Genomic DNA, 115,343 nt, shown 5'->3' with positions numbered 1-115,343 from the left:
GATCGTAAGCCGCATAGGCGATGCCGCGTTGTAGACGATCGGGGCCTTGCGCCTGTGCCGCACAAGATTTGTCGAGTATTTTGTAGAAGCTGCCTGGCGCGTCGCCGCTGTCCTTTGCGCCAACCATATAGGTGATATTCGCCGTGGCATAGCGTTGGCGTACTGATTCAGTCTGTTGGTCGAGGTAGCTCGGAATAGCCTCAATGCCGTATTTCCAACGATTGACGCTCGGGCAGGCGTCACTGTTAACCTCAACCCAATCGAAGGTGCAGCCCCCTGTTGAATCACAATCTCGCCAATCGACAGGGCGCTCGTTGTTTACCGGCAGCGGTCGGTGACTGTCAAAATAGAGCCAGCTGCCGGGGTCGGATATCACAAAGCGCAGTTTTACGCCGGGCGGCGGATTGGCGAAACCGACATAGTGCTGTACAAACTGTGCGCCGGCGGAAAACCCTGCAACGGTGACCCAGCGTATCTGCGGCCATTTTACTTTCAATTCGGCAACCAGGCGATCAAGCGCGGCAAACGAGCTGGTTCTTCCCTGGTTGTCCAAACCGCCTTCGATCCAGGAACTGCAACTCCACAGCGCGTCCCCGGCCTGCGCTTGTGGAACGCCGGGAGAATGGCAGCGTGTGGACTGAGCATTACTGACCGGGAACAGCGGGGCGACCAACAGCGCCTGGCCGGTTTTGCCTGCAAGTTGAGCCGCTTTTACCGCGGCGGCCAGGGTTTTCCCCGCATCTCTGGGATGTCCGTGCAGCACGATTAACGCGCTATCTGGCGTGATTATCTGGGGTTGCGCGACAAAGTAGGGCAAATTTCCTGCTGTTGGTCCCAGTTTCACCCGGTATGCGTCGGCAAGGGTGTCGAGTGTGCTATCTGCGGCAAACAGTGGATGAAACGGGGTTGCGATAACCGCCGCTACTGAGGCCAATACCAATGTTCGAGTGGGGGTCATTAAGCACCAGCTTTAGGGTTTGCGCATTATTCCTCCATGTTAGCCTATAAGGCCATTTCGAGCGTAGCATTCGCACGGCTTCATCTTTGATCCGCCTGGCATTAACGCTAGACTCTGAGGTAACTGAAAAGCAAAGAGGATGAGGAATGGAAGTCATTGAGGGGCGCGAGTTACAGGTTCCTGACGCAGTCTATGCCTACCAACTCGATGGTAAGGGCGGTGTAACATCGATTGATTACGATGATAAAGTCACCTGCGATGAGCCGTGCTGGCTGCATCTCGATTATGCGCACCCAGCCAGCGCCGAGTGGCTGGCTACCACACCGCTTTTGCCGGATGCGGTAAGAGAGGCTTTATCCGGCGAAAGTTCCCGGCCGCGCGTCAGCAAGGTGGGCGAAGGCACCATGATCACGCTGCGCAGCATCAACTTTAACGCCAACTCGCGGCCGGATCAGCTGGTCACTATCCGCGTTTACATGACCGATAAACTCATCGTTTCTACCCGCCATCGCAAGGTCTATTCCATTGACCAGGTGGTGAACGATCTGCAAAGCGGCAGTGGGCCAACCAACAGCGGTAACTGGCTGGTGGAGATATCGGACGCGCTGACCGACCACGCCAGCGAGTTTATCGAAGATCTGCACGATAAAATCATCGATCTGGAAGATTCGTTACTGGAGCAGCAGGTCCCCGAACGGGGGCAATTGGCGCTGATCCGCAAGCAGTTGATTGTGCTGCGTCGTTATATGGCACCGCAACGCGACGTGTTCTCGCGTTTAGCCAGCGATCGTTTGCCCTGGATGAATGACGACGATCGTCGCCGCATGCAGGATATTGCCGATCGGCTGGGGCGCGGGCTGGATGACCTGGACGGTAGCATTGCACGTACCGCGATCCTTTCTGACGAAATCACCACGGTAATGGCCGATGCCATGAACCGCCGCACCTACACCATGTCGCTCCTGGCGATGGTGTTTTTGCCTACGACCTTTTTGACTGGTTTGTTCGGCGTCAACCTGGGCGGGATCCCTGGGGGCGGTAATCCATTCGGCTTTGCGGCATTTTGCCTGATGCTGGCCGGATTGGTGTTCGGCGTGGGCTGGTGGCTGAAGCGACGGCGTTGGTTGTAGCCAAAAAGAGGTAAAACCCCGGTTAACATTGAGCGATATCAACTTTTGTCGGGGGGAAATGAGGCATGATCTATCTCGCAGGTGAATGCAACGTCAAGCGATGGGCGTTGCGCTCCATAATTGTCTTACTTTCTTATATTTAGAATTACTGCATAGCACATTGATTCATACGATGCCGGTTTAATCACCGGCATTTTTTTGTCCGCAATTTGCCCTCAGGCCGCACTCTCATCCCAGAAACTGGCTTCAATCTTGTGCCCGTCCAGGTCACGTACAAAGCAGCCGTAATAGGCTTCACCATAGTGCGGCCGTGAACCGGGGGCACCTTCATCCGTCGCTCCGGCCAGCAGCGCCTGCCGGTAAAAATCATCAACCTGCTGCTTGCTGGTGGCGAAAAAACCCACATGAATGCCGTTGCCGGTGGTGGCCGGTTTGCCGTCGATCGGCAGCTGCAACCAAAACTCCGGATAATCGCGACCGTAGCCTATGGCCCCTGGGTGTTCCAAAACCCGGCGGCAACCTAAGGCGGCGAGGGTGCGATCGTAAAAATCAGCTGCGGCGTCAAAATTATTGCTGCCGAGAGAAACGTGAGACAAGCAGGGGGTGATGTTCATCGGTAATCTCCTGGTGACTGTATAAAAACACAGTATAGAATAAAAACCGCACTGTCTGGTGAATTCTGCTGAAAATGCGAGCGGGATCGCCAACTGAAGGGGGTAAAGAGCCGCCCGCAGTGTGCGGGCGGAACAACGGCTTACTTGATTTCGAGCACGTCTAAACGTGCCGGGGCAGGTTCATCCGTCTCTTCCGGCTGCCAACCCACCGGCTGCATCGGAATGTCTTCGCGATCGAAGGCCAAATCGCCACCGTCAACGACTTCACTGCCGTGGTGAATGCCTTTGAAATCAAACAGGTTAAAGTCGCTCAGGTGCGAAGGCACCACGTTTTGCATTGCGCTGAACATGGTTTCCAGGCGGCCTGGATAGCGTTTATCCCAGTCGCGCAGCATGTCGCCAATTACCTGACGCTGCAGGTTAGGCTGCGAACCGCACAGGTTGCACGGAATAATCGGGAATGCTTTCGCCACCGAGAAACGCTCAATATCTTTTTCACGGCAGTAAGCCAGCGGGCGGATCACCACGTGCTTACCGTCGTCGCTCATCAGTTTAGGTGGCATGCCTTTCAGTTTGCCGCCGTAGAACATATTGAGGAACAGGGTCTGCAGAATGTCGTCACGGTGGTGGCCGAGCGCAATCTTGGTGGCACCCAGCTCGGTGGCGGTGCGGTAAAGGATACCGCGGCGCAGACGCGAACACAGGGAGCAGGTGGTTTTGCCCTCGGGGATCTTGTCCTTGACGATGCTGTAGGTGTTCTCCTCAACGATCTTGTATTCCACCCCTAAACTTTCCAGATAGGCTGGCAGGATATGCTCAGGGAAGCCAGGCTGTTTCTGATCGAGGTTAACGGCAATCAGTGAGAAATTGACCGGTGCACTCTGCTGCAGGTTGCGCAGAATTTCCAGCATGGTGTAGCTGTCTTTACCGCCGGACAGGCAGACCATGATGCGGTCGCCTTCTTCAATCATGTTGAAGTCGGCAATCGCTTCGCCCACGTTGCGGCGCAGACGCTTGTGCAATTTGTTGAGGTTGTATTGCTCTTTTTGACTAACGGTTTGTTTTTCTGACATTTAAATCGTGCTCGTTCTCAATTGGGGGCACTATGGGCATGACGTTTTAGGCAGCAAGTTTAGCATTCAACAGGCTGATTGGGTCATTATTCATTTCGCTCTCGGGGCCGTGAAGAACCTTGGCGTGCTGTCATGCCTGGTTGTCTGGGGATAAACGCACCCAACATGCATCAATGTGGCGTGTATGGTACGGATTGTGAGAACGAATACCAGCGTGTTTTGCGTGGTGGGGATGGAAAACGGAAAATAATGGGTGCCAAACCCACATGAGGCCGCATGTGGGCCTCATGTCTTACCGACTCAATTTTATTTATAAATTTCAGCTGTGCCACACAGACGGTTATTGCCGGAGGCGCCGATGATGCGATAAACCTCGGCGCCGGCTTCGACCGCCTTGGCTTCCAGTTCCCGCTGTAGGCTAGAAAGATTATTGCTTGCTGCGCAGGCGCTAATGATCCCGGCTTTTTGCCGATCGGCGGGTGCTGAGTCAACCAGGGTAGCGGCGACGGTCGTGAACGACAGGGTGGCCAGCGCGAGGGCAGTGAGGGCCAGATTGACGTTTTTCATGCTGTGATTTCCTTTTCTGTGGCCTGTATCGATTAAGACTGGCGACGACGTTGATTCGCTCAGTGTGAGTTTTTCAGACCAATGTGGGTTGGCTATTGGTCTTCTCGCGCCGGATAGCCTGCTTCACGCAGCACCGCGAGAAAATCACTTTCGTCCTGAGTACTATCGACCTGAACCTGACGCGCGGCCGGGTCGGTTTCAATCTGGGCCTGCGGATCGACACTGTGCAGTGCCTTGGTGACGGATTTCGCGCAACCGCCGCAGGTCATATTGGGAATGTAGAAACTGTGCATATCAATCTCCTGGTTCTTTAGGGTGTCCGGTCACTATGCGGGTTGACAGCGTGGCAAGGTCAAACGCTTTTCAGTGAAAATTTTTGCTTTGAATTCAATGACGATACCGGTGTATAAGCGCCAAAGCGTGGCGCCTCACGAGGGGGTTGCAGGCTGGGCTCCGTGGTTGTGGCAGGCTCAGCCAAATCCGCCAGGATCGGGCAGTCTGGGCGATCGTTGCCATGGCAGTGATCGGCAAGGTATTCGAGCGTTTGCGCCATCTCTTGCAGTTCGGCGATCTTGGCTTTCAACCTGGCAACATGGGAAAGCGCCATCTCTTTAACGTCGGCGCTGGCACGATCGCGGTCGTTCCACAAGACCAGCAGGGCCGAGATCTGCTCGACAGAAAACCCCAGATCGCGTGCACGACGAATAAATCGCAGACTGTGTACGTCCTGTGGGCTGTAATGCCGGTAACCGGCATCAGAACGAAGGGCTTTCGGGATCAGGCCAATTTGTTCGTAATAGCGGATCATCTTTGCTGAAACGCCAGAAGACTTGGCTGCTTGACCGATGTTCATTATTCACTCCTTCTGGGGGATTCATTAAATTTCCCTAAAGCGGGGGATCGGCTACGGGTCGACAGGTAGCGTTATCGCTGGCACTCGCTGGCGCGATTGGACAGATCGAGTACCACAACCAATCCAGGTGATAGGTGCGATAGAACACTTTCGCGTTCACCTGAGTGGTTGGTGCGATACATACACCGCCACGCGCCTTGGCCTCCTCGCTGATCTCGGGGTTGGAGAGATCGCGTTCTTCGAAAGCGATCCCTTCATTTTCGAGCCAGGATTTCAACGTTTGGCAGTCTGAGCACGTCGGCATGGTGTAGATGACGACCTGAGGATGAAATTCACTGGCCATGCTGGCCTCCTCAAACGTGTTGTAGTGTTGCCGCCTAAACCTTTACGTTTTCCGGCCCGACAGGGCGGGATTCGATACCCATCGGTGCCTGGAAACGCTTTAGACGGAGCGCGTTGCCGAGCACGAAGACGCTGGAGAGCGCCATCGCTGCAGCGGCGAAGATCGGCGAAAGCAAGGTGCCATTTATCGGGTAAAGCATGCCTGCCGCAACCGGGATCAGCACTGCGTTGTAGGCAAAGGCCCAGAACAGGTTCTGCTTGATGTTGCGGATCGTCGCCTGGCTGAGCGCAATGGCATTTGCCACACCACGCAGGTCACCGGACATCAACACCACGTCTGCCGCTTCGATAGCTACATCGGTTCCCGTACCGATGGCCAACCCAACATCTGCTTCGGCCAGCGCCGGGGCGTCGTTGATGCCGTCCCCCACGAAAGCGACGCGTGCACCATGGCTGCGGAACTGCTTCAGCGCCGCGACCTTACCGTCGGGTAAAACCTCAGCCGCGACCTCATCGATACCGAGCTGTCGGGCGATTGCCGAGGCGGTTGCTGCATTATCACCGGTGATCATCGCGACCTTGAGCCCCAATGCGTGCAGCGCCCTGATTGCCTCTGGCGTGGTCTCTTTAATCGGGTCCGCAACGGCGATCACCGCCGCCAAATGACCGTCTATCGCAGCATAAAGCGGGCTCTTGCCTTGCTCACCGAGACGCTGGGCGGCCGGCAGGAAACTGGCCACGTCCAGGCCGAGCTGCGTCATGAAGCGATCGGCTCCAACGGAGACGGTTCGGCCGCTGACCTTGGCTGATACACCGAAGCCCGGTGTGGCATCGAAGGCTTCAATAGCGGCGATCTTGATGTCGCGCTGTTTTGCGGCGGCGACGATGGCTTCGGCGATAGGGTGCTCCGAACGCGTCTCCACGGCGGCAACCAACGCCAGAACCTCGTCGTAATCGAAGCCCTCGGCCGGGACCAGGTCGGTCAACTCAGGGCGACCTTTGGTCAGGGTGCCAGTTTTGTCCAGCGCGATAACGCTGACATCTCGTAGTGCCTGCAAGGCTTCGCCTTTACGGAACAGCACGCCGAGCTCGGCGGCGCGGCCAGTGCCGACCATTATCGAGGTGGGGGTGGCCAGTCCCATGGCGCAAGGGCAGGCGATAATCAGCACGGCCACCGCATTCACCAGCGCGAAGGTCAGTGCCGGCGTCGGTCCGAAGATCAACCAGATCAGGAACGTCAGCGCTGCCGCCGCCATCACCGCCGGGACGAACCACAGGGTCACCTTGTCGACCAACGCCTGGATCGGCAGCTTGGAACCCTGGGCTTCCTCAACCAAGCGGATAATTTGCGCGAGTACCGTATTGGCACCGACTTTGGTGACGCGGAAGCTGAATGCCCCGGTTTTGTTGATGGTGCCGCCGACCACTTCGGCACCGACACTCTTGGACACCGGCACCGGTTCGCCGGTGATCATGCTTTCATCCACATAAGAGGCACCTTCGACGACCTGACCGTCGACCGGGATCTTCTCGCCCGGGCGAACGAACACGACATCACCGGTGGTCACCTGGTCGAGCGGGATTTCCAGGGTTTCACCGTTACGCTCGACGCGCGCCGTTTTGGCCTGCAGCCCAACCAACCGTTTTATCGCCTGAGAGGTTCGCCCCTTGGCGCGAGCCTCCAGCGTGCGCCCAAGCAAAATCAGCGTAACGATCACCGCGGCGGCTTCGAAATAGATGTTGGCGGTACCTTGCGGCAGCACTTGCGGAATGAAAGTGGCCACCACCGAGTAGCCATAAGCCGCCGCTGTACCCACCGACACCAGCGAGTTCATGTCAGGGGCACCGCGCAGCAACGCCGGCACGCCTTTGCGGAAGAAGCGCAGGCCGGGCCCAAACAGCACCAGCGTGGTAAGCACGAACTGCAGATACCCATTGCGCTGTTCACCCAGAACCCCTAACACCCAATGATGCATCGCGGGAATCAGGTGCGAGCCCATTTCGAGGACGAATACTGGCAAGGTCAGGAGGGCGGCAATCAGTAAAGATCGGCGTAGTCCACGGGCTTCGTTCTCGCGCCTTTCACTGTCTTGATCGTCCGAACTTGCCGTGGCGGCAGACAAGCGGCGGGCCTTATAACCGGCCTGTTCGACCGCGGCTTCAAGCATGGCCGTGGTGACGATCCCGGCACTATGGCGCACCCGGGCACGCTCGGTCGCCAGGTTGACATTCGCTTCGATCACGCCCGGAATTTGCCTGAGCGCTTTCTCAACCCGACCGACACAGGACGCGCAGGTCATATCTTCGATGCCGAGTTCAGTGGTTTCTTCACGAACGGCGTAACCGGCGCTCTCGATGGCACCAACGGCTGCCTGCGGATCGGCGGGATCGCCGAAAGTGATATCGGCGCGCTCGGTGGCCAGGTTGACCGTTGCTGTTTGCACGCCGGGAACGGCTTTTAGCGCACGTTCGACGCGGCCAACGCAGGAAGCACAGGTCATACCTTCGACCGGCAGACTCAGACGAGTGGTGCGCAGGGCTGAATTAGAACCTTGTTGCACAGAGACGGAAGTCATTGAACTACCCCTTTACTGATTCGGATATCGAAAAGCTTAAAGCTTCCCACTGTGGGAAGGTCAAGACCTGTCAGGGATTTGTTTTGCCAGGGGCAGATTCGGCCTCGTTTTGGCACCGCCGCAGAGCGTCGTCTCCACAGTACACACCTGCCAACCACCTCCCAATGCCTTATAGATGCTGACCACGGCGAGTTGTTGTTCGGTGCGTGCGACCGCCAGCGCTCGCCGGCTGTTAAAGTCGGAACGCTCTGCGTCAAGGACTTCCAGATAGAGGCCTTGCCCCTGGGAAAACTGCAGCCGGGCGAGACGAGCGGCCTCACGATTGGCTGCTGATTCAAGCAGGCGCAGTTCGAGCGTGCTGCCTGTTGCTTTATAGGCTTTGAAGGCGTCGTCGGTTTCCTGCAGCGCGCGCAATAGGGTTTGATCGTAGAGGAGCAGGGCTTCTTGGGCGCGAGCTTCACTGGCGGCAATCCGCGCTCGGACGCGACCGTTATCGAGCAGAGACCAGCGAATGACCGGAAGGATAAAACCGGACAAAGCTCCGGCACCGTTCACTGCATCGAGGTTCCCGGCAACGAATCCGATCGAGCCTTGTACCTGGATCTCGGGGTAGAGACCTGCCGTTTCTATCCCAATCCGCGCGGTTGCTGCCGCCAGAGTGCGTTCGGCCGCCGCAATATCGGCACGTCGTGCCAGGAGCGCCTCGGGGTTGCCGACGGCGAGGGAGGTAACCTTCAGTTCATCACGCCCAGGTATGGCGACTGGAGGGCTAAACCTTTGCGGCGTTTCGCCAAGCAATACCGCCAGCGCATTGACGGAAACCGCGCGACGGCGCTCGAGCTCGGGGGCGACAACCTCAACATTGCGCAATAACGCCTCGGCGCGCAGTCGGTCAAACTCACTGGCTGAACCGGCATTCGCCAGACGTTCAACCTGAGCCAGGCTCTCGCGCTGGCTTCGGGTGATATCTTCAACGACAGCAAGCTCGGCCTCGATACCGCGCAGTTCAAACCAGGTGGCGGCCACCGCTGCTGCAACGCCGGCTTGCACATCGCGCAACAAGGCTTCACGCGAGCCTGCCTGCGCCTGGGCTTCCTCAACCGAACGGCGCACGCGACCGAACAGATCGATTTCCCAGGCGGTGTCTACGGCACCGCGATAGGTTTCCTGCTGACGAGCCTGGTCAGGCGATGTCTCTATCTCGCTCTTGCGACGGTTTTCATAGCTGAAAGCAGGGCCGCCGCTTGGCAGAAAGCTCTGACGATCCTCGCGCAGCAGGGCTTTTGCTTCTTCGAGCCGCATGGCGGCAATGCCGATATCATGATTAACCGAAAGCGCCTGCCGGATCAGTCCGCTCAATATCGGATCGTCGAAGGCACGCCACCATTCAACCTCCACGGCAGCGGAATTAAGGCCTGGCGAAGCTGCACCAAAGCTGGCGGGAAGCCGTGCCGAAGACAGCGAAGGCGGCGAATAGTCTGGCCCTACAGATGAACACCCGGTTAACAGGGTAAGCGCACTCAGGGGGAACCACAGCGATTGATAGAGGCTTTTCATGAGGTGCTCTCCTTAATGCGCTGTTTGCGCAGCTTCGATTCTGCCCGGCGGCGTTCGATACGAACGGACAGGTTACGCATCACCACATAAAACACCGGCGTCAGGAACAGACCGAACAGCGTCACGCCTAGCATGCCGGCGAAGACGGCGATACCCATTGCATGGCGCATCTCCGCCCCGGCACCGCCGGCAAAGACCAGAGGAACCACACCGGCGATAAAGGCCAGGGAGGTCATCAGGATTGGCCGCAGTCGCAGCCGACAAGCCTCAATAACCGCATCCAGCGCGCTTGCGCCCTCGGCCTCGAGAGTGCGGGCGAACTCGACGATAAGAATGGCATTTTTGGCGGCCAAACCGACCAGTACGATCAGCCCGATTTGCACAAAGACGTTGTTGTCACCGCCGGTCATCCAGACGCCAATAATGGCGCTCAGCAGACACATCGGCACAATCAACAGGACGGCCAGCGGCAACAACCAGCTGTTGTACTGAGCGGCAAGGATGAGATAGGCCAGAAGCACACACAGCGGGAAGATGAACAACGCCGAATCCCCGGCCAGCTTTTGCTGGTAGGTAAGGTCGGTCCATTCAAAAGTCATGCCTTCCGGCAGCACTTCTTTCGCCAGACGCTCCATCACGGCTACCGCCTGACCCGAACTGATGCCGGCCATTGCGCCGCCGGAGATGTCGGCGGAAGGATAGCCGTTGTAGTGGATCACTCGGTCTGGGCCTGAGCTCGGTGTGACGGTAACAAATGAAGATAAAGGCAGCATTTTCCCGGCAGCATTGCGTACTTGCAGGCGACCGATGGCTTCTGCCTGCATGCGATGGTCTGCATCGGCCTGGGCGGTTACTTTGTAGGTGCGGCCAAAGCGGTTGAAATCGTTGACATAGAGAGAACCGAGATAGACCTGCAGCGATTCGAAGATATCCGCCAGACGGACGCCCTGACTCATGGCTTTGGTACGATCGATGGCAACGTCGAGTTGTGGGGCATTGACGTCAAAGCTGGTCATCAGTCCGGCCACCTGTCCCGACTCGGTGGCTTTGGTCATCAGGATCTGGGTTTGCTGAACCAGAGCATCCAATCCGGCGCCGCTGCGATCCTCAATTTGCATTTTAAAACCGCCGGTGGCGCCCAGTCCCGGTACCGGTGGCGGTGGAAATACGCCGAGGAAGCCGTCGGGAATGCCGGCGAATTTTGCTTGCAGGCGGCCGGCAATCGCGGTCGCGCTGAGATCGTCTGTTGTACGAGCTTCAAACGGGTCAAGCATAACGAACATGACGGCGGCATTCGGTACGTTGACGAAGCCGTTGATCGACAGCCCTGGGAAGGCTACGACGCTCTCGACACCGGGTTCCGCCAGCGCGATTTTCGACATCTGTTTGACGACCGCATCGGTGCGTTCCAGCGAGGCCGAATTGGGCAGTTGGGCAATACCAACCAGGTAGTATTTGTCCTGCATCGGTACGAAGCCGGGCGGAACCGCCTTAAAGCCGAAGAAGGTCAGTGCCAGTAAGCCACCGTAGACCAAAAGCGCCAGACCGCTAACCCGGACCACTTTGCGGACCGTATTGCCATAAGCGCTAGGCGCGTGTCGGAAAGGCCGGCCAAACGCACGGAACAACCGATCGGCTCGACCGCGCAGGGCACGCGGATCTCGGGCGATCGCAGCCTTGCGCGGACGCAACAAAAGGCCGGCCAGCGCCGGGCTGAGTGTCAGGGAGTTGATGGCCGACAGAATGGTTGAAATGGCGATGGTGAGCGCAAATTGTTGATAAAACTCCCCCTGCAGGCCGCTCAGGAAGGCAGTGGGGATGAATACGGCGGCAAGCACCGAGGTAATGGCGATGATGGGGCCGGTCACTTCGTCCATGGCGCGTCTTGCGGCCTGGGGAGGCTCCTCGCCATTTTCGATATGTCGTTCGACATTTTCGACCACGACGATCGCGTCGTCGACCACTATCCCAATCGACAACACCAGGCCAAACAGCGACAAGGTATTGAGCGAAAAGCCCATCAGATGCATGACGGCAAAGGTCCCGATCAGCGATACCGGCACCGCCATCAATGGGATCAACGACGCGCGCCAGTTGTGCAGGAACAGCACTACCACGATCACCACCAACAGGATCGCCTCCAGCAGGGTGGTGGCTACCGACTCCAGCGAAGCACTGACGAAGACCGTTGGGTCATAAGCTATGCGCGAAGTGAGTCCTGCCGGAAAGTGAGTTTCGAGCCGTTGCATGGTGGCCCTCACGGCCTTAGAAACGTCTAGCGCGTTAGCTCCCGGGCTTTGAATAATTTGCAACGCGACGGCCGGCTCACCGTCGAGCAGGCTGCGCAACGCGTAGGCATCAGCCCCCATTTCGATGCGGGCGACATCGCGCAGGCGAGTGATTTGGCCGTCGCTACCGGTGCGAATAATGATATCGCCAAACTGTTCCTCGTCGGTCAGGCGGCCGAGGGTATTGACCGTCACCTGGAATGCGGCGTTGGAGTTGGGCGTCTGGCCAACCGAGCCGGCCGCCACCTGAACGTTCTGTTCACGTACGGCGGCGATAACGTCACCGGCCGTCAACCCTCGCGCAGCGATCAAATCAGGATCGAGCCAAAGCCGCATGCTGTACTCGCCGGCACCCCAAACCAAAACGTCACTGACTCCGGGGATGCGGGAAAGCTCATCGCGTACCTGGAGGTAAGCGTAGTTTGAAATGTAGAGAGGATCGTAACGCTGATCAGGCGACAGCAGGTGAACGACCATCAGGATATCCGGCGAGGTTTTCTGCGTGACGACGCCCTGGCGTTGAACCTCTTCAGGTAACCGCGGCAGCGCGCGCGAAACCCGGTTCTGCACCTGAACCTGCGCCATATCGGCATTGGTGCCCTGGGCGAAAGTGACGGTCAGGATCATTCGGCCATCGGTTGCCGACTGCGACGACATGTACAACATGCCCTCAACCCCGGTGATTGCCTGTTCGAGCGGAGCCGCTACCGTTTCAGCGATCACTTTGGGGTTGGCTCCGGGGTAAGACGCGGTCACTTGCACCGTTGGCGGAGTGACTGCCGGATACTCGCTAAGCGGCAGTTGGAAGAAGGCCACGCTGCCGGCGAGCACCATCAAAATTGACAGGACGATGGCAAATATCGGGCGTGCGATGAAGAAACGAGGAAAAGTCATTACGCGGCCCCCGTGGTTGTCGGCGCCGTCATGGGAGCACCATCAATGGCGGTTGTTTGCGGCGTGATCTGCATACCGGGGCGTACCAGGCCCTTGACCACGATACGCTCACCCGGCTGCAGACCCTGTTCGATCACCCGCATGCCTTCGACCATCGGGCCCAGCTCGACTGGCCGATATTCGGTTTTGTCACCTTTGCCGACGACCAACACATAGCGGCGGCCCTGATCGGTGCCAATTGATTGATCGGACACCAGTACGCGGGCTCGCGGTGCACCGGTTTCCAGTTTGACCTTGGCAAACAGGCCAGGGGTCAATTGTCCATCGGCGTTATCGACAACGGCGCGAATACGCACGGTGCCCGTCTCACGGTCGGCGGAGTTGGCAAGAAAATCGACACGGCCAGTTCGGGTATAGGTTTTGTCGGTGATCAGCGCGACCATCACCTTGGTTGCCGGCGGGGTGGCACGAGTGCGGTCTGCGGCGAGCGAACGCAAATAGGTGCGCTCGTCGACGTCGAAATAAACCTGCAGCGGGTTGGTCGAGACAATCGTCGTGAGCGGCGTTACGCCATTGGTAACGTAGTTGCCCTCGGTGACCAGCACCTGGCCGACGCGCCCGCTGATGGGCGCCGTGACGCGCGTGAACTCCATATCCAACTCTGCCGCAGCCAGTGCGGCTTTCGCGGCATCGACCTGCGCTTTGCCTGCATTCAACGAAGCGGTTGCCGTATCGAGCTGAGCACGCGCAAAAACCTTTTGAGCAAACAGCTGTGTGGCACGGGCATATTCCGTTTGAGCGAGCCGCGCTGCTGCTTCAGCCTCGCGCAAGCGAGCTTTGGCGGCACTCAGCGCGGCTTCGTACACCCGAGAGTCAATGAGAAACAGCCGTTGGCCTTTCTCAACCCAGCGACCTTCCGGCACGCTGACATCTTGCAGATATCCGGCGACTCTTGGGCGCAGTTCAACCTGTTTGACAGCGGTTAGCGAACCGGTGAACTCGACAAAAGGCGTGACCGGGCGAACGACCACTTCGGCTACTGGTACGCTCGGAGGCTTGGCGGGGGCAGCTGCGGACACCGTCTCTTTGCAACCGGCGACAGCGAATGCGACGCTTATCGCCGCAGTGATTAGAGTGACACGTTTGGCTTTCATCATTTGACCTTTCGCGACTGAAGTCGACAGTGGAATTTATTGAGCCGAAGCGGCTCTGATTGCACTTATCGGACTTACCACGTTTGGAAGGTCAAGCTGTTTTTGAGGGCTGATTCAGGTTATTCGATACTGTGTTGCGCGAGGGCGTCTGGCGTGGAGAAAGTTACGCAGTGGCAAAAAACAAAAGCGGGGCGCGAACCGGTCGCGCCCCGTGGGTTTACTCGGCGGAGGAGGTTTCCCCCTTGCCAGCCAGCAGGCTGAGGAAGTCGTACTTCTCCTTCAGCTCTTTTTCTGCGGCCTGATACAGCGCGCTGGCGACTTCCGGCTGCTGTGAGTTCAGGCGGCGGAAGCGCTGTTCTTTCAGCAACGTATCGGTCAGATTGCTGTTTGGCGGCCGGGAATCCAGCGCCAGCGCCGGTTTGCCCTCATCGGCGCGACGTGGATCGAAGCGATACAGCGGCCAGAATCCGGTCGCGGTCAGCTGTTTCATCTGGTCGTGACTGAGTGCCAGATCGTAACCGTGTTCTTCACAGGGGCTGTAGGCAATGATCAGGGATGGCCCCGGATAAGCTTCGGCTTCCTGAATGGCTTTCACCGTCTGATTAAGCTGCGCACCCAGCGAGATTTGCGCCACGTAAACATGGCCGTACATCATCATGCTGACGCCCAGATCCTTACGTGCCTTGCGCTTGCCGTGTTCGCCGAATTTGGTCACCGCCCCGAGCGGGGTGGCCTTCGATTGCTGGCCGCCAGTGTTGGAGTAACACTGAGTGTCCAACACCAGCACGTTGACGTTTTCGGTCAGGCTGAGGACGTGATCCAACCCGCCGAACCCGATATCGTAAGCCCAGCCGTCGCCACCAATCAGCCAGATGGATTTATCCACCAGATAATCGGCGTCAGTCGCCAGTTGGCGCGCGTCGTGACCTTCAATCTGCGCCAGCAAGCCGCGCAGTTCCTTAATCTGTTGGCGACGCGGCTCTGGTGCGATATCCGTCATCTGCAGAGCGTTGACCAACTGTGCCGGCAGCTGCGGCGCCAGGGTGTTCAGCAAACGCAGTACGCGGCTGCGGTGCTGATCGACCGTTAAGCGGAAGCCCAGACCGAACTCCGCATTATCCTCGAACAACGAGTTGGCCCAGGCTGGACCGCGGCCTTCGGCATTGGTGGTATAAGGTGTAGTCGGCAGGTTGCCGCCGTAAATGGACGAACAGCCGGTGGCGTTGGCAATCAGCAACCGGTCGCCATAAAGCTGGGTCAGCAGCTTGATGTACGGTGTTTCCCCACAGCCGGAACAGGCACCGGAGTATTCGAACAGCGGCGAAATCAACTGCGAGGTACGGATGTCGATCCGCTCGATCTGCGAGGGATCAATTTCCGGCAACTGCAGGAAGAAGTCGTAATGCGCTTTTTCTTCAGTCAGGTGCTCAAGGCGCGATGCCATGTTGATGGCCTTGATGTCCGGGTTCTGGCGATCTTTTGCCGGGCAGACTTCAACGCACAGATTGCAGCCGGTACAGTCTTCCGGCGCGACCTGCAGTACGTATTTCTGGCCGCGCATGTCGCGCGCTTTCACATCCAGCGATTGCAGCGAGGCAGGGGCGTGCTCCATGGCCTCCGGCTGAACCACTTTGGCGCGGATGGCGGAGTGCGGGCAGGCGGCAACGCAGTGGTTGCACTGGGTGCACAGATCCGGCTGCCAAATGGGGATATCCTCGGCGATATTGCGCTTTTCCCACTGGGTGGTCCCCACCGGCCAGGTACCGTCCGGCGGGAAGGCTGACACCGGCAACGCATCCCCCAGTCCGGCCAGCATCGCGGCGGTCACGGTTTTGACAAAGTCAGGAGCCGCATCCGAGACAATCGGCGGTCGCATTGGGCTGCTTTCGTTAACCGGCTGCAGGGGGATTTCAATCAGCGCGTCAAGCGTGGCGGCCAGCGCCTGCCAGTTGCGCTCAACAATATCCTGGCCTTTGTTGCTGTAGCTGCGTTCGATAGCATCCCGCAATTGCTGGAGTGCTACGTCGCCCGGCAGAATTTGGGTCAGATGGAAAAACGCCATCTGCATTACGGTGTTGATACGTGCACCGAGCCGGCATTCACGTGCCAGTTTCGCCGCGTTGATGATATAGAAGCGTGCCTGACGTTGCTGCAAGACGGCTTGCACTTCCTGCGGCAGCCGCGACCAGGCCTCTTCGGCACCATAGGGAGTATTGAGCAGGAAAATGCCGCCGGGTTTCAGGCGCTCCGCCATCTGGTAAGTATCGATAAATTGCAGTTGGTGGCAGCCGACAAAGTCGGCGCGACTCACCAGATAGGCCGAGTTGATGGGCTGTTCGCTGACGCGCAGGTGGGATACTGTCAGGCCTCCGGCCTTTTTCGAGTCATAAACGAAATAGCCCTGGGCATACATTGACGTACTGTTGCCGATGATTTTGATGTTGTTCTTGGTCGCGGAAACGGAGCCGTCACTGCCAAGACCGTAGAACAGCGCCTCCAGCGACGCGCGCTGCGGCAGGGTTTCTTCACTGAGTGGCAGGGAAAGACCGGTCACATCGTCGAAAATGCCGACGGTAAAGCGTGGACGCGGGCGATCCAGAGCCAGCTCGTTAAACACGGCTAACGCGCAGTCAGGGCCAAACTCTTTCGAGGAGAGCCCATAACGGCCGCCGATCACCATCGGCATATGGGCGCGTTCACCCCGGCTGAACGCTTCAGCCAGTGCGGTCATCACGTCCAGATACAGGGGCTCCGCCAGCGCGCCGGGCTCCTTGGTACGGTCCAGTACGGCGATTTTCTTCGCGCTTTCCGGCAACACGCTGAGTAGGTGCTGCGCGGAAAACGGCCGAAACAGCCGCACTTTCAGCACGCCGACTTTTTCACCACGGGTCAACAGGGCGTCGATCGCTTCTTCGCAGGTGCCGATGGCGGACCCCATCAGGATCACCACGCGCTCGGCCTGTGGATGGCCGTAATATTCGAAGGGCTGATACGCCCGGCCGGTGATCTCGGCGAACTTGTCCATCGCGTCAATCACATGCTGGCAGGTCGCGTTATACCAGGGGTTGGTGGCTTCGCGCGATTGGAAATAGGTGTCCGGGTTGGCGGAGGTGCCCCGCACCACGGGATGATCAGGCGACAGTGCGCGGCTGCGGTGCGCATCAATCGCGTCCTGAGGCAGCATCTGGCGCAGGGTATCGTCGCTCAGCGGCACGATTTTGTTGATTTCATGCGAGGTGCGGAAACCATCAAAAAAGTGAATAAACGGCAGGCGGCTGTTGAGACTGGCCGTTTGGGAAATCAGCGCAAAATCCTGTGCTTCCTGGACGTTGCTGGCGCACAGCATGGCGCAGCCGGTTTGGCGTACCGCCATCACGTCGGAATGGTCGCCAAAAATCGACAGCGCATGGGTGGCGATGGTGCGCGCAGCAACATGCAGCACAAACGGCGTCAGTTCACCGGCCAGTTTGTACAACGTCGGGATCATCAGCAGCAGGCCCTGCGATGAGGTAAACGAGGTCGACAGCGCGCCGGTTTGCAATGCGCCATGTACCGTGGCGATCGCACCGCCTTCCGACTGCATTTCCACCACTCGCGGCACGTCGCCCCAGATATTTTGACGGCCGTCGCCGGACCAGGCATCCGCCTGTTCCGCCATGGTCGAACTGGGGGTGATTGGGTAGATGGCAATCACTTCGCTGGCGCGGTAGGCGACGGAAGCGACTGCATTATTACCATCTGTAGTAATCATCAACTTTACCTTTCATTGCTCAAAAAGCTGCGAAAGTCACCTCTCGCAGTAATTAACAAAGTCTAGCAGAGGGATATATTGGCCCTTTATCGCGTTTGTGTGGCGGATGATAAATCGACAAAAAATGCGACAAGGAGATATTTCACGACTTTAAATGGCCCTGAAGAAAAATTGTCATCGTTGTTTAACGACAATTTATTTCCGGCGCGTCATACTGGTGAATAGGTAAACTTACAGAAGAAAAAACGATGAGCGGATTTATGTATTTGACCATGGCGATAGTCGCAGAAGTGATCGCCACCACCATGCTGAAAGCCTCTGAGGGATTCACTCGCTTGTGGCCGTCGCTGGTGGTCGTGGTCGGCTATGGCGTAGCTTTCTGGGGGCTGTCGATGGTGGTGAAAACTATGCCGCTGGGCATTGTTTACGCCATCTGGTCGGGCATGGGTATTGTTCTGGTGTCAATTGCCGCGGTATTTGTTTATCAACAAAAGCTGGATTGGCCAGCCGTGCTGGGGATGGGATTAATTATTGCCGGCGTGTTGGTGATTAATTTACTGTCGAAAACCGCAGCGCACTGATCCTTATTTAGACCGAAACAATCGCCAGCGCGACATTCAGTGGCGCTGGCAGAAAACCTTATTAATAAATAACGGAAAATAATAGATTACCCCCAAGTTTGGATCTTCCTTTTACCGGCAAAAAATGCGCCATTTTGACACCGCATTTTGGTGCTGTTCGCCTCGCCTCAAAGCGTTAACCTCTCCTAAAATGCCTGTTTAACCCGGCTGTGACTGACCCTTGTTCAGGTCGGGCAGGGATGTTCGATGTTTGCTCCGCGGACAGAGCGGAAAAATCCAGTAACCATAATAATTTCGTCGCTGTTCAAATAAACGGCAAATAATTGCAGGAATATATTTTCATTATTTATATATCAGGCTAGATTAAACAGGTTTGCATCAAAGATAACCTAACGTGTCCGCAATAAAGTGATGCGAGTTATCGGCAATGGCGATTTTACACAGCGCAGTTTCGGGTTCAGGAGTGGATTAATGACAATATTAAAAGGGTTGCTGGCCGGCACCGTACTGCTTTTGGCCGCCTGCAGCAGCAACAACGAAGAACCAGTCCAGCAGGCTAACAGTGCAAGAATCAATAACTTACAGACCAGTGCTAACTGTGCCATCGTTGGCGGCGTCACGACCGTGACCCACAATTTAAACGGCGAAGCGATCAGAATGTGCCAAATGCCGAATGGTAAACAGTGCGAAGAATCGACGCTGGGGCGGGGTGCCTGCGCGAGCGCCGGCTAACGGTTAATAACACCAGGCCGCAGAGCAGCCTGGTGCACAGGGATCACTGCACCCAATCGCGCAGTGTATAAACCAGGGTATGGTCGCCGCCGCTCAGCGTTAATTGCTGAGCGCTGAGGGTGACTTTTGCTCCTTTGCCCAACACGTCGCCGATCACCCGATCCCACTGATTGAGTTGCGGGTCTGCGCACAGCATGCGTGTTGAAGCCAGACCTTTTACCGTCAGCACGCCATTTTGCAATTGGCCATTGCCAAAGAAACGGTTACACATGGCACCGGAAACGTGCAGGGTTTCACCGAACTCGATGTTGGGCTGCTTGCCCTGGCCCGCTTTCACCGCTACGCCGTCGACGCTTTGCAAAATAAAGTTATGATGCAACAGGTCGCTTTCCTTTACCGTCTTTCCGTTTTGACTCATTCCACACCCGGCTAACAGCAGCGGCATTAACGCCACCAACATAGACTTTTTCATCGGCTCTCCTTAGGACAAATCAGGCATTGAGCTGGTTAGGGCAAGGCTCACCACGATCCAATTGGCTCACGTTCTGCAACGTGGTTTCCGAGATGCTGGTCAGCGCCTCTTCGGTCAGGAAAGCCTGATGACCGGTGAACAACACGTTGTGGCAAGCAGACAGACGACGGAAAATATCGTCCTGGATCACGTCATTGGATTTATCTTCGAAGAACAGGTCGCGTTCATTCTCATACACGTCCATCCCCAGGGCGCCGATTTTCTGTTGTTTCAGGGCATCAATCGCGGCTGATGAGTCAATCAAACCGCCGCGGCTGGTGTTGATGATCATCACGCCATTTTTCATCGCCGCAAAAGCGTCGGTGTTCAACAGATGGTGATTTTCCGGCGTCAGCGGACAGTGCAGGGTAATGACGTCAGATTGTGCGTACAGCGTTTTCAGATCGACATATTCCGCGCCCAGCTCCAATGCCTGTTCGCTTGGGTACGGGTCATAAGCCAGAAGTTTCATGCCGAAGCCTTTCAGGATGCGCATGGTGGCGACGCCGATCTTACCGGTGCCAATCACCCCGGCAGTACGGTTATGCATATTGAAGCCGATCAAACCCTCAAGCGAGAAATTGGCGTCGCGGGTGCGTTGATAAGCGCGGTGAATACGACGATTCAGGCACATCATCATGCCCACGGCATGTTCAGCGACCGCTTCCGGCGAGTAGGCCGGTACGCGCACCACCTTGATGCCCAGTTCTTTGGCGGCGTCCAAATCGACATTATTGAACCCGGCGCAGCGCAGAGCCAAAATTTCGACCCCCAACGCCGCCAGTTCTTCAAGCACTTCACGGCTGCCGTCGTCGTTGACGAAGATGCAGATGGCTTTGCAGCCGGCGGCGTTTTTGGCGGTTTTTTTACTGAGCAGAAAGTCGAAGAACTCCAGCTCGTAACCAAACTGCTGATTCACCAGTTCGAGATATTTACGGTCATACTGTTTGGTGCTGTATATCGCCAATTTCATCGTGGTTTCTCCCGCGTGATTTTGTGATCAATTTAACAGATTTTAGTAAATTCTACAATTGGTTAGCCTGTTTGATGCGCGTTGAATGGCAGCAGTTATCGTTGCCGCAAAGGGTATTGATTAAGGGTAGCTGGCAACGTCACAACAGGGTGAATATTCGGCGCGGAGTGGCTGAAAAGCGAAGCGCGAGAGATGAGAGAGAGGTTGGTTCCAGGCAAAAAAATCCCCACGGGGGTGTGGGGAATGGCTTCTCTAGTATAGTTAGCTAGCAGCTGACTTTTGTTAGAATGCTTGCAAGACTATTAATTATCAAAGGTAACGACAATAACAAAAGTCCGAAACAGTTCGCATTCATGTGATGAATATGTAACTAAAATTTACAGTAACCCTATCAACGGCTGCAAAAGCGCCGAAACGGGGCATCTTCGTCGGCGTTGGCTTCACCCTATGTCAAATTCATGCCATCATTATTGCCAATTCAGGCATAGACTTACTTAAAACGCCCTCTGGCCAGGGTAAGCGGCCTAACTCAGGAATGAAGCAATCATTTAATGACTAAGCGATTGAAAGTATTCATAGGGATTGTGGTCAGTACGGCGATCTTGCTGCTTGCGCTGTGGCAAACTCTGCCGCGCTGGTTGCCGCGTGTGATCTCTCATTGGCTTCCACAGGGCAGCCAATTGGTTTTGCAAGGCAAACCGTATTGGCGTCAGGGGGCATTGCAGCTGGATGGCGCGCGTTTTCTGGCACAAGAATGTTTGCTTGCCGCCGTCGGACCGACCCGATTGGCCTATCAGCAGGGGCGGTGGGAGCTCATCAGCGATAAGCTGAATGTCGATACTGCCTGCTTATCAAAATTACCCGCCGCTGACGCCAGCAGTGCACCACTGGCGCTGGACCAATTGCAAAAACAACTGCCGCTGCTGGACGTTACCATCAAGGATTTCGCGGTGGTGCCGTGGCAGTACTACGCCGGTAAATTACAGATACATTCCTCTGCAGAGGGCCAGCGCCTGCAATATCAGGGGCCGAATATTCAGGTCGATGCGCTGTTGGATCCGCAGCAGCAATTGACGCTCAACGGCCTGACGATCACTGCGCCAGACAGCCCACAACCGCTGCACCTGACCGGCAAAATAGCCATTCCGCTCGATTTGGACAGTATTCCGGCACAAGGGGCGCTGCAGGGCGAAATGCAGACCGGCTATCTGGACAAACCCTTACTGTTGGACATGCGCTGGCAACAGCAGCAGGGCGTGCTGACGCTGACGGAAAAGGGTGAAAACAAACCCCTGGCGACGCTACCCTGGGAGATCAACGCCCAACAGGTCAGCATTAAACAGGGCGAATGGCGCTGGCCATACAGCCAGCAACCGCTAAACGGCGGGGTGAACATTGCGCTGCACGACTGGAGTAAAGGTTTTGATGAGACGCAGATCAGCGCCCGTTTGAATGTCATCACCGACGGCCATAACGGCAAAGGCAACGCGGTATTGACGCTGGGACCGGGTAAAGTCGGCCTGACCGACAGCGATCTGCGTTTCCAACTGACCGGCCAGGCGAATCTGTCCGACTTTTCAATGACTGCCTCGATCCCCGGTATTGTCAGCGGCACCATCCTCAACCCGACGCTGGTCTTGCAGTCCGGTTCACTGCTGCGACTGTGGGGCAACGCCACGCCGGAAATGAAATTGGAAGAGGCGCGTTTGCCGTTGGCCGGGGTGAAAGTGACTGCAGCCGGCATCACCGGTCGGTTGCAGGCCATTATTAATGCCAGCGACAGCTACTGGGGGCGTTTTAAACTGCATCTGGACGGCAAGGCGCAAGATTTTTGGCCGGACCACGGCAACTGGCAATGGCGCTACTGGGGCAACGGACAATTACCGCCGTTGCAGGCTGCCTGGGACGTTGCCGGCAGCGGCAGTTGGCAGGACAGCACGCTGATCCTCGATCGGCTTTCCACTGGTTTTGATCGTTTGAAGTACAGCATGGTAACGGTGGATGCGCCGCGCCTTAGCCTCAGCCAGCCGCTGCGTTGGCAGCGGGACGAGAAAAACCCGGCGTTCAATGGCGAACTGCAACTGGTTTCAGGCAAGGTCAGCTTTACTAACGGTGGTTACCTGCCGGCACCGGTGTTGGCGCTTCAGATGAAGGGCACAACGCCGGATAATTTCCAGCTGCAGGGCAAACTGCAGGCGGAACAGATTGGCCCTATAGCGCTACGTGGCCGTTGGGACGGTGAGCGTTTACGCGGAGAGGGCTGGTGGCCGAAGCAGTCGCTGAAGGTGTTCCAACCGCTCATCTCGCCGGATCTCAATATCAAACTGCGCGACGGTGAATTCTATGCGCAATCGGCCTTCTCTGCCGCACGGGTGCAGGGTTTTGAGGCCGGTGGCCATTGGGTGGTGAAGCAGGGCGGCATGTGGCTGAAAGACGGTGAGATGAGCGGGCTGGATTTCGTCATGTCCTACCGCCTGAAAAATCACATTTGGCAGCTCGGCGCCAAGCAACCGATGATGCTGCGCATCAAGTCTTTCCGCAACCTGTTCGAAATGCAGAATATTACCGCCGATCTTCAGGGCGCTTATCCTTACAGCGAGCAGGCACCGCTGACGCTGAGCAACGTCGGTATGGACGCGTTGAACGGCCACATCAGCCTGTCTGCGCTGCGCATGCCGCAGCATGACGCCGCCGTATTGAAGCTGGATAAGGTGGATCTCAGTGCCTTGTTTACCGCGTTGAAGCCAAAACAGTTTGCCATGTCAGGACGGGTAGACGGTGAATTGCCGCTGTTCCTGAATCATCCTAAATGGCTGGTGCGCAACGGTTGGATTGCCAACGCTGGCATGTTGACGCTGCGCCTGGACAAGGACATGGCCGATGCCATCGGCAGTAATAATATGGCGACCGGCGCCGCGATAGATTGGCTGCGCTATATGGAGATTAACCGCTCCAAGGCCAGAGTCGATCTCGACAACCTCGGTGAACTGACGCTGAAGGCGCGCATTGACGGGGTTAACCCGCAAAAAAGCGCTAAAAGAGAGGTTATCCTGAACTATAGCCATCAGGAAAACGTGTTTCAGCTTTGGCGCAGCCTGCGCTTTGGCGACAATTTACAGGAGTGGCTGGAACAGGCCCTCACCAAACCTGGGGAACAACCATGAAAATCATCAGCGGGCCATTACTGGCCGCCGTGCTCGGCACCTCAATGCTGAGCGGCTGCGTGCCACGCATCGAGGTCGCCACGCCTAAAGATCCGATCACCATCAATATGAACGTCAAGATTGAACATGAAATTCACATCAAAGTGGATAAAGACGTCGAGAATCTGCTGAAAGACAAAAGCGGTCTGTTCTAGGAGCCAACATGAAAAAACGTTATTTAGGCTTGATTGGCGCCGCCTGGCTGTTCAGCAGCATGGCAATGGCATTGACGCTGGATGAGGCCAAGCAACAGGGGCGCGTCGGTGAAACGCTCAACGGCTATATTGCGCCGGTGAAGCAGGACGCCGAAACCTTGACCCTGGTGAAAAATATTAATGCCGGACGCACCGAGAAATACCAACAGGTGGCGGACAGCAATCATATCGCCATCGACGATGTGGCGCGTATGGCCGGGCAAAAACTGGTCGCACGTGCCCCCGCGGGGGAATACGTACGCGGCATAAACGGCCAATGGCTGAAGAAATAAAAAAGCGCGCCCTGAGGCGCGCAATAGCGATATAACATTGGATTTTTATGAGGGTAGAGCGGGTTTGACAGGATTTGGCTTGTTCTGTTGAAGCTTTGCAGGGGCATCACACCCCTGCAACGGGCATCAGGCGGCAACAACCTGTGCCAGCGTGGCTTTGGCATCGGCCTGCGCTTTGGTGGCAACATCCGGCCCGTAGGCGATACCTTCAGCGAACACAAACTCGACGTCGGTGATACCGATAAAGCCCAGGAACAGACGCAGGTAAGGTTCGACCAGGTCAGTCGGGGTGCCTTTGTGAATGCCACCGCGGCTGGTCAGAATGATGGCACGCTTACCTTTCACCAGGCCTTCCGGACCGTTTTCGGTGTAGCGGAAGGTGACGCCGGCACGAGCAATCAGGTCGAAATAGTTCTTCAACTGGGTCGGAATGTTGAAGTTATACATCGGGGCCGCCATAACGATGGTGTCATTGGCTTGCAGTTCGGCGATCAGCTCGTCGGACAACGCCAGGGCTTCGGTTTGACGCGGGGTCAGCGGCGTGTCGGAAGGACGCAGGGCGCCAACCAGTTCACCGTCCAGTACCGGGATTGGCTGTGCAGCCAGGTCACGCACGGTGATGGTGTCGTTGCCATGAGCCTTTGCCCACTGCTCAACGAAGAAATCTGCCAGTTGGTTAGACTGCGAGTAGCCCGCCAGGATGCTTGATTTAAGAACCAGTACTTTGCTCATCGGTAATTCCTTACGTTATGACAGTGACATCAGGACAACGCGTCCTTTGCATGCAGTACACTCTATTCACATTTTTTCAGCAGTGATAGCGCAATATTTCGAGACCTTTGTTCGATTTTATTGAATAAGCTGCCGGGACATAAGCGGCGGGATTATGGGGAAAAAGGGGCTTATGTTATTCTGCGCACTTAAAGCTGAAAACTCGCTAACCCATTACCAAACCGCTGCTAAAGCTTGATACAGCAGCGATGAAACAAGGAATACCGAACGTGAAATCTCCGCTCGCGGCACTGTCTGCCCAACTGGGCGAGCTGATGCTCCGTGACCAACAACGTCTGCAACGTCGGCTGCAGGGCGCACGAAAAATCAAAAATCCCGATGCTCAGTTGGCCGTCGCCGCCGAGCTGGAAAGTGACATAACGGCAGCGTTGCAAAAAGTGCAGTCGCGCGCCGCATCCTGTCCGAAAGTCACCTACCCGGAAAACCTGCCGGTCAGTCAGAAAAAACAGGATATTCTGCATGCCATCCGCGACCATCAGGTGGTGATTGTTGCCGGTGAAACCGGTTCGGGGAAAACCACCCAGTTGCCGAAGATCTGTCTGGAGCTGGGGCGCGGGGTAAAAGGGCTGATCGGCCATACCCAACCTCGACGCCTGGCGGCGCGTACCGTAGCCAACCGCATTGCCGACGAGCTGGAAACGCCGTTAGGCGGCAGCGTCGGTTATAAGGTGCGCTTTAACGATCAGGTCGGCGAAAACACCCTGGTCAAGCTGATGACCGACGGGATCCTGTTGGCGGAAATCCAGCAGGACCGGCTGCTGATGCAGTACGACACGTTGATTATCGATGAAGCGCACGAACGCAGCCTGAACATTGATTTCATCCTGGGTTACCTGCGTGAACTGCTGCCAAAGCGCCCGGATCTCAAAGTCATCATCACTTCGGCGACTATCGATCCGCAGCGTTTTTCGCGCCATTTCAATAACGCGCCGATTATCGAAGTCTCTGGTCGTACTTATCCGGTCGAGGTGCGTTATCGCCCGGTAGTGGACGATGCCGACGATACCGATCGCGATCAACTGCAGGCGATTTTCGATGCGGTAGATGAGCTGGGCCGCGAAGGGCCGGGGGATATCCTGATCTTCATGAGCGGCGAGCGCGAAATTCGCGACACCGCCGACGCCCTGAACCGTCTTAATTTGCCGCATACCGAGGTCCTGCCGCTGTATGCCCGTTTGTCGAACAGCGAACAGAACCGGGTATTCCAGTCGCATCACGGGCGGCGCATCGTGCTGGCGACCAACGTGGCGGAAACCTCACTGACCGTGCCCGGCATCAAGTACGTGATTGATCCCGGTACCGCGCGTATCAGTCGTTACAGTTTCCGCACCAAGGTGCAGCGCCTGCCGATCGAGCCGGTTTCGCAAGCTTCCGCCAATCAGCGCAAGGGCCGCTGCGGGCGCGTCTCCGACGGTATTTGCATGCGTCTGTACTCGGAACAGGACTTCCTGTCGCGTCCGGAGTTTACCGATCCGGAGATCCTGCGCACCAACCTGGCGTCGGTTATCTTGCAGATGACGTCGCTTGGGTTAGGGGATATCGCCGCTTTCCCGTTCGTTGAGGCGCCGGACAAACGCAATATTCTCGATGGTGTACGCCTGCTCGAAGAGCTGGGCGCAATTAAAACGGCCGACAATGGCCACTACCAGCTCACGCCTCAGGGGCGTCAATTGGCGCAGTTGCCGATCGACCCGCGCTTAGCGCGCATGGTGCTGGAGGCGCAGAAAAGCGGCAGCGTGCGTGAAGTGATGATCATCACCGCTGCGCTGTCGATACAGGATCCGCGCGAACGGCCAATGGACAAACAGCAGGCCTCGGACGAGAAACACCGACGCTTTGCCGACAAAGATTCGGATTTCCTGGCTTACGTCAACCTGTGGGACTGGCTGAAAGAGCAGCAGAAAGAGCACTCCTCCAGTCAGTTCCGTCGGCTGTGCCGAAATGATTTCCTTAACTATTTGCGGGTGCGTGAATGGCAGGACATTTATACCCAGCTGCGTCAGGTGGTTAAAGAGCTGGGGCTGCCGGTCAACAGCGAACCTTCCGATTACCGTAGCGTACACACCGCGTTATTGACCGGTTTGCTATCGCATATCGGCCAGAAAGATGCTGATAAGCAAGAGTACACGGGCGCTCGCAACGCAAGATTTTCTATCTTCCCAGGTTCAGGTCTGTTCAAGAAGCCACCGAAATGGACCATGGTGGCCGAACTGGTTGAGACCAGCCGCCTGTGGGGGCGTATCGCCGCACGTATCGAACCGGAGTGGATTGAGCCGTTAGCCCAGCACCTGGTGAAGCACAGCTACAGCGAACCCCATTGGTCGAAATCTCAGGGTGCGGTGATGGCCACCGAAAAAGTGACGCTGTTCGGGTTACCCATCGTCGCTGCGCGACAGGTTAATTACAGCACCATAGATCCGCTGCTGTGCCGGGAACTGTTTATCCGCCATGCGCTGGTGGAAGGCGACTGGCAGACGCGCCATGCATTCTTCAGTGCCAACCTGAAGCTGCGTGCGGAAGTGGAGGAGCTGGAGCATAAGTCGCGCCGTCGTGACATTTTGGTTGATGATGAAACCCTGTTCAGTTTCTACGATCAGCGCATCCCTGGCGAGGTGATCTCCGGGCGTCATTTTGACAACTGGTGGAAAAACGCCGCAAAACAGAACGCGGATCTGCTCAGCTTTGAAAAAGAGATGCTGATCAAGGACGGTGCCAATAAGGTCAGTGCGCTGGACTATCCGAATACCTGGTATCAGGGCAACCTTAATCTGCGCCTGACCTATCAGTTTGAGCCAGGTACCGACGCCGACGGCGTGACGGTGCATATTCCTCTGCCGATCCTTAATCAGGTTGAGGATCAGGGTTTTGAGTGGCAAATTCCAGGCATTCGCCGTGAATTGGTTATCGCCCTGATCAAGTCGCTGCCCAAACCGGTTCGTCGCAACTTTGTACCGGCACCGAACTATGCCGAGGCTTTTCTGGGACGGGTCACCGCGCTGGAATTGCCGCTGTTGGATGCGCTGGAGCGCGAGCTGCGTCGTATGACTGGTGTGACGGTGTCACGAGATGACTGGCAGTGGGAACAGGTGCCCGATCACCTTAAAATGACTTTCCGGGTGGTGGGGGAAAAACACAAAACCCTGCTGGAAGGCAAAAACCTGACCGCGCTGAAGCTGCAACTGAAAGACAAGGTGCAGGAAACCCTGTCTGCGGTGGCAGACGATGGGCTGGAGCAAAGCAATCTGCATATCTGGAGCTTCGGCAAACTGCCGGAGTTTTATGAGCAGAAACGCGGTGGCTATTCGATGAAGGCGTATCCGGCGCTGGTGGATGAAAAAGACAGCGTGGCGATCCGTTTGTTCGACAGCGAGCAGGAACAGCAACAGGCGATGTGGCAGGGAACGCGCCGCCTGCTGTTGCTGAACATTCCATCGCCCATCAAGTATCTGCATGAAAAACTGCCTAACAAAGCCAAGCTGGGGCTGTACTTTAACCCTTATGGCAGGGTGCTGGATTTGATTGACGACTGCATCTCGTGCGGCATCGATAAGCTGATTGCCGAGCACGGCGGGCCGGTTTGGCAGGAAGAGGATTTTGCCCGCCTGCAGGAAAAAGTGCGCGCCGAGCTGAATGAAACGGTGGTAGGTGTAGCCAAACAGGTCGAGCAGATCCTGACGGCGGTATTCAACATCAATAAACGGCTGAAAGGCCGGGTGGACATCTCCCTGGCGCTGGCGCTGTCGGATATCAAAAACCAGCTCGGCGGCCTGGTTTATCGCGGTTTTGTGACCAACAACGGCTGGAAGCGCCTGTCGGATACGTTGCGCTATCTGCAGGCAATTGAGCGCCGTCTGGAGAAGCTGGCGACCGATCCGCATCGCGATCGTGCGCAGATGCTGCGGGTGGAACAGGTGCAACAGGCCTGGCAACAGTGGCTGAACAAACTGCCGCCGAAGCGACAGCAGGATGAAGAGGTGAAAGAGGTGCGTTGGATGATCGAAGAACTGCGCGTCAGCCTGTTCGCTCAGCAACTCGGCACGCCTTACCCGATCTCTGACAAGCGTATCTTGCAGACTATCGAACAGCTTTCGGGCTGAGCAACGCGAACAGGCAGCCTGTGCAGACCAGGCACAGGCTGCACACCAGCAGCGTTGCGGGCAGGTTTTGCCCAGGGTCAGCACCGTGGCACAGCATTTGGGCTTTTCCAGCGACAGCGCTTTTATCGCGTTCTTCCGGCGGTTCACCGGCACCACGCCCAAGGGCTTTATGGCGGGAAACGTCTCAAGGGAAACCGGCGCAGAAGCCCACGCCGGCTTATAACGCTTATTTCCCCGCGGCCAGTGCGTCCAGCGCATCGCGGATACCGGTCACCGCCAGTGCGCGGTTATCGGCACGGTAACGATCTTTGGCTGCCGGTGCGGAGCTTTGAATGGCGATGAGCTTCCAGCCAGCGGCGGTTTTCAGCAATAACGGCGAGCCGCTGTCGCCGGGCAGGGTATCGCATTGATGCGACAGTACGCCTTGTTGCGCCCAACCCGTCACTTTACAGTTTTGGTGACTGTAGAGATCGTCGAGGTGATCTCCCGGATACCCGGCCTGGGTAATCAGCCGTTTGGCCTGTTTCAGCGCCTGAGTCAGAGCCTTGCTGTCGCCTTGCCACAGCGGCAACGGCTTAATCGGCAGCGGCTTTTTATCCTTTAGGCGGATCAGGGCAAAGTCATACGCCGCGGCTGCTGGCGGTACGATCCAGCCGTCGCCGTCGGCCTTGAGCTTTTTGCCCAGCTTGCGGTCAACCAGCGTCTCGATATTGTCGGTCTGGTATTGCCAACTCTTGTTGCCGGCCACAAAGCGCAGTGCGATCGCCTTGTCCAATTGGCCCGGCGGTGCCAGCACGCAGTGCCCGGCGGTGAGTGCCAGATGAGGAGAGATCAGCGTGGCGGTGCACAAATTACCGCTGGCGGTTTCTACCTGGCCAATCGCCTGCCACGGCCAGCCGTCTGTTTCGGTGACCTTGATGCGTTCATCTTTGCCAAAAAACAGGCGTGTTTGCTCAGCGATCGATGCATCGGAAGGGCTGTCGGCCCTTGCTGAGAGGGAAAGTGCGAGCGGGAATGAGCACAGCAACAGCAAAACGGTTATGCGCATAGGTTTCTTGCCTGGAAATGACGGGTCATCCATAAACACACTGAATGGTAACTATAGACTGATTTAGTCGCAGTGTGGATGGGCAGTGATTGATTTTTCAATAATTTCTTATCCCGAAGGGCTGAGCGGCTACAGATAAAAAAAGGCGGCAATGAGCCCGCAAAGGATCAGGCTGGCCAAAATGATCTCAAATAGGTAGCGACGCAGCATGATGAGAACCCCCGATGAAAAAACACCCGGCGAACCGGGTGTTGGACAACTCAAGCCTGGACTGGTGAGGGGAGCCTCACTTCAGATTGCGATTATGCCGCTGGCGTGCTGGTGGCTTTTTTGTGGTGTTTCTTGGCGGCCTGGGCTTTCTGAGCCGGCGCTTTTTTGGCAGTAGCTTTGTGGTGCTTTTTAGCCGCCTGCGCTTTTTGTACTGGCGCTTTCTTCGCGTGATGTTTCTTCACGTGAGTGGTTTTAGCCGGAGCTGCGGTGGTGGTAGTCGCTGTCGCAGCAGGGGTTGCCGTGGTGGTGGCAGCGTCAGCAGCGAAGGCAACAGAAGACAGACCCATTGCAGCGGCAACAACCAGAGCTAATACTTTTTTCATTGTAGATTCCTCAAATGACTCATCATGTATCGAGCCCACTGCGGGGCCGGTGTAAAGATAGTAGGCAAACGCCAGAATGCTTTCCGTGAGTGATTGGTTTCGGCGTGTAACCTAATGTACGAACCCACAGAAAAGGGAGATGAAAGCGCCGGCGAGCGATAATCGCAGTTAGAGCGGATGCCCAACAGGCACTTAATTTTTCCATTTTAGTTACAACATACATAAGGAGGATTGCCGACCCACTCTCTGCGGCCAAGGTGTCGTAAGAGGGGGAAGTGCGCTATGGAATCATGCTGGTAAAGCAGGGGAAAATGCCCAGGCACGGGACATTGTGCCTGGGGACAGGATTACAGGTAGCGGTTTTCCAAATGCTTGCGGAAATAGGCCGGGTTAAGCGCTTCGCCGGTCGCGTTAGCGATCAACGTATCGGTAGGGAAGCGGCTGCCGTGGCGCCAGATATTCTGTTTCAGCCAGTGGAACAGCGGATTCAGGTTGCCTTCGGCAATGTCGCTGCTCAACGATGGCATTGCTTCACGTGCGCTGTGGAACAGTTGCGCGGCATACATGGCGCCCAGAGTGTAAGTCGGGAAGTAACCGAAGGCACCGTCAGTCCAGTGAATGTCCTGCATGCAGCCATTACGGTAGTTGCCGACGGTATCCAGGCCGAGGTAACCCTTCATTTTCTCATTCCACAGTGCCGGAATGTCCTCCACCTCGATCTCGCCTTCAACCAGGGCTTTCTCGATCTCATAACGCAAGATTACGTGCGCCGGGTAGCTCACTTCGTCAGCATCTACGCGGATCAGGCCGGGTTTTACACGCTGATTCAGACGGATAAAGTTAGCTTCTTCCAGCGCCGGCTGCTCGCCAAATTGCTGGGTCACCAACGGGCGCAGGATCTTCAGGAAGTCGCTGCCGCGCGCCAACTGCATTTCAAACAGCAGGCTTTGCGATTCGTGGATGGCCGTTGAGCGCGCCTGAGCTACAGGTTGGCCCAGCCAGTCACGCGGCAGGTTTTGCTCGTAACGGGCATGACCGGTTTCATGCACGATACCGAGCAGTGCCGTCAGGAATTCTTTATCGTTATAGCGAGTGGTGATGCGCACGTCTTCAGGTACGCCACCGCAGAATGGGTGTGCACTGACGTCCACGCGGCCGCCATCAAAGTTAAAACCGAGCAGTTTCATTACGCTCAAACTCAGTTGACGCTGGGTCTCCACATTGAACGGCCCTTGTGGGATCAGGCAAGGTTCCTGAGCCTGTTTGGTCACCACTTTCTGCAGCAGGTCAGGCAACCAGGTTTTCAGATCGCCAAAAATGCGGTCGATATCGCTGCTGCGCATGCCCGGTTCATACAGATTCAGCAGCGCATCGTAGCGGCTGGTGCCTGCTGCTTCGGCCCGGATCTGCGCTTCCTGTCGGCTAAGCTTGACTACTTCACGCAGGTTCTCCGCGAAACCTTCCCAGTCGTTGGCTGGACGCTGAGCGCGCCAGGCATGTTCACAACGCGCGCCGGCCAGCGACTTGGCTTCGACCAGCGACTCCGGCACCAGCACCGCATTGTCATATTGGCGACGCATTTCCAGCAGGTTGGCGCGATCAATGTCATCCAGGGTTTCCTGCTGTGCACGTTCAAACAGGCGGCCGGTTTTTTCTGCGGTCAAAATTTGGTGTTGCAGTACGCTCAGTTCAGCCAGCGCTTCCGAACGTGCTTTGCTGCCGCCCGGTGGCATCATGGTTTGCATGTCCCAACCGGCAATAGCGGAAAGGTGGCCGAAGCGCGACAGGCGGGTGAACAGGGCGCGCAGCTCGTCGTATGAGGATGGGGTATGTGCAGATGTCATCGTTTAGCTCCATATTATTTTAATCCGGATCACTCTTTCGCGTAGTCATGCTGTGCGTGAACAGGGTTACACCGGGTCTGCTTTTAAATCGAAAGTGGGCTTTATTGGCCAACAGAAACGGAAGCTGGCACCGCCGAGCGAACTGGCGTCAACATAAACCTGGCCCTGATAGGCCACGGCAATCGAATGCACAATGGCCAGGCCAAGGCCGCAACCGCCGGTGGCACGATCGCGGCTCGGATCGAGGCGGACAAAGGGTTCGAATACCCGTTCACGCTCTTCCGGCGGAATGCCGGGTCCATCGTCTTCTACCTGTAAGCAGGCATTGTCGCCGTCAAACCACAGGCCGATACGCAGGCGCTGTTCGGAGTAACGCAATGCGTTGTTTACCAGGTTATCCAGCACCCGCTCCATCAGACGCAAATCAACGCCGCCAAAATCGCCGACGTGGGGGATATCCAGTTGAATTTCTCGTTCCGGATGGATAAGCCGCAGGTCATCCGCCTTGTCTTCCAACCATTTGGGCAAGTCGAGCGGCTCTATATTGAGCGCCACCTGGGGACGATCCAACCGCGCGTAGGTAAGCAGTTCATCGATAAGTGACTCTAACTGGCCGATATCGCGATTCAATGCCTGTTGCTCGCTATCGGACAGATTATCGCTCATCGCCAGCCGATAACGCAGCCGTACCAGTGGCGTACGCAGCTCGTGGGCGATGCCGTCGATGAGCTGCTTCTTGCTGGCGATCAGCGTATTGACGTTATCCGCCATCTGGTTAAAGGCCACCCCAAGCCGGTTCAGACTGGAGGTAGGATCGAAATGGGTACGTTCATCCAGGTGCCCGGCCCCCAGGCGCTGTGCCGCATTTTCCAACTTCAGCAAATCCTGCCAGTGCGGGCGCATCCACAGAAACACCGGCAGCGCCAGCGACATGCCGATAAACACCAGCAGCGCCAAATCCAGCAGCCGCATTTGATGCAGATAGAACAGATAAGGGATCGGACCCACCACCAACACATAGTGGCTACGGGGAATGCGCTGCATAAAGGTGTATTGATCGTCGAGCGCGATAATTTCGCCAAGGCGCAGGCGTTTCTTCAGGTCTTCACTCAGATCCTGTTTACCCAGCGGTTCAATGTGCAGCTTAAACGACAGGTTCAAATCCAGCGTGGCGATGGTCTTGTTCCAGTCTTTCAGCGGGATTTCCCGCAGTTCGCTGCGCATCAGGTACAGCGAACTTTTCATCAGGTCGTCCATCGACTGGCGGCCGGCGCGTTCAGCGGTGACTTTGTACACCAGGCCAACCAGCATCGCCATCACCAGGAAGCAAACGAAAAGCAGCAGGAAAAACTGCACAAAGAGCTTTCTCATTGCTGCACGAACTCCCAGGCGTTCGGGGCGAACAGGTAACCTTTATTGCGCACGGTTTTGACGCGAAAAGGCTCCAGTGCGTTGTCGTACAATTTGCGACGCAGGCGGGAAATCGCGACGTCGATACTGCGGTCCAGGCCGTCATAGCTCACGCCGCGCAGGTTTTGCAGCAGGGCTTCGCGATCCATGATTTGACCGGCATGGGTGGCCAGCTCCCACAGCAGATCGAAATCCGAGGTGGAAAGGGTGATGATCTCTTCGCCCAGCGTCACCTGGCGGTTGACCGGGTCGATGCATAACAAGCCAAAGTGCAAGGCGTTGTGCTGGGTGATCGGCTGGGTCGATTCTTCCTTTGGCTGATGGCCATGCTGACGCAGATGCAGGCGTAGGCGCGCCAACAACACCGCCGGGGGCGTGGTTTTCAGGATGTAATCGTTGGCACCCATTTCCAGCGAAAGGATATGGTTCATGTCGCTGTCCAGCGAGGTCAGCAGCACGATCGGGCCTGCGAAGGTCGGACGCAGGTCGCGGCATAAAGTCATACCGTCCTTACCGGGCAACATAATGTCCAGCAGCACCAGATCCGGTTGCTCCAGCTCGATGCGAGCCTGTGCGCTGTCACCACGCGGCTCGATCAGAACCTCAATATCGTGCTTGCCCAGATAGGCGGCAATCAGTTTGCCGACTTCCGGATCGTCTTCAACAAAAACAATTTTATGCATATTCAGCGGTTTTATCAGAATAACGAAATTCAGCATAGCGCGGGGCACCGCGATAAGCCATGCAGATCATGCGCTAGCGCAGGGGTCTTCCGCCATCCACGCCATGGGTTCGGCCGGTGACGTAACGACTGTCCAGCAAGTAGTTCACCAGGTTGACCACTTCACTTTCGCCGGGGGCGATTTTCATCAGCGATTTTGCCAACGCCTGCTGACGATAATGCTCGTCGTCGCCCGGGTTAAAGATAATCAGCGCAGGCGCGATGGCGTTGACCTTGACTTCCGGTGCCAGCTTGCGGGCAAACGAGCGGGTCATATTGTCCAGGGCGGCTTTACTGGCGGCATAGGCAATGTGTTTGTCGCTGCCTTTTTCCACCACATAATCTGTCAGGTGAATGATATCAGCCCCGGCTTGACCCTGGCCCAGCAGGCAGGGTTCCAGCAGCTGATTCAGCAGGTAGGGGGTATAAACGTGAATTTGCAGCATCGCCGCCATCACCTGCTCCGGCGGCACCTCTGGGGATTCGGCCTGCCAGGCGCTGGCGTTGTGGATCACCGCGCGCAGTTTTGGGGCTGTTTGGCGCACCTGTTCGGCAAAACTGTAAATGCCCTCATGGGTGGAAAAATCCCCTTGAATACAGGTAGCGCCCAGTCTTTTCAGCTCGCTCAGCGCCGGATAAGTGCTGCGATAGGCAATGATCACCGGGATATCGCGCTGTAAGAATGACCTGGTCAGGGCCAGCCCAATCCGACGTGCGCCGCCGGTGATCAGGACCGGCGCAGAGTTGTGAAGTTCCATTGATTAAAGCTCCTGGACAGACTGGCAAACAATAGGGGAATTATGCCATTATACGGCGGAAATTCGTTAAAGCTTCGCATCGATTATCCATTTCAGGATGTAATACACTGGCAATGAGAGGAAGGGATGAACAGTAGTCACCTTGCACCCGTCGCCCGCAGTGAGAAAATCTGTTTTGATTACATGGATTTTCTGTCCGCATCGTGCAAGAAGCACTGGCGCTTTGTAGATGCAATCTATGGTGTGATGCCGTTTTTTGGCATGGTATTGAAATCGCAGGCTTCCGCATCACAAACGCGGAAAGAGCAGTTGAAGGCGCTGGCGCTGCAGGTGGTTTCCACCCAGGTCAGCGACGAAACCAACATTGTGCGTCTGATCGATCTGGCGCAGCAGCAGGGGCTGGCAGTGTTCGACATTAAACTACCGTATGCGCTCGATAAGCAGCAGTTGGCAGCCATCCAACAAGAGTGCGTTGAGGGAGTGATTATCTCTCAGGTGGGTGAACGCATGAGCATCAGCCTGGGCCTGTCCCAATCTAACTGACCGGGTGTTTCCACCCGGCCGTTTTTCACTACTGCAACATAAACCAGCCGGCCGGTACCGTGGCCACCAGCAACAGAAAAATACTGCCTTTCTCCAGCTGATTCAGCAATTTGACATCACCATGTCCGCGCCTTGCATAGATAAACACCAACAGCCCGGGCGCATACAGCAGCACCGACATCAGCAGATGCATCAAGCCTGACGCATAGAGCAGCCAAATGCCATACAGGCAAGCGCCCGTCGCGGCAAACATCAGCCGCTTGTCCTGACGACGGATCGCCACCTTAAACAGGAAGGCGCCGACCAGGAAATAGGGCACCAGGATCATTTCCGAAGCGATAGTCAGCAGCGAGTTGTAGTTGCTGCCGGTCAGCCAGATCAGCACCAGAGCGAACTGTACCGCGAGGTTGGTCAGCCACAGCGAAGCCGAAGGCGCGTGGTTCTTGTTCTGCTTGCTGAATATTTTCGGAAAAGCGCCGTGTTGCGCCGCCAGCAGCGGCACTTCGGCAGCCATGATCGTCCAGCTCAGGTAAGCGCCGCAGACCGAGACGATCAGTCCGGCGGCGATAATCACATCACCCCATGGCCCAATAAGATCGACCATCAACACTGCCATTGACGGATTGCGCATCTCAGCCAATTCGCTGCGCGGTACCACGCCCAATGAGAGCAGCGTTACCAGTAGATAAACCGCCAGTGCGGAAACCACGGCCAGCATAGTGGCGCGGCCCACATCTTTTTTATGGCGTGCACGGGCCGAAACCACCACTGCGCCTTCCACGCCGATAAACACCCACAGGGTGATCAGCATGGTATTTTTAACCTGTTCCCACACCGGTTTGCCAAGCGCGACGCCGTGGAAATCCAGCGTGAATACGTCCATTTTGAAGGCAACCGCCGCCAAGACGGCAAACATCCCTAGCGGCAACAGTTTGGCCAGGGTGGCGACCAAATTAATGCTGGCCGCGGTTTGCACGCCGCGCAGTACCAGCGCATGCACAATCCACAGCAGCAGCGACTCAGCCAGCAGCGCCTGCCAGGTATTGCCGTCACCTAAAATGACCTCGCCGCCGCGATCGGTGAACAAACTTAGCGCGGCAAACACGATCACCAGGTAAGAAACATTGGCGATAACGGCGCACAGCCAATACCCCCAGGCGGAGCAGAAACCCACCAGTTCGCCGAAGCCTTCTTTCGCATAGGTGAAAATACCGCCGTCCAGATCGGGCCTCAGGCGGGTGAGCAATAGCATGGCAAAAGCCAGAAACAGGATGCCGACGCCGGTAATCGCCCAACCCAATAGCAGGGCGGCCGGACTGGCGACTTGCGCCATGTTTTGCGGCAGGCTGAAAACCCCAGCGCCCAGCATTGAGCTGAGCACCAATGCGGTTAACGCGGTAAGACCTAGTTTCTTTTCCAATGACGGATCCTGAACACAGAATAAACAACTGGGAGGGAACTGCTCGGCAGTAACAACGTAATGGTAATTACTGAACAAATAGACAATAGCCCTAAAAATTCGCGCAAATTCTACGGATGGATCTCTGCGGATGCAATGATTGAATATGCGATTTTTGCAAAAAATTATTCAACTGGCGGGCGACAGGCGGGGCAAAAAAAACGGGCAGCTCAATGGCTGCCCGATGGTAAACCGCAAAGTGAAACTTATTTGAACAGATCAGCGCTGACGGTCAGGTTGCCGCCGCTCTTGTTCTGCCACTGACGGGTTACGTGATAGTACTTGGCGCCTTTCTCAGCCGCGCGTTTCGCCACTTCGGTAGAAACGTCGGTCATGCTGTTGAAGTGGCCGGTAAAGGTCACTGAGTCAAACGGCACCATCTGCGCGGCGGTCACGTTGTTTACTTCTTGAATTTTGGTGCCGTTAGGCAACGTGACAGTATAACGCTTACCGGTTGAAGACTGGGTTTCGAAGAAACGGCCTACGTCACGGCTTGGTGAGCCTGAAGAGGCTACGCCAGGGATTTCCACATTGGCAGCAGCAGCGCCACCGGCAGCCAGAGCGGCCTTACCGGCTTCAGAGTCGGCCGGGATGGCATCCGGGTTCTGAACGGTACGTTTAGGTGCATCGGCTTTATAGATGTAGGCGGTAATGAACTGGTTGCCGCCCTGGTTGGCATCAACCTGACGTACGATAAAGAAGGAGGCTGCGCCTTTCTTTTTCGCTTCTTTGGTGATGGCATCGTTGATGTCCGGCTGGCTGCGGTAGAAACCGCTGACGCTTACGGTATCGTAAGGCTCCAGCAGGAAGGCTTGTTCTTTCGGCAGCTCGGTAACGCCGTTAATCACGCGGTATTTCGGTTCTTTACTCACTTCTGGCGCATCTTTGTGGTAAAGATCGGCGGTGACGCGCCAGTTGCCGCCGTTGTTGCTGTTGTTGCTGTCCTGGATGTAGAAGGCGTCTGCACCCAGCTTGTCTGCACGGCGGGAAATTGCATCAGCAGCTTCATTGATGGCATTAAAGCGGCCGGTAATCGTGATGCGATCAAACGGCTTCAGCGCCGCTGCTTTTTCAGGAGTTAACTCTTGCGCCGCATGAGCGGACAGCGCAGTGAGTGATAACAAGGCTGACGCGATGATCGTGTTCTTCAGCTTCATAAAAAATCCTTTCGCCTAGCGCATTAACGTTTATAACGTGCTGAACTGTTTAGGTGTAATTCAGCCGCCGATTATTACATGTAATCTCGAGCAGTGTCTCAGCATTTTATGTCATCTCATGAGACAAATTCCCGGAAGAATGATGTCCGTCATTCTGCGCAGCATCACCATAAGTTTCAATAATAAAGCCTTTGATGTCATAAGTGTTAATTATTCACAATTTTATAACTTTTATGCGTGCCAGCCGCGTCGCGCCAGATATCCGCGCACCGGGTGCTATCGCAATCTGGCCGCTAAAGCGCCATTCCAACGGGCTTTTTAACTTTAAATTGCGATTTGTCATGTCGTTAGCTGGGTTTTTATGTAAAAACAGACCTGAATGCGTAAGCAATTATGGATCATCGATCATATTTTCAGTAGGTTATAGATGGTGCCTTAATTCGATGCCGACAAGCGTAAGCAAAGGCCTGTCAGCCGGCGCCATCGCTATGGGCAGGACGATAATAAACATCATCAAAGACAGGTGAGAAGGGAACATTATGCGTATTGGTGTACCAAGAGAACGGTTGGCCAATGAAGCCCGGGTCGCAGCAACGCCGAAAACGGTGGAACAACTGCTGAAGCTGGGCTTTACCGTCGCGATTGAAAGCGGGGCGGGTAAACTGGCAAGTTTTGACGATGGCGCGTATCAAGCCGCTGGGGCTGAGATCGCCGACACTGCCGATGTCTGGCAGTCGGATCTGATTTTGAAAGTTAACGCGCCGCTTGAGGACGAGATCGCGTTAATGCGTGAGGGCAGCACCCTGGTCAGCTTTATCTGGCCGGCGCAAAACCCTGAACTGATTGCGAAGCTGGCCGAACGCAACGTCACCGCGATGGCGATGGATTCGGTGCCGCGCATCTCACGCGCACAGTCTATGGACGCGCTGAGTTCTATGGCGAATATCGCCGGCTACCGGGCAATTGTTGAAGCCGCGCATGAGTTTGGCCGTTTCTTTACCGGTCAGATCACCGCTGCGGGCAAGGTTCCACCGGCCAAGGTGATGATCATCGGTGCCGGCGTCGCCGGGTTGGCGGCCATCGGTGCTGCCGGCAGCCTGGGAGCCATTGTTCGCGCCTTCGACACTCGCCCTGAAGTCAAAGAGCAGGTGCAGAGCATGGGCGCGGAATTCCTCGAGTTGGATTTCGAGGAAGAAGCGGGCAGCGGCGACGGCTACGCCAAAGTGATGTCCGAAGCCTTTATCAAAGCAGAGATGGCGCTGTTCGCTGCTCAGGCGGCGGAGGTTGACATTATCGTCACCACGGCGCTGATCCCGGGCAAACCGGCACCGAAGCTGATTACCAAAGAAATGGTGGCTTCGATGAAACCGGGCAGCGTGATCGTCGATCTGGCCGCACAAAACGGGGGTAACTGCGAGCTGACCGTGGCCGACCGTGTGACCGTTACCGATAACGGCGTGAAAATCATTGGCTATACCGATCTGCCAAGCCGTTTGCCGACTCAATCCTCGCAGCTTTACGGTACCAACCTGGTTAACCTGCTGAAGCTGCTGTCGAAAGAGAAAAATGGCGAAATTGACGTCGACTTCGAAGACACCGTGATCCGCGGCGTGACCGTGGTGCGCAGTGGCGAAGTCACCTGGCCGGCACCGCCAATCCAGGTTTCTGCCCAGCCGAAACAGGCGCAGGCGGCGGCCCCGGTCGCCAAGCCGGAGGCAAAACCGGTATCACCTTGGCTGAAATATGGCCTGATGGCGTTGGCGATTATTCTGTTTGGCTGGTTGGCCGACGCCGCGCCGAAAGAGTTCCTGTCTCACTTTACCGTGTTTGCGCTGGCCTGCGTGGTGGGTTACTACGTGGTGTGGAACGTCAGCCATGCATTGCATACCCCGTTGATGTCGGTCACCAATGCGATCTCAGGGATTATCGTGGTCGGTGCGTTATTGCAGATTGGCCACGGCGGTTGGGTGAGTTTCCTCTCCTTCATCGCCGTGCTGATCGCCAGCATCAACATTTTTGGTGGATTCACCGTCACTCAGCGCATGCTGAAGATGTTCCGCAAGAACTAAGGGGTAGCACATGTCTGGAGGATTAGTTACAGCTGCATACATTGTTGCCGCTATTTTGTTTATCTGCAGCCTGGCGGGTTTATCGCGCCATGAAACGTCCAAGCGGGGCAATCTGTTTGGTATCGCAGGGATGGCGATTGCGCTGATCGCCACCATTCTCGGGCCGGATTCCGGCAACGTGGGCTGGATCATCATCGCGATGATTATCGGCGGTTCTATTGGGGTCTATCTGGCGAAGAAGGTCGAAATGACCGAAATGCCAGAGCTGGTGGCGGTACTGCACAGCTTTGTCGGCCTGGCGGCGGTACTGGTGGGCTTAAACAGCTATCTGGATCACGGTGCGCCGATGGAGCCGGTGATGGAAAACATCCATCTGACCGAAGTGTTCCTCGGTATCTTTATCGGTGCGGTGACCTTCACAGGTTCGATTGTCGCCTTTGGTAAACTGCGCGGTATCATCTCGTCCAAACCTTTGGCGCTACCAAATCGCCACAAAATGAATTTGGCGGCCCTGGTCGTCTCCTTCCTGCTGCTGGTGGTGTTTGTTCGTGCCGACAGCGTGGGCTGGCAGGCAGTGGCATTGGTGCTGATGACCGCTATCGCGTTGGCGTTTGGCTGGCATCTGGTGGCTTCCATCGGCGGGGCAGATATGCCGGTGGTGGTGTCGATGCTCAACTCCTATTCGGGCTGGGCAGCGGCAGCGGCGGGCTTCATGCTGAGCAACGATCTGCTGATCGTGACCGGGGCACTGGTAGGCTCTTCGGGTGCCATCCTGTCTTACATTATGTGTAAGGCGATGAACCGGTCGTTTATCAGCGTAATCGCCGGCGGCTTCGGTACCGACGGTTCTTCGACCGGTAATGCGGAAGAAATGGGTGAGTATCGCGAAACGACCGCGGAAGAAGTTGCCGAGCAGTTGAAGAACTCCACTTCGGTGATCATCACCCCAGGCTATGGCATGGCGGTCGCTCAGGCGCAGTATCCGGTGGCGGAAATCACCGAGAAACTGCGCGCGCGTGGCATCAAAGTACGTTTCGGTATTCACCCGGTTGCCGGGCGTTTGCCTGGCCACATGAACGTACTGCTGGCTGAAGCCAAGGTGCCTTACGACGTGGTGTTGGAAATGGATGAAATCAACGAAGATTTCCCTGATACCGACACCGTGTTGGTGATTGGCGCTAACGATACGGTGAACCCGGCCGCGCTGGAAGATCCGCGTAGCCCGATCGCCGGCATGCCGGTACTGGAAGTGTGGAAGGCGCAGAATGTGATTGCCTTCAAGCGTTCGATGAACACCGGTTACGCCGGCGTCCAGAACCCGCTGTTCTTCAAGGAGAACACCCAGATGCTGTTTGGTGACGCCAAAGAGAGTGTGGAAGCGATTCTGCGTGCGCTACAGGCGTAACGCGCAGGCAAATAAAAACGGGCCCTTGGGCCCGTTTTTTTATGCGTCAAACATCAGTCTTCGTCGTCGTGCTCATCATCTTCGTCAACTTCGATCGGACAGTTGAAGTTTTCTGGCTTGATCACCAGCAGGTCACATTTCAGATGGTCGATCACATGTTCGGCGGTATTGCCGATAAACGCCGCCGAGATGCCGGTACGGCCCAAGGTACCCAATACCACGACGCCCGCCTGCAGGTGCTCAGCCAGGTCGGGGATTACCTCTTCCGGCAGGCCTTTTTCAACGTGGGTGAATTCTTCGTTAATGCCGAATTTCTGTCTTAACGCCTTCATGGCAATCAGATGCTGTCCGCGGATGGCATCGTTGTATACGCTGGGGTCAAAATCAGGCAGTTCAATGGCGATATTGATGGGGGTGACCGGGTAAGCGCCGACCAGATGCACTTCCGTTTGGTTGACGTTATGCGCCAACTCAACGGTCTCCTGCACCAGTTTGATGTTCAAGGGATCGTGATAGGGTTCTTCACTGGCCAGGTTAACCGCAACCACCGCTTTACTGCCTTCAGGCCAGGGCTGATCTTTGACCATCCACACCGGGCACGGGCATTTGCGTAACAGATGCCAATCGGTTGGGGTGAAAATGACGGATTCAAGACGATCGTGTTGGTGCGCCATTTTTAGCAGCAGATCGTGCTTACCGGCGATCACTTCCTGAATAATCGCCTCATAAGGGCGGTTATGCCAGACCACTTTGATTTCAATGGGCACGCCTTCGTCGAGATAAAAACGACATTGCTCGGTGATCCAAGCGGCGCGTTGACTGATAACGCCTTGCCGCATTGCCGTTCTTTCGTCCGGCGAGAGCAGGGTCGTCATCTCGTAAGAGAAGTCATAAATAGGCAGGAAGGCCTTAATGCGCCCGCCATTGCGTTTTATCAGGTATACCGCCCGGCGCAGCGCCGGCTGGTCGTCCTGATTGGGGTCAATAGCCACCAGAAGATTCTGATACTTCGCCATAGGGCCTCCTTACAGCTGAAAATCAACAGTCTGTCAATTTACAGAGTAACCCAACATTGAAAAACAGAACAGCGGCAGAGGTGTGCTGGGTCAATAATTCTGTCGAATGATTAACCCAGCATAGGGATCAGGCGTTTACGGTGACGTTAATGCGTGGCGTGCCGGCCAGCACAGACAGGGCATCGACGTTTTCGATGGTGATGTATTTGCCTTTAACGCTGAGAATTTCGCTTTTCTGGAAGCGGCCCAGCAGGCGACTGATGGTTTCAACCGTCAGGCCGAGGTAGTTGCCGATATCGCCGCGGGTCATGGTCAGGCGGAACTCGCGCGGTGAGAAACCCCGCTCCGCAAAGCGGCGCGAGAGGTTGTAGACGAATGCCGCCAGACGCTCTTCGGCATTTTTCTTCGACAACAGCAGGATCATGTCCTGGTCACCTTTAATCTCGCCGCTCATCAGACGCATGATCTGTTGGCGCAGATTAGGCATTTTACCGGACAGGTCATCCAGCGTTTCGAATGGGATTTCGCATACCATCGAGGTTTCCAACGCCTGAGCGAAGCTTGGGTGCTTCAGACCGCCGATAGCATCAAAACCGACCAGATCGCCCGCCAGATGGAAGCCGGTGATTTGCTCGTCACCCTGTTCGGTAATGGTGTAACTCTTGATGGTCCCGGAGCGGATAGCGTACAGCGATTTCAGTTCATCGCCGGCCTTGAACAGGGTCTGGCCCTTCTGGATAGGCTTTTTCCTTTCGATAATGTTGTCGAGCTGGTCCAACTCGTGCGCATTAAGAGTAAAAGGAATACACAGCTGGCTGATACTGCAATCCTGACAATGGATCGCACAACCACCAGACTGGATACGACGAATCACGCGTTTTTCCGGGATCATAGATTACGCTCATTCAATAATTGATATGCGTCAATTTTAACATCTTTTCCGGCAGGTGATAAGGGTAGCATTAATAAGAACGGGGGCATTCTGTGCGAATATTAAGCAGGCTTGCAGCCGATTGTTCTGTAGCTGGCTGAAATATTTCGATTTATTTGCTAGTTACGCCAAGGGACGGTCGACGCGCTTGGTTCTCCGTATCCGCAAGAAATGCGGGGTAGCGCAGCGTATTTTTCAGTAAGCAGCATTTAACCCTGCCTTTTGAGCGCCTTTTTGCGGTTCCAGACCAATATTTGTACACATTTGTTGGCGAAAACCGATCGCATTCATCCCAATCTTTGCCGCAGAGAACTCCCAGACGAGCGTTATCTTGTTATTGGGTGAGGTGACCATTGGTTGAGGAGTCAATGATGAAAAAGGTCATGTTGTTAATGCTGGCAACAGGGGCATTGATGGCGGCAAGCACGGCCTCGTTTGCACACGGCTACTATGGCCATGGCTATTACGGCCATGGCTATTATGGGCACGGTTATTATGGGCACGGTTATTATGGCCCGCGGGTAGTAATAGGTATCCCCTGGGGGCCACCGCCGGTCTATTATGCTCCGCCACCGGTGGTCTACGTGGCACCGCCACAGAATTACATAGAAAGGGCCCCAGCCTACGCATATTACTGCCGACGTCCGGCAGGTTACTACCCGCAGGTGGCGCGTTGTCCTGACGGCTGGATGAAAGTGGTGCCAGACAGCTCGGCGTCCCGGTAAATCTGAGGCGGATCGGTGATGAAATTACTCCCTGTTTTTACTTTACTGGCTTTGGTATCAGGGCTGTGCGGTTGCGTGACGCCGCCTGCTGGACCGGAAGTGATGAGCTTGCCGGGTACCGGCAAGAGCTATGAACAATTCAACCGTGATGAGGCGTTGTGCCGCGGCTATGCACAGAACAGCGTAGGAAACGGTGCTCAGACGGCGAATGACAACGCGGCTGGCACCGCCGCCGCCGGCACGGTGGTTGGCGCGGCAGCAGGGGCGTTGATCGGCGCGGTATCCGGAGATGCTGGACCTGGTGCGCTTATTGGTGCCGGCGGCGGATTGCTGGTGGGCAGTTCAATGGCCGGAAGTTCGGCCTCGGGCAGTAGCGCCGATTTGCAGGATCGCTACGACAGGGTTTACAGCCAGTGTATGTATGCCAAAGGCAATAAGGTACCAGTGGGTTACGGTTACACCTCTGAGGATGTACAGCCTGCATCAACTATACCGCCGGACTACGTTCCCTCTTCGTCGGACAGCGGGGTCCCGCCGGATTATGCTCCTCATTAATAAACCACTGGAATAGCCCATAGTGAGCTGCGCTATTCCGGTGGGTTGAATTAAAGCAGATCGTTTTGCAGGTAGCCTTCGTGTTTCAACAGCCACTGTTTACGCTGAACGCCACCGGCATAGCCGGTCAATGCGCCCTGTGAGCCAATCACCCGATGGCAGGGCACTACGATGCTGATGGGGTTGGAGCCGTTGGCCATCCCCACCGCACGGGACGCCGTTGGGCGCCCAATACGCTTAGCCAGTTCACCGTAGGTGATGATCTCGCCGCACGGGATCTGGCGCAGTTGCTGCCAGACACTGCGCTGGAACTCAGTGCCGGCCGTCATGACCGGCAGATCGTTGATCACATCCAGTTCACCGGAAAAATAGCGCTGCATGGCATCGGTCAGACCACCGGGGTTAGCCTTGTCCACCAGTTGAAAACGATCGGCTCGGTAATGGGTATTCAGCAGCTTCATCAGGCGGGTTTCGTGTTCCGTCCAGTCGATAGCGCGCAAGCGGTCCTGCTCATCGGCAATCAACACCAGCTCACCCACCGGCGTCGCCATACGATCAATAAAAAAAGTCTGCATTTTGATCACTCCTCTCGTTTGATGGGCAGATTATTGCACGAAACCAGGCGGGACGATGGCGGATTCCGGACATGAAGATGGGCAACCTCAGGTTGCCCATACTGACGACTGAAAAATGAGTGGGGTACAAAGGGGCTTATTTATAAAATAAATTTATAATATATCAATAATGTTTATCACACCAAGCAGGGTTAACAATAAAATGCCCCCATTACTTATAGCTGATGGTGATGTTCTTCAACCGGTCGTTATTATTAATTATCTCGGTGGTCACGTTGGAAACTAATTCTGGTGGCATATTGTTCAATGAGCTAGTGATAGGGCGTTGACCCTGAGCCGATACCAAACCTGCACAGCGAGAAATGGTTTCTTCATTTCTATGTTGGATAGTACAGGCCGGTGAGGTGATCTCGCCGATAAAGCGTATAGTACCGGAAGCCACGTGGTGACTGGTTCGTTGAGCAGCCTGCAGGGTTGCGGGTAGCAGGGCCAATAGCATCAATGCCATGAGTGAATGGTTCATTATTAATTCCTTTTTAAAAATGAAACAGGAAAATAAAACAGTCCAATTAAACAAAAATCAATCAGGCAAGTTGATGATCGCCAAAAATCGAATTAGTCGCGCCCTCCTTGTAGAATTGTTTATATACTATTCTTAATATTTAGTCTTGATGGATTTGATAATAGGGAGGGGGGGCTGGCAAAACCATGATTTAGATCATAGTGAAGTCTGCTTAATGAATGACGAGGGAGTATGGCGGTTTTACTGTGAAGCGTATCACGTTAAAAAATGCGGAGTGGCCGCAGTTGAAACTGAAACTACGGCCAAGCGTGGTGATTTATGCTGAGTTACAGCATGCCGCTGCTGCCGCAGATACGGATTTTCTCTGCCACCACTTCTTTCATCGCCAGCTTGCCGGGCACGATGTATTTACGCGGATCGTTGGCATCGGGATGTTGTGAAAAATAGCTTTTTACCGCGTCGGCAAAAGCGATTTTTAGCTCAGTGGCGACGTTGACCTTGCACACCCCTAGAGAAATGGCGCGTTTCACCATGGCTTCTGGAATACCGGATGCGCCGTGCAGTACCAGTGGAATGTCGACCTGCTCACGGATTAGCGCCAGGCGGTCGAAGTCCAGCTTGGGTTCGCCGTGGTACAGCCCGTGAGCCGATCCGATGGCTACCGCCAGCGAATCGATGCCGGTAGCGGTGACAAACTCGCGCGCGGCGGCCGGATCGGTGAAGAAGCTGTCGGTGGAGTCGACAATCAGGTCATCCTCCTGGCCCCCGAGGCGGCCCAATTCTGCCTCAACGCTGGCGCCGTAGCGATGGCACAATGCGACGGCCTCAGCCACTTTGGCGATGTTCTGTTCGAACGGCAGATGTGAGCCGTCGATCATCACCGAACGAATGCCGCTTTTGACCTTGTATTCGATATCGTCCATCTCTTCGTGATGGTCCAGATGCAGCGCTAACGGCAAATCGTAACGGCGTGCGGCCGCCTGGCAGATACCGATCAAATAGTCGGTGCCGGCATAGCTGAATGTGCCAGGCGTGCCGGCCATGATCACCGGCGAGCGCAATTCGGCGGCGGTCTCCGCCACCACCTGCACGGTTTCCAGATTATGGACGTTGAACGCCGGTACGGCATAACCCTGGCGTTGTGCTTTTTGCAGCATTTCCCGGTTGGATATCAGGTACATAGAGATTCCTTACGCCACAGAAGACGGATAACGGTAAATGGTGACGCCTTTAACCACCCGGTTAACTTCACCGGTCGGGCATGGGTTGTCCGGCGTCATGCCAAGCGCCAGCGAGCTTTCAAAGGCCAGCATTTGGGTGAATAACAGGTAAGGGAACAGCAGCCAGACGTCGTCTTCGGCGTGGTGCAGGTTCAGCATCATGTCCGATACCGGCTGCGCACTGCCGGTCAAGCCGACCATCTGCATCGCCAGACCATCGCGATGCAGTTCGTTCCACAAATCGCGATCGTATTGGCGGGCATAGTCACCGCTGGAGAACATCAGCAGCACCAGCGTTTGGTCATCGACCATAAATTTGGGCCCATGGCGCAGGCCAAGCGGTGAGTCGTAGCGGGTGACAATCTGCCCGGCGGTCAGTTCCAGCATTTTCAACGAAGCCTCTTCCGCCAGCCCGGTGAAACAACTGCCGCCCAGCGTGATGTAGCGTCGAAAACCGCTGGCCGCGAACGCTTTTACCTGTGGTTGCAGCGTTTCACGCAGTTCGCGGCAGCGCGCCACCATGGTCGCGAGTGGGCGTTGGGCCTCGGAAAGGGAGTGCGGCCCGAGCAACAGCGCGGCGGACAGCATCATGCAGCTGAAACTGGAAGTCATGGCGAAGCTTTGATCGTTGGAGCCTTGCGGCATCACTAACGAACAGACGTTCTCGCGCTGATGGGCATAGTGCGCCAATTGGCTGTCCGGGTTACAAACCAGCATAAGGTGATAACTTTCCGGCAGCAGTTGGTCGGCCAGTTCGACTGTCGCGACACTTTCCGGGCTGTTGCCGGAACGGGCAAAAGAAACCAGCAGCGTTGGGCGCGTCAGATCCAGATATTGGTGTGGGTTGGCGACGATATCGGTGGTGCCATAGGCCACCACGTCACGACCGGTTTTTTCACGCAGCCAGGGGGCTAACGCGCGGCCGGCGAAGGCCGAGCTGCCCGCACCGCACAGCACAATCTGCAGGCGAGGATTGGCCAACAGCGGTGCCAGGAAAGGTTGCCACAAGGCTTGTTGCTCCTGCAGCTGTCGGTGCAGGGCGTCCCATAAATCAGGCTGTTGCCAGATCTCACGTGCGGTATGCAGCGCATGCCGTTGTTCCAGCCAGCCCGCATCGTAAGCAAAATAACCGTTCATGTTGAAAACTCCTTGAAAGCCTCGGTTAACGGTCGGCGATAATCACGTCGACACCTAAATGGTTCAGCGCATGCAGGTAGTTTTCCGGGATGCGGCTGTCGGTGACCAAACGCTGGATTTGGCCAATTTCACGGATCATGCAAAAGCTGGTGCGACCGAATTTGCTGGCGTCTGCAACGGCGATCACTTCGCGCGCTACGTCGCACATCGCGCGGTTGAGCTGCGCTTCACCAGGATCTGGCGTGGTGATGCCGCTGAGCAGGTCAAAACCGTCGACGCCGAGAAACAGCTTGTCGAAACGAAATTGCCGCATATGCTGCTCCGCCGCCGGGCCATACAGTGACCAGGATTTGCGCCGTACGCTGCCGCCCACCACCATCAGATCAACCTGTTCGTTGTTGGCCAGTTCGAACGCGATGTTCAGCGCATTGGTCATCACCACCAGGTCTTTCTTGCCGACCAGTTGCTGCGCCATCTGGCTGGTGGTGGAGCCGGAGTCGAGGATGATGGCATCGCCGTCGTTAACCAATTCCGCCGCGGCGCAGGCAATGGCGTATTTCACGTCGCGATTGATGCGGCCCTTGTCTTGCAGCGGGCGGTCGAAGGCAAACTGTTTATTGAGCATTGCGCCGCCGTAAGCGCGCACCGCACAGCCGCTTTTTTCCAGCTGGCGCAAATCGCTGCGGATGGTGACGCTGGAAACAGAAAACTGGGCGCTGAGTTGCTCGACGCGCACCGAGCCTTCGCGACAAAGCTGGTCGATAATTAATTCCCGTCGTTTTACGGTATTTATCATTAACGCGTGACTCCCGATTTAGCTGTAGTCATACCCTGCCGCGGCGCAATGCGTCGCAGCTAATCTGACAGGAGTGCTTTCAGTTGTTCGTGGCAAATTACAGCAAACGAAACAATGAAATGCAACCGATAAATTTATAAAAATCTATATGTATCAACTGGTTATATTTGTTTTTGCTTTCGATTGGTGATCAACCGAAAGCGGCCGAAAAATAAAGTGAAAAGCGGTAATTCGTTATTTATCAGGCGGCAACTCACCGCCTGAGGTAATTTGTCGAAAGCAGGATGAAAGCCACGACATTCATTTATTCCCGTCTGGCGTTTCACTGTTTTTTTATTGCCAGCTTTGGCGTAATAATGCGGCCCCTCGTACGCCGCTGCTGTCACCGTGCACTGGCGGATAGACTGCCGCCGGTTCGGTACCCGGCAACAGCCAGGCGCTCATGGCCGGCGGTAGCAGGGCGTACAGCTCCCCGACGTTCGACAGTCCGCCGCCGAGCACGAAGGCGTCAACGTCCAGCAGCAATTGCAGCCCTGCCAGGGCGCTGGCCAGAATATCGACGTACATCGCTATCAGCCGCTGTGCCAGCGGATCTCCGTGCCGGTAATGGGCGATCAGCGCCGGTACGCTGTCGGCGCGATGGCCGAAATGACGGCTTAGCGCCAGCAGACCGCTGCCGGAAACGTAGCGTTCAAAACAACCGGTCAGGCCGCAATTGCAGGTAAACAACGGTAAATCGTAACGCTGCGCCAACTGAGCAGAGATCGGCGTATGGCCCCATTCACCGGCCAGCCCGTTTCGGCCCTTGTGCAATTGCTTGTTCATCACCAGCCCGCCGCCGGCACCGGTGCCGATAATGGCGCCGAAGACCAGCGCCAGATGCTCGGTTTGCGGCGTGCTGGCCTCGGAAAGGGCGAAGCAGCGACAGTCGTTTTCAATTTCAACCGGCCGCGCCAGTTCATGGGCCAAATCGTCCGCCAGGCAGTGCCCGGTGAGGCAGGGGACGTTAACCGCCAACTGCTTACGGCTGCGGGGATCGGTCACGCCCGGCAAGCCGATGCCGATGCTGCCCTGGGTGTGCAGCTCGCGATCGGCATGGTCGACCAATTGCTGGATACAGGACAAAAATGCGCGGTAATCGCCGGTAGGCGTGCTCACCCGTTGGCACAGCACCTGCCGCAATTGGCGATCGTAGGCCGCCATTTCAATCTTGGTGCCGCCGATGTCGAAACCGTAACGCATCTGTGATATTTCCACGTTTCAGGCTCCACTCAGGGTAATTACCGCAGATTCTCGGCGTGCGCGTTCCGCAGCGAAGACCATCAGATGGCTTTCCAGCGTTTCCGCCGGTCCGGACAGCACCTGCGACGGATCGTTAGTGCGGATCGCGTCAATGAAATGCTGCATCAGGTAGTAGTCGCCGCCGCCGTGGCCGGACATGGCATGCAGATCGTCGGCTTCTTCGACGTCGTACACTTTTTCACTGTCGTCAACGAACGAAGTGATACGGATATAGCGACCGTCGCCCTCGAGGCAACCGTGGCTGCCGAAAATACGGGTTTTGCGATCTTCCAGTCGGGTAAAGGCGGTCATGGTGAAGGAGGCGGTGCGGCCACCGGCAAACTGCATATTGACCACCTGGTGATCGACCACGTTATTGTCGCAGCGGTAGACGCAGCGGCCATACTGACCGTCGCGCAGCGCCGCCTGCAGGTGTGATTGGCTGACCTCGGGCGTTAATACGCGCAGGAAGCCCGGCGTGGCCTTGTGATCGTCGCCAAGGTAAATACGCTTGGCGGAGTAAGGACAGCTGGCTTCCACGGCGCAGTCAAGGCAGTTGTCAGCCGCACCGGCAGGCTGGTTCTCCTGGCGAAAATGGCGTAAACCGCCGAACGAACTGATCTGTTCGCAGGGCAGTTCCATGATGTAACGGATCCAGTCAATGTCGTGACAGGACTTCTGCAGCAGCATAAAGGCGGCTTCATTGTCGTTGCGCCAGTTGCCGCGAACAAAGGAGTGTGCCTGATGCCAGTAGCCTACCGGTTCCAGATGCTGCAGGCTGACGATGTCGCCAATCACGTTATCGCGCAGCAGTTGCTTGAGTTTTTGGGTGTAGCGCGTGTAGCGCAGTACGTGGCCGACCGAGAAAATCAGCTTTTGACGTACCACCTCTTCAACGATGGTGCGACACTCGCTGGCTACCGGCGAAAGCGGTTTTTCCAACAGCATGGCATAACCCTGCTTGGCAAAGGCCAGCGCCGGTTCCAGGTGCAGGGTGTCCTGGGTGCAGATCAGCACCGCATCGGCCAGTTTTCCGGCGTCGGCGGCCTGTTGCCAGTCGGTGAACACCTTATCCGCCGAAATACCGTGCTGTTCGACGAACTGCTGCCGATAAACATCACGCGGTTCGGCTACCGCGACTACCTGCATTAAATCCGGATGCGCCAACGCGTAGCGCGAGTAAATTTCACCGCGTGCCCCGGCGCCAATCACCAGAACCTGAACCGGGCGACCGGCAAAACCATTTTGTTTAGCTGACGACATTGCTCGTTCTCCGATCTTGTTATTTGAGGTTTTGGCCGCTGATTTCATCAAACAGGTGCGCACGGGTCAGATCGAAAGCCAGATGGATCTGTTCTCCCAGACGTGGTTCCCAGTCTGGTTGCGACGCCATACGCAGCACAAAGCGCAGTTCAGCCAGTTCACAGTGCAGCAACTCTTCGTTGCCCATGCGTTCGATGGTGACAATCTTCGCCGGGAAGCAGTTGCTGCTGCCTGGCGCACACAGCCGCAGAGACTCCGGACGGATGCCCAGACACACACGCGGGTGCGGATAACTTTCCAGCTGTTGTTGCAGCGCCGGCGGCAGTTCGAGCGGATATTCATTGCCGATGCGCAGCCCAATACCCTGTGCGCTACGAGTCACCGCCATGTCGTGCAGGTTCATCGACGGGCTGCCGATAAACTCGGCGACGAAGCGGTTAGCAGGCTGGTGGTACAGGTTAATGGGTTTATCCACCTGCATAATGGCGCCACGGTTCATCACGCAGATGCGGTCGCCCATGGTCATCGCCTCCACCTGATCGTGGGTGACGTACACCATGGTGGCGGCGGCGCCTTCCTGTTTCAGTTGGTTATGCAGTTCGATCAGTTGGACGCGCATCGAGACGCGCAGCTTGGCGTCCAGATTGGAAAGCGGCTCGTCGAACAGAAACACCTTGGGTTTGCGCACGATGGCGCGGCCGACCGCCACGCGCTGGCACTGTCCGCCGGACAGCTGACCCGGTTTGCGCTGCAGCAGGTTGGTGATCTCCAGCTTTTCGGCGGCATCACGCACCCGACGGTCAATTTCGGCTTTGCTTTCCTTGCCGATCAGGCCGAACGCCATGTTCTTGTAGACCGTCATGTGCGGGTAAAGCGCATAGTTCTGGAACACCATGGCGATGCCGCGATCTTTTGGCATGGTGTCGTTGACGCAGCGATCGTGGATCAGGATCTGGCCTTCGCTGACGCTCTCCAACCCGGCGATCATGCGCAGCAGGGTAGATTTGGCGCAGCCGGACGGCCCGACGAAGACCATAAATTCGCCGTCTTTAATGTCCAGATCGACCCCGTGCAGCGCATTGAAACCGTTGGGGTATACCTTCTTCACATTGTTTAACTGAATACCGGCCATGTTATTTACCTTGTGTTCGCGGTTAGCCTTTTACCCCAGCGCTGGCGATGCCCTGGATGAAGTAACGTTGGAAAAGAATGAACAGCATCAGCATGGGGATCACTGCCATCAGCGCCCCGGCCATCAGTAGCGGATACTCCACCCCGGCGCGGCTCGACAGCGATGCCAGCCCGACCGGCAGCGTCAGCTTCTCGGTGGTGGTGTTGACGATCAGCGGCCACATCAGGTTGTTCCAGCTCCACAGGCCGTTGATGATGATGCAGGCGATAATGCCAGGCCGGATCAGCGGCAGCATGATGCGCCAGAAGATGGCGAAGTAGCTGTAACCGTCAATCAGCGCGGCTTCCTCCATCTCCTTCGGTACCGCGAGGAAGAACTGGCGCAGCAGGAAAGTGGCATAAATACTGAAGATGCCCGGCAACACCAGCCCGGTGATGCTGTTCACCAGCCCCAACTTTTGCACCACCAGAAATTGCGGGATCAAAAAGGCTTGCCCGGGCACCATCAGGATGGAAATACACACCAGAAACACCGCATCACGGCCGCGAAAATGCAGGCGCGAGAAACCGTAGGCGGCCATGGTGGCGATCACCATTTGCAGGGTGACGGTAAAAAAAGTGGCCAACAGCGAGTTCAGGTAAAAATCGGCGAAGGGGATTTCGCGCATGATCTTACCGTAGGCCTGCAGGCTGGGGTGGGCCGGCAGCAGCGTCAGCGGGATCTGGATACTCTCGGCCTGAGTTTTCAGCGAGGTGACCAGCATCCAGATAAACGGCACGACCGAAGCCAACGCCGCCAACACCATAAACAGATACACCAGCGTTCTTTTACTTATGCTCATCGTCGCGGCTCCTCAGCTCACTTTCAGGCGTTTGCCAATCATCATTTGAATCAGGGTGATCAGCAGGGTGACGGCGAACAGCACCACGGTGATGGCGGAGGCGTAACCTTTCTCCTGCAGGTAAAAGGCGTATTTGTAGAACAGGTTGGTGACGGTCATCACGTCGCTTTCCACCAGCGCGCGGTCAAACATCAAAAACACCACGTCAAAGATTTGCAGGATCTCGATAAAACTCATTACCGAAACGAAGAACAGCGTCGGGACCATCATCGGCAGGGTAATACAGAAGAAGCGACGCAGGGTGCTGATGCCATCGATGTCGGCGGCCTCATACAGCTGGCGTGGAATGCTCTGCAAACCGGCCAGTAAAATGATGATTTTCAGCGCCAGCGACGACCAGATAATGATGATGGAAACGCTGATGCGCACCACGTCCGGATCGGATAGCCAGGCCACCGGTGAAATACCCAGTTGGCCAATCGCCTGGTTAATCAGGCCGAAGTCCTTGTTGAACAGCCATTGCCACACCATCGCCACCGCGGCGGGCATGGTGACCGCCGGCAGGAACAGCAGGGTGCGCAACAGCGCCTTGCCTCGGATATTTTGGTTGAGGCCAATGGCCAGCAGTAGCGACAGACTCAGGCTGACCGGTACACATACCACCACATAGAACAGGGTGTTGCCGGCGGCGGTGTAGAAATCGTCGTCTTCAAACAGATTGACGTAGTTATCGACGCTGAGGGTGCTCCAGCGCATAAACTGATTGAGGTCGGTAAAGCTGTAAAAGATGTTCTGCAAAAAAGGGATGAAGTAAAACACCGTCAACCCAATCAACAGCGGTAAAATCATCACCCAACCCCAAAAACGCTCGGCGCGCTCCAGGCGGCTGAGCGCAGGACGTGGGATGCTTTTTTGTTGTTTTAGGGCACCGTAGGTATCTGCCAGCGACATGTTGCCATTCCTCACCAGTAACGGCTTTGCGGTGTTCCGTTGCCGGCCGCGCCTTCGGGCAGGCGCAGCCGGCACGGGGCGATTACTGCTCCATGATGCGTTCGATCTTCTTGACCGACTTATCCATCTCCTGTTTGGCATCCGCGCCCATAAAGATTTTCTTCAGACTGGCTATCCACATGTTCTGCCATTTTGGCGTGTTGGTCCCGGCGGTCGGGTAGGCCTCGGTCACGTTGAGAGTGTCGATATAAGGCGTAACATCGACCTTCTTGATTTCCGCCGCCCAGGCTTTCGCCGCCACTTTATTGGCCGGGATCACCACTTTCGCCAACTCGGTTTGCGAAGCTTCGGTGCTCATAAACTCGATGTATTTCCAGGCTTCTTGTTTGTGGGTGCTGTTGGCGGACATGGCGAACGCCAGGCTGTGCGCCACACCGGATTGACGTTCGATTTTCGGCATCATTACCACGCCGATATGGTCGTTAATCAGCGGGTTGTTGGCGAACGGGGCCGCTAACCACGAGCCGGCATACACCATGGCCGCGCGGTTGGACTGGAAGATGTTCTCGGTTTTGACTTCGCTCATTTGCTGGGCGCTGGGCATCAGCCCGTCTTTCATCATTGACTGCAGCTGCTGATATACCCAGATGGACTTGTCGTTGGCGATGTCGGTCGGCTGGCCGTCTTTCGGGACGATGTGGTTGCCGTTCTGGAACAGCAGGTTCATGTAGCTGTCCTGGCCGTCGATGCTAAGGTCCATCACCAACGGGAAGGAACTGCCTTTCAAGCCGGTTTTCAAGGCTGCGGCTTTGGTTTTCAGGTCATTCCAGTTCCAATCGCTGGTGGGGTAGCTGACACCGGCCTGATCGAACAGCTTTTTGTTGTACCACACCGCAATAGAGTCCACGTCGCGCGGGATGGCCATCTGTTGGCCGTCATACTGATAGGCTTTTACCGAACTGGCGACCACGTCATTTAGCTTGACGCTGCTGCCGCTAATATAAGGTGTTAAAGGTTGCATAATGCCGTTTTTGGCATATTGAACAAAATAAGGCATATTTATCCAGAATATATCTGGCGCTACGCCGCCAGCTGCGGCGGAATCCAATTTAACGAAGTATTGTGCCGACGGCGTTAATTCTATGGCTATTTTAATGTTTGGGTTTTCTTTTTCAAAGCGTTTGGCGATTTCCTGCTCGGCCGGTAATTGATTTCTGTCCCATACGGCATAACGCAAAGTTATTTGATCGGCGGCATATAACATGGTCGGCAATAATAATGCCGTCGCAATGGCAGAATGCGCCAGAAGACGGCCGGTATTTTTTATCGGTGACATTGCTTTCCCCTCGGTGGACGACGAATAAATATTTTCGTAACGTGAATTCTTTCTATCCCTTAACTTTCAATGTGTCAATACACCCCGATCTGCCCAAAAATGGGGCGCGAATGTTTCGATGTTGTTAAGATCGAAAGGGTTGGGGCGTAAACCGAAAGCGTAAGTTGTTCACAATTCGTTAACCTTCTGCGGCAGTTTTGGCCCTGCCGTTGGGCAATGACTGGCTGCTGGGGTCATAGGAATAAGTGATAACCCTTGCACCATAATGGGGATTAAAAACATTTTTATTGTGCATGTCTGGGTATCTTTCATTTTTGTGATGCAAATAAACAAAAAAATTGTATCGGCAGGCTTTGCCTCGACGTAAACGCCGTTTTTTGAATGACCACTATTGTTTGAATCGATAAAAGGGGCTAGCCTGAAAATGACTCATCGGTATTTCCCCATTAGAGCGAGATTATTGCTATGCGCCTTTCATTGACTTTTACTCACAGTCTGGAAAAGATATTTCACAGCCACAATGCACCACAGATTGATCAAATAAATAAGTTGAGTGGCCTGAGCAATGAAATGATTTCCTGGCAGGGGGTTTATTGCCTTCACCGGGCAGATAACGAAACTCGGCGTGAATTAAGCTACCGTCTTGAGGGATCACTGGCGGAGTATATCAGCGTGCGGCAGGTGCAATCGGTACCCAGCCACTTTCCCTGTTATGCCCAGACCGATGAGAACTATCTGCGTACCGAGCCGGGGTTATTTCCCGATCCGTTGATGCCGCTGGCCGAGCGGCGTTTCTTTGTCGCCAACAATTATTACGACAGCCTTTGGCTGACTTATACACCGCCGTCGACGCCTGTGCCAGGCGGGGATTACCCGCTAAACCTGACCTTGTTTGATGTTATCAGCGGCGAAGCCCTGGCCAGCGCCGCCCTGACGCTGCATATCGTCCCGGTTGAACTGCCGCCGCAAACTCTGTTGCACACCGAATGGGTGCATACCGATTGTCTGGCGGATTATTACCGCGTGCCGGTGTTCAGTCCTGAATACTGGCTGGCGGTGCGCAACTTTGTTCGCTGTGCGGTCAACAGTGGAGTCAACATGCTGCTGACGCCGATCTTCACGCCACCGCTGGATACCGCCGTCGGCTGCGAGCGCACCACGGTACAGTTGATTGGCGTACAGCGTTCCGCGCAGGGTTATCGGTTTGATTTCCAGCGGCTGGCCCAGTGGGTGGATATGGCGCAGGAAGAGGGGATTGAACATTTTGAGATTGCCCCGTTGTTCACCCAGTGGGGGGCGGCGCATGCGCCAAAAATTCTGGTGGAGATCGACGGCGCACTTTGCCCGCTGTTCGGTTGGCACACTGACGCCCACGCGCAGGAGTATCAACAGTTTTTGCAGGCGCTGTTGCCGGCGTTGACCGCATGGTTCCGCGATCGCCAGTTGCAACAGCAGGTCTGGTTCCATATCTCGGATGAGCCAACGCTGGAGAACATCGCCGTTTATCAGCGTGCCGTTGGCGCCTTGCGCCCGCTGCTGGCCGGATTCCGCACTTTTGACGCGCTGTCAGACTACGCGTTTTACCGGCAAGGACTGGTGGAAACGCCAGTGGCCGCTACCGACCATATAGACGCTTTCCTTGAGCATCAGGTTCCGGGCCTGTGGGCCTATTACTGCTGCGTGCAAAAGACCGAGGTGGCCAACCGTTTCTTTGCTCAACCTTCGGCGCGTAATCGTATTCTGGGCATCCAGCTTTACCTGTACAACATCAGCGGTTTTCTGCACTGGGGCTTCAACTTCTATAACAGCGGCCATTCGCGAGAAAAACTTAACCCCTACGCGGTGACCGATTGCCGAAATGCGTTTCCTTCCGGCGACGCCTTTGTGGTTTACCCCGGCGAAAACCTGACGCCGGTGGAGTCGCTGCGGTTACGGGTGCTGCATCAGGGGTTGCAGGACATGCGTGCGCTGCAGCTGTTGGAAAGCCTGACGGATCGCCACACGGTAGAGGCATTGATTGAACAGGAACTGGGGATGCGTATCACTTTTAAACGTTATCCGCATCAGGCAGCACCACTGCTGCGGCTGCGTGAAGCGGTGAATCAGCGGATCGAAGCGCTGATTTAATTGGCATAAAATGCGGCGAGGGGGCGACAAGCAGAGTGTCGCCACCAAGTTTTCAATAATTTGCTATACCTGATAGGTCGAGGGATTTCATTTTTTTGTCATGTTACTGACATGTTAGGGTCATAGCGCTGGCTTAATTTTGCAGCGACTAAGCCAGGAGATAACGCGATGTTTAGCTTGGACTCTCTGTTGCATGATGCATTTCCACACCGCAATACCCCTGCCTGGCAGCGTAGCCTGCTGAGAACTTTACTCTTCGAAAAAGAATTCAAACAGTTTGCCGCCGATTATCCCCATCTGAAAGGCCTGGATCTGATCGAGCAGGTGGTGGACTACTTCAACCTCAGTTGTGAACTGGTGGATGGCGATCTGGAAAATATCCCGAGCCAGGGACCGGTGGTGCTGGTGGCTAATCACCCGATAGGGTCACTTGACGGACTGGTGCTGCTGCGTGCGGTCGCGGCGGTGCGGCCGGATGTCAAAGTGGTGGCCAGCCAACTGCTGACCTACATCGAACCGCTGCGCAGCCTGTTCGTACCGGTGGACAACGTCGCCTATAAGACCAGCCGCAAGCAAATTGAAGGCATGCAGGCGCAATTGGACAAGCAGGGTGCGCTGATCCTGTTCCCCGCTGGCGAAGTGTCGCGCATGAGCCCGAAAGGCATTCGCGACGGGCATTGGCATACTGGTTTCTTGCGTCTGGCGGCCAAGGCGCGCGCACCGATTGTGCCGATCCACATCAGCGCCCGTAACAGCAATTTATTCTACTTCACCTCCCTGGTTTATCGACCTCTGTCCACGCTATTACTGGTGCGCGAAATGTTCCAGCAGCAGGGCGGGCGCATTAAAATCCGCGTGGGTGGCCGTATTCCCTTTGCCAACTGGCACGACGGCCATACCAGCGCGAAAGATCTGGCGGAGCGTTTCCGCCGTCACGTTTATCGCCTGGGGCAGGGTAAAGAAGGATTGTTTGCCAGCGAATCTCCGATCGCCTTGCCGGAAGACCGACTGGAACTGAAGAAAGCGCTGGCAAACTGTGAGCGGCTGGGGGTTACCCCGGACGGCAAAATCATCTTCCTGTATCGCCGTCAGGACGAAGCGCGAACGCCTATCCTGCGTGAACTAGGACGCCTGCGCGAAATCGCTTTCCGTGCGGTGGGGGAAGGCTCCGGTCGCCGCCGCGATCTGGACAGCTACGACGACGACTATTACCACCTGGTGCTGTGGGACGCGGACGAGTTGGAAATTGTCGGCGCTTACCGTTTTATCCCAACCGCCGAGCAGTTGGAACGCAAGGGCCTGGAAGGCATTTACAGCAACAGCCTGTTCCATTATGACCGCGATATGGCACCTATTCTGGCGCAGGGGATTGAGCTGGGCCGCAGTTTCATTCAGCCGGCCTACTGGGGCAAACGCGGGCTGGATTATCTGTGGTTGGGCATTGGCGCCTATCTGGCGAAGTACCCGCAGTACCGCTATCTTTTTGGCCCGGTGTCTATATCCGGAGGCATGCCGGTAACGGCGCGCGATCTGCTGATCGCCTTCTACCGGCTGTATTTCTCGCCGGACAGCGCGCTGGCGCAGTCGCGGCAGCCGTATCCCGCCTCGTTACCTCAGGTGCTGGCGCAGTTTGCCGGCGATAACTATCAGGAAGATCTGGTGCGGCTAAAAAGCCTGTTGAGCAATATCGGCTGTTCGATCCCCACGTTGTATAAACAATATACCGAGCTGTGTGAGCCGGGAGGGGTGCAGTTCATCGATTTTGGCACCGATCCGGCCTTCAATAACTGTATTGATGGGCTGGTGCTGGTCGATCTCACTCGGCTTAAACCTGCGCGTTTCCAACGTTACATCGCAGTGCATCAGCCGCAGGAGGCGTGCATAGAGTAATTGGCGTGGCGCTCATGCGTTTTTGATCTAATCCGAAGCTTGGCACCGGCGGGGGAAAATAGCCTAAGATAAGGCTTTGTTCCTCCGCCGGAGTTTTTCATGCCACAGCCGTTCGCCCCGTTTTTGTTGTCCGCCGAAGATCCCGCCGCCGTCGCGATTGAAACGCCAAAAGGCCTCGCGCCCTTCTTATTGCTTTGCGATCACGCTGGGCAGGCAATACCGCAGCAATTGGGCGATCTTGGGCTGCCGCCCGGCGAAATAGACCGTCATATTGGCTGGGACATCGGCGCACTGAACGTTTCACGTCACCTTAGTCGCCAGCTGGACGCTCCGCTGATTCATCAGCGCTATTCGCGTTTGGTTATCGACTGTAATCGTACACCCGGCATCCCCAGTTCCATACCAGAACTGTCCGAGTTGACGCCGATCCCCGGCAACGTGGGCATTGCGGCCGAACAGGCGCTGGCGCGCGAGCATGAGATTTTTCTGCCTTACCATCAGGCGATAACCGACAGCCTGGATGCGCGCCAGCGTAGCGGCTTGCCGACGGCGATCGTTGCCATGCACAGCTTTACGCCGGTGTTTAAAGGCAACGCGCGCCCGTGGCAGGTCGGACTGTTGTTCAACCGTCAGCCGGAGTTCGCGTTGTTGCTGGCTGAGCTGCTGCGTGAAGAAGGGGATTTGCAGGTGGGCATCAACGAGCCCTATGCCATGACCGACGCGACGGACTACACCCTGCCGGTGCATGCTGAGCGCCGGCAATTGCCCTATGTCGGTATCGAGATCCGCCAGGATCTGCTTGCCGATCAACAAGGTCAACAGGCCTGGGCAGAACGCTTCGCCAGACTGTTACCGCAAGCCTGGCATCGCTGGCAAATTTGACTTTAGGAATATTCCCAGTGATGATAACTGTAAGGAAAGTGTCAACGTCATTGGGAAGTGCCAGGAGCGTCAAGTGGAGCAGAATGATAACGGATTGTTTATCAAGCAGGAGCGCTTTGAAGTACTGGCGATTCTGCGTGAGATTTGTAAACAACGCACGCCGCTACGGGTCGTAAATGAGAAGCAGCAGTTTCAGAGTTTGTTATTGAGCGTCGGGCCTGACAACATCGTGTTTAGCGGCGATGAGGTGGATGCGACGGTTGATGGCGAATACACCATCGTGATTGAAAGCCATGATGCGAAGATCGAGTTCTCCGTAGGTCGGGCCGAATTCATCGAGCAGCAGGGCGTCAATGTCTGTTCAACCCAATTGCCGAAGCAGCTGGTTTACATCCAGCGCCGCCGTCAGTTCCGTGTGACTACCCCTCACTGGCGCCAGTTTTTGTGCAGTGGTGAATACGCCGATGGCAGTGAATATCAGCTGAGGATCCACGATCTGTCCGCCGGTGGTGTAGGGCTGCGCGTTGACGGTCCGTTACCGCCAAACCTACAGCCCGGCTTCCAGTTCAAAAAAGCGTTGTTGGATCTTGGCAGCTACGGCAGTTTCAAGGTCAATATGGAGCTGGTGGTGATCAACGACGATCATGAGCTGGATGACGACGACAACATGGTGCATTTTTCACGCCTGTCGTGCCGCTTTATGAAACTGGGTTTGGCCATGGAAAGAAAAATTCAGAGTGCGGTGTTTGCGTTTGAATTGGACTTCAACAAAAAGAAAAAACGCTAACCAAGACGCGAGGGGCAGCTGGCTGCCCCGTCACTCCAGGCCTATTTCAAGGCGCGCAGACTGCCAATTTCCTCCAGGCCGAAATGCTCCGCTTCCGCCAGAACATCACAAACTTCCCCCCCGGCGGTCACGATCGCCTCATCGAGACTTTTGCCGTGCAGCAGATGGCTGACCAGCAACGCGGCGAACATATCCCCGGTGCCTTTGACCTTTGATTGAATTCTGGGGTGGGTATAGCTTTGCACTTCGTCGTGCTTGACCAGCAGTAACCCCAGTTGATCGTCGTTTTCCGCCACGCCCGGTGCGCTGGTCACCAACACCCACTCGGTGGTGTCATTGAGCAACGCCTGTGCAGCCTGCCGCGTCTGTTCCTGAGTGGTCAGAGGGTGACCGCAAAGCTGCTCCAGTTCGAAGCCGTTAGGGGTCAGGCCATTGGCCAATTGCAGGAAGGGGGAGCGGTAGCAATCGACAATGCGCTTATCGACATAAACCCCTTCGCCGTAATCGCCCATCACCGGATCGATATAAATCTTTATCTGCGGATTGATCGCGCGCGCGCGCTGTAACCAGGTATCCAGAATATGGCATTGGTCGACATTGCCCAGATAACCGACAATCACCGCCCGGGTGCGATTCATCACGCCGCGGGCCAGCAAATCCGCCAGAAAACCGCCGAACCATTCGGCGGAGATCACGCCGCCGCTGGGCGCACCGTAATAAGGGGGACAACCGAACAGCACGCTGGGAACCTGCAGCACTTCCAGCCCCTTTTTCAACAGCGTGCGGTAGGCTATCCCGTTGCCGACGCTGCCATACACCACCTGAGATTGAATACTGATGACATCAATCTGCGGCGGCTGTAATTGAGAAATTTGTTGCATCTATCACTTCCTTGGTTCGATTTTATCCAACCAGCGCGTAAATACCTGGCGGGCGCGTTGCTCCAATTCTGTGCCGTAACGCGCGGCCTGTTGGCGCAAAAGCTGCGGCACGATGCCGGCCAGCTCCAGTTCACAGGCATGTCCCACCAGCCACCGTTCCAGATCGCGGTGATCGGCTTCCAGATGGAACTGTAGCCCAAGGGCGAAATCCTGATACTCAAATGCCTGATTAGGGCAGATATCGGTACCCGCCAGACGGGTCGCGCCTTCGGGGATCATAAACATATCGCCGTGCCAGTGAAGCACCGGCGTGGACGCCAGTGGCGCCAGCACCGAGTCTTCGTTATCCGTCAAGGTTAAGGGAGCGTAACCGATCTCTTTCACGCCAAGCGAAACGACCTCGGCGCCCAGTGCCTGGGCAATCACCTGCGCGCCGAGACAGACACCGATCGTAGGCCGTTTTTGCTGGAGACGCTGGGTAACCAGTGCTAACTCATCGTTGAGAAACGCATAGTGTTGCTGGCCGGCGAAGTGTTGAGCGGCGCTGATTGGCCCGCCCAGCACCACCAGCAGGTCGGTATCCTCGTTAACGATGGTGCGGATGTCGTCACGGCCCGCGTCGAAATAATCAATCTGATAGCCACGCAATGACAGCAGTGAGCCCAGAATGCCGAGGTTTTCAAAATTCACATGTCGGATCGCGACAACTTTTTTCATTGTTGTGGTACCTCTTGGCTATGAGGGTATGGTTCCAGTTCCAGCGTATCGCCCAGGATGGTGATGCCGCCAATGCCGCTTTGATAAACTATCCGGCGCTCTTTGACCTGGCTGATACTCAACTGGTAGCCCTGATCGGCAGGGAACAGCGCCTGAGCCTGCTGAAGCTGATCGGCAGCCCAGGGCGTGAACATCTGCAAGCGGCCAAAGGCTTTCCCGCCCTGTTTAATATCCAGTACGTAATGTTTTTCCATCTTTACCCCTTAACTTTTCCGTTCGAAACAGGTAATCTATTTTGAACTAATACAAAAAGGTTTTATGTATGAGCTCATTGTATGCAAAAGGCGGCAGCGCTGTCCAGATTGCTGAACAGATCAGCACGCAGATAAAGCAGGGTGATCTGCAGCCGGGTGACCTGCTGCCGCCGGTACGTCAATTGGCCGGCGAGTTGGGGGTCAACCCCAATACCGTCGCCAGCGCCTATGCCAAGCTGCGTGATGCCGGTTTGGTGGCTACCCGCGGGCGTGCCGGTACTCAGGTACTTGAGCAACCTTTAATGACGGTGCGCAATGTTCGGCAAGTGCCTGAGGGGATGGGGGATTTGGCGAGTGGTAATCTGGATGCCACGCTGCTGCCGGCCCTGTCGCTGGGCGCCGAAGACGTTTTCCCGCAGCAGACCGGTTATGACGTCAGCGGGGATTTACCGGCGTTATGTCGGCTTGCCGGCGACTGGCTGAGCCAGCAGGGCGCAGAGTTGGGGGAATCGGCGGTGTTTTCCGGCGCGCTGGACGCTATCGAAAAGGCGTTGCGTATCCATGCGGCGCCGGGAGCCTCGGTGTGGGTGGAAGATCCCTGCTGGCCACCGCTACTGACGCTGTTGCGGCATCTGCGGCTGAAGCCTTTGCCGTTACCGGTTGATGAACAAGGGTGCCGCTTACCGGAAAAAGAGGCCGCACCTCTGGGAGCCGCGGTGATCCTGACGCCTCGGGCACAGAACCCGACCGGCATGTCATTAAGCGCGGGCCGGGCCGCGAGTTGGCGGGAATTCCTGTCGCAAAACCCGGGCTGTCTGGCGATCGTCGATGACTTCTGGGGACCGCTGTCGCAGCGGCCGCTGCATTTGCCCTTTACCGCAGACAATGGCCTGTATGTGTTATCGCTGAGCAAGTTCCTCAGCCCGGATCTGCGTATTGCGCTGGCCTGCGGCAAGCCGCAGCTGCTGCAGACCATGCGGGCGGATCAATACATTCGCGAGCGCTGGGTCAGCCATATCCTGCAGCAGATTGCCGTTAAACTGTGGACGCAGGCCCAGCAAGAGGGGCTGTTTGCACGGGCGCAGCAAACTTATCAGCAGCGGCGTGACGATTTGTCCGAGCGGCTGCGCGCATTGACCGGCGTGCCGGTGTCGTCGGGAGAGGGAGTGCATATCTGGTTGCCGGTGCGTTCAGAAGCCGCCGCCAGCCAAATAATGGCGCAGCGTGGCTGGCTGGTGCAGAGCGGCGAGCCCTTCCGTCTGAAAAGCGGCCCGGCGATCCGCATCAGCCTGGCTAACCTTGAGCCGGCGCAGCTGGAAACGCTGGCTCAGGATCTGGCCGTCGCCATCGGTGCCGGCACCGTGGTTAACTGAATCAAACAGCATCACCCGCTAGCGCCAGCAATTGCAGAGAGGCGAGGCGGGCGGCAGGCTGGCTGATCGGGGTATCAATCACAAACTCCTCTACGCCGTACTGTTGGTGTAACTGATCCAGCTGTTGACGCACCTGCCTGGCGGTCCCCAGCAGTATGTGGCTTTCGCGCGGTTCGATACGGTAATCGGTAGCGCCAGCCTGTTGCACAAAGCTTTCCGCCTGCTCCAGACTGCCGACGGTCACGCTTTGCCCGCCGGTCACGTGGACACGATACTGCTGGATCCCGGCTGCCAGATCCTTGGCCTGGCTTTCGCTGTCGGCGACGATCGCTGCCACCGCCAACAGGGCTTTTCGGCCACCGCTTTGCTCACTGTAATGAGCCAGCGCCCGCCGGATATCCTCCGGGTTGCCATTGAGATGAGCGGCAAACACAAAGGCCCAGCCGTGTTCGGCGGCCAGTTGGGCGCTTTCATTGCTGGCGCCCAGCAGAAAGCGTTGCGCCGGCTGAACCGGCTGTGGCGTTGCGCTCAGGCCGGGCTGTGCATCATCGTTCAGATAGGCATTTAGCTGCGCGAGCTGTTTAGGGAAGTCAGGCTTATTCTGCTGATCGTGCGCGGCCTGCAGCGCCTGAGTCGAGAGCGGTAGCCCGCCAGGCGCTTTTCCCACGCCCAAATCAACCCGGCCCGGTGCCAGCGTGGCCAGCAGATTGAAGTTTTCCGCCACCTTATAAGCGCTGTAATGCTGCAGCATGACGCCGCCGGAGCCGATACGGATCCGTGAGGTTTGTCCGAGCAAGTAAGCAATCAGCACTTCAGGGGAAGGGCAAGCCAGCTGCGGGGTATTGTGATGCTCCGCCAGCCAAAAACGGCGGTATCCCCAAACTTCCGCCTGCTGTACCAGATGCAGCGTGCGTTTGAGCGCCTCGGCGGCGCTTTCTCCTTCGGCAATCGGACTTTTTTCCAACACGCTCAGGGCATAAGCCATTTTCCTGTTCCTTTATCATCGATGATTGATGACAAATACCATGCAGAACACCAGCGGCGTAATATTGATTGGAGATAGGATATTCCATTGATAAAAAACGGATTTAGATATGCGCGGAGTGGTAAAGGGGCGCGTGGTTGACGCGCCCGATTCACATCAGGACTCCAGCCAGGCCTTCAGGCGAATAGCGTCGCTGTAGTGGCCGTAGCGCTGCTTTGAGCCGAGGAGGATGATCACCACCGGCTGCCCCTTGATCAGGGTTCGCATCACCAGACAGTGGCCGGCTTCGTTGGTGAAACCGGTCTTTTGCAGCTGAATTTTCCAAGCCGGATTGTTGATCAGCCCATTGGAACTGCGATAAACCAGCTGGCCCCGGCCAGGACGGACGATTTGCTGCTTGTCGGTGCTGAAACGGCGAATGGTCTGATAACGGTAGGCATGATTCACCATTTTCAGCAGATCCCTGGCGCTGGCAACGTTGCGCGGCGTCAGGCCGGTCGGATCGTAAAAGCGGGCGTGTTTCATGCCGAGGCTGCGTGCTTTCTGATTCATTTTCGCCACAAAGGCTTTTCGTCCCCCGGGATAGCCGCGGCTCAACGCGGCCGCCGCACGATTTTCCGATGACATCAGGGCGATGTGCAGCATATCGCGCCGGCTGAGAATGGAGCCCAGGGTCAGGCGCGAATGGGTCTTCTTGAGCAGATCGCGGTCGGCAGGAGTGACTTTTATCGGGTTGCCCAGCGGGCGTTTGCTGTCCAATACCACCATGGCGGTCATCAATTTGCTCAGCGAAGCTATCGGCAACACGCGGTTGGCTTGTTTCTGATACAGCGTTTTGCCGGTACGCTGATTGACCACCAATACCGAAGCAGAGTGAAGCGCCAGCGGCGCAGCAGCCTGCGCAGAGGGCTGAAACAACAGCAGCGTGAGAATCAAAATGACGCCGAAGCCTGAGGTGGAAAAGCGAAAAAGGGAATTCAATAAATGCATGGCAACCGTGACTACGTTCCTGACTGATGAAAAAATATCAGCAAGAGTCTGCACAGCAAATGTGGAGAAAATAAGGTGACCCTTCCGGATCTGAAAACTCAGCGGTGGCGTTCTGGCGTGAGGAGAAGGCAGGGAGGCGGCCATGCGCCTCCCTGGCAGGGCATCAATACACTTCTGGCACGACCATATTATCCGGCACCGGGCTGCGACTGTAGTCCGGGCTGCGTTTGCGTGGTGGCAAGGTGATCACGTTGCCTTCGGCTTCTTCGTAGGGCACTTGCTTAAGCAGATGGCTGATACAGTTCAGCCGGGCCTTTTTCTTGTCGACACCCTGAACCACCCACCATGGCGCCTCAGGAATGTTAGTGCGCGCTAACATGACTTCTTTGGCCTCGGTGTAATCCTCCCAGCGGCGGCGGCTCTCCAAATCCATTGGGCTGAGCTTCCACTGCTTGAGCGGATCGTGAATGCGACTGAGGAAACGCAGCTCCTGCTCATCGTCGGTGATCGAGAACCAATACTTGACGATTTGAATGCCGCTGCGCGTCAGCATCTTTTCGAACTCCGGCACGCTGCGGAAAAACTCTTCGTATTCTTCGTCGTTGCAAAAGCCCATCACTTTTTCCACTCCGGCACGGTTGTACCAGCTGCGATCGAACAACACCATTTCGCCGGCGGCCGGCAGGTGGGCGATATAGCGCTGGAAGTACCACTGGGTACGTTCGCGATCGTTGGGGGCGGGCAGCGCGGCCACACGGCAGGTACGCGGGTTCAGACGTTGGGTGATGCGTTTGATCACACCGCCCTTGCCGGCGGCATCGCGGCCTTCAAAGATGATCACCAGACGGTGACCGGTACGCATCACCCAGTCCTGCAGTTTGACCAATTCACCCTGCAGTCGCAGCAATTCGCGAAAATACTGTTTGCGCCAGGCTTTTTTCTGGTCGCTGTCCACCTCGGTGTCGTCAAAGCGCAGGTCGTCCAGTTCCATTTCCAGCTCTTCGTCATAGCTGTCGTAGAATTCCTGCAGCAGGCGCTGGTTGAAGGTGTCGTCGTGATTAAATTCATGCATAGCCATAGTTGATTCTCCGTGTTAGCCCGGTTTTAAAAATGGGTGAAGATCCAGTAGAGCCCGGCGGAAAGCAGCACCGAGGCCGGCAACGTCAACACCCAGGCCATCAGCAGATTGCGCAGGGTGGACATTTGCAGGCCGGAGCGGTTGGCCGCCATGGTCCCGGCAATGCCGGATGAAAGAACGTGGGTGGTGGAAACCGGCAGGCCGAAGGCGTCCGCCGCCCCGATAGTGGTCATCGCCACCAGCTCGGCACTGGCGCCCTGCGCATAGGTGAGGTGGCTTTTCCCGATTTTCTCGCCCACGGTGACCACGATGCGCCGCCAGCCGACCATGGTGCCCAGCCCAAGCGCTATCGCTACCACCACCTTGACCCAGAACGGAATAAAGCGGGTGGCGCTGTCCAATTCGCCTTTCAGCGCGTCCAGATTGCGTTGCGAGTCAGCGGGGATCTGAAGTTGTTTTTCCGTCTTCAGGTGCTTAATGACCTCCGACGTCAGGTACATATCATTTCGGGTGTTGGATACCGCCTGCGCAGGGATTTTGTCGACCGACCCGTACTGGCGAATTTGATCGCCGATGGCGCCGGTCAGTTGGGCCAGGGCAGGCACCACCTCCGGCGTCAACTCGCTGGTGCGAACATAGCCGGTGAGGACTTCACGCGCAGGAACCTGACTGACCGCTGGGAACTGTTGCAGCAGTTGGTTTTTTGTCACTTCCGCCAATGCCGCTACGCGGGGGATTTGCTCCGGCGGCATCGAACGGTTCAGCGCATAGGCAATCGGCATGGTACCGACCAGGATCAGCATGATCAGGCCCATGCCTTTTTGCCCGTCATTGGAGCCGTGAGCAAAGGAAACGCCGGTACAGGTGAGGATCAGCAGGCTGCGGATCCACAACGGCGGCGGCGAGTCATTTTTGGGGGCGGTATATAACTGACGGTTTTTAACAAAGACCTTCAGCGCCAGCAGCAGCAAGGCGGCAAATACGAAGCCGATCACCGGTGAAAGCAGCAGGGCATACCCCACTTTAATGGCTTGCCCCCAGTCGACGCCGCTGGTGCCGGTGCGGCCGTGGATCAGGGCGTTAGCCACCCCTACGCCGATGATCGAGCCTATCAAGGTATGCGATGATGACGCAGGCAGCCCCAGCCACCAGGTGCCGAGGTTCCAGATAATCGCCGAGAACAGCAGGGCGTAGACCATGGCGAACCCGTTGCCGGTACCGGCCTGCAAGATCAGTTCAACCGGCAGCAGCGAAATGATGCCGAAGGCCACCACGCCGCTGGAGAGCAAAACGCCGAGAAAATTAAAGAACCCCGACCAAACCACGGCCACCATCGGCGACAAGGAATGGGTATAAATCACGGTGGCTACCGCATTGGCGGTATCGTGGAAACCATTAACGAATTCAAAGCCGAGCGCGATCAATAACGCCATTCCCAATAAAAGAAACGGAACGTAACTGGTATAAACCGCGCCGGCATCGCTGACGTCGTTAAATAGATTTACGCCAGCAAAAGCTATCCCCAGCACTAATAATAAAATAAAAAAAAGAACAGTGAGTCGACTGTTCTTTTGGTAGATTTTTGGCAGGCTTGACGCAGATGGCGCACCCGCTTGAACGGCGCTGTTATCGCTCATAAAGGACCTTCCCGATAGGCTTCATTAGATTACTGACGGTGCTGTACGGTGTTGCCATCAAAGTATTGGGAAATAATGTGACTTTTTTATGACGCTAATATTAATCATCGGGAACAGTGAAAATAATTAACGTTGGCATTTAAAGGTTGATATAAAGACTGAGATTGATTAATTCATGCGTGCGGTTATTCGGGACAAAGGTTTATGGCTCAAACGGTTGCGGAAAAATTACACAAACTTGATTTTGACGATGAGGTCACCGGGCTGATTTACGGCCACGTTTTTCGTACGTCAGAGCCACCGCAGCGGGTCTCTTCGCAGCAGGCCTGCCAGGCCTATCAGACGCTGTCGCCGGGGGAGGGATTTATCTGGCTGCATCTCAACCTGAATCATGCCGCGGCGGAAAAATGGCTAAAAAACCACTTCGAGATTTCTGAGTTTTTCTTTGACGAGATCCGCCACGGTTCTCATACCACGCGCATAGAGCGTCAGGGAGAAGATCTGTTCGCGGTGCTCAATGACGTAATCTTCCACCCGAAAGAGAATAACCCGGAGATTGCGACGCTATGGCTGTATTGCCGTAGCGGCCTGGTGGTCACGGTGAGGCACAAACCGCTGCGTTTGATTGAGCGGCTGCTGGGGCGACTGGGGCCGCTGCAGTTGGCGTCTTCTACCGAATTGCTGGCGCATTTGCTGGAAGAGCAGGAAGAGGTGCTGGAGCAGGTGGTGCGGCAGGCCAACCAGTACGTCGATACCATTGAAGATCGCCTGCTGAGCAACCATGTGAAACGCAACCGCACCGAACTGGGCAGAATGCGCCGCATGCTGCTGCGTTTTCAGCGTCTGCTGGCGCCGGAGCCCGCGGCGCTGTTTCGTTTGCTGAACCGGCCACCGACCTGGCTGAGCCGGGACGTGGTACAGGATCTGCGGCAATTTACCGAAGAGTTCACGGTGGTGCTAAATGATCTCGCCAGCTTGACCGAACGCATTCGCTTGTTACAGGAAGAGATAGGCGCCAAGCAGATGGAACAGAACAACCGCACGCTCTACACCCTGACGGTGATCACCGTGTTGGCACTGCCAATCAATATCGTTGCCGGTTTCTTTGGCATGAACGTGGGGGGGATCCCGCTGGCCAGCAACCACCACGGCTTTGTTTTGCTGGTGTTGCTGGTCGGCGGCTTTACGCTGGTTACCGGCTATCTGGCTTTCAGACGCCGGGATGAAGGCTGATCACAGTCTGGCCCGGTACTCTTCTTCCAGGCGAGTGTGAGTGCTCCAGAACGGCTGCGGCTGACGATTGTGCAGACGATCGACCAGGATATCCAGGTGGGTATGCCAGCCCCCGGCCACGCTGAGCATTTCATCACGGTTGGCCAGGCGACGGTGGGTGACCGTCAGCAGCACGGCTTTGCCCTGTTCGGTCAGTTCGAAGGTCACCTCGGAAGGGCGGCTTTGCCCCTGTTCAGCCCAGGTAAAACTCAGCAGCCGCGGTGGGAAAAGGCAGGTGATATGGCCGACGTTGCTGACGCTGCAGCTTAGGTGCTTATATTTGGCCGGCGTTTGCTCGTGTTCGCCGGTCAGATCGGAATTGCGAAACACCAGCTCTACCTGGGCGCCGTTTTCCAGCTTCATTTCGCCGGCGGCCAGCCAGGTGGCGCGTTTGTCGGATTCCGTCAGATAGGCCCAGACCCGTTCGATAGGGCCGGGCAGCAGCCGCTGAATACGCAGCGTGCCGGTTTCAATAATCATGCCGTAGTCGTTCATGGTTCACTCCTTGGGAGGATTCGGTTCCGGTTGCAGCAGCGCTATTTCCAGCGCGTCCAGCCGCTCAGTCCAGAAATGCTCGTAGGTTTGCAGCCATTGCATGGCCTGCGCCATAGGCTCGGGTTCAAGCCGGCAGATATGGTTTCTTCCCTGCACGGTACGCTGCACCAGCCCAGCAAGCTCCAGTGCTTTGATATGCTTGGAAGCGCCGGCAAACGACATCTGCAACGGCGCGGCCAGTTCGCCAATGCTGTGCTCGCCACCGGCCAACGACCGCAATATTGCGCGGCGTGTCGGATCGGAGAGCGCATGGAAAATGGCGTCCAGCTGTGAGGAAGATAATTTAACCATATGGTTGAATATAGAACAGGCGGGCTAATATTCAACCAGTTTGTTGAATATTTTTTCTGGCTCCGACAAACAGGCCGGAGCCAGGGGATCAGGCGTGAGTTTGCGCCAATATGGCATTGAGCAACACGTTGGCACCGGCGGTCGACCACGCCGGGGAGATGTTTTCCAGTTCGTTGTGGCTGATGCCGTCCACGCAGGGGATAAATATCATCGCCGTAGGGGCTACCCGGTTCAGGTAACAGGCGTCATGACCGGCACCGGAAACCATATCCCGGTGCGAATAACCCAGGGTCTTGGCGGCCTGCCGCACGCTGTCGATACAAGCTGGATCAAAACGTATCGGCTGATATTGGAATATACGCTCGGCATGGGCATTTAGCCCATCGACGCCCACTTCGGCCACCGCAGCCAGCAAACGTTGTTCCATCTGCGCCAATACGGCCTCTTGCGGGTGGCGGAACTCGACGCTGAAAAACACCTTGCCCGGCACTACGTTGCGGGAGTTGGGTGTGATTTGCGCCATACCTACCGTGGCACGGGCATCCGGCATAAAGTCGTTACCGATATCATTGACCGCCTTGACCATGGCGGCGAAGCCGAGCAGGGCGTCGCGCCGTCTATCCATCGGCGTCGTACCCGCATGGGCGCTGAACCCGGTGATCTCCAGTTCATACCAGCGCTGCCCCTGTGCGGCGGTCACCACGCCAATCTCAATGTTTTCCGCTTCGAGGATCGGCCCTTGCTCAATGTGCAGCTCAAAGGCGGCGTGAATCGGCGTGTTGCCCACCGGATGCTCGCCGGCGTAGCCGATTTGCTGCAAGGCTTCGCCGATGCTGGTGCCCTGTACATCCTGGCGCGACAGGCCGTATTCCAGCTCGAACACGCCGGCAAATACCCCAGAAGAGATCATTGCCGGCGCAAAGCGTGCGCCTTCTTCATTCGTCCAGTTAATGACTTCCACCGCACGTTCGGTTGCGATTTGTCGATCGTTCAGGGTGCGGATCACCTCCAGCCCGGCCAGCACGCCGTAAATGCCGTCGAAACGGCCGCCGTTGGGCTGAGAATCAACGTGGGAACCGGTGACCACCGGGGCCAGATCCGGGCGAGTGCCTTCACGGCGCAGGAACATATTGCCCATGCGGTCGATGCGTACGCTGCAACCGGCCTCCAGGGCCCACTCGCGCAACTGGTTGCGCGCCATGCGGTCTTCTTCGCTCAGGGCCAACCGGGTCACGCCGTCTTTCGGGATAGCCCCGAATTGCGCCATGTCGAGCAGGCTTTGCCACAGACGTTCTCCGTTTACTCGATGCGTCACTTTTTTTCTCCCTGTGCTTTGGCGGCATAGCGAAAATCGCAGCAGGGCGCGCCGGACATGATGGTCTGGGTGCGCTGCAGTTCGACCTCGGGCGCGTAGCCGACGATAAACTGGCTGTCGCGTGCGCAGGACAGCAGATGGCCGATCTCACCCAGCCCCATCTGATGGTACATCTCGGCATAGCGACAGCGGGTGACGTCATAGTCAAAATGCTGCTCGTCCTGGTAGATCACCTTCACCTGCAGCGCATCGTCTTTTTCCCACAGGTACTGCAAGGCGGCGAAACTTTGCAAATCCGCGCCATTCGGCTCCTGCGCGGCGAAGTTTTTGCCGGCTTCAATGGCGGCATTTTCGATGGCTTCGCCAATCACCGCCTGTGCGCGCTCTTTGCCGATTTCGCGCACCAGGATCTGGTAGATCGGTTTGATGATTTCCGCTTCTATGCGGCGCCGTGCCAGAATACCCAACTCGTTTTTTGCATCGCTCATCACCTTGCTCCTCATTGCTTGCGGATTTTTATTGTTTTTTTGCGCCGCCCAATACGGTCTGCGGCTGCCATTTGCCGTCAACCACCCGGTACAGGGTGAAGCTCGGCTGTTGCAGGTTGCCCTGCGAATCGAATGCAATGGTGCCGGTGACGCCTTGATAATGAATGGCTCGCAGCTTCGGCAGATAATCGGCCGGATCGGCGGATCCCGCCTGCTGGATGGCGGCAATCAGTACCCGGGTGGCGTCGTAGGCGAACGGCGCATGCAGTTCGATATGGGTTTTATAGCGGTCGCGATAGGCCTGCTCAAAGGATTTGCCGCCGGGCATTTGCTCCAGCGGTAAGCCAGGCTCCAGGGCTACAACGCCTTCGCCTTCTTTCTGTGCCAGCGTCAGGAAGGTCTGGCTAACGAAGCCACCGGCCCCCATCAGCGGGGTGTTCATGCCCAACTGTTTGATACGGCGCGCCAGCGGCGCTGCCTGTGAGTCTACGCCGCCGAAGAAGATCAAATCGGCGTTCTTGCTGCGCACGGTGGTCAGCACCGCGCTGAAGTCGACGGTCTTGTCGTCGACATATTCACGCGCCACCGGCTGGATACCCTGAGCCGCCAACGACTTGATGAATTCATCCGCCAGTCCTTGCCCGAACGCGGTGCGGTCGTCAATCACCGCAATGCGCTTGGCTTTTAGCTGTGTGACGGCATAGATCCCGGCGTAATTACCGCCATCGTCGTCATGGCCCATGACGCGGAAGCTGGTATCAAACCCTTGTTGAGTATAGCCATGGCCGGTGGCGACCGGCGCAACCTGGGCAATACCGGCGTCGTGGTAAATACGCGCCGCAGGAATGCTGGTGCCGGTGTTCCAATGGCCGACCACACCGACCACGCCTTCGTCGACCAGATGTTGTGCCACGGCGACGGCGGTGCGCGGATCGGATTGATCGTCTTCGGACAACAATTTAAAGGTGACCGCTTTACCGTTTAGCGTGGGTTTCTGGGCGTTGGCATCGGCGATCGCCAACTGAGCGCCGTTTTCCAAATCTTTGCCAATACGGGCGGAAGGGCCGGTTAAAGGACCGGCCAGGCCGATCAGAATGGTTTCATCGGCCAGCGCCGACGAGGCGGCACCCAGGCTGACCAGAATTGCGGCGGCCAACGCCAACGGCTTGAAGCGAGTTATGTTGTGCATGTAAAACTCCCGGTGTGGTTAAAAGTAAAAACGTTTATTCGCCCAAATAGGCTTGTTTGATTTTTTCATCGTCCAGCAGGTCGGCAGAGCGGCCGCTATGGTTCAGATTGCCGCTGTCCAGCACATAAGCGCGATCGGTCGACGCCAGCGCCAGCCTGGCGTTTTGTTCAACCAACAGTAGCGTGACACCGTCACGCGACAGGCGTTTGATAACCTCAAAAATGGCCTCAACCACGATAGGCGCCAAGCCCATAGAAGGCTCATCCAGTATGAGCAGGCGCGGGCGGCTCAGCAGCGCACGACCGATCGCCACCATCTGCTGCTCACCCCCGGAAAGTAATCCGGCCTGTTGGCGCAGCCGTTCGCGCAAGCGAGGGAAAAGCGCGCAAACCAGCTCCAAATCCTGTCGAACCGCCGGTTTGTCAGAGCGTGAATAAGCGCCAAGCTGCAGATTCTCCAATACCGTCATGCGAGCGAAAATCCCGCGGCCTTCAGGCACCATCACCAGCCCCTGCTGCAGCAAGCGATGCGGGGGTACGCCACGAATGGAAAGGCCGTCGAACAGGATTTCTCCTTCAAACGGCTGCAGGCCGGTCAGAGCGCGCAGGCTGGAGGTCTTGCCCGCGCCGTTGGCGCCGATTAACGTCACCTGTTCGCCGCTGTTCACCGTAAAATCGATGCCTTTCACCGCATGAATCCCGCCGTAAGACACTTTTAAATTTTTAACGCTGAGTAAGGGCTCAGACATGGGCAGCGCCTCCCAGATAAGCGCGGATCACCGCAGGCTCACGCCTTACCTGTGCCGGTTCGCCTTCGGCGATGACTTTGCCGTAGTCGAGCACCGTCATGCGGTCGCACAGCCCCATCACCAGCTTGACGTCATGCTCGATCAGCAACAGCGTTTTGCCACTGTCTCGAATGCGTAGCAGCAGATCGCGCAGTGCCACTTTTTCGGCCGCGTTCATCCCGGCGGCGGGTTCATCCAACGCCAACAATTTGGGCTCGGTCGCCAATGCCCGGGCGATTTCCAGCCGGCGCTGGTGGCCATAGGAAAGATCGCCGGCGCGATAATGCGCGAACTGACTGATGCCGACGTAGTCGAGCAGCGCGTGGGATTTTTCCCGCGTGGCCTGTTCTTCCTGTCGGGCGCGCCGATGGCGTGAAATCGCTGCCCACAGGCCGTTGCGGGTGCGCAAGTGGCAGCCGACCATCACGTTTTCCAGCACGCTCATCTCATTGAACAGGCGCAGGTTTTGGAAGGTGCGGGCGATACCGGCCTGTGCCACCTTATCGATAGCCTGCGGCTTGTAGCGTTGATCATGCAGGCGGAATTCGCCGCTGTCGGCGCGGTACAGACCGGTGATCAGGTTAAAGCAGGTGGTTTTGCCGGCACCGTTGGGGCCAATCAGGCCGTAAATCTCTCCCTGACGGATGCTGATACTGACATTGTCCACCGCGGTTAATCCGCCAAAGCGTTTACTGACGTGACTGAGCGTGAGAAGCGGCGTCATAAAGTGGCCCCCTGTGGATGACGTGCGGGCCACAGGCCTGCCGGGCGATACAGCATCACCAGAATCAACGCCAGCCCGTAGAACAGCTGACGGATGATCTCCGGATCGATCCACACCTGACCGAACAGGGCCTGTTGCAGCGGCCCCATGGTGCTGCGCAGCAGTTCAGGCAAGGCGGCCAGCAACAAGGCGCCGAGGATCACTCCGGGGATATGGCCCATGCCGCCCAATACCACCATCGCCAGTACCGCGATGGACTCTTGCAGCGTAAAGGACTCCGGTGAGACAAATCCTTGAAATGCTGCGAATAAAGCGCCGGCGATGCCGCCAAAAGTGGCGCCGATGGCGAATGCCAACAGCTTGAAATTACGCGTATTGATGCCCATCGCCCGTGCCGCGTCTTCATCTTCGCGAATGGCGGTCCAGGCCCGACCCACCCGTGAGTGTTGCAGGCGAAGACAGATAAACAGGATCAGCAGCAGCAGGGCGGCGAACAGGTAGTAATAGAGGTACAGTGACGAAAAACGGAAACCGAACCACTGATGCATGCCCGAAAACTTCAGGCCAAACAGTGAAACCGGATCGATGCCGGAGATCCCTTTGGGGCCGTTGGTGATGTTTAGCGGCCGGTCCAGATTGCGCATCAGAATGCGGACGATCTCGCCGAAGCCCAAAGTGACGATCGCCAAATAGTCTCCACGCAGTCGCAGCGTCGGTGCGCCCAGCAGAATGCCGCACAACGCTGCCAATACTGCCGCCAGCGGGATCAGCAGCAGGATAGACAAATGCAGCCCATCGGGGAACCACTGCAACAGGATTGGAAACTGCTCGGTCAGGTGGGGTGACGACAGCAGAGCGGTCAGGTAGGCGCCTACCGCGTAAAAAGCGATAAACCCCATGTCCAGCAAGCCGGTTAGGCCAACCACGATGTTCAGCCCTAACGCCAGCATCAGGTAGAGCAAGGCAAAATCAATCACCCGCACCCAGTAGTTACCACCGGCGGCACCGGCTACCCAGGGGGCAAGCAGCAGGCCGAGCATAAACAGCGCCACGCCGAGTTTGGCGCGGCCAGGGGAATCGGTTTGCTGTAGGTGAGTCAAAACAGTCATCTTGTATCCTCAGGCGCGGGTGGCAACGCGTTCGCCCAGCAGGCCGGATGGGCGAAATACCAATACGGCGATCAATATCAGGAAGGCGAAAACGTCCTGATAATTACTGCCGAAGGTGCCCCCGGTCAGTTCGCCGAGATAACCGGTGCCCAGCGACTCGAACAACCCCAGCAACAGGCCGCCGAGCATGGCGCCGCGCAGGTTGCCGATACCGCCCAATACGGCGGCGGTGAAGGCTTTGATGCCCGGCAGGAACCCCATGGAGAAACCGGCATTGCCGTAGTTGCTGGCCATCATGATGCCCGCCACGGCCGCTAAAGCACCGCCGAGGGCGAACGTCAGAACGATGATGCGGTTGGGGTCTATGCCCATCAGGCCGGCAACCTGTGGGTTTTCCGCCGTGGCGCGCATGGCGCGGCCAAAGCGCGAGTGTTCGACCAATAACAGCAGCCCGGCCATCACCAGCAGCGCGATAGCCAGCGTGGCAATACCGGTACCGGTGATCACTGCCGGCGCGTGGTTAGCGCTGCCAGACGTCAGGGCGATGGGATCCATGGGCAACAGTTGCGGGAACATTAAGGGATTGCGTGACCAGATCAGCATCGCCAGCGTTTGCAGCAGCAGAGAAACGCCAATCCCGCTGATCAGCGGTGCCAGGCGCGGGGCATTGCGCAGACGGCGATAGGCCAGACGCTCAATACTCATCGATACCAGCGAGCAGACCGCCATGGCGATCAGCGCCGCCAGCAACAGCGTGACGTAAGGTGATAGCGTCGGGAAATGATGTTGTAACACACCGATGGCGGACAACGCGCTCAGCGCGCCGACCATCAGCACATCGCCGTGGGCAAAATTGATGATGCGCAGAATGCCGTACACCATGGTGTAACCTAGGGCAATCAATGCATAAATGCTGCCAAGCATCAGTCCGTTGACGGTCTGCTGTACCAGCGTATCCATAGGAAGGAGTCCCGAAAAATAATGATTCAGGAAGCTCACAGTAGAGAATTAAAAAAAATTGTAAAATACGGAAAAATAATTTCTTATACAGAAAATGTGTGTTTTTAATTGTTTGATTTATTTGTATATTAATTTTTAATCAGCGGCGATTTTTCAGCAAAATAGTCAACATATGAAAAAAACAGAACAATGCAATGCGTCGTTACCCAATGATCCACCGCTGCGCGCCGTGCGGGCATTTGAGGCTATCGCGCGTTTGGGGAGCATCAGCGCCGCGGCGCTTGAGCTGGAAATATCGCCTTCGGCGGTGAGCCATCAGCTCAAAACGCTGGAGGCCTTTCTGCAAATGCCGCTGACCGAACGCCAGGGGCGCCGGTTAATATTGCGCAGCGAAGGACGGGACTATTACCGTTCTATCCGCTCGGCATTTAACGTATTGCGTCAGGCAACCGAGCAGGTGCGCGAGCAGTCGGCTTCCCGGCAGGTCACCATCAGCCTGATCCCGTTGTTCGGCATGGGCTGGTTCATTCCGCGACTGCGCGGCTTTCTGCGCGAAAATCCCGAGATAGATATCAACGTGGTGTATGCCAATCATCGCAATTACCTCAGCGATGCCGCAGATATCTCTATCCGCTTTGGTGCGGGGCAATGGAGCGGCTATCGCAGTGAAAAACTGATGTCCGGCAAAATGGTGCCGGTATGCAGCCGCAGCTTTATCAAGCTGCACGGGCTGTTGGACACGCCGGAGCAACTTGCACCTTTGCCGTTGCTGCACGACGAAGAGCGCGCTACCTGGATGCAGTGGTTTCAGTCAGCCGGTGTCAAACGACCGCTGCGCAGTACCGGCCCGATGTTTGAAGACGGTCTGCTAACGTTGGCGGCGGTGCAGGCGGGCCTGGGCTGTGCGCTGATGCGTGAACCCCTGATCGAACCCTATCTCAACAGCGGTGAGCTGGTTAAGTTGTTCGATCTGGCGATTGACGATGGGCGCGATTACTACCTGTGCGTGCGGCAAGACAATGAACTGTCACCAGAAGGGTTGAACTTGCAGCGCTGGCTGCTGAAAGAGGCGGGGAACTGAAGGTTTTCACCCAATATCGGCACGCGCTAACCGCCTGAATTGACTATCCTGAATAAATCGTAATGGCTTATTCAGGAAACTTCGATGAGCACAGGGAATGAACAGGAACAGACGCCGAAAATAAGCATGCCGCTGTTGGCCGGCGGCGCACTGGGGGTAGTGTTTGGTGATATCGGCACCAGCCCGTTATACACCCTGAAAACCGTGCTCTATCTCTCGGGGGATGCGCCGTCCGCGCCGGTGATCCTGGGCCTGCTGTCGCTGATTTTCTGGACGCTGGTGATCGTCACCTCGCTGAAATACGCCATGTTTGCCATGCGCATCGATAACCGCGGTGAAGGCGGCATTATGGCGTTGATGTCGTTACTGGTCAGCAAGAAAAAGGCCCGGCCGATGGTGCTGTTTGCCGGCCTGTTCGGTGCGGCGCTGATCTACGGCGACGGGGCCATTACCCCGGCGATTTCGGTGCTGTCGGCGTTGGAAGGGCTGAACATCGTACTGCCCGAGTCGAAACCCTATATTTTGCCTGCGGCGGTGCTGATCCTGGTGAGCTTGTTTGCCATTCAGCCGTTAGGGACCGCGCGTATCGGTAAAGTCTTTGGGCCTATCATGGCGCTGTGGTTTTTCTCTATCGCGGTGCTGGGTATTTGGGGCATCGTTCAGCATCCGGCGGTGCTGATGGCATTGAATCCGCTGTACGGCATCCACTTTCTGTTTTCCAACGGGCTGACCAGCTTTTTAGTGCTGGGTGGGGTGTTTCTCTGCGTCACCGGCGCGGAAGCGCTGTATGCCGACATGGGGCACTTTGGCAAAAAGCCGATTTGGCTGGCCTGGTTTGGTATCGTCTTCCCCAGCCTGCTGCTGAACTACGCCGGTCAGGCCGCGTTGATCCTCTCCGGCGCCGACGTCACCCAAAACATCTTTTTCCGCCTGTGCCCGCCGATGCTGCAGATCCCTCTGGTGATCCTGGCGACCTTGGCCACCATTATCGCCAGTCAGGCGATCATCAGCGGCGCCTTTTCCATGACCCGTCAGGCAATCCAACTGGGTTGGTTGCCGCGTTTGCGGGTGAAACAAACCACTGAGGAGAGCTACGGGCAAATCTATATCGGTGCCATCAACTGGTTGCTGATGGCGGTGACGGTTTTTCTGACGGTGTTTTTCAAGTCTTCCGACAATCTGGCCGCGGCTTACGGCATTGCGGTTTCTCTCACCATGATCATGACCACCGGGCTTTTGTTTGTGGCCATGCGCGAAGTATGGCGTTGGGGAACGCTCGCCAGCCTGTTGGTTGCCGGCGGCTTTTTTATCGTCGATCTCAGCTTCCTGTTGGCTAACCTCAGCAAAGTCATGCAGGGCGGTTATGTCCCGTTGCTGATGGCCACGCTGGTCTATGGCGTGATGTTAATCTGGCATCGCGGGGTGCTGGCGGCTTCTCGCACGCTGGGGGAAAAGAACCTGCCGCTGGCGGATTTTCTGGCGCATCTTGAAGAACGTAACATCCCAAGGGTGCCAGGCACGGCCATTTTTCTGACCCGAACGTTAAATGGTACACCGCCGGTGATGAGATGGCAGGTTAAACGCAACGGTTCGCTGCACGCCAATGTGCTGGCGCTGCACATCATGATTGTTAACGAACCGCGGGTGGCAAACGCCGAACGTTTGGTGATGAGGCAACAGTCGCCGGGTTTCTGGTGCGCGGTAGCCAGCTATGGCTTTATGGAACGACCCAATATTCCGCGTTTATTACAGCATGCGGAGGCGCAGAAAACCGGGCTAAACTTTGACGATGCTACCTATTACCTGGGCCATGAAAGCGTGGTGCGCCGTGAAGCCCGTGACCGATTACCGGCCTGGCAGCGCAACATTTTTGCGCTGATGGTGCGTAACGGCATGCACGTGACGGATTATTATTATTTGCCCAGCGATCAGGTGGTGGAGATCAGCCGTCGGGTGCCGGTTTGATCCGTCTGGCTATAGGTTAAAAGCAAAGGTTATTTAGCCGTCGAAGCGCGAGGGAGTAAATTGCCGTGGCAGCGAAGGGCGCTGCTTGCTGATGAAGGGCTTATGTCATTATTCGATCTTACCGCGCTGGCCGCCGATTTGCCGCAGGCATGGCGCTCCAGCGTACTTGGGCAGGTAGGCGCGGCCAATATCAAAGTGTTGCGGATGGATCAGCGTGAGATTGCCGAAGAGGTCCACGATTACCATGAAGGATTGCTGGTGATCGCCGGGCAACTGCGGCTTGAAGTGCAGGGTGAGGAAATCACGGTTAACGCCGGGCAACTGTATCAGGCCGCCGCTGGCGTGCCGCATCGGGTGCTGGCGGGCAGCCAGGGCACCCTGGTGATTTTTGATTTACCGGAGTGATCAATCCAACGTGGCGAGCGCAATTTTGACCGCCGCTTCCAATCTTGCCCGGCTAACGCCATCGCGCGCCTGAATCGACAACCCGTGCAGGAAGGCGGCAAAATAGTCGCCAAGAGCATCGGCATCGGTATCGGGCGGCAGTTCACCGCAGGCGACGGCGGCGTGCAGGCGATCAATAATGCCTTGGGTGCGAAGCAGACGATGTTCCGCCAGCCAGGCTTTGATCCCGCTGTTTTCGTCGCTGACGCTGGCGGCAGAGGAAACCACCATACACCCCTGCGGCAGGTCTGCGCGGCTGTAGAGCGCCACTGCATCGTCCAGCATGCGTTTTATCGCCAGGCGCACGCTGCTTTCTTCACTGAATGCGCGATCGGCAAATCCGCCTTCATGGCTTTCGTAACTTTCGATGGCTTCACGAAACAGCAACTCTTTCGAGCCGAACGCCTTGTAGATACGGGCGGAAGCGATGCCCAGTTCGGTCACCAAATCCGACATCGAGGTGCCTTCGTACCCCTGACGCCAAAATAAATCTCGTGCTTTCAGTAACGCCTGCTCACGGTCGAATTCGCGCGGTCTGCCTGCCATTAATCAATTCCTGGTTGCCTGTCCCTCAGCGAAACAGGATCGCTTAAATCTATTGTAATACCAACGAGTTTTTAAAATTCGCTTGCTGAGAGATTCATTTAAGCCTATTGTTTGTCAATCGACAAACAATAGGAGTTTACGATGAAAACCCTGAAAGGTCCAAGCCTGCATCTCGCCCAATTCAGTGACGACGCAGCCCCATTCAACAGCTTGCCGGCTATCGCTCAATGGGCGGCAGAAACCGGTTTTAAAGCCCTGCAGATCCCCGCCTGGGACAGCCGACTGTTTGATCTGGCCACCGCGGCGGAAAGCCAGACTTATTGCGACGAACTGATCGGCATGCTGGCGGAGCAGGGACTGGTAGTCAGCGAACTGACCACCCACATTTTCGGTCAGCTGATGGCGGTGCATCCGGCTTATGACGCATTGTGCGACAGCTTTGCGCCACCGGCATTGCATGGCAACCCGCAGGCGCGCAGCGAGTGGGCGCACCAGCAACTGCTGCTGGCGGCCAAAGCCTCAGCGCGACTGGGCCTGACCGAAATGGGCACCTTTTCCGGTTCGCTGGCCTGGCCTTATCTATTCCCGTTCCCGCAGCGCCCGGCGGGGCTTATCGAAACCGCGTTCGATGAGTTGGCCAAACGCTGGCTGCCGGTGCTCAACGCCTGCGATGAACAGGGGGTGAACCTGTGTTATGAAATCCACCCCAGTGAAGACCTGCACGACGGCGTGACCTTTGAAATGTTCCATCAGCGTGTTGGCGGACATCCGCGCTGCCAAATACTGTTCGATCCGAGCCACTTCGTGCTGCAACAGCTGAACTATCTGGATTACATCGATATTTATAAGGATTTCATTCGCATGTTCCACGTCAAGGATGCCGAATTCAATCCGACCGGGCAGCAGGGCATTTACGGCGGTTATCAGTCATGGACCGAGCGCGCCGGACGTTTCCGCTCATTGGGTGACGGCCAGGTGGATTTCAAGGGCATCTTCTCCCGGCTGACGCAGCATGGTTACGAGGGTTGGGCCACGCTGGAGTGGGAGTGCTGCCTGAAGCATCCACAGGATGGGGCCCGCGAAGGTGCCGCCTTTATTCGTGAACACATCATCAACGTGACCGACAAGGTGTTTGATGACTTCGCCGGTGCGCCGGTTGATCAACAGCAAATCAATACCTTGCTCGGCCTGCGCTGAGCCCCGCAATTCCACGACGGAGAACATCAATGACACTGCAAAATAACGGGTCCATGACCAATGGACCTGAGCCGGAACACGTCTATGCGCGGGTAAAGGGTAACCGCATCCACTGCGTCACGCTGGGCGAAGGGCAGCCGGTATTGCTTATCCCCGGCTGGCCGCAGACCTGGTTTACCTGGCGTCATGTCATGCAAGCGCTGGCGGCGGCCGGTTTTAAAGCGATAGCGGTAGACCCGCCGGGCATCGGCGATTCGGACAAGCCGATCGGGGGATATGACACCGGCAGCGTTGCCGCGACGCTGCACCAGACCATGCTGCAACTGGGGCATGAACGTTACCAACTGATCGGCCATGACATCGGCATGTGGGTTGGCTATGCAATGGCGAGCGACTTTCCGCAGGCGGTGACGGGGCTGGTGCTGACGGAAGCGGTTATTCCCGGTCTGGCACCGGCGCCACCGATTTTTGTCCCGGCAGATCAAAATATTTTCCTGTGGCACTTCATGTTCAACCAACTGGCGGATCTGCCGGAGACGTTGACGCTGGGCCGTGAGAGGGAGTATCTCAGCTATATCTTTAACCGCTGGTCCTATCGCCGGGATCGGGTGGCGGCAGAAACCTATATTGCTGCCTATTCAGCACCGGGAAGTCTGCGGGCCGGTTTTGACTACTACCGCGCCATTCCGGAAACCATCCGCCAAAACCAGCGGCGGGCAGAAACTCGGCTAACCATGCCGGTGATGACCATTGGTGCAGAACATGCTACTGGCGAGGCGCCATTCGTCACGCTGCGTGACAACGCGGTGGATCTGCGAGGAGAAACCGTGGTCGGCTGTGGCCATTTCATCACCGAAGAGTGTCACGAGGAATTTATCGCGTTGGTGATCCCCTTCCTGTCAGGGAGCCAGAACCATGCCGCTTGATCCTCAGATTGCTCGTTTTCTGGCGGAGGCTGCGCAGGCACCAGCGCCTGCATCGCTCAGTGAGATGCGGGATGTCGCCCAGGCCGGCTTGTTGGCGCTGCAGGGGGAAGCCGAAGCCAGTGGTGGCGTCCGTGATGGTTGGGTGACCGCTGACGACGGGCGGGCTATCGCCATTCGTGCCTATACGCCGGGAGGAGCGACGCCGGGTGAGCCTTTGCCTGCGATGCTGTATGCCCACGGCGGCGGCTGGTGTCTGGGATCGCTGGCGCTGTATGACCGGCCTTGTCAGGCACTGGCCAATGCCACCGGGCGAGTGATCCTGTCGGTTGATTACCGGTTGGCGCCTGAGTATCCCTATCCACGGCCGCTTGAGGACGTGTATCAGGCCCTGTGCGGCGTGGTGGAAAGGGCCGATGAGTGGGGCGTTGACGTTGCCCGCATGGCGGTAGGCGGCGACAGCGCAGGCGGCAACCTGGCCGCGGCGGTGGCGTTATTGGCCCGAGACCGCAAGGGGCCGCAGATTGAGCATCAGCTGTTGCTGTATCCGGCATTGAGTCGTGCTATGGATACCGCAAGCTATAAGGAGTACGCGCAAGGGTATTATTTGACGCGGGAAGTGATGGCGTTTTGCTGGAACACCTATCTGGGCGAAGCGGACAAGCCGCAGGATCCTTACGCAGAGCCACTGCATGCCCCAATGTTACAGCGGTTACCCCCGGCGACCATTCTCAGCTGCGAATACGATCCGTTGCGTGATGAAGCCGAGCTTTATGCCAAGCGGTTACAGGAGGCGGGCGTAGCGGTGCGTTGCGAGCGGCTGCCGGGCATGGTGCATGCCTGCATTCACATGCTGGGCTTGACCCCGGCGGCGCGGGTGTTGTTCGACAAGGTTGGCTGATAAAAAATGCCCCGTATGAATGATACGGGGCATATGTACCGGCCTGAGTGGCTTAACGGCCGGCGACGGTGACGAAGCGGGTTTCCAGATAGGATTCGATCGCTTCGCTGCCGCCTTCGGTACCGTGGCCGGAGTCTTTCACCCCGCCAAACGGCGTTTCTGGCAGGCCAAAACCGATATGGTTAATGCTGAGCATGCCGCTTTCCACATCGCGTCCCAGCGCCGTCACCGTGGCGATGCTGCGGCTGTAGGCGTAAGCCGCCAGACCGTATGGCAGGCGGTTAGCCTCGGCAATGGCTTCCTCATAAGTGGTGAACGGACGCAGCAGGGCTACCGGACCAAAAGGTTCTTCAGACATCGCGCGCGCACTCAACGGCACGTCACGTAATACCGTCGGTTCGAAGAAATTGCCGACGCCCGCCACCCGGTGACCGCCGGTCGTGGCTTTAGCACCCTGGGCAATCGCATCCTTCACAAAGGCATCAATGGCTTCTACGCTGCGTTGCAGAACCATCGGGCCCATGGTGACGCCTTCCTCCAGACCATTGCCCAGCTTGATATCACGCACCGCGGCGGTGAATTTTTCAACGAAGGCTTCATAAACGCCTTGCTGGATCAGGAAACGGGTCGGGGCGATGCAGACCTGGCCGGCGTTGCGGAATTTGGCCAACGCCAGCTCTTTGGCGGCAGCGTCGAGATCGGCATCGTCAAAAATCAACACCGGCGCGTGGCCACCCAGTTCCATGGTGGCTTTCTTCATGTGCTGGCCGGCCAGTGCCGCCAAATGTTTACCCACGCGGGTGGAGCCGGTGAACGAGATTTTGCGAATGGTTGGATGCGGGATCAGGTACTCGGAGATCTCCGCCGGAGTCCCGTATACCAGCGCGATAACGCCCGCTGGCACGCCTGCGTCGGCAAAGGCTCTGATCAGCTCCGCCGGTGAGGCCGGAGTTTCTTCCGGGCCTTTGACGATGATCGAACAGCCTGCTGCCAGCGCGGCGGACAGTTTGCGTACGATCTGATTAATCGGGAAGTTCCACGGGGTAAAGGCGGCAACCGGCCCAACCGGCAGCTTGAGGGTTTGCTGCTGCACATCGCGACTGCGGGACGGAATAATCTGGCCGTAGGTGCGGCTGGCTTCGCCGGCAAACCAGTCGATCACATCCGCCGAATTGAGAATTTCAACCTTGGCCTGCGCCACTGGTTTGCCTTGTTCCTGACTCATGATGGCGGCGATCTTCTCGGCACGCTCACGCAACAATGCTGCGGCCTTGCGCATCAGGTTTGCACGCTGATAGGCGGAGGTGTCGCGCCAGACTTTAAAACCGCGTTCGGTTGCGTCCAGTGCCAGATCAAGATCGGCTGCGGCGGCATGCGCCACGCTGCCAATCACCTCATCGGTCGCGGGGTTGGTGACCGGCGTGGTTTTGCCGGCGACTGCGTTACGCCATTGTCCGTCGATATAGAGTTGAGTATCTGGATACATTGTTGCCTCTTACTTTCAAGGGGTTAAAAACGGGTTTCCCGTTCTGCGGCGGGATAATCAAGACGCCGGTGCCGGCTTGCTGACGCCGGGCGCTGAGTAAAATACCCTACGCTGAATGAGTACCAGCGTCCAGAGAACCGCGTTACGCACTACTCAAAACCTGCCGCGTTGACTATCATATCGGCACCAGCGAAATTGAAGCAGGGTGGCAAGGTGCAGGGTGTTCCACAACAGTTTCCCTTTGAAAAAGACAGCGCGCAGTTTCGGCATTTGCCGCAGGTGCCGGGCGTTGAGCTTTATCACGCCCATATAGAGCGCTATGTTTTTGAGCCGCACACGCACAATGCCTTCGCCATTGGCACCGTCGATTTTGGCGCTGAACGTTTCCGCTACCGTGGCGCGCAACATTTGGCGGCGCCGGGTTCGTTGGTATTGATGAACCCGGACGAGTTGCACACCGGCGAGGCGGAAACCGCCGGCGGCTGGAATTATCGGATGCTGTATCTGGAGCCGGACACGCTGGAATTGCTGTCGGGTGAGCAGGGGTTCTGGTTTACCGAAGCGGTACGCGAGGATCCATTGGCGGCGCAGCGATTGTCCGCCACGCTGGCCGCGCTGTGGCAAGCCAAAGATCCCTTGACCATCGACGACTTGCTGATGCAGGTCATTGGCATTTTCCGCCCACACATTCAGGCGGCACGTCCGTTGAAGGCAGAGGCGGCACACCGTTTTGATATCGTCAAAAGCTACCTGCACGATAACTTTGCTTCGGTCATTACCCTCGATCAGTTAGCGGCGCTGGTTTCGCTCAGCCCATATCATTTTCTGCGTAAATTCAAAGCCCAATATCACGTATCCCCCCAACAGATGCTGATGGCGATCCGTCTGTCACAGGCCAAACTGATGCTGGGGCGCGGTATGCCCGCGGCCCAGGTGGCGGCAGCGGCGGGGTTGACCGATCAGGCGCATTTGACGCGCGCCTTTGCCAATCGTTACGGTGTCACGCCCGTGCGCTACCAGAAACAGGTCTCCAACCGCTAAAACAGCAACCTGCTACAATATTTTCCCGCCCGAGCTCGTTAGGCTGACTCTAAGTATTTAATCACGGGTTCGCATTGCCGTTCCCGGTTGTTGATGGAGTCATTATGTTTGTCGGCGTGTTATTTGCCTTGTCTGCCGGGCTGATGTGGGGGCTGATTTTTGTCGGCCCGGTGTTAATCCCTGAATACCCGGCGGCGTTGCAGTCGACCGGGCGTTATCTGGCCTTTGGGCTGATTGCCTTGCCGTTGGCGTGGTTTGATCGTCATCGTCTGAAAAAGTTACATCGTCACGATTGGCTGGAGGCGTTAAAGCTGACGGCGATTGGCAACCTGCTGTATTACCTGTGCCTGGCGAGTGCCATTCAACGTACTGGCGCGCCGGTTTCTACCATGATTATCGGTACGCTGCCGGTGGTCATTTCGGTGACCGCCAACCTGTTTTACAGCCAGCACGATGGCCGACTTTCCTGGCGTAAACTGACGCCGGCGCTGGTGCTGATTGCCTGCGGTCTGGCATTGGTCAACGTTGCCGAACTGCAGGGCAATACGGCCCCGGTTGACGTCTGGCGTTATACCAGCGGCTTGGGCCTGGCGGTGTTGGCGGTGGCGTGCTGGACCTGGTTCCCATTGCGTAATGCCCGCTGGCTGCGGGAGAACCCGGGCCAAAGGTCCGCAACCTGGGCAACGGCTCAGGGGCTGGTGACGCTGCCGCTGGCACTGATCGGTTACGTGGTGGTTTGCGGTCAATTGGCTTTTACCCAGCCGGAGTTTGCGTTGCCTTTCGGACCCAGGCCTGAAGTATTTGTCCCGTTGATGATTGCCATTGGCATGTTGTGTTCGTGGATTGGCGCATTGTGCTGGAATGAGGCGAGTCAGCGCCTGCCGACGGTGTTGGTCGGGCCGCTGATCGTCTTCGAAATTCTGGCGGGGTTGGCTTACACCTTTATGCTGCGCCAGGCCTGGCCACCGCTGCTGACGTTGGGCGGTATTGCCTGCCTGATCGTGGGAGTCGTGTCTGCGATGCGGATTAAGCCACAACCGGTGGTGGTCAGTATTGGGGCCAAGGAGTAACGCCTGCCGCAGAGCGCGGCAGGCGGTAAGTTTACTTTTTGCTGTGGTGAATGATCTCTTCGGCCACGTTGCGCGGCGCTTCGGCGTAGTGGCTGAACTCCATGGTGTAGGTGGCGCGCCCCTGCGACATCGAGCGCAAGGTGGTGGAATAGCCAAACATCTCCGACAGCGGCACCTTGGCATGAATCTCCTTGCCGCCGCCGCCCGGAATATCTTCCATCCCTTGCACCAGTCCGCGGCGTGACGACAGATCGCCCATCACGCTGCCGGCGTAATCTTCCGGCGTTTCTACCTCTACCGACATAATGGGTTCGAGGATCACCGGATCCGCCTGACGGCAGGCCTCTTTAAAACCGAAGATGGCCGCCATACGGAACGCCTGCTCCGAGGAGTCGACGTCGTGGTAAGAGCCAAAGGTCAGGTGCACTTTGACATCGACCACCTGATAGCCAGCCAGCACGCCGTTATTCAAGGCTTCCAGCACGCCTTTTCTCACCGCCGGGATAAATTCGCCCGGGATCACGCCGCCTTTGATTTCATCGAAAAATTCAAAGCCCTTGCCCGGCTCATTGGGTTCCACCGTCAATACCACGTGGCCGTACTGGCCTTTACCGCCGGACTGGCGCACGAACTTGCCTTCCACGTCGGTCACGCGCTTGCGGATAGTTTCGCGGTAGGACACCTGCGGTTTGCCGGTGGTGGTCGCCACGCCAAATTCACGCCGCATGCGGTCGACGATAATTTCCAAATGCAGTTCGCCCATGCCGTAAATAATGGTCTGGCCCGACTCTTCGTCGGTACGCACGCGAAATGATGGATCCTCTGAGGAAAGGCGTTGCAGCGCGATGCCCATCTTCTCCTGATCGGCTTTGGTTTTCGGCTCTATCGCCTGAGCGATGACCGGTTCCGGGAACACCATTTTCTCCAGCGTGATAATCGCGTTGGGATCGCACAGGGTGTCGCCGGTGGTAACATCTTTTAGCCCCACGCAGGCGGCGATGTCACCGGCGTGCAGCTCTTCGACATCTTTACGATCGTTGGCGTGCATTTGCACGATGCGGCCAATACGTTCTTTCTTCCCCTTCACCGGGTTGTATACGCTGCTGCCTTTGGCCAATACGCCGGAATACACTCGCACAAAGGTCAATTGGCCGACGAAGGGATCGGTCATCAGCTTGAATGCCAGCGCCGAGAACTTTTCATCGTCAGACGCGCGGCGGATCACGATATTGTCGCGCTCGTCGTGGCCTTCCATCGGTGGAACGTCAAGCGGCGAGGGCATCAGCTCAATCACCGCGTCCAGCATGCGTTGCACCCCTTTGTTGCGGAATGCGGAACCGCACAGCATCGGCTGAATTTCGCCGGCCACGGTGCGCAGGCGCAGGCCGCGAACGATCTCTTCTTCGCTTAGCGGTACCTGATTAAGGTACTTGTCCATCAGCTCTTCCGAGCCTTCGGCGGCAGCTTCGACCATTTTATCCCGCCATTCCTGTGCCGATTCACGCAGATCCGCCGGGATCTCTTCAAAGCTGAAACTCATGCCCTGGGTCGCTTCGTCCCACAGGATTGCTTTCATGGTTACCAAGTCCACCACGCCGGTGAAGTGGTCTTCAGCACCAATGGGTATGACGATCGGTACCGGATTGGCCTTAAGGCGCTCGATCATCATTTTGCGCACGCGGAAAAAGTCAGCGCCCACGCGGTCCATTTTGTTGACGAACGCCAGCCGCGGCACCTTGTATTTATTGGCCTGGCGCCAGACGGTTTCCGACTGCGGCTGTACGCCACCCACCGAGTCGTAGACCATGACCGCGCCATCGAGCACGCGCATCGAACGTTCGACCTCAATGGTAAAGTCTACGTGCCCGGGGGTGTCGATAATATTGATGCGGTGCTGCGGATAATTATGCTGCATGCCGTTCCAGAAACAGGTCGTCGCCGCCGAAGTAATGGTAATGCCGCGTTCCTGCTCCTGCGCCATCCAGTCCATGGTGGCGGCGCCGTCGTGCACTTCGCCCAGCTTGTGACTGACCCCGGTGTAAAACAGAATCCGCTCGGTGGTGGTGGTTTTGCCGGCATCGATATGCGCCGAGATGCCGATATTGCGGTAGCGTTCGAGGGGGGTAGTACGTGACATAATTAACCTTTCTTAGCCGCATCAAAGAAGGGCGGCTTTAAGCAGCATGAATAATTATGATAATCCTCTGTGGGTTATCTCCGGACGGGTGAATGCTTGCACCGGTCACAAACTAATCGTAGTTGATGAAAGGTTTTTTACTCAACGATGGCTGCGATAGGTTTTATCGTTAAGCGAGTTGAGTGAGACGCCAGGGTACTGCAACGCGAAGGCCAGGTTCGGGGGATACCGATGCCTGTTCTGCAGGCACCGGTTTGACTGAGATGCAGGCATTACCCGGCAAAAATATGTGCCTGACCGATGATTTTCAGATTGACCAGGGTGCCGGCGCGAAGGCCTTCGCGGCTGACGGTTTTAAGCTCAATCGTGGCGTCGTTGTTGGCCATACGCAAATTCAGGGTGGAGACAAAACCGGCGAAATCGATGTGGGTCACTACCGCCTGGCTGGAGTGTTGCGACTCGGACTGACTGATTTGGACTTGCTCCGGCCGCAGCATGATGCGAGCAGGCCCACGGCGGCTGCAGTCGTCCACGGCAATCCGCCCCAACGCGCACTGGGCCCAACCCTGTTCCAGATCGGCGGAGAGCACCAGCGTCTCACCTAAAAATGTGGCGGTGGGTTCGTCGACCGGTCGTAGATAAAGATCCTGCGGCGGCCCAACCTGTGCCAGACGGCCATTGCGCATCACCGCCACCTGATCGGCAAACGACAACGCTTCAGTCTGATCGTGGGTCACCAAAATAGACGCCACTTTGGCTTCGGCCAGCAGCTCTGCCACCGCTTTGCGGGTCGCGGCACGCAAGCCAGTATCCAGCGCGGAGAAGGGTTCATCCAGCAACATCAATTTCGGCTGCTGTGAGAGTGCCCGGGCCAACGCCACGCGTTGCTGTTGCCCACCAGAAAGTTCGTGGGGCCACAGTGCACCCAGGCGACGATCCAGCGCCACCATGTCCATCAGCGCATCTATACGCAGTTGCTTGTCGCGCTTGCTGCCCTTCAGGCCAAAACCGATATTGCCGGCCACGGTGAAGTGCGGAAACAGCGCGCCATCTTGCGGGACAAAACCAATGCCCCGCAGGTGCGCTGGCACCCAGCCGCTGCCATTGTCCATCGAATGGCCCTGCAACATCACCCGACCGCTGTCCGGTATTTCGAAGCCGGCGATGATGCGCAGCAGGGTAGTTTTCCCCGAGCCGGAAGGGCCGACAATCGCGGTGCGGCTGCCCGGGGCAACCTGCAAATCAACATGCTCCAGCACCTTGATCGCGTTATAGGACTTGCCGATGCCTTGTAGTTCAAGCGTGCTCATAATCCCGCCGTGCGTTTGGATTGAGAATAAAGAAGCCAGGTCAGTGGCAGTGATAACACCACCATAATCAGCGCGTAAGGGGCCGCCGCCACATAGTCGATCTCGCTGGTCAGCGCCCAGAAAGCGGTAGCTAACGTGCGGGTGCCGTTGGGGGCCAGCAGCAGGGTGGCAGTCAATTCGTTGGAGATGGCCAGAAACACCAGTGCCGCACCGGCGGCCGCGCCGGGAGCCGCCAGTCGCAGCGTGGTACTCCACAGCGCCTGCGCCGGGGATCGGCCGAGGCTGCGCGCCACATTTTCCAACTCTACTGGTGCCTGAGCGATGCCCGCACGCAGGTTGATCAAGGCTCGCGGCATAAACATCAGTAAATAGGCCAGCAGCAGGGTAATTTCGGTTTGATAAATTGGGCGGAAGCTGTGAATGGTGATGGTGACCAACGCCAACGCCACGACGATACCGGGCAGCGAGCTGGTGACATAATTGCAGCCTTCCAAAATCCGATACAGTCGTGCCGGATAGCGTACCGAAAGCCAGGCCATTGGGATGGCGCATAAGGTGATCAACAGCGCTCCGCTGGCCGCCAATGACAGCGTTTGCAGCAGGGCTGGCAGCAGTTCGGTATTGCGCCAGACCTCAAATCCACCCAAGGTCAGCCAGCGGGCCAGCGTGATAAAGGGCACCCCCAGCGCCAGCGCGGTGAGTACCAAGGGCAGTAGCAGGCCGAACAGGGTAGCGGCAGGCCCAAGACGGTAAGCGTTCTGGCTGCGGGCGCTGCCAGAACCGACGCGAGCATAGCGTGCTCGGCCTCGACTGCCGGCTTCCAGCAGCAACAGCACCAGGCAGCAAAGCACCAGTACCCCGGCCAGCATATTGGCCGCCGGGCCGTTAAAAGTGGACTGGAACTGATCGAAAATGGCGGTGGTGAAGGTATCAAAGCGGATCATCGCATACAGGCCGTATTCCGCCAGCAAATGCAAAGCGATCAACAGTGAACCGCCCCAAATCGCCAATTTCAGCTGGGGCAATACCACGCGGAAAAACACCGCCAGCGGGCGGGTGCCCAGCGAAGTGGCGACGTCTTCAATACCGGGATCAAGCCGGCGCAGTACTGCGGCCGCCGGCAAGTAAATAAACGGGAAGTAGGCAATGACCGAAATAAAGACCCCTGCGCCCAAGCCATGCATCGAAGGTACCAGGCTTATCCAGGCGTAGCTTTGCACAAAGGCGGGCACCGCCAGCGGTGCGGTTGCTAACAGTGACCAGATACGCCGTCCGGGCAAGGTGGTACGTTCGGTCAACCAGGCCAACGCCACCCCAAGAACGGCACAAATCGGCAGTGTGAAGACCACCAGCAACAGAGTATTAAGCAGCAGTTCGGCCACTCGGGGGCGAAAGACCAGAGCTTTCACCGTCGGCCAACCGGTTTCAAACGCCACGCTAATGACAAACCCCAACGGCAACAGTGCCAGCAGGGAGAGTAAAATGGCGACCGCCACGATAAACAGCCCCGGCCGCTGATGGCGTCGGGCTGAAGCGTAACGTGGCGCTGCACCGGCAGCGTTGAAACCTATATTCGACATAGGGTTAAAAGCTCTCTTTACGGACAAGACTGGCTTACAACAAACCGGCTTCGGTCATCAATTCGACGACTTTTTTGCCGTTCAGCGCGGAGGCATCGACTTTAGGCGCGTCCAGCTCTTTCAGCGGTACCAGTTTCGGGTTGGAGGCTGCGTTAACGCCCACGGCATATTCGAACGCATTGTTGGTACGCAGGATCTCCTGGCCGTTTTTACCGGTGATCCACTTCACGAACGCCTGAGCCTGCTGCTGGTGTTTGCTTGAGGCCAACACGCCGCCACCGGAGATGCTGACAAAAGCACCTGGATCCTGGTGTTTGAAGTAGTAGAGCTTGATATTTTTACTGTTCTCGCCGGTCTTGGCACCGTCGACAAAGGGATAATAGTGATAGATGACACCGCTGTCGATTTGGCCGGCATTCACCGCTTTCATCACGGTACTGTTGCCTTTGTAAGCGGTGAAGTTGGTTTTCATCGCTTTCAGCCATTCCAGGGTGGCTTTCTCGCCTTTTAGCTCCAGCAAGGCGCTGACGATCGCCTGGAAATCCGCACCTGAAGGTGAGGCTGCCCAGCGGCCTTTCCATTCCGGCTTGGCCAGATCCAGCAGTGATTTCGGCAATTGCGCTTCGGTCAACTTAGCCGGGTTGTAGACGAATACCGTTGAGCGGGCAGCAATGCCTATCCAACGGCCATGCTGTGGACGGTACTGCGGTTCAACCTGGGCCAGGGTAGTGGCGTCCAGGGGCGCAAACAGTTTGGCGTTATCCACCAACACCATCGCCGGGGAGTTTTCCGTCAGAAAAACGTCGGCGGGGGATGCACTCCCTTCTTGCACCAGTTGATTACCCAACTCACTGTCGCCACCATTACGCAGGGTCACTTTAATGCCGGTGTCTTTAGTAAAACCGTCCACCCAGGATTTCACCAGGTTTTCATGCTGGGCGTTATAAATAACGATACCTTCATCCTGAGATGCGGCATTGGCGGAAAACGCCAGCATCATGGACGACGCCAACAGGGCAATGGGGCCGAGAGAAGTGAAACGCAGCTTCATACAGTCATCCTTTTTATTGAGAGAGTGCAGAGAAGAAAAGCGAATGAATAAGGCCTGACGAATGCCGGGCAGCCCTGATTGTATATAAGAACATTAATAATGATAGTGAAAACGATTCGTATTAATTTATTTTTATAAATTGCTCACTAATTATCTTGTCTTAAGGAAAAATTAAGCTTGAGTATTATTGATTCTTTTATTCGCTAATTCATCAGTATTTATAATGCGTTAATCGATTGGCAGTGCAATGAAACCAATAACCCCGCTGTTTGGCCTGTCATCTCCGCGGTCGGTGCAACTGCCCTCAGAACCACGAGTGACGCCGTTTAATGCATTCAACCATCGCCATTAAGTGTTGGCCGGGTAGCCGTTAACATTCCTTCAGCCCTGGTGAAAAACAGACTCATCAGGATGGCGAGTAGGAGTCTGATAATGAAAGAAATTCATGTTGTTTCACACCAGTTATTTTGGTTATGAGTCATAGCGTTTAATGATTTAATTTATTCAACTGCTTCGATGAATATAGGCGTCGACAAAACACCATTAAGGGATAACGACGTGACATATTCATTCAAGCTTAAGGGATTGGCTGGTCTAATCATCTTGTCTTTGCAGGCTGGCGTGGCGGTGCAGGCCGCCGAGGTGCCTGCGGGCGTTCAACTGGCCGCCAAACAGGAGCTGGTGCGGGCCAATGGTTACGAGCCGGCTACGCTGGATCCGAACCTGGCGGAAAGCAACGTGGAATTTTATATCTTCAATGACCTGTTTGAAGGGCTGCTGCGGGTGGGAAAAAATGGCGAGGTGATCCCCGCATTGGCCACCAAGTGGGAAACTAAGGGGACTGTCTGGACCTTCCATCTGCGTCCAGAAGCGAAATGGTCAAATGGCGATCCGGTGACCGCCGATGACTTCGTCTTTAGCTGGCGGCGCTTGACCGATCCCAAAACCGCTTCACCCTACGGCAGCTATCTGGCGTCGGCCTATGTATTGAATGCGGCGGAAATTAACGCCGGTAGCAAACCGCCGAGCGAACTGGGCGTGAAAGCGTTGGATGCCCATACCCTACAGGTGACGCTGGCTGAACCTAACTCCTATTTGCTTAAACAGCTGGTGCATTTTCCGGTGCTGCCGGTAAATCGGAAAGTGGTGGAGCAATACGGCAAAAACTGGACCCAACCGCAAAACTTCGTTGGTAATGGAGCTTTCAAACTGGCCCAGTGGGTGGTGAATGAAAAAGTGGTTGTAGAGCGCAATACCCAGTATTGGGATAACGCCCACACGGTGCTCAATAAGGTGACATTCCTGCCGCTGCAAGGGTTCCCGGAAGTGGCGCGTTTTCGCGCCGGTGAGATCGAACTGGGTTACAGCGCGCCGCCAGAGTTATATCAACAGTTGAAAAAAAGCCTGGGCGATGAGCAACTGGTGACTTATCCGCTGCTGTCGACCAGCTACTTTGCCTTTAATAACCGGCAGCCGCCCTTTAACGACGTGCGGGTGCGTCAGGCGCTGAATCTGGCGCTGGATAAACAGGTGATTGCCGGCAAGGTCTTGGGCTATGGTCAACAGCCGGCCTGGACCTTTACCCCAACCGGCGCCGGTGGCTTTACCTTACAGCCTGGCGTGGCGGCGGGGTGGTCGCAAGAGCAACGCATTGCCCAAGCGAAAAAGCTGCTGGCGGAAGCCGGTTTTAACGCGCAGCATCCGTTACGTTTCACTCTGTTGTACAGCAACGACGCCACCATCAAGAAAATTGTGATCGCCGCTAGCGCGATGTGGAAAAAGAACCTGGGAGCAGAGGTCACTTTGCAAAATCAGGAGCGCAAGGTGGTATTGGACAATATCAACAACGGTCAATACAGTGCGGCGTTCAGCCGTTGGTTGGCGGATTACAACGATCCTTCCACTTTCCTGAATGTATTCCGCTCTACCAGCAGCGAGAACTCGGCCAAATATGCCAATGAGCATTACGATCGGCTACTGCACCAGGCTACCGCGGCGCAAAGCCCGGAACAGGTGCAGCAGGCCTTCCAGCAGGCAGAAGATGTGTTGGCGGTGGATACGCCGGTGGCACCGGTGTACTACGAGGCTAACGCCACGCTGGTCAAACCCTATGTGAAAGGCATCGACTTTACCCGCCAGGGGCCGTTGTACGACAAAAACGTGTATATCCTCGCGCATTGACGGTAAATAATGTGGGTTAGGATTGTTCCGTCCCACATTTTATTATTTTTACCGAAAATGTTTTTTCTAAATGTTTCATCAACGGCAAGCCAGATTTTTGCCCATCGATTAAAAACCCTGCCTATACTGCCCCCCGTAGTTTATATGCAGTATCTCGTTTGGCGAGGCTCCTATACAAACACAGGTTACTGATCTGACGACATCGAGAGATGCCCAAGGTTAAGACAGGCTTTATCGGATTAAGGTTCAGCCCAAAGTAACTTCTGATTAACACATCAGATACGTTGTATAGTGCTAAAACCTGGACGCGGAGATAGGCTTTCTGCACTCCCTCTGTGGTTAACGCCCCTATGCGATTCGCTGTTGAAGTTTAAACAGAAATAGGGACTAACATAATGAAGTCACATCAAAATTACCTCTCACCGGCGCTGGCCCATGCTGAAACTCAAGACGAGTCTTCGATTGCGAGCTATATGAACGCCGATTTTATTACCGTTCCCGGCAATATGACGGTCAACAAAGCCAAGGAATATTTTCTTTCTCAGTTAAAAACGGATGAAATTCCCGCTCAGCTGTTTGTCACTGCTGATGATTATCATCTGCGCGGTACGCTGTCGGTAAAAAAATTATTGCAGTGCGAAGACGATGATAAACCCGTTGGCGTGATGATCAATCACAGCTATTTCCAGGTCTCTCCCGATGACGACCGTAATGACGTTGCCCATTTATTGGGTAAGGGCGGGCTGGACGTAGTACCGGTGGTGGTGAATAAAACGCTGGTGGGCGTGCTGGGCGAAAAAGAAATCGCCCGGCTGATTGAAGACGAAAATACCGAGGATGCGCAACGCCAGGGCGCCAGCCTGCCGCTGGACAAGCCTTATCTCGAAACCAGCCCCTGGGCATTGTGGCGCAAGCGTTCGGTGTGGTTACTGATGCTGTTTGTCGCCGAAGCCTATACCGGCAATGTGTTAAAGGCCTTTGAAGAACAGCTGGAAGCGGCGATAGCACTGGCATTCTTCATTCCGTTGCTGATCGGTACCGGCGGTAACAGCGGTACTCAAATCACTTCTACGTTGGTACGTGCCATGGCGCTGGGAGAGGTCAGCCTGCGTAACCTGGGCGCGGTGATCCGCAAAGAGGTGTCTACCTCGCTGCTGATAGCCGCTACCATCGGCATCGCAGCCTGGGCGCGCGCCTGGATCATGGGCGTGGGTATGGACGTTACTATGGTGGTCAGCCTGTCGCTGGTGGCGATTACCGTCTGGAGCGCCATTGTTTCATCCATTATCCCGATGCTGCTCAAGCGTGTGGGCATTGATCCGGCGGTAGTGTCGGCGCCGTTTATCGCCACCTTTATTGATGGTACCGGGCTGATTATCTACTTCAAAATCGCCCAGCACGTGCTGGGGATATAAAGGGGCTTCCGCTCCGTGTGGTTGCCGGAGCGGAAATTAATTCTCAGCAAACAGGAGGTGCGTAAATATTCATGAATAATGAGATTATCCACTTTTTAATTAAAGAGGCTTTTATCGACAATAATTAATCGAGGACGAAATAATGGGAAACATGATCTTCTTTGTAGGATTCCTGAGCATCATCAGCTCACTGGGCCTGTTCGCCGCCTATATGAGCTCTAAATGGGATGATTAATGAACGCTAAAGATCCGCCTGGATGCATCCTCCCCGAAGTGTTTTATTACGACGGGGAGGATGCGATTAAACTCTGACCGCCTGATGCAGCTTTGTGGAGTATAACGATAATGATTATTTCTATTCTTGGTCTGCTCTATGCCATTTTGATGATTGCCGTGGGTGTGAATGAGATTTATTTTTATTCAACCGGAAAATCAGAATTTCTGTCTAGTTTAATGCTGACATTCTCGGGTAGTATGCTGCTGGTTGCTTTTGCCTGGCAATACTCGACTAAAATAAAGAAATAAATGCCCCTTTGAATGTGAGCCGTAATATGCAAAATGAAAAACAATCCGTTGCCAGAAATTCGATGATAGCCAGCGGGCTATTGGCGACCGGGAAATTTATTGCCGGCATTTTTACCGGCAGTATTGGTCTTATTTCTGAAGGGATCCACTCTTTCACCGATTTTATTGCCACCAGTATTACCTGGCTGGCGGTGCGCATCAGCGACAAACCCGCTGATGACGACCATCATTTTGGTCATGGCAAGGTCGAAAATCTGGCCGCGCTGTTTGAAGTACTGTTGCTGTTGGGGGCTGCCGGCTGGATTGTTTACGAGGCCGGCAAAAGCCTGCTCGGGGAGGCGCATGAAATTGTCGCTGCCCCTGTGGTCATTGCGGTGCTGTTGATCTCGATTGTGGTCGATTTTTTCCGCGTCAGGGCGCTGAATCGCGTGGCAAAGGCCACGGACAGCGCGGCGCTAGAGGCCGATGCGCTGCATTTCTTCTCAGATATGTTGGCTTCTGCCGTGGTGCTGTTGGGCATGGTGTTCGTCATGCTCGGCTTCAATCGTGCAGACGCCATCGCGGCGTTGATCGTAGCCTGTTTTATTGTGGTCGCGGCGGTGAAACTGGGGAAACGTTCATTCGATTCGCTGATGGATACCGCGCCTGCCGGTGCCAAGGAAGAAATCGATGCCTTGCTCCAGAGCTTCCCCGCAATACTGGCCACCGAGAATATTCGCATCCGCAATGCCGGTGCCATGTTGTTCATTGAGGTCACCGTCGCCGTGTGTCGTACCTTGCCGCTGGAGCGTATCAACGCGCTGAAAAAGTCGATTGCCGAACGTCTGGAACGGCAATATGCCAATGCCGAAGCCACGGTGATTGCCAACCCGCAAACCCGCAGCGACGAAGACATGGCGACCCGTATCCGGGTGATCGCCGCCAACCACGGGGCGGTGGTGCAAAATTTGGCCCTGCAACAGCTACCGGAACGCATGTCGATCAGTCTGGATCTGGCCGTACCTGCCAGCGCCAGCGTGGCACAGGCTCACGATATCGCCAGTGAGATTGAAACCTTGCTGCGTGAGGCGATTGGCGAGGAGACTGAAATTGAAACTCATCTTGAACCGCAGACGCACCACTGGATAGCCAGTGAAGATGTTGCACCGGAAGAGCTGGCGCACATTCGTCAGATCCTGCATGTGGCGGTAGATAACGGTGAAATGGTGCAGGACGTGCATAACATACGCGCACGCAAAACCGCGAACGGCATTATCGTTAACTTTCACTGCCGGGTTTCCCCGGCGGCCTCTATTGTGTCCGCGCATGCTGCGGTAGACAGCATCGAACGCCAGTTACGCGCACTTTATCCCAGCATATCGCGGGCAGTAGGGCACGTGGAGCCGATTAAGCCTAAACCCGGCATCTAGTTTCTGGTGCTTATCACTGGGCGCTGCCGACGGAAAATGACAGCGCCCAGTGAGGTCGGATCCCCGGTTTTTCAACCCAGGCCCGGTAAGCCGTCGCTGGTACCACCGACAGCCAAAAGCCGAGGCCGCCCGGATTGTCTGCCAGCACCGACAGCTGCCAACGACCGGGATGCAGGGCAAACAGTGCCTGCACGGCACTTTTACCTATGCCGTATTTTCGCCAGGGTTTGGCGACATAAAACTCCGCCATCTCCATAGTGGTAGCTGGCAGCAGCGTTCTGACCAAGGCAAATCCCACCGGTTGTGCCTGGTTTACTATCAGATACGGGTACCTGCCGTTTTCATGCCAATAGCGGGCCAGGTGTGGATAGTCAGTATCCGCAGCCAGCTCCCGCAAATAGTTGGGCAGCATCGCCGCCAGCAAGGGTCGCTCCTCACGGGTTGCCAACCTGAGATGAATATTCATACCACCTCCCTACGAAAAAGGCCGCCCGCAGGCGGCCTGTACAGGTTAGTCCAGATTTAACTGTGCGGTAATGGTCGCGATTTCACTTCGCCATTGCTGCTGCAGCTGCACTTTTTGATGCTTGGGTTTACGCGCCAGATCTTCTTGCAGTTTGCTTTCCAGTTCAAACAGCGCGGCCAACAGTCGCTCCTCGTCTGCATGCTGCAATTCGCGACTGGCAGGCTGCTGGGACGAGGTGGTCATTGGCGCGGCCTCCGTCGCTTGTGCCAACCGGTGGTAGACCGGCTCCAGATCCTGCCACTCTTCCAGCCTTTGCTGGTCAATCAACCAGAAGCGGTTACAGCTATTTTCGATCAGCATTCGGTCGTGGGTGACCAGCATTACTGCGCCTTCAAACTGACGCAGGGTCTCGGCCAGCTCTTCTTTGCCTTCCATATCCAGGTGGTTGGTCGGCTCGTCGAGCAATAACAGAGAGTAGTTGGCCAGCGTCAGCCCAACAAGCAGCAGGCGCGAACGCTCGCCGCCGCTCAGGGTGCTGATGCGCTGCTGATGGCGCAGGTAAGGGAACCCGGCACCAATCAGCGCCATTTTCCGCTGTTCCTCGGTCAGCGGCGCGAAATGCGACAACGCCTCGCAGAGCGTATCCTCGTCACGCAGTTGCTGCAGGCTTTGATCGTAATAGCCGATGCGGACTCGCGGGTGGAACACGGCTTCCCGTTGGTTTGGGTCTTGGTATTCGCGCCACAGATGATGTAGCAACGAAGATTTACCGCAGCCGTTACGCCCGACGATGGCGATGCGATCCCCGCTTTTAACCCGCAACGATGCAAGCCTGAACAGAACCGGAGCCTCCGCCGCCGGGCGCACGTCCAGTTGCGGCAAGGCCAGCAGGCGATCGGCATCCAGTGCCTCGCCCTTTAACCTAAGCCGCCATTGGCTGCCTGCGCTCAACGTGGTTTGCTCTTCTTTCAGCCGATCAACGCGTTTTTCCATTTGCTTGGCCTTGCGAGCCAGGTCTTCGTTATCGTAAACCCGACCCCACACGGCCAGCCGCTGGGCGCTTTTCGCCACCCGGTCGATCTCTTTCTGCTCCGCCTGACGGCGGTGTGCGTCCGCTTCATCCTGTTCCTCCAGTGCCTTGCGTGCGGCGGTACAGGGCAGGCGGAAAAACTGCAGAGTTTTATCGCGCAGGATCCAGGTGCAGTTGGTGACCTGATCCAGCAAATGCCGATCGTGAGATACCAGTACGAAGCTGCCGGACCAGTTTTGCAGAAACTGCTCCAGCCACAGCAGGGTTGGCAGGTCCAGGTGATTGCTCGGCTCATCCAGCAGCAGCAGGTCGGGTTGGCGAATCAACGCGCGCGCCAACAGCAAGCGCGTATGCTGGCCGCCGCTCAGTGTGCCCGCAGTCAGTGTCCATGACGTTGGCGCAAAGCCCAGACTGCTTAGCAGCACTTCGCCTTGCCAGCTTTCACTGACGCGTTGGTTCTCCGGTAGTCGCGCCATGACCGCATCCAGCAGGCTGCAGTCGTGCAGAGCTTCGGGCAGGTGCTGTTCCACCCGCGCCATCAGGCACTGGTGGGCAGGGGTTACGCTGCCGGCGCTGGCGGGCAGATCGCCACTGAGGATTTTAAGCAGAGTGCTTTTACCGCAGCCGTTGTGGCCGATTAAACCGATGCGATCGCCTTTTTTCAGGCTAAAGGAAACCTCAACCAGCAGAGGGCCGAAATTGTTGTCGTAGCCGACAGATAATGCAGAAAGTAATGTGCTCATTGCTTACTCAAGAGTTACAGGCATGCGTATGCCTATCGTCAAACATCGCTGACGACAACCCGGTAAGCCGGAGGGAAGGGACTCAAATGTTAGTAAGCTTCGCTCAAGCCTGGGTTATCGCAGCACGATACCGGTAATGCTTGAGCAGCGGCAATTACTATAGAAGTGTGAGTAAAAAAACAATTCACACATCGGCATAGTAATCCTCCTTTTATAACGTAGGTTAATGAATGAGCTGAGTATAGGGGGCTTTGGCAGGTTGCGCTAGTGTAAATTCGCAGCGTTATCAGTGCGGTAAGCGGTAATTCTTCATTGTTTTTAGTGACGTTGTCACCATGAGAATCGTGCTGAATGGGAGTAATACTGATATTTAAGCGGAGATTAAGCAGTTATCATAATCTCAGTTTATGATTAGCCAGGCGGGTCGGTGACTACCGGCCCGCCTGTTTCGTTTGTCTATCATGTAAAGGCTGAGCCCCGAATTTATGTTAAAGCCCCGTCAAATTATTCTTTTCCTGTTCCTGCTGTTTGGCTTGCAGTTGGCGCCGCTGACCAGCGTTGCCGCACAGGATGACAGCCCGGTAGCCGAAAGCCAGCCGGACCCTGCGACCGCCCTGAAAAACTACCAGAAGCAGTTGGACAGCATCAAACAGCAGGTTTCCAAAGCCAGTAACGATACCCAGCTCAGTAAGCTGAAATTGACCACTGACGATCTGGCCGCCAAGCTGGAAAAGCTGGCGGCCGACTTGCAACCGGCGCAAGAGAAGCTGCAGGCACAACTGGACGTGTTGGGGCCGCAACCGGCGGCAGGTGCGTTGGCGGAAAACGCGGCAGTGGTACAACAGCGCAATGCCTTGAATAACAGCAAGAAGCAGCTCGACGAAGCGGTTCAACGCGCACAGGCGATGAGAGCTGGCGTACTCGACCTGGGGCAACAAATCAGTGACTTACGTCGCGTCGCGTTCAAAAGTCAGTTGGCGTTGAACACCGGTAGCGTGTTGGGCACCAAATTTTGGACGCCGGTGATAAAGCCTGCCGATGACGACGTGCAGCGCCTGGATCAGTTCAACGCCGCAATGAAACAGACCTGGGACGCCAGTTGGCAGGAAGATTCACGTTACGGCACCCTGGGTCTGTTGGTATTGGCGGTGGTTATCTGGTCGTGGGGGCGCTATTTTTCCGAGCGTTTCCTGGCGTGGGTGAGCATCCGTTATCTTCCGGACGGGCGTTTGCGCCGCAGTTTTATGGCAATCATGACCGTCACCGTCACGGTTGTTACTACCAGCATTGCGTTGAACCTGCTGTTCCTCACCTTCACACGCGTACAACCCTTACCGGTGATGCTGGAGGATTTCGCCGGGAGTTTTTATCAGTTAGGGATTTTCTGCGCGCTGATTGCCGGACTGGGGCGCGCAACGCTGTCACTTAATCGCCCTTCGTGGCGCCTTGGCACCCTGGATAATGCCGTTGCCTCAGGTCTGCGCTATTTCTCGCCGCTGTTGGCCGGGCTGGCATTGGCATTTGGTACGGTAGAACTTATTAATAATGCCGTCAGCGCCAGTTTGAGCACCACCATTTTCGGTAACGGCCTGGTTGCCGGCTTGATTGGTATGGTGTTGCTGGCGATGCCACTGCGTTCTCAGCGTATCCGCCGTCAGTTGGAACAGCAGGGCGAACACGTAGAGAAGCGCTCCACCATCAGTGGGCTTTTGCATATGAGCACCCTGGTGTGTTCAAGCGTGATCTTGCTTTCGCTGCTGATAGGGTATATCGCTTTTGCCCGTTTCCTGACCTATCAGGTGATTTGGATCGCGCTGGTGTTAATGACGTTCTATTTCCTGGTGCTGTTCGCCACTGACCTGTGCGCGGCAATCTTCTCGCCGCAAACCGCCAGTGGCAAGATGCTGAAGAAGTCGCTTAATTTTAAGGATCGCCACCTGGAGCAGATGGCGATCATCTTCACCGCCATCGCCAAGTGCTCGCTGTTGTTGTTGATGATTGTCTCGTTGTTTAACGGCTCGTTTGGCACCACGACGCCCAACTCGCTGTTGGAAAAGATCATCGCCATTCTTAGCGGCGAAGGGCTGAAACAACTGAACATTGTGCCCGGCAACCTGATCAATGCGGTGATTTGCCTGGCCATTGGCATCTATATTCTGCGAGTTACCCAGCGCTGGTTAAGCCAGGAACTGCTGCCAAAAACCATTGCAGACATTGGTATTCGTGCATCGCTGGTGACGTTGTTCAGCAACGTGGGCTACGTGCTGTTGATCCTGATTACCCTGGCGGCGCTGGGCATTCAGTGGAACAACCTGGCCTGGATCGTCAGTGCCTTGTCGGTGGGTATCGGTTTTGGTTTGCAGGAAATCGTGAAGAACTTTATTTCCGGTTTGATTCTGTTGACCGAACGCCCGGTGAAAGTCGGCGATATGATCGGTATCGGCGGCGTAGAGGGGGACGTGCGTCGTATCAATGTGCGCGCCACCGAGATCCAGCTTAGCGATCGCTCAACGATGATCGTACCTAACTCTCAACTTATCTCGCAAAACGTGCGTAATGCCACCATGGGCAATGCGCAGGGGGTGGTAACCATTGCGCTGACCTTCCCGACGGATATCGATCCGGAGCAGGTTCGCAACATCCTGCTGAGCGCTTATCAGGAATATGAAGCCATTCTGGATGCCCCGGCGCCCTATGTGCGCTTCAGCCAGCTCGGCCCGGACGGCATTATCCTCAGCGTGACCGGTTATGTCGCCAGCCCGCGCATGGTCGGTTCAACCAAGAGCGAACTGTTGTTCAATATTCTCAAATTGCTGCGGGCGCACCGTGTCAACATGTCGAGCCCGCAGGAAGTGGTGTTTATGAAACAGCAGGCGAAAAATCTGGCCAACGAAGAAGAACAATCTTCGTAGCTGGGATTACCACAGCCCGGCGCAAAGGACAGCGCTGAGATAAAGGCCTACGCCGAACACGGCGTGGGCCTTTTGCTCGACGTACGCCCGCATGAAGAGTATGCGCTGGGGCATTTGCCTGGCGCATTGAACATTCCGTTGGAAGAACTTGAACGTCGATTGGCCGAGTTACCCGAAGGCCGTGAAGTGGTCGCCTATTGCCGCGGCCCTTACTGCGTGCTTTCGGTTAACGCCGTTGCTGCGCTGCGCGCCAAAGGTCGCGAGGCCCGCAGGCTGGAAGACGGATTTCCTGACTGGAAAGCGGCGGGCCTGCGTATAGAGATCTGATCGCGGCCCGCATGGCTTGCGTTAGTGCATCGCCGGTACCACGGACTGAGAGCAGTCGCTGTTGGCGCTGGCGGAGGAATTATTGCAGGTTTGTGGATCATTATGCACCGGCGGTGGCGGCACATCCTGTGGGCCGCCCCGGCCAAGGCAGCCGGAAAGCATCAGCATCAAAAACAGGGGAATTATCGCTTTCATCTCAATTACCTCCTATCTGTACACTCCGTTAAGTATATGCCTTGTAACAGATTGAGGGCGCCGAATGATGCGTTATAGATAGGGTCTATATTGCACCGGGTGAAACCAATTTCACTTCGGCCTGCCGCCGGCTCTATGCTGTTGTTGCATAGGCAATCTTTTTCTGGAGGCACAATGGAAACACATCAGCTTGCGGCGTCGGTGCTGGCCGCCTTTGGCGGAGCGGAAAACCTGACCAAAATACGCTACTGCGCCAGCCGTATCAGGGTGGAACTGCGCGATGCCGGGCGGCTGGATCGACCGGGCATCGAAGACCTGAACGGTGTTAAAGCGCTGTTGGAGGTCGACACTCCACGTCTGACTACCGAATATCAGCTGGTGGTGGGGCCGGGCAATGCCCGACCGCTGTACCAGGCGCTGGTGGCGCTGACCGGCGAGAAGTAGCTACGACAACAGCGGGCGGATCTGTTCCAGGTGCTGCTGCATTAGTGTTTGCATCTGCACCACATGCGGGGCATCCGCCTTTTCGCGCATCAGATAGATACCGACGGTGCAACGTGGTCCCGGCTGGATCAGCTGCAGGGGTTCAATGCCGTAATCCGCAAAATAACCCGCCATACAGGAGGGATAGCTCAGCAGTACCGCATCGGAATCGTTGATCATGTCTACAGCCGACATCATGGAATTGGTCGAACAAATTACCCGCTCCGCCAGATGCAGGCGGTTTCGCGCCAGCTTTTTCGGCTGCATATCTTCCACCATATGATGATAACGACTTTCATCCGGGGTCAGCTCAACGCAGGGGTAGTCCAGTAGCGCATCCGGGCCCACCGTTTGTCCCAGCAGCGGGTGTCCGCGCCGCACGAACATACTGTCGGTGGTGCCAAACAGCGGCAGAAAGCTGATGCCTGCTTTAGGGTTCAGCCCCTGAATTTCATGGCCGATAAACAAGTCGATATCCCCGCCCAGTAACAGGTCCATCAGGCGCAGGTGGTTGCCCAGATCGATATGGATATTCACCATCGGATGCAGCTTGCGGTAGGCATTGAAGCTGTCGCGTACAAACATATACCACCAGGCATGACCGGTGCCCATACGCAGGCTCTGCTCCTGACGTGCTTTGATGAATGCCAGTTTGATCAGCGTGTTGTCGTAGATACGCTGCATCATCTGCGCCTGCTCCAACAGCAGATCGCCGTACTCGGTGGTTTTTACCCCGGTTGAGGTTCGCTCCAGCAGCTGTACTCCGAGGTTCTCTTCCAGTTTCTTCATGTTGTGGGTCAGCGTCGGCTGGCTCAGGCAAAGTTTGTTTGCTGCATGACTCACATTTTTGAACATCGCCACTTCGATAAACTGCCGCAGAATTTTGTCCACGATCATATTTTCCACTGGTGGTATAGAAAGTTTCTATATCGTAGCGGTGAAAAACGATTTCCGCCAATGACCTGCCTTCGATAGCTTGCTCCTATGCCGGTATTCCCAGCCGCCACCAGAGAGGATGCAATGAGAAGATTGATACCGAGTATGGTTGCCGCCGCACTGGCGTTGATGTCCGGGCAAGTATTGGCCGACACGTTGCGTATGCAATGCGCGCCAAGCAAAGAAGGGCGCCAATACTGCAACGAGATCAAACAGCGCTTTGAGGCTCAGACTGGCCATACCCTGGAATTTATCGACCTGCCTCCTGCCTCCGATGAAAAGCTGTCGCTGTTCCAGCAACTGTTTGCCGCCAAAGACGCCAGCGCCATCGATCTGTTTCAGGCCGACACCGTATGGATCGGCGTATTGAACAAACACCTGCTGGATCTGACCGACAGCGTGAGCGACATCAAACAGGATTTCTTCCCCGCCGCCTGGCAAAACAACGTGGTTAATGGCCGGGTCAAAGCGGTGCCGGCCTATCTGGACAGCGGCGCGCTCTACTACCGCAAGGATCTGCTGGAGAAATACGGTGAACAACCGCCGGAGACCTGGGCCGATCTGACCCGCGTCGCAATCCACATTCAGCAAGCTGAGCGTGCCGCCGGCCACAAAAACTTTTGGGGGCTGGTATTTCAGGGAAAATCTTATGAGGGGCTGACCTGCAACGCCCTGGAGTGGGTAGCGTCGCAAAACGGCGGCAGTTTTATTGATGCTCAGGGCAATATCACCATTAACAACCCGCAGGCGGCGCAAGCGCTGAATATGGCCGCCGGTTGGATTGGCAAAATCACGCCGAAAGGCACGCTTGGCTACATGGAAGAAGAGTCGCGGGCGGTATTCCAAAACGGCGATGCGCTGTTTATGCGCAATTGGCCCTACGCCTACGTGCTAGCGCAGGACAGTAGCAGCGCGATCCGCGGCAAAGTGGGGGTGATGCCGTTGCCGAAAGGGGCTGACGGCCATTCGGTCAGCGCGTTGGGCGGTTGGCAGTGGGCAATCAACGGCTATACCAAACACCCCAAGGCGGCCATCGCGCTGCTGAAAATCGTCAGCGATGCCGAATCGCAAAAAAGGGCGCTGGCGTTATTGGGTCAGGCTCCTTCGCGCACCGCGCTGTACGACGATCCGCAAGTATTGGCGCAGGCGCCTTATTTGGCAGACTTCAAGGGCATATTCGCGCAGGCCATGCCGCGCCCGGCAACTCAAACCAAACGGCAATACGCGCAGGTTTCCCGAGCCATCTACAACGCCACCTTTAACGTATTGCGCGGTGACAGTGACGGTGTCACCGCCGTGGCGGATTTACAGCAGCGACTGGAACGGATCAAAGCCAGAGGATGGCGCTGAATCATCTCCCCATTAACCGCCGGAGTCTGATGCATGAAACGCGATACGCACGCTTTATCCCTGACGGCTACCCCTGATGAGTCAGCCCAGGTGCTGCCGGCCAGGCGCAGCAAGCTTAATCACCAGCAGCGGCGTAGCCGCATCGCCTGGTTACTGGTGGCACCGGCGATGTTGCTGCTGGCGGTGGTAGCCGGCTGGCCGCTGCTGCGCACCCTGTTTTACAGCTTTACCGACGCCATGCTGGACGCGCCGGACGATTATCGGTTTGTCGGCTTCGCCAACTATCTGGATCTGACTGAGGGTGGTCATCACTACGGGGTGTTGGCGGATCCGCTTTGGTGGCTGGCGGTAGGCAACACGCTGCGCTTCAGTTTGCTGTCGGTATCGCTGGAACTGGTGTTCGGCATGCTGCTGGCGCTGCTGATGAATCAAAAATTCCGCGGCCAGGGGCTGGTGCGCACCGCCATTTTGGTGCCCTGGGCCATTCCGACCATCGTGTCCGCCAAAATGTGGGGCTGGATGTTCCACGATCAGTACGGCGTGGTGAACGACCTGCTGCTTAAAACCGGCATTATCGCCACGCCCTTGGCCTGGGTAGCGGAGCCGGGGCTGTCGATGTGGGCGGTGGTGATTGCCGACGTGTGGAAGACCACGCCGTTTATGGCCTTGATGTTGCTGGCGGCGCTGCAACTGATCCCCGGCGATCTGTATGAGGCCGCCCGCGTCGACGGTGCCAATGCCTGGCAGCGGTTCCGCCGCATCACCTTGCCGTTGATTATGCCGGCAATGATCGTCGCGCTGATTTTCCGGGTGATGGATGCGCTACGGGTATTTGATCTGATTTACGTGCTGACTTCCAACAGCGAAGCCACGGTATCGGTGTCCGGTTACGCCCGGGATCGCATGGTCAGCTATCAGGAAATGGGCTCCGGCTCGGCCGCATCGGTACTGGTCTTTATGATGGTGGCGGGGATCGCCGCTTGCTTCCTTACGCTGGGCCGCCTGAACGACAAGGAGAAACAAGCATGAAACTGAGCCGCCAACAGCAGAAATACGGCCATAAAACGCTGATCTTCGCCGCGGCCGCCTTGGCCAGTGTGATCTGCCTGTTTCCGTTCTACTACGCGCTGATCACCTCGTTGCGTTCCGGGCAGGATCTGTTCCAGGTTGCTTATCTGCCGGGCAATCTGCACTGGGGCAATTATCTGACCGCATTGATGGAAAATGGCATTGCCCGCAGCCTGCTGAACTCCATTGTCGTGGCGACGCTGACGGTAGGCATTTGCCTGCTGGTGTCGATCACCGCCGCTTTTGCTCTGGCGCGTATCCGTTTTCGCGGCCGTAAGTATCTGCTGTTCACCATTCTTTGCGTCTCGATGTTCCCGCAGGTGGCGGTGTTGTCCGGCATGTTTGAGTTGGTGCGTTTTATGGGGCTGTACGACTCCCTGGGCGCTCTGGTGCTGTCCTATACCACCTTCTCGCTGCCGTTTACCGTCTGGGTGCTGACCACCTTTATGAAGGCGATCCCGGCGGAGCTGGAAGAGGCGGCGATCGTCGACGGTGCCGGCACCTGGACCATTATCACCCGCATTTTTGCGCCAATTATGGGGCCGTCGCTGGTGACCACCGGGTTGCTGGCCTTTATCGGCGCCTGGAATGAATTTATGTTCGCCCTGACGTTTGTCATTTCCAGCGGCAAGCGCACCGTGCCGGTCGCCATCGGCATGCTGCAGGGCGCCTCTCAGTTCGAACTTCCCTGGGGCACCATCATGGCGGCCTCGGTCATTGTCACACTGCCGATCATCGCACTGGTCCTGATATTCCAGCGTCGCATCGTCAGCGGATTAACCAACGGCGCAGTAAAAGGCTGATTTTCGATTAACCCTGAAGCAGGAGAAAAGTAATGGCTACAAAAATCGTTTTAGTGGGTGCGGGCAGTGCGCAATTCGGCTATGGCACGCTGGGGGATATCTTCCAAAGCAAAACGTTGTACGGCAGCGAGATTGTGCTGCACGACATCAATCCGTCTGCACTGGCAGTGACCGAGAAAACCGCCCGGGACTTTCTGGCTGCTGAAGATCTGCCGTTTACCGTCAGCGCCACTACCGATCGTAAAACTGCGCTGAAAGGGGCGGAGTTCGTGATTATCTCCATCGAAGTGGGTGACCGTTTCGCACTGTGGGATCTCGACTGGCAGATCCCGCAGCAATACGGCATCCAGCAGGTATACGGAGAAAACGGTGGGCCTGGCGGGCTGTTCCACTCGCTGCGGATTATTCCGCCGATCCTCGACATTTGTGCCGACGTTGCCGACATCTGTCCCAACGCCTGGATATTTAACTATTCCAACCCGATGAGCCGCATTTGCACCACCGTGCATCGTCGCTTTCCGCAGCTCAATTTTGTCGGCATGTGTCATGAAATCGCCTCACTTGAGCGCTATTTACCGGAAATGCTCGGCACGTCGTTCGAGAATCTAAACCTGCGCGCCGCCGGGCTTAACCACTTCAGCGTGTTGTTGGAGGCCAGTTACAAAGACAGCGGCAAGGATGCCTATGGCGACGTGCGCGCCAAGGCACCGGACTATTTCTCCCGCCTGCCGGGCTACAGCGATATCCTGGCGTATACCCGCACCCACGGTAAACTGGTGCAGACCGAAGGCAGCACTGAGCGTGATGCGTTGGGCGGCAAAGACAGCGCTTATCCCTGGGCTGACCGTACCCTGTTCAAGGAGATTCTGGAGAAATTCCACCACCTGCCAATCACCGGCGACAGCCACTTTGGCGAGTATATCCGCTGGGCCAGCGAGGTCAGCGATCATCGCGGCATTCTCGACTTTTACACCTTCTATCGCAATTACCTGGGGCACGTGCAGCCGAAAATCGAATTGAAGCTGAAAGAGCGCGTGGTGCCGATCATGGAAGGGATCCTGACCGATTCCGGCTATGAGGAGTCGGCGGTCAATATACCGAACCTGGGCTTTATCAAACAGCTGCCGGACTTTATTGCGGTGGAGGTGCCGGCGATTATCGATCGCAAAGGCGTGCACGGCATTAAAGTGAATATGCCGGCCGGTATTGGCGGGCTGCTCAGCAACCAGATCGCCATTCACGATTTAACCGCCGATGCGGTGATTGAAGGCTCGCGCGATCTGGTGATCCAGGCGCTGCTGGTGGATTCGGTCAACGACAAATGCCGTGCGATCCCTGAGTTGGTCGACGTGATGATCTCACGCCAGAGTCCGTGGCTTGATTATCTGAAATAAGCCGGATAGCGGGGCGCACATTGGCGCCCCGCAGACTGCCAACTGGGGTGAGAACGGGGGGAATATGGCGCAACTTACGCTTGAAAAACTGCAAAAACGCTATGGCGCTAACGCAGAGGTGATTAAATCGCTGGATCTGCACATCAACAGTGGGGAATTTGTGGTGATCGTCGGGCCTTCCGGCTGCGGTAAATCAACCCTGTTGCGGATGATCGCCGGGCTGGAGGAGATCAGCAGCGGCGGCATGTATATCGATGGCAACTACGTTAACGACGATACCCCGGCTGAACGCGGTATTGGCATGGTGTTCCAGTCTTACGCGCTCTATCCGCATATGAGCGTCTATAAAAACATGGCGTTTGCGCTGGAGCTGGCGGGCCATTCCGCGGCTGAAATCGACAGCCGGGTGCGCGAGAGCGCACGCATTTTGCAGCTCGAGCCGCTATTGGAACGCCGCCCGAAGGATCTTTCGGGCGGGCAGCGGCAACGGGTGGCGATTGGTCGGGCCATCGTGCGCGAGCCTAAGCTGTTTTTATTCGACGAACCGCTGTCCAACCTCGATGCGTCACTGCGGGTGCAAATGCGTATGGAAGTGGCGTCGCTGCATAAGCGGCTGGGGTCGACCATCATTTATGTTACCCACGATCAGGTTGAAGCCATGACCTTGGCGGATCGCATCGTGGTGCTGAACCAAGGTCATGTCGAGCAGGTCGGCACGCCACTGGAACTCTATGACCAACCGGCCAATGAATTTGTCGCGCAGTTTATCGGTTCACCGAAGATGAACCTGATCCCGGCGATACTACGGCGAGCCGGTGAGCAGCAAAGCGTGGTCGAGCTGGACAACGGCAAGGCGCTGATACTGCCGATCGCCACGCCTCCCGAGGCGGAAGGCCAGAGCGTCAACGTCGGTATTCGCCCGGAGCATATTCGGGGGGGCGAACGCGCGGAGTGCGAGTTTCAGGGCGAGGTGATGTTTGTCGAACACATGGGGAATGAAACCTACCTCTATCTGGACAACGGCAACGCCGGTGAACCCTGGGTGCTGCGCAATCCTGAGCGCTCCAGCATCCAGGCCGGCGATACCGTCGGCGTGCGGCTGCCGGTAGAGTGTTGTTATCTGTTTGACCGTCAAGGTCGGGCGTTTCAGCGCATTTTGACCTCGGCGCAGGCGCATTAATTTATTAAGGAAGCACAGCCATGAGCGGTGGGCAGACAGTACAGTGGTGGAAGCAGGCGGTGGTGTATCAAATCTACCCGCGCAGCTTTATGGACTCCAACGGTGACGGTATAGGTGACCTGAATGGTATTACGGCCAAATTGGATTACTTGCAGTGGCTAGGTATCGACGTGATTTGGATCTGTCCGATGTACCGCTCGCCGAACGACGACAATGGCTACGATATCAGTGATTACCAGGCCATAATGACCGAATTTGGCACCATGGACGACTTTGACCGCCTGCTGGCCGAAGTACACGCCCGGGGAATGCGGCTGATACTCGATCTGGTGGTTAATCACACGTCTGACGAACATCCGTGGTTTATTGAGTCCCGATCATCTCAAGCCAGCGCCAAACGCGATTGGTATATCTGGCGTGACGGTAAAAATGGCGCGGAACCCAACAACTGGGAGAGCATTTTCAACGGCTCGGCCTGGAAATATGACCCCGGCAGCGAGCAATACTTCCTTCATCTGTTCTCGGAGCGTCAACCGGACCTGAACTGGGAAAACCCGCAGGTGCGTGCGGCGCTGTACGACATGATGCGCTGGTGGCTGGACAAGGGCATTGACGGTTTCCGCATCGACGCTATCTGCCATATGAAAAAGCAGCCGGGGCTGACCGACATGCCCAATCCGCTTGGGTTGCGTTACGTGCCGTCTTTCGAGCGGCATCTGAACTATGAGGGCCTGCTGGAGTATGTCGATGATCTGTGCGAACAGGTGTTTAATCGCTATGACATCATGACGGTGGGCGAAATGAACGGTGCTTCGGCGGAGCAGGGTGAAGACTGGGTGGGCGAGCAGCACGGCCGCTTGAACATGATTTTCCAGTTCGAGCACGTCAAGCTGTGGGAAAACAACCACCAGCAGTCGCCGCAAGCCGGAGCAGACGTGCTGGGCCTGAAAGACATCTTTACCCGCTGGCAGACGCTGCTGGAGGGCAAGGGGTGGAATGCTCTGTATGTTGAAAACCACGATATCCCGCGCGTGGTGTCGAAATGGGGCGACGATAAGCAGTATTGGCGCGAAAGCGCCACTGCCATCGCCGCGATGTATTTCCTGATGCAGGGAACACCGTTTATCTACCAGGGGCAGGAGTTGGGGATGACCAATACCCGCTTCGATAGCCTGGCCGATTTTAACGATATTGCCGCCAGAAACCGTTTTGCCAAGCTGCGCGAGCAGGGCATGGACGAGGCGCAGATCCTGGCGTTTCTGGGCCGCAGCGGACGCGATAACTCGCGCACGCCAATGCAGTGGGACGACAGCGCCAACGCCGGTTTCAGCTCAGCCGCGCCCTGGTTTGCGGTCAATGCCAACTATCCGCAGATCAACGTGGCGCGTCAGCGCGAAGAAGCCGATTCGGTACTGAATTTCTATCGGGCGCTAATCCGTCTGCGCAAGCAGGATCCTGTGTGGATCGAAGGTCGCTATCAG

Annotated in this window: 103 protein-coding genes and 1 riboswitch (2 of these 104 only partly in view); of the genes, 41 read left to right on the top strand and 62 right to left on the bottom strand. The window is 56.4% G+C overall.

All coding sequences use genetic code 11. The annotated features are described in order from the left end of the window. A protein-coding gene (locus tag H0S68_RS12905) for a hypothetical protein (RefSeq protein ID WP_187961378.1) crosses the window boundary here: on the bottom strand, positions 1-958 show its 5' portion. The gene continues 125 nt to the left of window position 1, outside the view; the window shows 958 of its 1,083 coding nt (coding positions 1-958); it begins with the start codon at positions 956-958; its stop codon lies beyond the left edge, outside the window. 146 nt (positions 959-1,104) lie between these two features. Here H0S68_RS12905 and zntB point away from each other — a divergent pair, with 146 nt between their 5' ends. After that, on the top strand, positions 1,105-2,088 hold the full coding sequence (gene zntB, locus H0S68_RS12900; protein WP_020827086.1) for a zinc transporter ZntB: 984 nt from the start codon (positions 1,105-1,107) through the stop codon (positions 2,086-2,088). A 215-nt stretch (positions 2,089-2,303) separates the two neighbouring features. Here zntB and H0S68_RS12895 read toward each other — a convergent pair whose 3' ends face one another. The 11 genes from H0S68_RS12895 to nifJ form a co-directional block, all read right to left on the bottom strand. Then, on the bottom strand, positions 2,304-2,702 hold the full coding sequence (locus H0S68_RS12895; protein WP_020827085.1) for a VOC family protein: 399 nt from the start codon (positions 2,700-2,702) through the stop codon (positions 2,304-2,306). Positions 2,703-2,842: 140 nt separating this feature from the next. Beyond that, complete coding sequence (gene ttcA / locus H0S68_RS12890) at positions 2,843-3,775, bottom strand: tRNA 2-thiocytidine(32) synthetase TtcA (RefSeq protein ID WP_020827084.1); 933 nt, start codon at positions 3,773-3,775, stop codon at positions 2,843-2,845. A gap of 306 nt (positions 3,776-4,081) precedes the next feature. Continuing rightward, on the bottom strand, positions 4,082-4,342 hold the full coding sequence (gene bhsA, locus H0S68_RS12885) for a multiple stress resistance protein BhsA (protein WP_201896340.1): 261 nt from the start codon (positions 4,340-4,342) through the stop codon (positions 4,082-4,084). Between the two features lie 92 nt (positions 4,343-4,434). Further along, entirely contained in the window at positions 4,435-4,635 is a 201-nt protein-coding gene (locus H0S68_RS12880) for a heavy-metal-associated domain-containing protein (protein ID WP_115058725.1), read from the bottom strand. Positions 4,636-4,694: 59 nt separating this feature from the next. Next, positions 4,695-5,195, bottom strand: coding sequence for a Cu(I)-responsive transcriptional regulator (gene cueR / locus H0S68_RS12875; protein WP_130015820.1), 501 nt, complete (start codon positions 5,193-5,195; stop codon positions 4,695-4,697). A 34-nt stretch (positions 5,196-5,229) separates the two neighbouring features. After that, positions 5,230-5,538, bottom strand: coding sequence for a glutaredoxin family protein (locus H0S68_RS12870; protein WP_130015819.1), 309 nt, complete (start codon positions 5,536-5,538; stop codon positions 5,230-5,232). A gap of 34 nt (positions 5,539-5,572) precedes the next feature. Continuing rightward, positions 5,573-8,113 carry a heavy metal translocating P-type ATPase gene (locus tag H0S68_RS12865; protein ID WP_261439497.1) on the bottom strand — a complete coding sequence of 847 codons (2,541 nt, stop codon included), beginning with the start codon at positions 8,111-8,113 and terminating at the stop codon, positions 5,573-5,575. 60 nt (positions 8,114-8,173) lie between these two features. Next, positions 8,174-9,670, bottom strand: a complete 1,497-nt coding sequence (locus tag H0S68_RS12860; RefSeq protein ID WP_410528751.1) for an efflux transporter outer membrane subunit — start codon at positions 9,668-9,670, stop codon at positions 8,174-8,176. Next, on the bottom strand, positions 9,667-12,852 hold the full coding sequence (locus tag H0S68_RS12855) for an efflux RND transporter permease subunit (protein WP_410528750.1): 3,186 nt from the start codon (positions 12,850-12,852) through the stop codon (positions 9,667-9,669). Before H0S68_RS12855 ends, H0S68_RS12860 begins: the two co-directional genes overlap by 4 nt. Beyond that, positions 12,852-14,009 (bottom strand): efflux RND transporter periplasmic adaptor subunit, encoded by a 1,158-nt coding sequence (locus H0S68_RS12850; RefSeq protein WP_316044336.1) that lies wholly within the window; start codon positions 14,007-14,009, stop codon positions 12,852-12,854. The genes H0S68_RS12855 and H0S68_RS12850 overlap by 1 nt, the downstream gene beginning before the upstream one ends. A gap of 214 nt (positions 14,010-14,223) precedes the next feature. Next, complete coding sequence (gene nifJ / locus H0S68_RS12845) at positions 14,224-17,757, bottom strand: pyruvate:ferredoxin (flavodoxin) oxidoreductase (protein WP_116690376.1); 3,534 nt, start codon at positions 17,755-17,757, stop codon at positions 14,224-14,226. Between the two features lie 248 nt (positions 17,758-18,005). Between nifJ and H0S68_RS12840 the strand changes: the two genes are divergently transcribed. Beyond that, on the top strand, positions 18,006-18,338 hold the full coding sequence (locus H0S68_RS12840; RefSeq protein WP_044551516.1) for an SMR family transporter: 333 nt from the start codon (positions 18,006-18,008) through the stop codon (positions 18,336-18,338). Between the two features lie 471 nt (positions 18,339-18,809). Next, the gene (locus tag H0S68_RS12835; RefSeq protein WP_046373425.1) at positions 18,810-19,070 is read left to right on the top strand and encodes a DUF333 domain-containing protein; all 261 of its coding nucleotides are present in this window, start codon (positions 18,810-18,812) and stop codon (positions 19,068-19,070) included. Between the two features lie 43 nt (positions 19,071-19,113). On the opposite strand, the gene hslJ is transcribed toward H0S68_RS12835, so the two are convergent. Together hslJ and H0S68_RS12825 are read right to left on the bottom strand one after the other, a co-directional pair. Further along, on the bottom strand, positions 19,114-19,542 hold the full coding sequence (hslJ, locus tag H0S68_RS12830) for a heat shock protein HslJ (RefSeq protein ID WP_122079466.1): 429 nt from the start codon (positions 19,540-19,542) through the stop codon (positions 19,114-19,116). A gap of 19 nt (positions 19,543-19,561) precedes the next feature. Continuing rightward, positions 19,562-20,554, bottom strand: a complete 993-nt coding sequence (locus H0S68_RS12825; RefSeq protein WP_046373427.1) for a 2-hydroxyacid dehydrogenase — start codon at positions 20,552-20,554, stop codon at positions 19,562-19,564. 551 nt (positions 20,555-21,105) lie between these two features. Between H0S68_RS12825 and H0S68_RS12820 the strand changes: the two genes are divergently transcribed. Genes H0S68_RS12820 through H0S68_RS12810 form a run of 3 tightly spaced genes read left to right on the top strand, consistent with a single transcriptional unit; the run spans position 21,106 to position 24,244 of the window. Next, positions 21,106-23,718, top strand: a complete 2,613-nt coding sequence (locus tag H0S68_RS12820; RefSeq protein ID WP_262244113.1) for a YdbH family protein — start codon at positions 21,106-21,108, stop codon at positions 23,716-23,718. Next, on the top strand, positions 23,715-23,912 hold the full coding sequence (locus tag H0S68_RS12815; RefSeq protein ID WP_020827070.1) for a YnbE family lipoprotein: 198 nt from the start codon (positions 23,715-23,717) through the stop codon (positions 23,910-23,912). The genes H0S68_RS12820 and H0S68_RS12815 overlap by 4 nt, the downstream gene beginning before the upstream one ends. An 8-nt stretch (positions 23,913-23,920) precedes the next feature. Further along, positions 23,921-24,244: a YdbL family protein gene (locus H0S68_RS12810; protein ID WP_128865201.1), complete on the top strand. Its 324-nt coding sequence runs from the start codon at positions 23,921-23,923 to the stop codon at positions 24,242-24,244. A 126-nt stretch (positions 24,245-24,370) separates the two neighbouring features. Here the strand turns inward: H0S68_RS12810 and azoR are convergent, their stop codons facing one another. Further along, on the bottom strand, positions 24,371-24,976 hold the full coding sequence (gene azoR / locus H0S68_RS12805) for an FMN-dependent NADH-azoreductase (protein ID WP_020827068.1): 606 nt from the start codon (positions 24,974-24,976) through the stop codon (positions 24,371-24,373). A gap of 269 nt (positions 24,977-25,245) precedes the next feature. On the opposite strand from azoR, the gene hrpA reads away from it, so the two are divergent. After that, positions 25,246-29,133: an ATP-dependent RNA helicase HrpA gene (hrpA, locus tag H0S68_RS12800; protein ID WP_410528749.1), complete on the top strand. Its 3,888-nt coding sequence runs from the start codon at positions 25,246-25,248 to the stop codon at positions 29,131-29,133. Positions 29,134-29,218: 85 nt separating this feature from the next. Next, positions 29,219-29,356, top strand: a complete 138-nt coding sequence (locus H0S68_RS12795) for a hypothetical protein (protein WP_400826784.1) — start codon at positions 29,219-29,221, stop codon at positions 29,354-29,356. Between the two features lie 3 nt (positions 29,357-29,359). On the opposite strand, the gene H0S68_RS12790 is transcribed toward H0S68_RS12795, so the two are convergent. The 6 genes from H0S68_RS12790 to folM form a co-directional block, all read right to left on the bottom strand. Further along, positions 29,360-30,181 carry a trypsin-like serine peptidase gene (locus tag H0S68_RS12790; protein ID WP_046373433.1) on the bottom strand — a complete coding sequence of 274 codons (822 nt, stop codon included), beginning with the start codon at positions 30,179-30,181 and terminating at the stop codon, positions 29,360-29,362. A gap of 302 nt (positions 30,182-30,483) precedes the next feature. Further along, positions 30,484-30,774, bottom strand: a complete 291-nt coding sequence (gene asr / locus H0S68_RS12785; RefSeq protein ID WP_142815140.1) for an acid resistance repetitive basic protein Asr — start codon at positions 30,772-30,774, stop codon at positions 30,484-30,486. Positions 30,775-31,121: 347 nt separating this feature from the next. Further along, entirely contained in the window at positions 31,122-32,618 is a 1,497-nt protein-coding gene (locus H0S68_RS12780; RefSeq protein ID WP_048758738.1) for a carboxypeptidase M32, read from the bottom strand. Between the two features lie 66 nt (positions 32,619-32,684). Continuing rightward, on the bottom strand, positions 32,685-33,989 hold the full coding sequence (gene rstB / locus H0S68_RS12775) for a two-component system sensor histidine kinase RstB (RefSeq protein ID WP_020827061.1): 1,305 nt from the start codon (positions 33,987-33,989) through the stop codon (positions 32,685-32,687). Then, positions 33,986-34,711, bottom strand: a complete 726-nt coding sequence (gene rstA, locus H0S68_RS12770) for a two-component system response regulator RstA (RefSeq protein WP_041415408.1) — start codon at positions 34,709-34,711, stop codon at positions 33,986-33,988. Before rstA ends, rstB begins: the two co-directional genes overlap by 4 nt. A gap of 73 nt (positions 34,712-34,784) precedes the next feature. Next, positions 34,785-35,507 (bottom strand): dihydromonapterin reductase, encoded by a 723-nt coding sequence (gene folM, locus H0S68_RS12765; RefSeq protein WP_410528748.1) that lies wholly within the window; start codon positions 35,505-35,507, stop codon positions 34,785-34,787. 126 nt (positions 35,508-35,633) lie between these two features. Here folM and H0S68_RS12760 point away from each other — a divergent pair, with 126 nt between their 5' ends. Beyond that, entirely contained in the window at positions 35,634-36,050 is a 417-nt protein-coding gene (locus tag H0S68_RS12760; RefSeq protein ID WP_020827058.1) for a hypothetical protein, read from the top strand. 28 nt (positions 36,051-36,078) lie between these two features. On the opposite strand, the gene H0S68_RS12755 is transcribed toward H0S68_RS12760, so the two are convergent. Together H0S68_RS12755 and ydgH are read right to left on the bottom strand one after the other, a co-directional pair. Next, positions 36,079-37,470, bottom strand: a complete 1,392-nt coding sequence (locus H0S68_RS12755; protein WP_128865203.1) for an amino acid permease — start codon at positions 37,468-37,470, stop codon at positions 36,079-36,081. Positions 37,471-37,715: 245 nt separating this feature from the next. Continuing rightward, complete coding sequence (gene ydgH / locus H0S68_RS12750; RefSeq protein ID WP_048758739.1) at positions 37,716-38,666, bottom strand: DUF1471 family protein YdgH; 951 nt, start codon at positions 38,664-38,666, stop codon at positions 37,716-37,718. A gap of 539 nt (positions 38,667-39,205) precedes the next feature. On the opposite strand from ydgH, the gene pntA reads away from it, so the two are divergent. After that, positions 39,206-40,735: a Re/Si-specific NAD(P)(+) transhydrogenase subunit alpha gene (gene pntA / locus H0S68_RS12745; protein ID WP_044551475.1), complete on the top strand. Its 1,530-nt coding sequence runs from the start codon at positions 39,206-39,208 to the stop codon at positions 40,733-40,735. Positions 40,736-40,745: 10 nt separating this feature from the next. After that, a complete protein-coding gene (gene pntB / locus H0S68_RS12740; protein ID WP_041414583.1) occupies positions 40,746-42,140 on the top strand; it encodes a Re/Si-specific NAD(P)(+) transhydrogenase subunit beta in 1,395 nt (464 codons plus the stop codon). Between the two features lie 53 nt (positions 42,141-42,193). Here the strand turns inward: pntB and uspE are convergent, their stop codons facing one another. Together uspE and H0S68_RS12730 are read right to left on the bottom strand one after the other, a co-directional pair. Further along, positions 42,194-43,156 carry a universal stress protein UspE gene (gene uspE, locus H0S68_RS12735; RefSeq protein ID WP_020827051.1) on the bottom strand — a complete coding sequence of 321 codons (963 nt, stop codon included), beginning with the start codon at positions 43,154-43,156 and terminating at the stop codon, positions 42,194-42,196. A gap of 127 nt (positions 43,157-43,283) precedes the next feature. Beyond that, a complete protein-coding gene (locus tag H0S68_RS12730) occupies positions 43,284-44,048 on the bottom strand; it encodes an FNR family transcription factor (RefSeq protein ID WP_012145310.1) in 765 nt (254 codons plus the stop codon). A 407-nt stretch (positions 44,049-44,455) separates the two neighbouring features. On the opposite strand from H0S68_RS12730, the gene H0S68_RS12725 reads away from it, so the two are divergent. Both H0S68_RS12725 and H0S68_RS12720 read left to right on the top strand, forming a co-directional pair. Next, positions 44,456-44,812, top strand: a complete 357-nt coding sequence (locus H0S68_RS12725; protein ID WP_410528747.1) for a hypothetical protein — start codon at positions 44,456-44,458, stop codon at positions 44,810-44,812. An 18-nt stretch (positions 44,813-44,830) separates the two neighbouring features. Beyond that, positions 44,831-45,367, top strand: coding sequence for a glycine zipper family protein (locus H0S68_RS12720; protein ID WP_410528746.1), 537 nt, complete (start codon positions 44,831-44,833; stop codon positions 45,365-45,367). 50 nt (positions 45,368-45,417) lie between these two features. Here the strand turns inward: H0S68_RS12720 and ogt are convergent, their stop codons facing one another. The 11 genes from ogt to H0S68_RS12665 all read right to left on the bottom strand — a co-directional run bounded on the left by ogt (position 45,418) and on the right by H0S68_RS12665 (position 56,422). Next, positions 45,418-45,942, bottom strand: coding sequence for a methylated-DNA--[protein]-cysteine S-methyltransferase (ogt, locus tag H0S68_RS12715; protein WP_046373441.1), 525 nt, complete (start codon positions 45,940-45,942; stop codon positions 45,418-45,420). Between the two features lie 211 nt (positions 45,943-46,153). Continuing rightward, a complete protein-coding gene (locus H0S68_RS12710; RefSeq protein WP_410528745.1) occupies positions 46,154-46,465 on the bottom strand; it encodes a hypothetical protein in 312 nt (103 codons plus the stop codon). Between the two features lie 326 nt (positions 46,466-46,791). Beyond that, a complete protein-coding gene (locus tag H0S68_RS12705; protein ID WP_020827048.1) occupies positions 46,792-47,646 on the bottom strand; it encodes a tagatose bisphosphate family class II aldolase in 855 nt (284 codons plus the stop codon). Between the two features lie 9 nt (positions 47,647-47,655). Continuing rightward, positions 47,656-48,822 carry an SIS domain-containing protein gene (locus H0S68_RS12700; protein ID WP_020827047.1) on the bottom strand — a complete coding sequence of 389 codons (1,167 nt, stop codon included), beginning with the start codon at positions 48,820-48,822 and terminating at the stop codon, positions 47,656-47,658. 25 nt (positions 48,823-48,847) lie between these two features. Further along, positions 48,848-49,618 (bottom strand): transcriptional repressor AgaR, encoded by a 771-nt coding sequence (gene agaR, locus H0S68_RS12695; protein WP_046373443.1) that lies wholly within the window; start codon positions 49,616-49,618, stop codon positions 48,848-48,850. A 333-nt stretch (positions 49,619-49,951) separates the two neighbouring features. Continuing rightward, positions 49,952-50,860: an ROK family protein gene (locus H0S68_RS12690; protein WP_044551454.1), complete on the bottom strand. Its 909-nt coding sequence runs from the start codon at positions 50,858-50,860 to the stop codon at positions 49,952-49,954. An 18-nt stretch (positions 50,861-50,878) separates the two neighbouring features. After that, positions 50,879-52,162 carry a Gfo/Idh/MocA family protein gene (locus H0S68_RS12685; protein ID WP_020827044.1) on the bottom strand — a complete coding sequence of 428 codons (1,284 nt, stop codon included), beginning with the start codon at positions 52,160-52,162 and terminating at the stop codon, positions 50,879-50,881. A 19-nt stretch (positions 52,163-52,181) separates the two neighbouring features. After that, positions 52,182-53,294 carry an ABC transporter ATP-binding protein gene (locus H0S68_RS12680; RefSeq protein WP_044551450.1) on the bottom strand — a complete coding sequence of 371 codons (1,113 nt, stop codon included), beginning with the start codon at positions 53,292-53,294 and terminating at the stop codon, positions 52,182-52,184. Between the two features lie 22 nt (positions 53,295-53,316). Further along, complete coding sequence (locus H0S68_RS12675; RefSeq protein WP_044551448.1) at positions 53,317-54,135, bottom strand: carbohydrate ABC transporter permease; 819 nt, start codon at positions 54,133-54,135, stop codon at positions 53,317-53,319. Between the two features lie 12 nt (positions 54,136-54,147). After that, positions 54,148-55,086, bottom strand: coding sequence for a carbohydrate ABC transporter permease (locus H0S68_RS12670; protein WP_020827041.1), 939 nt, complete (start codon positions 55,084-55,086; stop codon positions 54,148-54,150). A gap of 82 nt (positions 55,087-55,168) precedes the next feature. Further along, positions 55,169-56,422, bottom strand: coding sequence for an ABC transporter substrate-binding protein (locus H0S68_RS12665; protein WP_410528744.1), 1,254 nt, complete (start codon positions 56,420-56,422; stop codon positions 55,169-55,171). Positions 56,423-56,887: 465 nt separating this feature from the next. On the opposite strand from H0S68_RS12665, the gene H0S68_RS12660 reads away from it, so the two are divergent. The 4 genes from H0S68_RS12660 to H0S68_RS12645 all read left to right on the top strand — a co-directional run bounded on the left by H0S68_RS12660 (position 56,888) and on the right by H0S68_RS12645 (position 62,108). Continuing rightward, on the top strand, positions 56,888-58,549 hold the full coding sequence (locus H0S68_RS12660; RefSeq protein WP_201896348.1) for a DUF4091 domain-containing protein: 1,662 nt from the start codon (positions 56,888-56,890) through the stop codon (positions 58,547-58,549). Between the two features lie 168 nt (positions 58,550-58,717). Continuing rightward, positions 58,718-60,439 (top strand): ornithine lipid synthase OlsF, encoded by a 1,722-nt coding sequence (olsF, locus tag H0S68_RS12655; protein WP_020827038.1) that lies wholly within the window; start codon positions 58,718-58,720, stop codon positions 60,437-60,439. A gap of 99 nt (positions 60,440-60,538) precedes the next feature. Then, a complete protein-coding gene (locus H0S68_RS12650; RefSeq protein ID WP_020827037.1) occupies positions 60,539-61,321 on the top strand; it encodes an N-formylglutamate amidohydrolase in 783 nt (260 codons plus the stop codon). Between the two features lie 73 nt (positions 61,322-61,394). Continuing rightward, positions 61,395-62,108: a flagellar brake protein gene (locus tag H0S68_RS12645; protein WP_020827036.1), complete on the top strand. Its 714-nt coding sequence runs from the start codon at positions 61,395-61,397 to the stop codon at positions 62,106-62,108. A gap of 41 nt (positions 62,109-62,149) precedes the next feature. On the opposite strand, the gene pdxY is transcribed toward H0S68_RS12645, so the two are convergent. The 3 genes from pdxY to H0S68_RS12630 are packed head-to-tail and all read right to left on the bottom strand — an operon-like array spanning position 62,150 to position 63,960. Then, positions 62,150-62,989 carry a pyridoxal kinase gene (gene pdxY, locus H0S68_RS12640; RefSeq protein WP_259218652.1) on the bottom strand — a complete coding sequence of 280 codons (840 nt, stop codon included), beginning with the start codon at positions 62,987-62,989 and terminating at the stop codon, positions 62,150-62,152. Positions 62,990-62,992: 3 nt separating this feature from the next. Next, a complete protein-coding gene (locus H0S68_RS12635; protein WP_046373448.1) occupies positions 62,993-63,706 on the bottom strand; it encodes a glutamine amidotransferase in 714 nt (237 codons plus the stop codon). Continuing rightward, positions 63,703-63,960 (bottom strand): hypothetical protein, encoded by a 258-nt coding sequence (locus tag H0S68_RS12630; RefSeq protein WP_020827033.1) that lies wholly within the window; start codon positions 63,958-63,960, stop codon positions 63,703-63,705. Before H0S68_RS12630 ends, H0S68_RS12635 begins: the two co-directional genes overlap by 4 nt. Positions 63,961-64,028: 68 nt before the next feature. Here H0S68_RS12630 and H0S68_RS12625 point away from each other — a divergent pair, with 68 nt between their 5' ends. Further along, the gene (locus H0S68_RS12625) at positions 64,029-65,333 is read left to right on the top strand and encodes an aminotransferase class I/II-fold pyridoxal phosphate-dependent enzyme (RefSeq protein ID WP_142815148.1); all 1,305 of its coding nucleotides are present in this window, start codon (positions 64,029-64,031) and stop codon (positions 65,331-65,333) included. A 1-nt stretch (position 65,334) separates the two neighbouring features. On the opposite strand, the gene H0S68_RS12620 is transcribed toward H0S68_RS12625, so the two are convergent. The 4 genes from H0S68_RS12620 to H0S68_RS12605 form a co-directional block, all read right to left on the bottom strand. After that, positions 65,335-66,318, bottom strand: coding sequence for an MsnO8 family LLM class oxidoreductase (locus H0S68_RS12620; RefSeq protein WP_048758770.1), 984 nt, complete (start codon positions 66,316-66,318; stop codon positions 65,335-65,337). A 156-nt stretch (positions 66,319-66,474) separates the two neighbouring features. Continuing rightward, positions 66,475-67,308 carry a D-alanyl-D-alanine endopeptidase gene (pbpG, locus tag H0S68_RS12615; protein ID WP_122079452.1) on the bottom strand — a complete coding sequence of 278 codons (834 nt, stop codon included), beginning with the start codon at positions 67,306-67,308 and terminating at the stop codon, positions 66,475-66,477. Positions 67,309-67,471: 163 nt separating this feature from the next. Further along, on the bottom strand, positions 67,472-68,386 hold the full coding sequence (gene ppk2, locus H0S68_RS12610) for a polyphosphate kinase 2 (RefSeq protein ID WP_020827029.1): 915 nt from the start codon (positions 68,384-68,386) through the stop codon (positions 67,472-67,474). Between the two features lie 26 nt (positions 68,387-68,412). Continuing rightward, positions 68,413-70,023 carry an inorganic phosphate transporter gene (locus H0S68_RS12605; RefSeq protein ID WP_020827028.1) on the bottom strand — a complete coding sequence of 537 codons (1,611 nt, stop codon included), beginning with the start codon at positions 70,021-70,023 and terminating at the stop codon, positions 68,413-68,415. 204 nt (positions 70,024-70,227) lie between these two features. Between H0S68_RS12605 and H0S68_RS12600 the strand changes: the two genes are divergently transcribed. After that, a complete protein-coding gene (locus H0S68_RS12600; RefSeq protein ID WP_020827027.1) occupies positions 70,228-71,256 on the top strand; it encodes a transporter in 1,029 nt (342 codons plus the stop codon). Here H0S68_RS12600 and H0S68_RS12595 read toward each other — a convergent pair whose 3' ends face one another. From H0S68_RS12595 to H0S68_RS12555, 9 genes are all read right to left on the bottom strand, one after another. Beyond that, positions 71,257-71,790: an SRPBCC family protein gene (locus H0S68_RS12595; protein WP_046373455.1), complete on the bottom strand. Its 534-nt coding sequence runs from the start codon at positions 71,788-71,790 to the stop codon at positions 71,257-71,259. A gap of 3 nt (positions 71,791-71,793) precedes the next feature. Next, entirely contained in the window at positions 71,794-72,141 is a 348-nt protein-coding gene (locus H0S68_RS12590) for an ArsR/SmtB family transcription factor (protein ID WP_020827025.1), read from the bottom strand. Positions 72,142-72,229: 88 nt separating this feature from the next. After that, positions 72,230-73,456, bottom strand: a complete 1,227-nt coding sequence (locus H0S68_RS12585; RefSeq protein ID WP_259218657.1) for a Zn-dependent hydrolase — start codon at positions 73,454-73,456, stop codon at positions 72,230-72,232. Then, positions 73,453-73,944, bottom strand: a complete 492-nt coding sequence (locus tag H0S68_RS12580) for an L-2-amino-thiazoline-4-carboxylic acid hydrolase (RefSeq protein WP_020827023.1) — start codon at positions 73,942-73,944, stop codon at positions 73,453-73,455. Before H0S68_RS12580 ends, H0S68_RS12585 begins: the two co-directional genes overlap by 4 nt. Before the next feature lie 28 nt (positions 73,945-73,972). Then, positions 73,973-75,133 carry a branched-chain amino acid ABC transporter substrate-binding protein gene (locus H0S68_RS12575; protein WP_410528743.1) on the bottom strand — a complete coding sequence of 387 codons (1,161 nt, stop codon included), beginning with the start codon at positions 75,131-75,133 and terminating at the stop codon, positions 73,973-73,975. Between the two features lie 34 nt (positions 75,134-75,167). Next, positions 75,168-75,881, bottom strand: coding sequence for an ABC transporter ATP-binding protein (locus tag H0S68_RS12570; RefSeq protein WP_128865217.1), 714 nt, complete (start codon positions 75,879-75,881; stop codon positions 75,168-75,170). Continuing rightward, the gene (locus tag H0S68_RS12565; RefSeq protein ID WP_020827020.1) at positions 75,874-76,644 is read right to left on the bottom strand and encodes an ABC transporter ATP-binding protein; all 771 of its coding nucleotides are present in this window, start codon (positions 76,642-76,644) and stop codon (positions 75,874-75,876) included. The genes H0S68_RS12570 and H0S68_RS12565 overlap by 8 nt, the downstream gene beginning before the upstream one ends. Beyond that, entirely contained in the window at positions 76,641-77,753 is a 1,113-nt protein-coding gene (locus H0S68_RS12560) for an ABC transporter permease subunit (RefSeq protein ID WP_142815152.1), read from the bottom strand. Before H0S68_RS12560 ends, H0S68_RS12565 begins: the two co-directional genes overlap by 4 nt. A gap of 9 nt (positions 77,754-77,762) precedes the next feature. Continuing rightward, on the bottom strand, positions 77,763-78,713 hold the full coding sequence (locus tag H0S68_RS12555; protein WP_046373461.1) for a branched-chain amino acid ABC transporter permease: 951 nt from the start codon (positions 78,711-78,713) through the stop codon (positions 77,763-77,765). Between the two features lie 172 nt (positions 78,714-78,885). On the opposite strand from H0S68_RS12555, the gene H0S68_RS12550 reads away from it, so the two are divergent. The 3 genes from H0S68_RS12550 to H0S68_RS12540 all read left to right on the top strand — a co-directional run bounded on the left by H0S68_RS12550 (position 78,886) and on the right by H0S68_RS12540 (position 82,164). After that, a complete protein-coding gene (locus H0S68_RS12550) occupies positions 78,886-79,794 on the top strand; it encodes a LysR substrate-binding domain-containing protein (protein WP_129982799.1) in 909 nt (302 codons plus the stop codon). Positions 79,795-79,878: 84 nt separating this feature from the next. Then, a complete protein-coding gene (locus H0S68_RS12545) occupies positions 79,879-81,759 on the top strand; it encodes a potassium transporter Kup (protein ID WP_115058755.1) in 1,881 nt (626 codons plus the stop codon). 102 nt (positions 81,760-81,861) lie between these two features. Then, positions 81,862-82,164, top strand: a complete 303-nt coding sequence (locus H0S68_RS12540; RefSeq protein ID WP_048758784.1) for a cupin domain-containing protein — start codon at positions 81,862-81,864, stop codon at positions 82,162-82,164. Here the strand turns inward: H0S68_RS12540 and H0S68_RS12535 are convergent, their stop codons facing one another. Further along, a complete protein-coding gene (locus H0S68_RS12535; protein ID WP_046373465.1) occupies positions 82,165-82,749 on the bottom strand; it encodes a TetR/AcrR family transcriptional regulator in 585 nt (194 codons plus the stop codon). A 141-nt stretch (positions 82,750-82,890) separates the two neighbouring features. Between H0S68_RS12535 and H0S68_RS12530 the strand changes: the two genes are divergently transcribed. The 3 genes from H0S68_RS12530 to H0S68_RS12520 are packed head-to-tail and all read left to right on the top strand — an operon-like array spanning position 82,891 to position 85,770. Continuing rightward, positions 82,891-83,946, top strand: a complete 1,056-nt coding sequence (locus H0S68_RS12530) for a sugar phosphate isomerase/epimerase family protein (RefSeq protein WP_410528742.1) — start codon at positions 82,891-82,893, stop codon at positions 83,944-83,946. A gap of 29 nt (positions 83,947-83,975) precedes the next feature. After that, positions 83,976-84,872: an alpha/beta fold hydrolase gene (locus H0S68_RS12525; RefSeq protein WP_410528741.1), complete on the top strand. Its 897-nt coding sequence runs from the start codon at positions 83,976-83,978 to the stop codon at positions 84,870-84,872. Then, positions 84,862-85,770 carry an alpha/beta hydrolase gene (locus tag H0S68_RS12520; protein WP_410528740.1) on the top strand — a complete coding sequence of 303 codons (909 nt, stop codon included), beginning with the start codon at positions 84,862-84,864 and terminating at the stop codon, positions 85,768-85,770. The genes H0S68_RS12525 and H0S68_RS12520 overlap by 11 nt, the downstream gene beginning before the upstream one ends. Before the next feature lie 52 nt (positions 85,771-85,822). Here the strand turns inward: H0S68_RS12520 and H0S68_RS12515 are convergent, their stop codons facing one another. Continuing rightward, positions 85,823-87,256, bottom strand: a complete 1,434-nt coding sequence (locus tag H0S68_RS12515) for an NAD-dependent succinate-semialdehyde dehydrogenase (RefSeq protein ID WP_048758792.1) — start codon at positions 87,254-87,256, stop codon at positions 85,823-85,825. Between the two features lie 213 nt (positions 87,257-87,469). Here H0S68_RS12515 and H0S68_RS12510 point away from each other — a divergent pair, with 213 nt between their 5' ends. Both H0S68_RS12510 and H0S68_RS12505 read left to right on the top strand, forming a co-directional pair. Beyond that, entirely contained in the window at positions 87,470-88,297 is an 828-nt protein-coding gene (locus H0S68_RS12510; RefSeq protein WP_410528739.1) for an AraC family transcriptional regulator, read from the top strand. Positions 88,298-88,401: 104 nt separating this feature from the next. Then, positions 88,402-89,367 carry a DMT family transporter gene (locus H0S68_RS12505; RefSeq protein ID WP_020827008.1) on the top strand — a complete coding sequence of 322 codons (966 nt, stop codon included), beginning with the start codon at positions 88,402-88,404 and terminating at the stop codon, positions 89,365-89,367. A 31-nt stretch (positions 89,368-89,398) separates the two neighbouring features. Here H0S68_RS12505 and fusA read toward each other — a convergent pair whose 3' ends face one another. The 4 genes from fusA to H0S68_RS12485 form a co-directional block, all read right to left on the bottom strand. Further along, positions 89,399-91,504 (bottom strand): elongation factor G, encoded by a 2,106-nt coding sequence (gene fusA, locus H0S68_RS12500; RefSeq protein ID WP_142815155.1) that lies wholly within the window; start codon positions 91,502-91,504, stop codon positions 89,399-89,401. 272 nt (positions 91,505-91,776) lie between these two features. Beyond that, a complete protein-coding gene (locus H0S68_RS12495) occupies positions 91,777-92,814 on the bottom strand; it encodes an ABC transporter ATP-binding protein (RefSeq protein ID WP_410528738.1) in 1,038 nt (345 codons plus the stop codon). Continuing rightward, complete coding sequence (locus tag H0S68_RS12490; RefSeq protein WP_187961341.1) at positions 92,811-94,394, bottom strand: ABC transporter permease; 1,584 nt, start codon at positions 94,392-94,394, stop codon at positions 92,811-92,813. The genes H0S68_RS12495 and H0S68_RS12490 overlap by 4 nt, the downstream gene beginning before the upstream one ends. Positions 94,395-94,428: 34 nt before the next feature. Next, positions 94,429-95,445, bottom strand: coding sequence for an iron ABC transporter substrate-binding protein (locus H0S68_RS12485; RefSeq protein ID WP_020827004.1), 1,017 nt, complete (start codon positions 95,443-95,445; stop codon positions 94,429-94,431). Positions 95,446-95,961: 516 nt separating this feature from the next. On the opposite strand from H0S68_RS12485, the gene H0S68_RS12480 reads away from it, so the two are divergent. The 5 genes from H0S68_RS12480 (at position 95,962) to H0S68_RS12460 (ending at position 100,975) form a co-directional block, all read left to right on the top strand. Further along, positions 95,962-97,626, top strand: coding sequence for an ABC transporter substrate-binding protein (locus H0S68_RS12480; RefSeq protein ID WP_410528737.1), 1,665 nt, complete (start codon positions 95,962-95,964; stop codon positions 97,624-97,626). A gap of 146 nt (positions 97,627-97,772) precedes the next feature. Beyond that, a riboswitch (M-box (ykoK) riboswitch) is annotated at positions 97,773-97,946 on the top strand. A 72-nt stretch (positions 97,947-98,018) separates the two neighbouring features. After that, positions 98,019-99,041, top strand: coding sequence for a magnesium transporter (locus tag H0S68_RS12475; RefSeq protein WP_082144822.1), 1,023 nt, complete (start codon positions 98,019-98,021; stop codon positions 99,039-99,041). Between the two features lie 142 nt (positions 99,042-99,183). Continuing rightward, entirely contained in the window at positions 99,184-99,276 is a 93-nt protein-coding gene (gene mgtS / locus H0S68_RS12470; RefSeq protein WP_020827001.1) for a protein MgtS, read from the top strand. Positions 99,277-99,386: 110 nt separating this feature from the next. Then, positions 99,387-99,566, top strand: coding sequence for a hypothetical protein (locus H0S68_RS12465; protein ID WP_020827000.1), 180 nt, complete (start codon positions 99,387-99,389; stop codon positions 99,564-99,566). Between the two features lie 26 nt (positions 99,567-99,592). Continuing rightward, positions 99,593-100,975 (top strand): cation-efflux pump, encoded by a 1,383-nt coding sequence (locus H0S68_RS12460; protein ID WP_261439523.1) that lies wholly within the window; start codon positions 99,593-99,595, stop codon positions 100,973-100,975. A gap of 13 nt (positions 100,976-100,988) precedes the next feature. Here H0S68_RS12460 and H0S68_RS12455 read toward each other — a convergent pair whose 3' ends face one another. Beyond that, a complete protein-coding gene (locus tag H0S68_RS12455; RefSeq protein ID WP_410528736.1) occupies positions 100,989-101,441 on the bottom strand; it encodes a GNAT family N-acetyltransferase in 453 nt (150 codons plus the stop codon). Positions 101,442-101,486: 45 nt separating this feature from the next. Continuing rightward, positions 101,487-103,214: an ABC-F family ATP-binding cassette domain-containing protein gene (locus H0S68_RS12450; RefSeq protein ID WP_410528735.1), complete on the bottom strand. Its 1,728-nt coding sequence runs from the start codon at positions 103,212-103,214 to the stop codon at positions 101,487-101,489. Between the two features lie 485 nt (positions 103,215-103,699). On the opposite strand from H0S68_RS12450, the gene H0S68_RS12445 reads away from it, so the two are divergent. Then, complete coding sequence (locus H0S68_RS12445) at positions 103,700-106,126, top strand: DUF3772 domain-containing protein (RefSeq protein ID WP_020826996.1); 2,427 nt, start codon at positions 103,700-103,702, stop codon at positions 106,124-106,126. Between the two features lie 72 nt (positions 106,127-106,198). Further along, entirely contained in the window at positions 106,199-106,453 is a 255-nt protein-coding gene (locus H0S68_RS12440; protein ID WP_237142397.1) for a rhodanese-like domain-containing protein, read from the top strand. A 21-nt stretch (positions 106,454-106,474) separates the two neighbouring features. Here the strand turns inward: H0S68_RS12440 and H0S68_RS12435 are convergent, their stop codons facing one another. Then, positions 106,475-106,648, bottom strand: coding sequence for a hypothetical protein (locus H0S68_RS12435; RefSeq protein ID WP_020826993.1), 174 nt, complete (start codon positions 106,646-106,648; stop codon positions 106,475-106,477). Between the two features lie 174 nt (positions 106,649-106,822). Here H0S68_RS12435 and H0S68_RS12430 point away from each other — a divergent pair, with 174 nt between their 5' ends. After that, complete coding sequence (locus H0S68_RS12430; protein WP_020826992.1) at positions 106,823-107,092, top strand: PTS transporter subunit EIIB; 270 nt, start codon at positions 106,823-106,825, stop codon at positions 107,090-107,092. On the opposite strand, the gene H0S68_RS12425 is transcribed toward H0S68_RS12430, so the two are convergent. Continuing rightward, complete coding sequence (locus tag H0S68_RS12425) at positions 107,093-108,028, bottom strand: LysR family transcriptional regulator (RefSeq protein ID WP_048758812.1); 936 nt, start codon at positions 108,026-108,028, stop codon at positions 107,093-107,095. A gap of 123 nt (positions 108,029-108,151) precedes the next feature. Between H0S68_RS12425 and H0S68_RS12420 the strand changes: the two genes are divergently transcribed. The 6 genes from H0S68_RS12420 to H0S68_RS12395 all read left to right on the top strand — a co-directional run. Continuing rightward, the gene (locus H0S68_RS12420) at positions 108,152-109,417 is read left to right on the top strand and encodes an ABC transporter substrate-binding protein (RefSeq protein ID WP_410528734.1); all 1,266 of its coding nucleotides are present in this window, start codon (positions 108,152-108,154) and stop codon (positions 109,415-109,417) included. A gap of 33 nt (positions 109,418-109,450) precedes the next feature. Continuing rightward, complete coding sequence (locus H0S68_RS12415) at positions 109,451-110,446, top strand: carbohydrate ABC transporter permease (protein ID WP_020826989.1); 996 nt, start codon at positions 109,451-109,453, stop codon at positions 110,444-110,446. Then, complete coding sequence (locus H0S68_RS12410) at positions 110,443-111,288, top strand: carbohydrate ABC transporter permease (protein WP_020826988.1); 846 nt, start codon at positions 110,443-110,445, stop codon at positions 111,286-111,288. Before H0S68_RS12415 ends, H0S68_RS12410 begins: the two co-directional genes overlap by 4 nt. A gap of 32 nt (positions 111,289-111,320) precedes the next feature. Then, positions 111,321-112,682, top strand: coding sequence for an alpha-glucosidase (locus H0S68_RS12405; protein WP_198639654.1), 1,362 nt, complete (start codon positions 111,321-111,323; stop codon positions 112,680-112,682). A 64-nt stretch (positions 112,683-112,746) separates the two neighbouring features. Continuing rightward, the gene (locus H0S68_RS12400) at positions 112,747-113,862 is read left to right on the top strand and encodes an ABC transporter ATP-binding protein (protein WP_048758817.1); all 1,116 of its coding nucleotides are present in this window, start codon (positions 112,747-112,749) and stop codon (positions 113,860-113,862) included. Between the two features lie 20 nt (positions 113,863-113,882). Further along, a protein-coding gene (locus tag H0S68_RS12395) for a glycoside hydrolase family 13 protein (RefSeq protein ID WP_410528733.1) crosses the window boundary here: on the top strand, positions 113,883-115,343 show its 5' portion. 234 nt of this gene lie beyond the right edge of the window; the window shows 1,461 of its 1,695 coding nt (coding positions 1-1,461); the start codon lies at positions 113,883-113,885; its stop codon lies beyond the right edge, outside the window.

This window comes from Serratia sp. AXJ-M (genome assembly GCF_046531865.1).
Lineage (GTDB): Bacteria > Pseudomonadota > Gammaproteobacteria > Enterobacterales > Enterobacteriaceae > Serratia > Serratia liquefaciens.
Note: the sequence above shows the minus strand (reverse complement) of the source record. Positions and strands in the feature narration are given on the sequence as shown.

What these genes read in the sequence shown, in the direction of transcription:
- zntB (WP_020827086.1), top strand. Translation starts at nt 1,105, where the DNA reads ATGGAAGTCATTGAGGGGCGCGAGTTACAGGTTCCTGACGCAGTCTAT.
- H0S68_RS12895 (WP_020827085.1), bottom strand. Translation starts at nt 2,702, where the DNA reads ATGAACATCACCCCCTGCTTGTCTCACGTTTCTCTCGGCAGCAATAAT.
- ttcA (WP_020827084.1), bottom strand. Translation starts at nt 3,775, where the DNA reads ATGTCAGAAAAACAAACCGTTAGTCAAAAAGAGCAATACAACCTCAAC.
- bhsA (WP_201896340.1), bottom strand. Translation starts at nt 4,342, where the DNA reads ATGAAAAACGTCAATCTGGCCCTCACTGCCCTCGCGCTGGCCACCCTG.
- H0S68_RS12880 (WP_115058725.1), bottom strand. Translation starts at nt 4,635, where the DNA reads ATGCACAGTTTCTACATTCCCAATATGACCTGCGGCGGTTGCGCGAAA.
- cueR (WP_130015820.1), bottom strand. Translation starts at nt 5,195, where the DNA reads ATGAACATCGGTCAAGCAGCCAAGTCTTCTGGCGTTTCAGCAAAGATG.
- H0S68_RS12870 (WP_130015819.1), bottom strand. Translation starts at nt 5,538, where the DNA reads ATGGCCAGTGAATTTCATCCTCAGGTCGTCATCTACACCATGCCGACG.
- H0S68_RS12865 (WP_261439497.1), bottom strand. Translation starts at nt 8,113, where the DNA reads ATGACTTCCGTCTCTGTGCAACAAGGTTCTAATTCAGCCCTGCGCACC.
- H0S68_RS12860 (WP_410528751.1), bottom strand. Translation starts at nt 9,670, where the DNA reads ATGAAAAGCCTCTATCAATCGCTGTGGTTCCCCCTGAGTGCGCTTACC.
- H0S68_RS12855 (WP_410528750.1), bottom strand. Translation starts at nt 12,852, where the DNA reads ATGACTTTTCCTCGTTTCTTCATCGCACGCCCGATATTTGCCATCGTC.
- H0S68_RS12850 (WP_316044336.1), bottom strand. Translation starts at nt 14,009, where the DNA reads ATGATGAAAGCCAAACGTGTCACTCTAATCACTGCGGCGATAAGCGTC.
- nifJ (WP_116690376.1), bottom strand. Translation starts at nt 17,757, where the DNA reads ATGATTACTACAGATGGTAATAATGCAGTCGCTTCCGTCGCCTACCGC.
- H0S68_RS12840 (WP_044551516.1), top strand. Translation starts at nt 18,006, where the DNA reads ATGAGCGGATTTATGTATTTGACCATGGCGATAGTCGCAGAAGTGATC.
- H0S68_RS12835 (WP_046373425.1), top strand. Translation starts at nt 18,810, where the DNA reads ATGACAATATTAAAAGGGTTGCTGGCCGGCACCGTACTGCTTTTGGCC.
- hslJ (WP_122079466.1), bottom strand. Translation starts at nt 19,542, where the DNA reads ATGAAAAAGTCTATGTTGGTGGCGTTAATGCCGCTGCTGTTAGCCGGG.
- H0S68_RS12825 (WP_046373427.1), bottom strand. Translation starts at nt 20,554, where the DNA reads ATGAAATTGGCGATATACAGCACCAAACAGTATGACCGTAAATATCTC.
- H0S68_RS12820 (WP_262244113.1), top strand. Translation starts at nt 21,106, where the DNA reads ATGACTAAGCGATTGAAAGTATTCATAGGGATTGTGGTCAGTACGGCG.
- H0S68_RS12815 (WP_020827070.1), top strand. Translation starts at nt 23,715, where the DNA reads ATGAAAATCATCAGCGGGCCATTACTGGCCGCCGTGCTCGGCACCTCA.
- H0S68_RS12810 (WP_128865201.1), top strand. Translation starts at nt 23,921, where the DNA reads ATGAAAAAACGTTATTTAGGCTTGATTGGCGCCGCCTGGCTGTTCAGC.
- azoR (WP_020827068.1), bottom strand. Translation starts at nt 24,976, where the DNA reads ATGAGCAAAGTACTGGTTCTTAAATCAAGCATCCTGGCGGGCTACTCG.
- H0S68_RS12790 (WP_046373433.1), bottom strand. Translation starts at nt 30,181, where the DNA reads ATGCGCATAACCGTTTTGCTGTTGCTGTGCTCATTCCCGCTCGCACTT.
- asr (WP_142815140.1), bottom strand. Translation starts at nt 30,774, where the DNA reads ATGAAAAAAGTATTAGCTCTGGTTGTTGCCGCTGCAATGGGTCTGTCT.
- H0S68_RS12780 (WP_048758738.1), bottom strand. Translation starts at nt 32,618, where the DNA reads ATGACATCTGCACATACCCCATCCTCATACGACGAGCTGCGCGCCCTG.
- rstB (WP_020827061.1), bottom strand. Translation starts at nt 33,989, where the DNA reads ATGAGAAAGCTCTTTGTGCAGTTTTTCCTGCTGCTTTTCGTTTGCTTC.
- rstA (WP_041415408.1), bottom strand. Translation starts at nt 34,711, where the DNA reads ATGCATAAAATTGTTTTTGTTGAAGACGATCCGGAAGTCGGCAAACTG.
- folM (WP_410528748.1), bottom strand. Translation starts at nt 35,507, where the DNA reads ATGGAACTTCACAACTCTGCGCCGGTCCTGATCACCGGCGGCGCACGT.
- H0S68_RS12760 (WP_020827058.1), top strand. Translation starts at nt 35,634, where the DNA reads ATGAACAGTAGTCACCTTGCACCCGTCGCCCGCAGTGAGAAAATCTGT.
- ydgH (WP_048758739.1), bottom strand. Translation starts at nt 38,666, where the DNA reads ATGAAGCTGAAGAACACGATCATCGCGTCAGCCTTGTTATCACTCACT.
- pntA (WP_044551475.1), top strand. Translation starts at nt 39,206, where the DNA reads ATGCGTATTGGTGTACCAAGAGAACGGTTGGCCAATGAAGCCCGGGTC.
- pntB (WP_041414583.1), top strand. Translation starts at nt 40,746, where the DNA reads ATGTCTGGAGGATTAGTTACAGCTGCATACATTGTTGCCGCTATTTTG.
- uspE (WP_020827051.1), bottom strand. Translation starts at nt 43,156, where the DNA reads ATGGCGAAGTATCAGAATCTTCTGGTGGCTATTGACCCCAATCAGGAC.
- H0S68_RS12730 (WP_012145310.1), bottom strand. Translation starts at nt 44,048, where the DNA reads ATGATCCCGGAAAAACGCGTGATTCGTCGTATCCAGTCTGGTGGTTGT.
- H0S68_RS12725 (WP_410528747.1), top strand. Translation starts at nt 44,456, where the DNA reads ATGATGAAAAAGGTCATGTTGTTAATGCTGGCAACAGGGGCATTGATG.
- H0S68_RS12720 (WP_410528746.1), top strand. Translation starts at nt 44,831, where the DNA reads ATGAAATTACTCCCTGTTTTTACTTTACTGGCTTTGGTATCAGGGCTG.
- ogt (WP_046373441.1), bottom strand. Translation starts at nt 45,942, where the DNA reads ATGCAGACTTTTTTTATTGATCGTATGGCGACGCCGGTGGGTGAGCTG.
- H0S68_RS12710 (WP_410528745.1), bottom strand. Translation starts at nt 46,465, where the DNA reads ATGAACCATTCACTCATGGCATTGATGCTATTGGCCCTGCTACCCGCA.
- H0S68_RS12705 (WP_020827048.1), bottom strand. Translation starts at nt 47,646, where the DNA reads ATGTACCTGATATCCAACCGGGAAATGCTGCAAAAAGCACAACGCCAG.
- H0S68_RS12700 (WP_020827047.1), bottom strand. Translation starts at nt 48,822, where the DNA reads ATGAACGGTTATTTTGCTTACGATGCGGGCTGGCTGGAACAACGGCAT.
- agaR (WP_046373443.1), bottom strand. Translation starts at nt 49,618, where the DNA reads ATGATAAATACCGTAAAACGACGGGAATTAATTATCGACCAGCTTTGT.
- H0S68_RS12690 (WP_044551454.1), bottom strand. Translation starts at nt 50,860, where the DNA reads ATGCGTTACGGTTTCGACATCGGCGGCACCAAGATTGAAATGGCGGCC.
- H0S68_RS12685 (WP_020827044.1), bottom strand. Translation starts at nt 52,162, where the DNA reads ATGTCGTCAGCTAAACAAAATGGTTTTGCCGGTCGCCCGGTTCAGGTT.
- H0S68_RS12680 (WP_044551450.1), bottom strand. Translation starts at nt 53,294, where the DNA reads ATGGCCGGTATTCAGTTAAACAATGTGAAGAAGGTATACCCCAACGGT.
- H0S68_RS12675 (WP_044551448.1), bottom strand. Translation starts at nt 54,135, where the DNA reads ATGAGCATAAGTAAAAGAACGCTGGTGTATCTGTTTATGGTGTTGGCG.
- H0S68_RS12670 (WP_020827041.1), bottom strand. Translation starts at nt 55,086, where the DNA reads ATGTCGCTGGCAGATACCTACGGTGCCCTAAAACAACAAAAAAGCATC.
- H0S68_RS12665 (WP_410528744.1), bottom strand. Translation starts at nt 56,422, where the DNA reads ATGTCACCGATAAAAAATACCGGCCGTCTTCTGGCGCATTCTGCCATT.
- H0S68_RS12660 (WP_201896348.1), top strand. Translation starts at nt 56,888, where the DNA reads ATGCGCCTTTCATTGACTTTTACTCACAGTCTGGAAAAGATATTTCAC.
- olsF (WP_020827038.1), top strand. Translation starts at nt 58,718, where the DNA reads ATGTTTAGCTTGGACTCTCTGTTGCATGATGCATTTCCACACCGCAAT.
- H0S68_RS12650 (WP_020827037.1), top strand. Translation starts at nt 60,539, where the DNA reads ATGCCACAGCCGTTCGCCCCGTTTTTGTTGTCCGCCGAAGATCCCGCC.
- pdxY (WP_259218652.1), bottom strand. Translation starts at nt 62,989, where the DNA reads ATGCAACAAATTTCTCAATTACAGCCGCCGCAGATTGATGTCATCAGT.
- H0S68_RS12635 (WP_046373448.1), bottom strand. Translation starts at nt 63,706, where the DNA reads ATGAAAAAAGTTGTCGCGATCCGACATGTGAATTTTGAAAACCTCGGC.
- H0S68_RS12630 (WP_020827033.1), bottom strand. Translation starts at nt 63,960, where the DNA reads ATGGAAAAACATTACGTACTGGATATTAAACAGGGCGGGAAAGCCTTT.
- H0S68_RS12625 (WP_142815148.1), top strand. Translation starts at nt 64,029, where the DNA reads ATGAGCTCATTGTATGCAAAAGGCGGCAGCGCTGTCCAGATTGCTGAA.
- H0S68_RS12620 (WP_048758770.1), bottom strand. Translation starts at nt 66,318, where the DNA reads ATGGCTTATGCCCTGAGCGTGTTGGAAAAAAGTCCGATTGCCGAAGGA.
- pbpG (WP_122079452.1), bottom strand. Translation starts at nt 67,308, where the DNA reads ATGCATTTATTGAATTCCCTTTTTCGCTTTTCCACCTCAGGCTTCGGC.
- ppk2 (WP_020827029.1), bottom strand. Translation starts at nt 68,386, where the DNA reads ATGGCTATGCATGAATTTAATCACGACGACACCTTCAACCAGCGCCTG.
- H0S68_RS12605 (WP_020827028.1), bottom strand. Translation starts at nt 70,023, where the DNA reads ATGAGCGATAACAGCGCCGTTCAAGCGGGTGCGCCATCTGCGTCAAGC.
- H0S68_RS12600 (WP_020827027.1), top strand. Translation starts at nt 70,228, where the DNA reads ATGGCTCAAACGGTTGCGGAAAAATTACACAAACTTGATTTTGACGAT.
- H0S68_RS12595 (WP_046373455.1), bottom strand. Translation starts at nt 71,790, where the DNA reads ATGAACGACTACGGCATGATTATTGAAACCGGCACGCTGCGTATTCAG.
- H0S68_RS12590 (WP_020827025.1), bottom strand. Translation starts at nt 72,141, where the DNA reads ATGGTTAAATTATCTTCCTCACAGCTGGACGCCATTTTCCATGCGCTC.
- H0S68_RS12580 (WP_020827023.1), bottom strand. Translation starts at nt 73,944, where the DNA reads ATGAGCGATGCAAAAAACGAGTTGGGTATTCTGGCACGGCGCCGCATA.
- H0S68_RS12575 (WP_410528743.1), bottom strand. Translation starts at nt 75,133, where the DNA reads ATGCACAACATAACTCGCTTCAAGCCGTTGGCGTTGGCCGCCGCAATT.
- H0S68_RS12570 (WP_128865217.1), bottom strand. Translation starts at nt 75,881, where the DNA reads ATGTCTGAGCCCTTACTCAGCGTTAAAAATTTAAAAGTGTCTTACGGC.
- H0S68_RS12565 (WP_020827020.1), bottom strand. Translation starts at nt 76,644, where the DNA reads ATGACGCCGCTTCTCACGCTCAGTCACGTCAGTAAACGCTTTGGCGGA.
- H0S68_RS12560 (WP_142815152.1), bottom strand. Translation starts at nt 77,753, where the DNA reads ATGACTGTTTTGACTCACCTACAGCAAACCGATTCCCCTGGCCGCGCC.
- H0S68_RS12555 (WP_046373461.1), bottom strand. Translation starts at nt 78,713, where the DNA reads ATGGATACGCTGGTACAGCAGACCGTCAACGGACTGATGCTTGGCAGC.
- H0S68_RS12550 (WP_129982799.1), top strand. Translation starts at nt 78,886, where the DNA reads ATGAAAAAAACAGAACAATGCAATGCGTCGTTACCCAATGATCCACCG.
- H0S68_RS12545 (WP_115058755.1), top strand. Translation starts at nt 79,879, where the DNA reads ATGAGCACAGGGAATGAACAGGAACAGACGCCGAAAATAAGCATGCCG.
- H0S68_RS12540 (WP_048758784.1), top strand. Translation starts at nt 81,862, where the DNA reads ATGTCATTATTCGATCTTACCGCGCTGGCCGCCGATTTGCCGCAGGCA.
- H0S68_RS12535 (WP_046373465.1), bottom strand. Translation starts at nt 82,749, where the DNA reads ATGGCAGGCAGACCGCGCGAATTCGACCGTGAGCAGGCGTTACTGAAA.
- H0S68_RS12530 (WP_410528742.1), top strand. Translation starts at nt 82,891, where the DNA reads ATGAAAACCCTGAAAGGTCCAAGCCTGCATCTCGCCCAATTCAGTGAC.
- H0S68_RS12525 (WP_410528741.1), top strand. Translation starts at nt 83,976, where the DNA reads ATGACACTGCAAAATAACGGGTCCATGACCAATGGACCTGAGCCGGAA.
- H0S68_RS12520 (WP_410528740.1), top strand. Translation starts at nt 84,862, where the DNA reads ATGCCGCTTGATCCTCAGATTGCTCGTTTTCTGGCGGAGGCTGCGCAG.
- H0S68_RS12515 (WP_048758792.1), bottom strand. Translation starts at nt 87,256, where the DNA reads ATGTATCCAGATACTCAACTCTATATCGACGGACAATGGCGTAACGCA.
- H0S68_RS12505 (WP_020827008.1), top strand. Translation starts at nt 88,402, where the DNA reads ATGTTTGTCGGCGTGTTATTTGCCTTGTCTGCCGGGCTGATGTGGGGG.
- fusA (WP_142815155.1), bottom strand. Translation starts at nt 91,504, where the DNA reads ATGTCACGTACTACCCCCCTCGAACGCTACCGCAATATCGGCATCTCG.
- H0S68_RS12495 (WP_410528738.1), bottom strand. Translation starts at nt 92,814, where the DNA reads ATGAGCACGCTTGAACTACAAGGCATCGGCAAGTCCTATAACGCGATC.
- H0S68_RS12490 (WP_187961341.1), bottom strand. Translation starts at nt 94,394, where the DNA reads ATGTCGAATATAGGTTTCAACGCTGCCGGTGCAGCGCCACGTTACGCT.
- H0S68_RS12485 (WP_020827004.1), bottom strand. Translation starts at nt 95,445, where the DNA reads ATGAAGCTGCGTTTCACTTCTCTCGGCCCCATTGCCCTGTTGGCGTCG.
- H0S68_RS12480 (WP_410528737.1), top strand. Translation starts at nt 95,962, where the DNA reads ATGAATATAGGCGTCGACAAAACACCATTAAGGGATAACGACGTGACA.
- mgtS (WP_020827001.1), top strand. Translation starts at nt 99,184, where the DNA reads ATGGGAAACATGATCTTCTTTGTAGGATTCCTGAGCATCATCAGCTCA.
- H0S68_RS12465 (WP_020827000.1), top strand. Translation starts at nt 99,387, where the DNA reads ATGATTATTTCTATTCTTGGTCTGCTCTATGCCATTTTGATGATTGCC.
- H0S68_RS12460 (WP_261439523.1), top strand. Translation starts at nt 99,593, where the DNA reads ATGCAAAATGAAAAACAATCCGTTGCCAGAAATTCGATGATAGCCAGC.
- H0S68_RS12455 (WP_410528736.1), bottom strand. Translation starts at nt 101,441, where the DNA reads ATGAATATTCATCTCAGGTTGGCAACCCGTGAGGAGCGACCCTTGCTG.
- H0S68_RS12450 (WP_410528735.1), bottom strand. Translation starts at nt 103,214, where the DNA reads ATGAGCACATTACTTTCTGCATTATCTGTCGGCTACGACAACAATTTC.
- H0S68_RS12445 (WP_020826996.1), top strand. Translation starts at nt 103,700, where the DNA reads ATGTTAAAGCCCCGTCAAATTATTCTTTTCCTGTTCCTGCTGTTTGGC.
- H0S68_RS12435 (WP_020826993.1), bottom strand. Translation starts at nt 106,648, where the DNA reads ATGAAAGCGATAATTCCCCTGTTTTTGATGCTGATGCTTTCCGGCTGC.
- H0S68_RS12430 (WP_020826992.1), top strand. Translation starts at nt 106,823, where the DNA reads ATGGAAACACATCAGCTTGCGGCGTCGGTGCTGGCCGCCTTTGGCGGA.
- H0S68_RS12425 (WP_048758812.1), bottom strand. Translation starts at nt 108,028, where the DNA reads ATGATCGTGGACAAAATTCTGCGGCAGTTTATCGAAGTGGCGATGTTC.
- H0S68_RS12420 (WP_410528734.1), top strand. Translation starts at nt 108,152, where the DNA reads ATGAGAAGATTGATACCGAGTATGGTTGCCGCCGCACTGGCGTTGATG.
- H0S68_RS12415 (WP_020826989.1), top strand. Translation starts at nt 109,451, where the DNA reads ATGAAACGCGATACGCACGCTTTATCCCTGACGGCTACCCCTGATGAG.
- H0S68_RS12410 (WP_020826988.1), top strand. Translation starts at nt 110,443, where the DNA reads ATGAAACTGAGCCGCCAACAGCAGAAATACGGCCATAAAACGCTGATC.
- H0S68_RS12405 (WP_198639654.1), top strand. Translation starts at nt 111,321, where the DNA reads ATGGCTACAAAAATCGTTTTAGTGGGTGCGGGCAGTGCGCAATTCGGC.
- H0S68_RS12400 (WP_048758817.1), top strand. Translation starts at nt 112,747, where the DNA reads ATGGCGCAACTTACGCTTGAAAAACTGCAAAAACGCTATGGCGCTAAC.